This is a genomic window from Phycicoccus sonneratiae (assembly GCF_016887965.1).
GTDB classification, from domain to species: Bacteria; Actinomycetota; Actinomycetes; order Actinomycetales; family Dermatophilaceae; genus Phycicoccus; species Phycicoccus sonneratiae.
Genome location: NZ_JAFDVD010000016.1, coordinates 55,495 through 166,438, shown reverse-complemented (window position 1 = coordinate 166,438; position 110,944 = coordinate 55,495). Strand labels below are relative to the sequence as shown.

Genomic DNA, 110,944 nt, shown 5'->3' with positions numbered 1-110,944 from the left:
CCTGCGCGAACGCCGTTTGCCGGACCGGTCGCGGGGGTAACGTCGCGCTTGCCCCGTGTCGAGCGGGGACGTCGACGGACGAGGAGGTCCGGGGGATGACGACCGTCCACGCCGGTGACCAGACCGGGCACGACGCCGACCCGGCGCTCACCCTCGACCTCGACGCCCTGCGGGCCGTCCTCGCCCAGCACCCGTTCCCGTCGTGCCAGGACGACCTCATCGCCGCGTGCCTCGCCGCCGGGGCGCCGGCCCGGCTGTGCTGCCGCCTGGCCCGGCTCGACCGCACACAGCGGTTCGCCTCGCTCGAGGAGATGTGCGCCGCCGTCGCCGCGGCGGACGTCGCGCCCCACCAGGGCTGAGGCGCGGTCCCACCGCGACCAGTAGCGTCTGCACCACGGGTCGTCGCGACGGAGGGCCCCGGACGCCGGAGGACACCATGGCCGGAGGGCTGGTCGCCCTGCTCGACGACATCGCCGTGCTCGCCAAGATGGCGGCCGCGTCGCTCGACGACGTCGGGGCCGCTGCCGGGCGGGCCAGCGCGAAGGCCGCCGGGGTCGTCGTCGACGACACCGCCGTCACGCCCCGCTACGTGCACGGGTTCACCGCCGACCGCGAGCTGCCGATCATCCGCCGGATCGCCGTCGGCTCGCTGCGCAACAAGATCCTCGTCATCCTGCCGATCGCGCTGATCCTCAGCCAGTGGCTGCCGTGGCTGCTCACCCCGATCCTCATGGTCGGTGGCACCTACCTCTGCTACGAGGGCGCGGAGAAGATCTGGGAGAAGCTCGCCCACCACGAGGAGCACCACGAGCCCGCCGCGGCCGAGGGCGCCGAACAGGAGAAGACGATGGTGGCCGGCGCCATCCGCACCGACTTCATCCTCTCCGCCGAGATCATGGTCATCGCGCTCAACGAGGTCGCCGACGAGCCGTTCGTGTCGCGCGCGATCATCCTGCTCGTCGTCGCGGTCCTCATCACGGCGCTCGTCTACGGCGTCGTCGCGCTCATCGTCAAGATGGACGACATCGGCCTGCACCTCGCGGAGTCGGGGCGCTCGGGCGCGGTGCAGGGCCTGGGCCGCGGGCTCGTCACGGCGATGCCGCGGCTGCTCGCCGTGCTGTCGACCGTCGGCATCGTCGCGATGCTCTGGGTCGGCGGTCACATCCTCCTCGTCGGGGCCGACGAGCTCGGCTGGCACGGGCCGTACGGGGTCGTGCACCACCTCGAGGAGGCCGTGCACGACGCGACCGGCGCGCTGGGCGGGGTGCTCGGCTGGCTGACGAACACGCTCGGGTCGGCCGTGGCCGGCGGCATCGTCGGTGCGGTCGTCGTCGCCGTCGTGCTGCTCGTCCAGCGGGTGCGACGCGGTGAGGGCGCCGCCGCCCACTGAGCCGGTCAGGCGCGGATGGCCGTGACGAGCAGGTACTCCCAGCGCATCCGGCCCCCGCCCTCGTCGGCCTCGCGGGCCAGGGCGTCGAGGGCGGCCTCCACCGCGGCCTGCTGCTCGGGGTCGCCGGCCTGCGAACGGTGCACGGCGGCGGTGGGGCCGTAGCGCTCGACGAAGAAGCGGCGGAACTCCTCGGGTGTCGTGAAGGTGTCGACGACGAGCTCGCGGCGCTCGGCCCGCAGGTCGGTGACGGCGTCGCCGAGCAGGGAGCGCACGTGGTCCGCGGACCCCCACAGCGGCGGCGGCTGCGCGCCGGACGGGGGCGGCGGGGCCCACGGGCGCAGGGCCGCGAGCAGCCGGCCGATGAAGCCCTCCGGCGTCCACGAGAGCAAGCCGATCCGGCCACCGGGCCGGCAGACCCGGACGAGCTCGTCGGCGGCCGCCTCGTGGATCGGCGCGAACATCACGCCGACGCAGGACAGCACGACGTCGAAGGTCGCGTCGGGGTAGGGCAGGTCCTCGGCGTCGGCGACGTCCCAGAGCAGCTCGAGCCCGGCGGCCTCGGCGTGCTCGCGTCCGACGGCGAGCAGCTCGGGGGTGAGGTCGGAGGCGGTGACGTCGGCGCCGAGCCGGGCGGCGGGCAGCGAGGCGTTGCCGGAGCCGGCCGCGACGTCGAGGACCTTGTCGCCCGGGCCGACGCCGCAGGCCTCGACGAGGACCGGTCCCAGGGTCGGGATGACCCGCTCGGCGACGCTCGGGTAGTCACCGAGCGCCCAGACGGCGCGGTGCCTCGCCTTGACCTCCGGCGGGGCGGGGGCGTGGTGGTGGACGGTCATGGTCGAGCTCCTCTCGGGTGGTGGCGTCCAGCGTCCCGGGCCCGCCCCGGGCGGCTCCAGTGCGCGATGTGGAGCACCGGCGGTCCACGATCTGTACTGGCGCCCGGCCCACGGCGGCGGTTCACTGGGCACGGGACGCGGGCCGACGGGGACCGCCCCGGGGAGGTGGCTCATGGGATCCACGTACGGCCAGTTCTGCCCGGTCGCCAAGGCGATGGAGGTGCTCGACGAGCGCTGGACCCTGCTCATCGTCCGCGAGCTGCTCATGGGGAGCCGGCACTTCAACGACCTGCGCCGCGGTGTGCCGCGGATGTCGCCGACGCTGCTCGCGAAGCGGCTGCGCCGGCTGGAGCGGGCCGGGGTCGTGCGTCGGACGGGCGCCGGCGGGCGCACCGCCTACGACCTCACGCCGAGCGGCGAGGAGCTGCGACCCGTCGTCGAGGCGCTCGGGGCGTGGGGCGTGCGGTGGGTCGGCGACCTCGGCGAGGAGGACCTCGACCCGCACCTGCTCATGTGGGACGTCAAGCGCACCCTGCCGCTCGAGCGCTGGCCGCGCGGGCGCACCGTGCTCGCCTTCACCTACACCGACGTCGAGCCCGGGGTGCGTCGCTGGTGGGTCGTCGTCGACGGCGCCGACGTCGACGTCTGCGACGTCGACCCCGGGTACGAGGTCACGGCGAGCCTCACGACGACGCTCCGGACGATGACCGAGATCTGGCGCGGCGACCGGGCCTGGACCGACGCGGTGCGCGGCGCGCTGCTGGCGATCGACGGCCCGCGCGACGTGGCCCGGGCGGTGCCCGACTGGGTGGGCATCTCGACCCTCGGCGCGGTGCCCCGCCCCGCCTGACCCCGAGCTCCCCCGCCCCCGACCTCTCCCAACCTTGTGGGGCGGCAGCCGCCCGACCGGCCGTCTCGGCGGCGTGTCGGGCGGACGCACCCCCACAAGGTCGGGGAGGACGGGTCAGGAGGAGGGCGCCGCGGCCCGGAGCCGCTCGAGCAGGTCGGGGGCGACCTCGTCGAGGAACGGCTGCTGGTGCTCGCCGCCCACCTGCACGAGCGCGACGTCGGTGAACCCGGCCTCCCAGAACGGGCGGACCGCCTCGACGATGCCGTCGAGGTCCGGGCCGCAGGGGATCGAGCCCGCGACGTCCTCGGGCCGGACGAACTGGCTCGCGCCGCTGAAGCCCATCGGGGTCGGGAGGTCGGCGTTGACCTTCCACCCGCCGGCGAACCACCGGAACTGCTCGTGGGCGCGCTGCACGGCCGCCTCCTCGGAGGGGTCCCAGCAGATCGGGATCTGCCCGATGGCCCGGGCCCCCGACCCGATGGTCGAGCCGGCCAGCTCGTCCCACGCCGACACGAGGTCGCCGTCCGGCTCGACCGCGATGAGGTGGTCGGCGAGCGGCCCGAACCGCTCGATGCCCTCGCGCCCGCTGACGGCGACGCCGATCTCGACGCCCTGCTCGGGCAGGTCCCAGATACGGGCGGAGTCGACGTCGAAGTGCTCCCCGCGCCACGTGACGAGCTCGCCGGTGTGCAGCGCGCGGATGACCTCGATCGCCTCGGCGAGCATGTCCTGGCGCTGCGCGACCGGCGGCCAGCCCTGTCCGATGACGTGCTCGTTGAGGTTCTCGCCGGAGCCGAGACCGAGGACGAAGCGGCCGTCCGCAAGGACCTGCAGCGTCGCGGCCTTCTGGGCGACGACGGCCGGGTGGTAGCGCATCGTCGGGCAGGTGATGTACGTGGCCATCTCGACGCGCGAGGTCGCCTGGGCCACCGCCCCGAGCACCGTCCACGCGTAGGGGGCGTGGCCCTGCTCGGTGAGCCAGGGCGAGAAGTGGTCGCTCGAGACGAGCAGGTCGAAGCCGGCGTCCTCGGCGCGCACGGCGGCGTCGACGAGCTCCTTGGGGCCGTTCTGCTCGGTCATCAGCGTGAATCCGAATCGGGTCACCGGTGCTCCTCCGCGGGTCGGGCCGGGCGGTCCCGGCGCTCTCCGTCGGTCCCTACCCACCGGCGGGCCGTCCTGCACGTCGCGCCCCCCGTGCCCCGCCCGCTGGCTACGGTCGGGGGATGAGCTACCCCCCACCGCTGTACGACGGGGCCGACGGCGAGGTCTCGGCCTGGGTGACCCCCGGCGAGCGCGAGCCGGACCTGGTCTACCCCAACGGGAACCGCGTCCACCACGTCGCGCGCGGCGAGGCGACCGGCGGGCTGTTCGGGCTCTACCGGTGGTCCTTCGCCGGCCCGCCGAGCGGTCCCGGCCCGCACTTCCACCGCACCATCAGCGAGTCGTTCTACGTGCTCGAGGGCACGGTGCGCATCTACGACGGTCGCACGTGGGTCCCGGTCGGCGCCGGGGACTTCGTCCACGTGCCGCCCGGTGGCCTGCACGGGTTCCGCAACGAGGACGGCCCGGCCGAGATGCTCCTGCACTTCGCCCCCGGGGCGCCGCGCGAGCCGTACTTCGAGGGCCTCGCGGCGGGCACCGACGACTGGTCGCGCGAGCAGTACGACGCGTTCATGGCCGCCCACGACAACCACTGGGTCGAGGACTGAGTCAGCGGCGCCGCAGCCGTCGGGTGACGAGCGCCGCCGCGACGAGCAGGAGGACCCCGGCACCCCCGGCGAGCAGGATGGTCGTCGCGTCCCGGCCCGCCGAGGCCCCGACCGCCACGTAGGCGACGGTGCCCGGCAGCACCCCGACCGCGGTGCCGAGCAGGTAGTCGCGCCGGGACACCGGGCTCACCCCGGCGCCGTAGTTGACGACCGTGAAGGGCACGAGCGGTGTCAGCCGGGCGATGACGACGGCGAGCACGCCCTGCTCGCGCAGCACGCGGCGCACCCGCTCGACCCGGGTGCCGGTGAGGGCCGACACCGCGTCCCGTCCGAGCCGTCCGGCGATCTCGAAGGTCACCCACGCGCTGAGCATCGAGGCCACCCACGACAGGGCGGTACCGGCGCCGAGGCCGAACAGCGCCCCGGCGATGCCGGCGAGCAGGTTCTTCGGGACGGGCACGAGGGTGACGAGCACATGGAGGAGGACGTAGACGAGGGGCCCCCACGGACCGCTGCCGGCGACCGCCCGGCGGACCGTGTCGAGGTCGCCACCGAGCACGAGGACGACGAGGCCGGCCCCGAGGGCGAGGGCGATCGCGGCCGCGAGGAGGCGCACCCGCAGCGGGCCGGAGGTGGCCATCCTCAGGTGGCGACCGGGGGCCGCCGGCGCCCGGTGCGGCGCGAGTGCAGGGCGACGAGCACGGCGACGACGACGACGCCGGTGATGACCGAGAACCCGAGGGTCGGCTCGAGCGGGACGAGGATGCCGAGCGTCCCCCCGATGACCCAGAAGGCCTGGAGGATCGTCTCGGACCAGGAGAAGACCCGGGCCCGGACGAGGTCGGCGACGTCGCGCTGGACGAGGGCGTCGAGGCAGAGCTTGGCGAGCTGCCCGAAGGTGCCCGTCGCCAGGCCGAGGAGCGCCAGTGCCCACAGCGAGTAGAAGAGCGCCGTCACGAGGGCGGCCGCGAGCGCCAGGCCCGCGATGACCGTGGCCATGGCCTCCGGGGCCGGGGTCTGCTTGCGGTTGCCGACGAGCGAGCCGAGGGCGTTGCCGACCCCGGCCGTGCCGGCGACCACGCCGAGGACGAGCGGGCCGCTGACCCCGGGCAGCGGGTGCTCGCGCATGAGGAAGGTGAGGAAGAGGGTGAGGAAGCCGGAGAGCAGCCGGGCCCCGGTCGTCAGCCAGAGGACGTAGCGGACGGTGACCGGCAGCGCGCGCATCCGGCGCACCCCGCGCTCGGGGTCGTCGAGCGGCTCCTCGCCCGCGGGTGTGCCGTCGACGTCGACCTCGCCGGCCGTGGAGTCGACCCGGGCGGGCAGCCGGATGGCGAGCACCGTCGCCGCGACGAAGACGACGAAGGCGACGCGCAGCGACCAGTCCGGGCCGATGCGGGACGCGGCGCCCGCGATCCCGCCGCCGAGGACCATCCCGACGATGCCCGCGATGTTGAGGCGCGAGTTGGCGCTGACGAGGCCGATGCCCTCGGGGAGCAGGCGCGGGACGGCGGCCGCGCGGGCCACCGCGTAGGACCGGGACGCGACGAGGCACCCGAGCGCCGCCGGGAAGAGCCACGGGCTGTCGTCGACGACCGCCGAGGCGAGCACCCAGGCGAGGAAGCCGCGGGTGGCCAGCGTCGTGCCGAGTGCCCAGCGCCGCCCGTGCCGGAACCGGTCGAGCAGCGGCCCGATGAGCGGGGCGAGGAGGACGAAGGGCGCCATCGTCAGGAGGAGGAAGAGCGCGACGCGGCCGCGGGCCTCGTCGGTGGGCATCGCGAAGACGGTGCCGGCGAGGGAGACGGTGACCGCGGCGTCGCCGGCGACGTTGACGGCGTGCAGCTCGGTGAGCCGGGCCAGCCCGGTGTCGGCGGCCCCGTCGGCGGCGGCGAAGCGCCGGAAGCGCCGGCCCGCGGCCCGACCGCCGCGCCCGACGGCCCGCGCCGAGGCCGCGCCCCCGCGCCCGACCGCACGCGCCGAGGCCGCCCCGCCGCGCCCGACGGCCCGGGCCGACCCGGAGAACCGGCCGGACCGCCCGGGCCCGGGCGCGGACCCGGGCGGGGGCGGCGCCGCCGACTGCGGCGACGGCTCCCGGTCCGGGGACGCGGTGGGGGGCACGCTCACCCTCCGATCCTGCCTCGTGCCGGCCACCGGGTGGGGGACCGGCCCGCGGGCGCTGCCGGAACACCCCGTGCGACGTGGGCGTTCTGCCCCCCATGACGACCCCCCAGACCGGCATGGCGGAGCGCTACCAGCGGGCGCGCGGGCTCTTCGAGCACGGGGAGTACCGCGAGGCCGCGGTCGAGCTGAGCGCCCTCGTCGACGCGAGCGCCCTCGAGCCGCCGCTCCACGGCACGACCGAGCTGCGGCTGCTCCTCGCCCGCTCGTACTACCACTCGGCCCAGCTCGGCCGGGCCGAGCGGGTCACCCGCGCGATCCTCGTCGACGACCCGGACGAGGCCTACGCCAACCTCCTGCTCGGCCGCACCCTCCAGCGCCAGGGTCGGCCCGCCGAGGCGCGCCCGCACCTCGCGATGGCGGAGCTGCTCGGTGGCTACGCGGGCGAGGGCCGGCTGCCGGCGCGCGAGGACGGGCCGGACGACGGCGACGGCGACCGCGGGGTCGACGCGTCGTGACCGACTACGGCCACGAGGTCGAGCTCGGCATCTTCCCGACGCCGGACGCCGCGGCCCCCGAGCGGGTCCTCGAGCTCGCCGAGCTGGCCGACGTGCTCGGGCTCGACCTCGTCACCGTCCAGGACCACCCGTACCAGGCCCGCCACCTCGACGCCTGGACGCTGCTCTCGGTCGTCGCGGCCCGGACGACCGCGGTGCGGGTCGCGCCGAACGTCGCCAACCTGCCGCTGCGGCCGCCGGCCGTGCTCGCCCAGGCCGTGGCCTCGCTCGACCTGCTGAGCGGCGGGCGGGTCGAGCTGGGCCTCGGGGCGGGTGCCTTCTGGGACCCGGTCGTGGCCGCCGGGGGCACCCGGCTCACGCCGGGGGAGTCGGTCGAGGCGCTCGAGGAGGCGGTCGCCGTCCTCCGCGCGATGTGGTCGGGCGAGGGCTCGGTGCGCGTCGAGGGCCGGCACCACCGCGTCGTCGGGCTGCACGCCGGGCCGCGTCCGGCGCACCCGGTGGGCATCTGGCTCGGCGCCTACAAGCCGCGGATGCTGCGCCTCACCGGGCGGCTCGCCGACGGCTGGCTGCCGAGCATGGGGTACGCCGACCCCGACGCGCTCGGGCCGATGAACGCGACGATCGACGAGGCGGCGCTCGCCGCGGGGCGCGCCCCGGAGGACGTGCGCCGGCTCTACAACGTCTTCCCCGGTCGCACCGGCGGCAGCGGGCTCCTCGGCCGGCCCTCCGACTGGGCCGAGCAGCTCGCCGGGCTGACCCTCGAGCACGGGATGTCGACCTTCGTCCTCGGCACCGACGACCCGGAGCTGGTGCAGGTCTGGGCCCGCGAGGTCGGGCCGGCGCTGCGCGAGCTCGTGGCGGTCGAGCGCGAGCGGCGGGCCTCGGGCGCGGAGCATCCGGTCGACGTCGTGGAGACCGGTGCGCCGCAACCCGACTCGTCGTCCTCACCATCCCGCGTGGTCGTGCCGACTCCCGACGACGGCACGCGGCTCACCGGCACCCTGCCGTGGGACGAGGCGTCGCGTCCGCGCTACCCGGTCGGTCCGGAGGCCGGTGAGCAGGCGGGCTACTCGGACGCCCAGCTCGCCGCGCCACGCCACCTCCTCGAGATCCATGACCACCTGCGCTCCGAGCTCGCCCGGGTGCGCGACGTCGTCGACCAGGTGGCCCGCGGGATGCTCGCGGTCGGCGACGCCCGCTCGGCCGTCAACGCGATGACGATGCGCCAGAACCAGTGGACCCTCGGCGCGTACTGCGAGTCGTACTGCCGGATCGTCACCGGGCACCACACGCTCGAGGACCAGGCGGTCTTCCCCCACCTGCGCTGGACCGACCCGGACGCGGCACCGGTCATCGGCCGGCTCGAGGAGGAGCACGAGGTCATCCACGACGTCCTCGACGACGTCGACCGCGCGCTCGTCGCGCTCGTGTCCGAGGAGCCGGGGGCGCTGGACCGGCTGCGGCACGTCGTCGACCTGCTCACCGACACCCTCCTGTCGCACCTGGCCTACGAGGAGCGCGAGCTGCTGCACCCCCTCGCCCGCCACGGCTTCCACTGACCCACCCAACTTCTTGCGAGTTGCGACGCTCGACGCGCCGTCCGACGGCGCGTCGAGCGGCCGAACTCGCAAGAAGTCGGTCAGGCGGGGCGGGACTCGAGGGCGAGGAGGTGCTCCTTCGCGGCCGGTCCGCCGGCGTACCCGCCGACGCCGCCGGACGCCGGCAGCACCCGGTGGCAGGGCAGCGTGACGCACAGCGGGTTGCCACCGAGCGCGGTGCCGACCGCCCGGGCCGCCCCGGGGTGGCCGACGGCGGCCGCGAGCACGGCGTACGTCGTCCGCTCGCCGTACCCGACCGAGGCCGCGAGCCCGGTGAGCACCTCGCGCTGGAAGTCCGACGCCAGGGTCAGGTCGGTCTCGACCTCGACCCGCCGCGCCCGCCCCGCGAGGTAGTCCTCGAGGGCCCGGCGCACGGCGTCGGTCGGACGGGGATGGCGCAGCACGCGCGGGCTGACGGCGGCCGCGAGCCGCGCGAGCCAGCGCTCCTCGGCCCCGGCGTCGGGCACGTACGCGGTGGTCAGCACCCGGCCGTCGTCGCGGACGGCGAGGAGCATCCGGCCGACGGCCGTGTCGTCGACGACGTACGAGACGTCGGTGGGCGCCAGCCGTGGCGGGCCGGTCAGGGTCGGGGAGAAGGAGCGGAACGGGTCCGTCGCGGAGGTCATCGGGGTCATCGGGGGTCCTCGGGGTCGGTGAGGTCGAGTCGGAGGGTGGCGACGGCGTCGCTGACGAGGCGCCGGCTCATCCCGGGGGAGGTGCCGAGGGCCGCGGCGACCGACCGGTGGTCGAGGTCGCCGACGAAACGGAGGACGACGGCGTCGCGCTGCCGCTCGGGCAGCGCCGCGACCATCGCCCACAACGAGCCGTCGGGCGCGTCCGGCGGCGGGACGACCGGCGCCTCGGCGAGCGCGGCCGGGTCGTCGGACGGGGTGGTCCGGCGGGCGGCGCGGTGGTGGTCCATCGCGCAGCGGTGGGTGATCGTGAGGAGCCACGAGCGCAGGTTGCGCGCGTGGGTGAGCCGCGGGTAGGCCGCAAGGGCCTGGGTCCACGCCTGCTGGGCGACGTCGTCGGCGTGCACGGGACCGACGAGGCCGTGGGCGAGACGGGCGACGTCGCGCCAGTGCTCGTCGACGAGGTGCTGGAAGGGCGGGAGGCTCACGATGGTGCAACGGTAGGGCGCGCCGATCCGTGAGCGCCGGACCCGGCCGCGAGGGCTCCGTCGGCCGAACGGCCGGATCCACCGGGCCGACCCGGCGTGTTGCCCGCCCGGCCACCAGCGGCGGGCCGGGGGTGCGGCAGGATGGTGCGCCGTGAACGTCCCCCCGCGGCCGTCCGCCCGTCCGCTCGTCGTCGCGCACCGCGGCGCCAGCGACGAGGAGCCGGAGCACACGCTGCGTGCCTATCGCAAGGCCTTCGACCACGGCGCCGACGGGGTCGAGTGCGATGTCCGGCTCACCGCCGACCACCACCTCGTCTGCGTCCACGACCGCCGGGTCGAGCGGACGTCCAACGGCGCCGGCGTCGTCTCGACCCTCGAGCTGGCCCGCCTCGAGGAGCTCGACTGGGCCTCGTGGAAGCGCGGCCCCGGAGAGACCGAGACGCCCGAGGCCGACCCCGAGCGCGGCCACCTGCTCACCCTCCGGCGCCTGCTCGACACCCTCGTCGCGACCGGCGAGGAGGTCGTCACGCTCATCGAGACCAAGCACCCGACGCGGCACGGCGACGACGTCGAGAAGACCCTCGTCCAGGTGCTGCGCCACTTCGACCTCGACCGCGGCGACCAGCCCGGCCGCCCGCACGTACGGGTGATGTCGTTCTCCGCGAGGGCCCTCCAGCGCGTGCACAAGCTGTCGCCCGCCGTCCCGCTCGTCCACCTCGTCGAGGGGATCGTGCCGGCCATGGCCATCGACGGCACGCTGCCCAAGGGCATCGGCGCGGTGGGGCTCGACGTGCGGCTCGTGCGGCGCAAGCCGCAGGTCGTCGAGCGCTTCCGGCGGCACGGGCACCGGGTCTACGTGTGGACCGTCGACGAGGAGCGGGACATGGACCTGTGCTGCGACCTCGGGGTCGACGTCGTCATCACCAACCGCCCCGGGGTGGCCATCGACCGCATGGGGGTCACGGGGTAGTTTGACCCCGTGACCTCGGACGACACCGCTCCTCCGGAGCTCGACCACGACCTCGACGTCGGCGAGTCCTCCGGCCCCGGCGCGGACAGCATCATCTGCACGGTGCGGGTCCCCGCAGACCCCTCGTCGGTCGGCCGGGTGCGCCACGAGATCGTCACCGACCTCTCCGCCCGCGACCTGCCCGAGGACCTCGTCGGCGAGGCCGAGATCGTCGCCTCCGAGCTCCTCACCAACGCCGTGCGCCACGCCCGCCCCCTCTCCGACGGCACGATCCGCGTGCGCTGGAAGATCCGCGGCGACGTCGTCGAGGTCGAGGTCACCGACGGTGGCGGCGCCACCGTGCCCAAGCCGGCTCCTCGCACCGTCTGGCTCTCCAGCGGCCGCGGCCTGCGCATCGTGCGCTCGATGGCCCACGAGTGGGGCGTCACCGAGGACCGCACCGGCAACGTCGTCTGGGCCACCCTCGGCGGGCCGAGCCGCCGCCGCGCCACCTGACGGCCGCCGCCCCCGCGTCCCCTAGGGTGGCGCGCATGGGCAAGGCATCACGACGTCAGCGCGGCACCGACCGCACCCCCCGGGCCGCCCGGCCGAAGCCGGCGCCGTTCGAGCCGCGCCCCTTCGCGGGCCTGCCGAACGAGACCGACTGGGTCGCGATGCGCGAGATCCTCCCGGCGGCCACGGCCGTCGTCACCGTGCGCCCCGAGCACGTCCCCGACGGTGCCCCCTCGACCGTCACGGTGGCCACCGTCCTGCCGCTCGCGTGGCCCGCGCTGCACCGCACCGACGGCACGGTGCTCGTCGGCACGCAGTCCGGCAACTCCAGCGGTGACGCCTCGCGCGACCTCGCCGCCCAGGTGCTCGCCGGCCTGGCCGCCGAGCAGGGGCACCCCGTCGTCACCACCGAGCAGGTCACCGCCGACAGCCCGCGCCTCCAGGACGTCCTCGCCGAGGACTCCGGGTTCGACGTCACCGTCCACGAGGGCTTCGACTTCTGGGTCGAGGGCCAGGACCTCGAGGGCGACGCGCAGGCCTCCCTCGAGCGGGCCAACGAGAGCGTCGTCCCGACCGTGGCGATGTCCGCCCTGCCGTCCGCCTACTGGGTGCGCATCGGCGAGCGGGCCCACGTGCGGCTCGTCCTCCCCGAGGACGAGGACGCCGCCACCGACGCCCTGGCCCGGCTGCACGCCGCCGGCACCGACGGCCTCGGCGAGGGCACCCGCCTGCTCGGCGCGTTCCGCACCTGCGGGCTCCTCGTCCCGGTGTGGGACCTCGACCCCGAGCTCGAGGCCGCCGACCACGAGGACGAGCTCGGCGCCTGGGGCGAGCGCTACCGCGCGGCCCTCGCCGTCGACGCCCCGCTCACCGCCGACGAGCGCCGCGCCCGATCCGGGCTGCTGAGCCGCCAGGTCACCCTCCGCTGATGAGCTCCCTCGCCGCGCGCGTGGCCGCCGTCGTCCCGTGCAAGGACGAGGCGCAGCGCATCGCGGCGACGGTCGAGGCGGTGCTCGCGCTGCCCTCGGTCGGGCGGGTCGTCGTCGTCGACGACGGAAGCACCGACGGCACCGCCGACGCGGCGCGCGCGGCCGGTGCGGAGGTCGTGCGCCACGAGCGCAACCGCGGCAAGGCGGCCGCTCTCGAGACGGGCGTCGCGCGGGTGCGGGCGCTCGAGGCGGCGGAGGCGGCCGAGGACTCCGACGCCGCGTGGCCCGCCGCCCTGCTCTTCGTCGACGGCGACCTCCAGGAGACCGCCGCCAACCTCGGCGTGCTCACCGACGCGGTGCTCGACGGCCGCGCCGACATGACCATCGCGACCCTCCCCGCGCAGATCACGGCCGGCGGGGGGCGTGGCCTCGTCGTCGGGCTCGCCCGGCGAGGCATCGAGTCGCTCACGGGTTTCCGTGCGGTGCAACCGCTCTCGGGAATGCGATGCGTGTCACCGGCTGCGTACGACGCTGCTGCGCCCCTCGCCCGCGGATGGGGCGTCGAGACCGCGCTCACCGTCGACGTGCTGCGCGCCGGGCTCACCGTCCTCGAGGTGCCGTGCGAGCTCCAGCACCGGGTCAGCGGCTCCGACTGGCGCGGCCAGCTGCACCGGGCCGGCCAGTACCGCGACGTGTGGCTGGCGCTGGTCCGGCGCGGTTGGCGTCCGTGGCGCCGGGCCTGACCCGGCCGCACCCCGCGGGGGGTCCGGGGGAGGGAGGTGCCGGGGCGGCGACGTCGCGCGCCGAGCTCGCCCGCCGGGCCCTCCTCGTCCTGTCGGTCCTGCTGCTGCTCGTCGTCGGGCTGAGCCGGCCGAACGCCGCCCAGCCCGACCTCGCGCCCCGGGGCTGGGCCCCGGGCGCGCTGCTGCCGTTCACCCTCTCGCCGGGCGCGGTCACCGGCGTGCTCTGGGCCGGCTACCTCGTCGGGGCGGTCGCCGTGGTCCTGGGGCTGCGTCGCGGTGCACCGGCGCTGCGCTGGTGGGCGCCGGGCCTGCTCGCGGTGGCCTCGCTGCTCGTCGCGCCCTTCGGGTCGGCCGACCACGTCAGCTACGTCGCGTACGGGCGCATCCTCGTGTCGGGCGGCAACCCCTGGGTCGAGTCGCCCGCGGGGTGGGCCGGCGGCGCCGACCCCGTGACGAGCCGGGTCGAGGCGCCGTGGACCGAGGAGCCGAGCGTCTACGGACCCGCGGGCACGCTGCTCCACGCGCTGGCGGCCTGGGTCGGCGGGCCGTCGCTGCGCCAGGAGGTGTGGGTCTGGCAGGTCGTCGTCGTCCTCGCGTGGCTCGGGACGCGCGTGGCCCTGCGGGTGGCCCTGCCCGAGCGGCTGCACGGCCGCGTCGACGTCGCGTGGGCCGCCAACCCGCTGGTCCTCGGCGTCGGGGTCCTCGGGGCGCACGTCGACGTCGTCGCCACCGCCTTCGTCGTCGCGGCCGTGGCGCTGACCGCCCGGCGGGCGGGGGCGGCGGGGGCCGCGGGCACGGGCGCGCTCGTCGCGGCCGCGGCCTCGACCAAGGTGACCTACGGAGTCGCGCTCGTCGCCGTGCTCGCCGCGTGGTGGGCCGTGCGCGGCGACGGGCCGATGGGTCGGCGTCGTGCACTCGGGCGTTGTGCCGCAACCGTGCTCGGCTTCGTCGTCGCGGCCGGCGCCCTCCACGTGTGGGCCGGGGCGCACGTCTACGACCAGCTCTCCCGGTCGCGGCAGGCGGTGTCGCTGGCGACGCCCTGGCGTCCCTTCCTCGAGGCGGCACGCGGCCCGATGGGTGAGGACGCCGCCCGGCTGGCGATCAGCGTCGGCGCCGCCCTGCTCGCCGTCGTCCTGGCCGTCCTCCTCCTCCGCGCGACCCGCCCCGACCCGTCCGCCGCAGGCGGCCGCGCACGCTGGGCGGCGACCGCCCTGTGGCTCACCGCCAGTCTCTCGCTGGCCTACTCGCTCGCCGCGCCGTACTCGCTGCCCTGGTACGACCTGCTCGTCTGGGCGGCCCTGCCCGCGGTCGTCGCGGGCCCGGTCGACCTCGTGGCCACGGCCCGACTGCTCGTCATGTCCCTCGCCTACGTCCCGGGGCGCGTGCTCGGGATGACGCCCGCGGTCGAGTCGCTGACCCTCGGGCTGCGCCGCTCGGTTTCACCGTGGCTCGAGCTCGCGCTATGGCTGGCCGTCCTCGCGCTCGGCCTCAGGGGCGTCGCCGGGCGCGGCGGGTCGGGGCGGTCGTCCGCGCCTCCTCCAGCAGGTACCCCACCGACACCGACACGATGAGCGGGACGGCGAGGGTCGCCCCCACGGCGGGAATGGCGACGCCGGAGTCGTTGACCGCGAACCCGATCGCGAGCATGAGGACGAGCGCGACGAGGCCGGGGCGCAGGGTCGGCGCGGCGTCGTAGGAGCGCTGCATTGCCCGCGAGCCCCACGACGTCGGCCGGGCGAGCACGTAGGTCACGAAGAGCAGCGCCACCGGGACGAGCAAGGTCAGCGGCGCGTTCATCCGGAGGATGTCCCAGTTCTGCTGCGCCTTGCGCACGACGATGTCGTCGGCGGTGCCGTCGATCATCGCCTGCACGAACCGGCCGAGGTGGCTGCGGTCGGCGGGGTCGCGCAGCCAGTCGGCCCCGGCGACGAGGAAGAAGACGACGACCACCGACGCGGCGACGAGCAGCCAGCGCTTCACCGTCATCCGGATCCCGAGGATCGCGAGGACGAGGAAGACGAGGGCCGGCAGCAGCGCGGGCGGTCCGCCGGCGTCGGCGCCCCAGAACGGGGCGCCGTCGACGAGCAGCGCCGCCCCGCCGACGACCCCGACCGAGACGGCTGCCGCCCGGCGTCGCCCGCCGAGCACGAAGGCCGACGAGACGGCGATGGCGAGCAGCAGGGTCGCGGTGCCGAAGAGCGCGAAGGTGGGGTTGCCCATCCCGTAGAAGCGGCCGGCGACGACCGGCTGGAGGCCCATGAGCGAGGAGATCTGGAGCCGCGAGCCGCTCATGACGTCGGCCGCGAGCACGACGACGGTGACGGCCGAGACGACGGCCATCGGCCCGAGCGGCCACTTCCGCCACGGACCGCGCAGCGCGACGCCGGCGATGACGGCGACGAAGGCGAGGACGGCGGCGACGACGGCGAGCATCTCGACCGGGAAGCGCCACCACGGGACGAGGTTGGCGAGGAAGGTCGAGACCGGGACGGCGGCCGCGGCCACGGACAGGGTGCGGACCCGGGAGAGCACGGTCGTGCGCGAGGCCTCGGACCCGATCCGGCCCTTCCAGACGAGGAGCACGAGGAGGTAGACGACGAGCTGGCCGTACGCGAAGACCTGGAAGAAGGGTTCGACGAGGCCGTGGACGTCGTGGCTCGCCTCGTCGAGGTCGCGCAGGGCCTGGAGTCGGTCGCGGGCGCGACGCTCGGAGTTGTCCGGCGAGGCGTCGGTGGTCAGCGGGGCGCCGCCGACCGCGCTCGGCACCGGGAGCCCGACGTTCGCGAGCACCGTCGCGGTGAGGTCGGCGGTCTGCGCGAGCCCGGACTGACGGGTGGAGTCGGAGTACAGGGTCCCCGGCCCGAAGTGCGGACCGCGGGCGAGGACGAGGCGGAGCCGTTCGGAGACACCGGCATCGGAGAGGCTGGCGACGACGAAGTCCGCTCCGTTCGGTCCGGCCTCGACGACCTGGCCGATCCGCTGGTCGATCTCGCGCACCTGTTCGCTGCGGGAGCCGTCGGACTGCTCGCCGTCGGCGACGTCGTCGCGGTCGCGCAGCGCGCCGACGTCGACGAGCGTCACGGGGCAGGTGTTGAGGTCGACGAGGAGGTTCTCCGGGGTGAGCTCGCCGTACTGCGTGACCCGACCGTCCGGGAGCGCCGCCCCGGCCGCGGCGTACGGACCGATGGCGCGCACGCACATGCCCTCGTCCTCCACCGTCTCGGCGAGCAGGCCGAGCCGGGTGTCGAACTTCTGGGCCCGGGTGGCGTCGACGTAGTCGTCCCACTGGCTGACCCGCCCGTCGACGACCGTGGGGGCGCCGGGGCACGGCCGGTCGGCGGGGTTGGCCTGCGGGCCCTCGCGGTCGGGGGCCGCGCGCCCCCCGGACGACAGGCCGAGCCAGCCGTCGACCGGGCAGGTGTTGGAGTAGACCGAGCGGACGGACAGCGTCGCCGACGCACCGTCGCGGAGCAGGCCCCAGAGGTTGGGGGTGCGCTCCTCGTCGACGTCGGACCAGCTGAGCCCCCCGGTGCCGATGACGACGACCGCTCCCGTGGGGTCGGTGTCGGCCCCGGCGGGGGCTCCGGGGACCGCGAGGAGCAGGCCGCCGACCGAGGCGAGGACCGCGAGAGCGGCGGCGAGGACTCGGCGGGTCACGCCGCACAGGGTACGCAAGGGACAATGGAGCCGTGCGCGTCCCGACCCGACCCCGACCCGTCGTGCCCCGGCACCGGTGGGTCCTCGCCGCGCTCGTCGTCGCCGTCGCGGCCTCGCCGGTCGCGCTGCGCTACCTCGTGTTCTGGCCGCTGGACCAGTGGCAGGTCGACGTCGACGTCTACCGCGACGCCGGTGTCTCGATCCTCACCGGCCGGCCGGTCTACTCCGCGATGACCGAGGCGCCGCAGCTGCTGCCCTTCACCTACCCGCCCTTCGCGGCCTTCCTCGGGGTGCCCCTCGCGCTGCTGCCGTTCGGGGTGGTCGGCTGGCTGTGGACCGCGCTCCAGGTGCTCGCGACGACGGCCATCACGTGGTACGCCGCCCGGGGGCTGCTGCGGCAGGCCGGGCCGTGGCTGCCGCTGGCGCTGGCCGCCCTCACCGCCCCGATGCTCTGGCTGCACCCGGTCGGCGACGGCATCCGCTTCGGGCAGGTCAACGCCTTCATCGTGCTCGCCTGCGTCATGGACCTCGTCGAGCCCCGGCCGCGGATCGCCCGGTGGCTGCCGAAGGGGGCGCTCATCGGCCTCGCGATGGCGGTCAAGCTGACGCCCGGGGTGTTCGTCGTGCACTTCCTCGTGACGCGACGGTGGAAGGAGGCGGCCACGGCGGTGGCGTCGGCGGCCGTCGCCACCCTCCTCGCCGCAGCCGTCCTGCCCGGCACGTCCTGGGAGTACTGGACCGCGGCCCTGCGCGACCCCACCCGCCTGGGCCCCAACGCCGGCACGGCGAACCAGTCGGTGCGCGGGTTCCTCCTGCGGCTCGGTCCGGAGGGCCTGCCGGGCACCGTGCTCTGGCTCGTCGTGGCCGCGGCGATCGCCTGGTTCGGCTTCCGGCTCGCGGCCCGGCGGTACCGCGCCGGCGACCCGGTCGGCGAGCTCGCCGTCGTCGGCATCGTCGCCTGCCTCGTCTCGCCCGTCTCCTGGGTGCACCACTACCACTGGGTCGTCGTCGTCGTCCTCGCGCTGCTCGGGGTGCAGCCGTGGCGCGAGCGGCGCCGGCTGTGGGCCGCCGCGGCGATCACGGTGTTCTTCACCCTGCGCCTGCCGTGGTGGGGCATCGACTGGCTGGCGCACCGCGACTGGCCGCAGTGGCCGGGCCGCGTCCTCCAGAACGCCGACGTCGCGGGTGGGCTGCTCTGCCTCGGTCTGCTCTGGTGGGTCGCGCGCGACCGGGCGGACGGGCCCGGTCCGGAGGCCCTGCCGGATGGGACGGGCGCCCGTCGCCCGCGGGTGACGGCCTAGCCTGAGGGCCATGTTCGGGCTCAACGGCTGGGAGCTGCTGCTCGTCGGCGTGCCACTGCTCGTCGTGGTGTGGGTCCTCCTCGCCCTGGCGCGCATCGTCCGGGGCCACGGCGAGCTGCGCCGCCGGGTGGCCGCGCTCGAGGCGCACCGGCCCGCGGGGGAGGCCGACCTCGCCGCCCTGCGCGCCGACCTCGGGCAGGCGCTGCGCCACGTCGCCGTCGTCCGCTACGACGCGTTCGGCGACATGGGCGGCCGGCTGAGCTTCAGCGCCGCGGTCGTCGACGACGACGGCGACGGCCTCGTCATCAGCTCGATCCACGCGCGCGGCGAGTCGCGCACCTACGCCAAGGGCGTCGTCGGCGGCGAGTCCGACGCGACCCTCACCCCCGAGGAGCAGCAGGCCCTCGCGGCCGCCCGCACCGGCAAGGAGCACCCATGACCCGCCTCGGCTACCTCGGTCCCGAGGGGACCTTCACCTCGATGGCGCTCGACCGGTGGCCGGCCGCCGACGGTGCCGAGCGGGTGGCCTTCGGATCGGTCGACGCGGCACTGGCCGCCCTGCGCGCCGGCGAGGTCGACGGCGCGATGGTGCCCATCGAGAACTCGGTCGAGGGCGGGGTGTCGGCGACGCTCGACGCGCTGGCCAGCGGCGACCCGCTCCTCGTCACCGGCGAGGTCATGGTGCCGGTGACCTTCGTCCTCGCGGCCCGGGCCGGGACGACCCTCGCCGACGTGCGCGCCGTCGGCACCCACTCGCACGCCTGGGCACAGGTCCGGGGATGGATGGGCGCGCGGCTGCCGGAGGCGGTCTACGTCCCGACGCTGTCGACGGCCGCCGCCGCCGAGACCCTGGGCGAGGGCCACGAGGCGCGGACGGCCGCCGCGGGACCGCCGCCGTTCGACGCGGCCGTCTGCGCCCCGGCGGCGGCGACCCTGCACGGCCTCGAGGTGCTCGCCGACGGCATCGGCGACATGCAGGCCGCGGTGACGCGCTTCGTGCTCGTCGCCCGGCCGGGGTCGATGCCCGGGCCGACCGGGGCCGACAAGACGACCGTCGTGCTCTTCCAGCGCGACGACCACGCCGGCGGTCTGCTCGAGCTCCTCGAGCAGTTCGCGGCGCGGGGCATCAACATGACGCGGCTGGAGTCGCGGCCGACGAAGGCGTCGATGGGGTCGTACTGCTTCTCGGTCGACATCGAGGGGCACGTGCGCGACGAGCGGCTCGGCGAGGCGCTCATGGGCCTCAAGCGGATCTGCTCCGAGGTGCGCTTCCTCGGCTCCTACCCGCGGGCCGACCGGCAGCGGGCGACGGTGGGGCCGCAGGCCAGCGATGCGCACTTCGCGGCGGCGCGCGACTGGCTGGGCGAGATCCGCGACGGGCGAGCCTGAGGGGAGCCGGCGCCCTTCAGGACGAGGCGGCGGAGAGCTCGAGGCCGAGCCAGTACTGCTCGCCCGTGCCCCAGCGGACGTAGAGGTACGGCCCGGAGCGCTCGAGCAGCGGCCGGGCCGAGAGCATGTCGATGACCCAGCTCTCCTGCGCGTTCCGGGGCTCGTCGCACGCCATGTCGGTGACGGCGAGGCCGGCGCCGGCGAGGACCAGCCGGGAGTCGTCGACCGAGGCGTCGCCGCTGCCGGAGTTGCACCCGGTGCGGACGAGGAGCCGGCTGCCGTCGACCTCGAGCTCGACGGGGGCGGCGAGCGGCCGGGGCGCGCCGACCGAGGTGACGACCGCCCAGTGGCCAGTCAGGTCCTCGAGCGAGCGGACGGGGACCGACCCGTTGGCGGTGTCGTCGGTGCGCTGGCGCAGGAGCACCGCGGCCGCGGCCCCGAGCACGGCGACGAGGACCAGGGCCAGGACGACGACGAGGGCGGGCGGGCGCTTCATGCCGCTGGGACGCCGGCTCAGCGCGTGCTGGTTCCGGAGCCCGGCCGGCGCGCCGGGTCGGCGAGCTCGGGGATGCCCTCGGGCGTGGTGTGGGCGGTGACCCAGGCGTCGACCTCGCCCCAGCGCTCGTCGAGCCAGGCGGCGAAGACCACCGGGTCGTCGGGGACGTCGGCGGAGCGCCACGTCCAGGTCCGGACGAGGAACGGCCGGCCCCGGAACGGGATCGCCGCCCAGATCGAGCGCAGCGTCGACAGGTGCCCGAAGCCCGCGTGCGCCACCACCATGACGTCGGCGTCCGGGCGGGCCTGGCGAGCCGCCCACGCGCCGCGGGTCTTCGGCGGCAGGACGTTGACGAGCTCCTCGGCCCGGTCGGCCCGTCGGTGGTCGCCGCGGCGGCGGAGCCGTTCGATGAGGTGCGCCCGGCGCGACGGCGTCCAGTTCTGGCCCTCGGGGAAGATGAGGAGGACGTCGGCGGGCTCGAGGCTGGCGGCCATGCCGCGGACGCCGGCCAGCCGGTCGTCGCCGGCGGAGGGGACGAAGAACGAGTCGAGCCGGGTGAGGATCGTGTCGACGCCGGGGTCCCAGCGCAGGGCCTCGGCGAGGACGATGCGCGGCAGCCGGCCGGCGGTGCGCGCGAGCAGCCAGGCGACGGCGAGGGAGTCGAACGGGCCGGCGTGCCGGGCGAGGGCGAGGAGGGCGTGGTCCTCGGTGCCGAAGTGCATCCGGTCGGTGAGCTCGACCTCGAGCCCGAGCCAGCGCCGCGTGTAGTACATCAGCGAGTCGAGGGCGTCGGAGAGCAGCTCCTCGTGGGCGGCGCGCCACTGCGGTGAGGCGGTGTCGCGGCGGCCGGCACCGAGGGTCCAGCAGCGCACGAGCATCCGGATGTCGACCCAGAGCAGGAGGACCGCGAGGCAGGCGACCCGGAACAGGCGGGCGCGGCGGTCGACGAGGGCGTGGAAGGCGCCGGCGACGACGACCGGGACCATGAGGCCGGTGATGGCGACGGCGACGAGCGGCCACAGCGGGGCGAGCGCCCGCCGCACGACCGGCGGTGGTGGGGGGATGCTGCGCGCGCCCATGGGCCGAGCGTAGGGGCCGGGGTCCTCCGGCGGGAGGTGGATCGGAGGTGGGGCGCCGACGGCGGGGCGCGGGTCGGCAGGTGTGTGTGCGAGTGCTCTCGGTTGCTTCACATGCTGACTCGACCGAGAGCACGCGCACACCCCTACACACCCTCGGGCTCGGACCGACGAAACCGGTGCCATGACCCCGGTTTCCCCGGGCGCAGCGCGCGGAGGGACGGGGTCCGGGCCTCAGAGCGCGGCCCGGCCCGGCCCGGTCTGCTCAGAGCGCGGCCAGGTACTCCGCCGAGGCCTCGTACGCCTGCTCGGCGCGCTCGCGCATCCGCGACCCCCGCGCCGCCCGGATCGCCACGTTCGGCGACGACGCCGCGCCGCTGGGCAGCACGTGCGTCTCGACGTCGTCCGGCAGCGACGTCATCTCGTGCACGAACCGGTGGCGTCGCGCGATCTCGAACGCCACCGTCCCGACCTCCCAGGGGAACCGGGGCGGCGCGAGCGGCTGCTCCACCCGCCCGACCTGGAGCACGAACACCCGCGTCGCCCCGAGCTGCACCGCCCGCCCCACGGGGATCGAGTGCACGAGCCCGCCGTCGAGCAGGTGCCGCCCGTCGATGACCACCGGCGGGAACAGCCCCGGCACCGAGCACGACGCGACGACCGGCCACACGAGCTCCCCGGCCGAGAACCACACCGCGCTCGCGTCCTCGATGCATGCCGCGACGCACTGGAACGGCACGGCGAGCTCCTCGAAGGTCGAGACCGGCAGGTACTCGTCGACGACGTGGCGCAGCGGCGCGTTCGACAGCAGGTGCGTGCGCGAGCGCGCCGCCCGCGCGGCCTGCTTCACGGGGTTCTCGACGAAGACGCCCTCACGGACGACCGCGTCCCACACCTCCGCCAGCCGCGCCGCCCCCGCAGGAGTCGGGTCGGCCGCGACGAACGCCCCGTTGAGGGCGCCGATGCTCGTCCCGAGCACGACGTCCGGCACCACCCCGGCCTCGGCGAGCGCGCGCACCATCCCCACCTGGGTCGCCCCGAGCACGCCACCGCCGCCGAGGACGAACGCGGTCAGCTCCCTCCGGCGCGGCATGACCCCATGATGCCGCCCGCGGGCCGCCCCGACCGCCCGGTAGCCTGCGACCATGTCCGGCGCGGCGATCTTCGACCTCGACCGCACCCTCCTCCAGGGCGGCACCGGTCCCCTGCTCTCCCGCGCGATGTACGACCTCGGCGTCGTCTCCCGGAAGCTGCCCGGGGAGGGTCTGCTCTACAAGGCCTTCGACGTCATCGGCGAGACGCTGCCGTCCATCGCGCTGGCCCGCCAGGCCACGCTCGTCGCCAAGGGCCGGGCCGGCGACACCTTCGACGCCGCGGCCCGCAGCGCCGCCGAGACCATCGCCGGAGTCATCCACCCGTTCGCGCTCACCCTCATCGAGCAGCACCGGGCCGCGGGTCGGCCCGTCGTCCTCGCGACGACCACCCCCGAGCACCTCGTCCGCCCGCTCGCCGAGCGGCTCGGCGTCGACCACGTCGTCGCCACCCGGTACGCGATCACCGAGGAGGGCACCTTCAGCGGCGCCCTCGAGGGCCGGTTCGTCTGGTCGCGCGGCAAGCTCGCGGCGGTCCGGGAGTGGGCCGAGCGCGAGGGGGTCGACCTCGCCGAGTCCTTCGCCTACTCCGACTCGATCTACGACCTGCCGCTGCTCTCCGCGGTCGGCAGCCCGGCCGCGGTCAACCCCGACCCGCGGCTCACCGTCTACGCGCTCGCCCGGGGGTGGCCCATCGTGCACTTCGACGTCTCGCCGGGAGTGGTCAAGGTCCCCGTCCTCGGGGTCGAGCTCCAGCGGCTGTTCTTCCTCGCCAACCCGCCCGCGGTCACGCCCTACGCGCGCTTCGACGTCGCCGGCACCGAGAACATCCCGCGCACCGGGCCGGCGATCCTCGTCGGCAACCACCGCAGCTACTTCGACATCCCCGCGATGATCCAGATGATGCGCCGCACCGGGCGCACGGGTCGGATCCTCGCGAAGAAGGAGCTCTTCGACGTCCCGGTCGTCGGCGCCCTGGCCAGCGCCCTCGGCGGCATCCCCGTCGACCGGGCGGGCGGTGGCCAGGAGTCCTTCGAGCACGCGGCGGTCGCCCTGGCCGGCGGCGAGCTCGTCTGCCTCCTCCCGCAGGGCACCATCCCGCGGGGGGCGAAGTTCTACGACCCCGTCCTCAAGGGACGCACCGGCGCGGCGAGGCTGGCCGCCGCCACCGGCGCCCCCGTCATCCCGTTCGGGGTGTGGGGCAGCGAGAAGGTCTGGCCGCGCAGCTCGACGCTGCCCCGGATGCTCTCGCTCACCGACCCGCCGACCGTGCGCGTGCGCGTCGGCCCTCCGGTGGAGGTGCTCGGGCGCTCGGCCGCCGCCGACACCCGGCGGATCATGGAAGCCATCGTCGACTGCCTGCCTCCCGAGGCCCGCGAGGAGCGGACGCCCACGGAGGAGGAGATCCGGCTGGCCACCCCCGGCGGCCGGTCCGCCCGTTCCTGAGCGGCCCCTCAACCGCCGTTCCGCACCGCGGATCGGGATTTGACCTCCGGCCCGCATTAGGGTTCCCTAACTCAGGTAAGCCTTACCTGCAGGAGATGGGACGCACCGGATGTTCGTGAGCAACGCCCTCGTCGGGCTCCGCGAGGGCCTCGAGGCCGCCCTCGTCGTCGTCATCCTCCTCGCCTTCCTCACCAAGACCCAGCGCACCTGGGGCATCCGCTGGGTGTGGGCCGGCGTCGGCACCGCCGTGGCCCTGTCGGTGGCCCTCGGCGCCCTGCTCACCTACGGCACCCGGCAGCTGAGCTTCGAGGCCCAGGAGGTCGTCGGCGGCACCGCGAGCATCGTCGCCGTCGCCTTCGTGACCGTCATGGTCTTCTGGATGAAGTCGGCTGCGCGCAGCATCTCCGGAGAGCTCAAGGGCAAGCTCGACCGCGCCCTCGACCTCGGCCCGCTGGCCGTCGCGCTCGTCGGGTTCCTCGGCGTCGGCCGTGAGGGCCTCGAGACCGCGATCTTCTTCTACGCGACGGCACAGGCCGCCGGCTCCGGCAACAACCTGCCGCTGCTCGGCTGGGCCGTCGGCATCGTCGGCGCGGTCGTCCTCGGCTGGCTCATGTACAAGGGCGCGCTGAAGATCAACCTCGCGAAGTTCTTCCGCTGGACCGGGATCGCTCTGGTCGTCGTGGCCGCCGGCATCCTCGCCTACGGCATCCACGACCTCCAGGAGGCGCGGGTCCTGCCGGGCCTGAACACCCTGGCCTTCGACGTCTCGCACATCATCGACCCGGGCAGCTGGTACGCCGCGCTGCTCAAGGGGATCCTCAACTTCACCCCGCAGACGACGGTCCTCCAGGCCGTCGCGTGGGTCGCCTACGTCGGGGTCGTCATGACCCTGTTCCTCCGCCCCGCCCCGCCCACGGTCGCGGCCCCCGCGGAGCGGCCCGACGCCGCCCACGAGACCGCCACCGCCTGACCCACCCGAAGGACACACCACCCACCATGCGCACCCTCTCCACCGTGCTCCTCGCCGCCGCGGCCTCGTTCGCGCTGACCGGCTGCGGGAAGGACGAGGGCACCGTCACCGACGGCGCCGCGTCCGGGGCCGACACCACGGTCACCGTCACCTCCACCGACGACGCCTGCACGCTGTCCGCGACGAGCGCGACGCCGGGGAGCGTGGCCTTCACCGTCACGAACGAGGGCGGCCAGGTGACCGAGTTCTACCTCTACCGGGGCGAGGACATCGTCGGGGAGGTCGAGGACATCGGTCCCGGACTCACCCGCACCCTCACCGTCGACGACCTCGCAGCCGGCACCTACACGAGCGCCTGCAAGCCCGGCATGAGCGGCGACGGCATCCGCGCCGACTTCACCGTCGGATGACCCGTGGCGGCGGCCCGCCCGTGGCCGCTCCGCCCGACCCGGACCCTCCACCCCACCCACCGAAGGACCTCCCATGACGACCTCGCGCGCCCGCGCGGCCCTCCTGATCCTGCCGCTGACCCTCGGCCTCGCGGCCTGCTCCGGCGCCGCCGACGGGTCCGAGACCACCGGCAGCGGTGGCCCGATCGCCGTCACCGCCTCCGACACCGCGTGCGAGGTGGCCCGCACGGAGGCGCCCGCCGGCACGGTCGAGTTCGCGGTGACGAACTCGGGCACCAAGGTCAACGAGTTCTACGTCTACGCCGAGGGCGACCGGATCATGGGCGAGGTCGAGAACATCGGCCCCGGCCTGTCGCGCACCTTCCACGTCGAGCTCGCCGAGCCCGGGACCTACCAGACGGCGTGCAAGCCGGGCATGGTCGGCGACGGCATCCGCGCCGACTTCACCGTCACCGGCAGCTCGGCCGCCGCCAAGAGCGACGACGAGAAGCTGACGGCGGCCACGACCGACTACCAGCGCTACGTCTCCAGCCAGGCCGACGAGTTCCTCGAGGAGACGACCGAGTTCGTCGGCCTCGTCAAGGCGGGCAAGGTCGAGGAGGCCAAGGCCCTCTACCCCACGGCGCGCTCGTACTGGGAGCGCATCGAGCCCGTCGCCGAGTCGTTCGGCGACCTCGACCCGAAGATCGACGGCCGCGAGGACGTCGTCGAGGAGGGGATGGAGTTCACGGGGTACCACCGCCTCGAGAAGGACCTCTGGGAGACCGGGCTCCGGTCCGACTCCGGCGCGATCGCCGACCGGCTGCTCGCCGACGTCACCGAGCTCGTGGCCAAGGCCAAGGCCGTCGAGCTCAACCCGCTGCAGCTGGCGAACGGGTCCAAGGCGCTCCTCGACGAGATCGCCACCGGCAAGATCACCGGCGAGGAGGAGCGGTACAGCCACACCGACCTCTGGGACTTCGAGGCCAACTTCGAGGGCAGCAAGGCCGCCATCCAGGCCCTGCGCCCCTTCCTCCGGGAGGCCGACCCCGACCTCGTCGCGACGATCGACAGCCGCGGCACGGCGCTCGGCGACCTGCTGGAGACCCACCGCGACGGTGACGGCTTCGTCCTCTACACCGAGCTCACCCCCGCGGACGTCAAGAAGCTCACCGAGGCGCTCGACGCCTTCGCCGAGCCGGTCGCGACCGTGGCCGGTGCGGTCGCCAAGGGCTGACGTGGAGGCCTCGAGCCGCCGGGCCGTCCTCGCCGCCGGGGCGGGGACGGCGGTGGCCGGCGCCGCGGCCGGCCTGACCTGGGCCTCGCGCCCGGCGGCGGCCGGACCGGGTGCCGGTGCTCCTGACGCGCCCGCCGACGGCGTCGTGCCGTTCCGCGGCGCACACCAGGCGGGCATCACGACCCCTGCCCAGGACCGCCTGCACTTCGTGGCGCTCGACGTCGTCACCAGCGACCCCGAGGAGCTGCGGGCCCTGCTCACCGCGTGGACCCGGGCCGCCGAGCGGATGACCGCCGGGGCCGAGGCCGCGCCGGGCGGGACGGTGGGCGGCGGACCGTACGGGGTGCCCGAGGACACCGGCGAGGCCCTCGACCTCGCCGCCGCGAACCTCACGGTGACGATCGGCTACGGCCCCTCGCTCTTCGACGAGCGGTTCGGGCTGGGTGCACGGCGGCCCGGGGCGCTGCGCGAGCTGCCGGCCTTCGCGGGGGACGACCTCGACCCGGCTCGCTCCGGCGGGGACCTGTGCATCCAGGCCTGCGCCGACGACCCGCAGGTCGCCGTGCACGCCGTGCGCAACCTCGTGCGGATGGGCTTCGGCGTCGTGGCGGTGCGGTGGAGCCAGCTCGGCTTCGGGCGCACCTCGTCGACGTCGACGAGCCAGGTGACCCCGCGCAACATGTTCGGGTTCAAGGACGGCACGGCGAACCTCAAGGCCGAGGACCCCGTCGCCCTCGACGAGCACGTGTGGGTGGACGGGGCCGAGGCCGCGGGCGGTGCCGGGTGGCTGGCCGGCGGGTCCTACCTCGTCGCGCGCCGGATCCGGATGCACATCGAGGTGTGGGACCGCAGCACCCTCCAGGACCAGCAGGACACCATCGGGCGGGACAAGAAGGTGGGGGCTCCGCTCGGCCAGCGGGACGAGTTCGAGGAGCCCGACCTCGCCGCGGTGGCCGCCGACGGGCAGCCGCGCATCCCCGTCGACTCGCACGTCGCGCTGGCCCACCCGAGCAACCTCGACGGCGTCCGCATCCTGCGTCGGGGCTACAACTTCACCGACGGCTCCGACGGCCAGGGCCACCTCGACGCCGGCCTGTTCTTCATCGCGTTCGTGCGAGACCCCTTCCGGCAGTTCGTCCCCATGCAGCAGGCGCTGGCGCGGGCCGACAAGCTCAACGAGTACATCGAGCACACCGGCTCGGCGCTCTTCGCCTGCCCGCCGGGGTTGCGCGACGGGCAGGACTGGGGCACGCAGCTCTTCGCCTGATCCTCGCTGTCGCGCAACTTCGTCCGCCCCGGAGGCTGGCGCGGGCCCGGTGCGCGGGCCAAGGTGGTCACCATGACCGCGCCCACGACCGTCATCCTCTTCGGCGCCACCGGCGACCTCGCGCAGCGCAAGCTCATCCCCGGACTGCTGCACCTCTTCCTCTCCCGGCTGCTCGACGACCTGCGCGTGGTCGGCACCTCGCTCGACGAGATGACGCCGGACGAGTTCCGCGACTTCGCGCTCACCGCCGTGCGCGAGCACAGCACCCGCGAGACCGCCGAGGCGGAGTGGCAGGAGTTCGCCCAGCGCCTCGACTACGTGCCGCTCAAGGCCGGCCCGCACGCGCTGGAGGAGGCCGTGCTCCGGGCCGAGGAGCAGCTCCCCGGTGACGTCGAGCTGCGGCTGCACTACCTCGCGGTGCCCCCGAAGGCCGCCCTGGCCGCGGTGCAGACCATCGCCGACGCCCGGCTCGTCGAGCGCAGCCGCGTCGTGATGGAGAAGCCGTTCGGGCACGACCACGCCACCGCGGTCGCGCTCAACGCGGAGCTGCACCAGGTCTTCGACGAGGAGCAGATCTTCCGCATCGACCACTTCCTCGGCAAGGAGCCGGCGCAGAACATCCTCGCCTTCCGGTTCGCGAACGGCCTCTTCGAGCCGATCTGGCACCGGAACAACATCTCGCACATCCAGATCGACGTGCCGGAGACGCTGGGGCTGAGCCAGCGTGCGGACTTCTACGAGGCGACCGGGGCGTACCGCGACATGGTCGTGACGCACCTGTTCCAGATCCTCGCCTTCACGGCGATGGAGCCGCCGACGGCGCTCGAGCCGGCGGCCATCAGCCGCGAGAAGAACAAGGTGTTCCGGTCGATGCAGCCCATCATGTCGAACGACGTCGTGCGCGGGCAGTACACCGGCTACCGGGACGAGCCCGGGGTGGCGCCGGACTCCGAGACCGAGACCTTCGTGGCGCTCAAGTGCTTCGTCGACAACTGGCGCTGGGCCGGGGTGCCGTTCTACCTGCGCACCGGCAAGCGGATGGCCGAGGGCGCGCGGATCATCTCCATCGCCTTCAAGGAACCGCCGCAGTCGATGTTCCCCAAGGGCTCGGGCGTCGGGGACCAGGGGCCGGACCACCTGACCTTCGACCTCGCCGACAAGTCGCGGATGTCGTTGTCGTTCTACGGGAAGCGGCCGGGGCCGGGGTTCCGGCTCGACAAGCTCTCGATGCAGTTCTCGATGCACGAGACCGACTGGGCGGGGTCGGTGCTCGAGGCCTACGAGCGGCTGATCTACGACGCGGCGCGGGGCGACCGCACGCTCTTCACGTCGGCGACGGGCATCGAGCGGCTGTGGGAGATCAGCCAGCCGCTCATCGACAACCCGCCGCCGGTGCACCCGTACGCGCAGGGCACCTACGGCCCGAACCAGATCCACCAGCTCATCGCGCCCTTCACCTGGCGGCTGCCCTTCGAGCGGAAGTGGCGCGAGCGCAAGGTGTGAGGCGGGCGGGCTGGCTGATCGCCCGCGCCGAGGGCGAGGGCGAGGGGCCGCGCTCGGGCCGAGGGTGACGGGCCGCGCTCGGGCCGAGGGTGACGGGCCGCGCTCGGGCCGAGGACGACGGGCAGCGCTCGGGCCGAGGACGACGGTGGGTGCGCCAGTTCTCCGTGCACGTGGCAAGCGATCCCTTGCCGGGTGCAAGCGATCCCTTGCCGGGTGCAAGGAATTGCTTGTCAGCGGCAATCGATCCCTTGCTGGTGGCATGGAGTCCGCGGAGACACACACGGTGTCCCGGGGCCTGTCCGCGTCGTGGTGGCCGTGGCGTCGGCCCTCGTCGTGGTCGCCCTGGCGTCGGCCCTCGTCGTGGTCGCCGTGGCGTCGGCCCACCGTCGTGGTCGGCTCCGAGTGGCTCCGCGTCGCACCCCGCGCCGCGGGCCGGATCAGCCCCCGTTCGGCCGGCCGTTCTCCGTCCGCACGATGAGCACCCGCGGCTGCACCTCGACGGCCACCCGTGTCGCCTCGCCGATGATGTCGCCGTCCACCTGGACGCGTTGCGGCTCGTCGACCTCGACGTGCGCCGTCTGGCAGCGGGAGCGCGACAGCGTCGCGGTCGTGCGGTCGCTCTTGGTGATGACCCGCGCGGCCACCGACGCCCAGGCCGCGACCCCGCGCGGCGCCAGGACGATGACGTCGAGCAGGCCGTCGTCCGGCTCGGCGTCCGGGAGCAGGTCGATGCCGCCGGTGATCTTGCCGCAGTTGCCGATGACGACCATCCGGGCCTTCTGGGTCTCCGGGGGCCCGCCGTCCGTCGTCAGGGTGACCCGGAACCGCTCGGTGAGCATGTTCCGCAGGCCGGCCGGCACGTACGCGCCCCAGCCGATCTTCGACTTCAGCTGCTCGGAGGTGGAGTCCATGATCGCCGCGTCGAGCCCCAGACCGGCCATGACGAAGAACGCGTGCCGGCGCTCACCCGCGGTGGACCCCTCGCCCGCGCCCTCCTCGAGCTCGAGGTCCTCGGGGTCGAGGGTGAGCCACGCCGCGTCGACGTGTCGGTTGCGGCCGGTGAGCGCGACGGTCATCGCCCGCTCGAGGTCGTCGACCGGCATCTCGAGGTTGCGGGCCAGCAGGTTGCCGGTGCCCCCGGGCAGCAGCCCCAGCGGCACCCCCGTGCCGACCATCTCCTGGGCGACCGCGCGCACCGTGCCGTCGCCACCGAGCGCGCACACGAGGTCGACGCCGTCCTTCAGGGCGGTGCGGGTCTGGCCGAAGCCGACGTCGTGCTCGGTGGTCTCGAGCACGACGGGGTCGTCCCAGTCCTGCTCGGCGCAGACCTTGGCGAGCGTGGCACGGACCGCGGGCAGGTCGTCGAACTTCGTCGGGTTGACGACGACCGCGACCCGCTTGCGCGGCGGCGGCTCGTCGTCGGTGCCCTGACGGAAGGCGTCGCGCGCCGGCCGGCTGCTCGCGTGCCGGCCCGACTCGCGCGAGGAGAGGACGAGGTAGGCCCCGACGAGGGCGAACGCCACCGCCACCACGATCCCGATGACCGTCCACGTCTCGCCCGACACACAGGGAAGGTACATCAGGGCGGGGCACCCCGGCCCCGCCGCCGTAGTCTGCCGCCATGAGCGACCCCGCCGACGGTCCGATCGCGCCGGACACCAAGGACTGGACGTGGGTGCTCGAGCGGCCCTGCCCGGACTGCGGCTTCGAGGCCTCCGCGGTGCGCGCCGAGGACGTCTCCCGGCTCGTCACCGAGGTCACCGACCCGTGGCCGGAGGTGCTCGCCCGCCCGGACGCCGCCGTGCGCCCGCACCCCGGCACCTGGTCCCCGCTCGAGTACGCCTGCCACGTGCGCGACGTCTGCCGCCTCTTCGACGAGCGCCTGCACCTGCTGCTCACCGAGGACGACCCGACCTTCGCGAACTGGGACCAGGACGAGACGGCGACCGCCGACCGGTACGGCGAACAGGAACCGCACGTCGTCGGCCGCGAGGTCGTCGAGGCCGCCGGGGTGCTCGCCGCCCGGTTCGCGGGGGTCGAGGGCCCGTGGTGGGAGCGCACCGCCACCCGCTCGGACGGGTCGCGGTTCACGGCCCTCACGCTGGGTAGGTATGGGCTGCACGACCTCGCCCACCACCTCCACGACGTCGGAGCCGCCCGCCCGTGACCCCCGAGCTGGTCTACGTCCTCCTCGGCGGGGCGCTGCTGCTCGCGGCCGTCCTCCCGCAGCTGCTCCACCGATGGGCCCTCTCCGCGCCGATCGTCCTCGTGACGGTCGGCATGCTCGTCGGGCTGCTGCCGTTCTCGGACGAGGTCGCCCTCGACCCCGTGGCCCTGCGCCCGGTCGTCGAGCACGTCACCGAGCTGACCGTCCTCGTCGCGCTCATGGGCGTCGGGCTGGCCATCGACCGTCCGCTCCGGTGGCGGGTGCGGGCCTCGTGGCGCTCGTGGGCCCCGGCGTGGCGGCTGCTCGCGATCGGGATGCCGCTCACCGTCGCCGGGGTCGCGGTGCTCGCCTGGGGAGTCCTCGGGGTCGCGCCCCCGGCCGCCGTGCTCCTCGGGGCCGCGTTGGCCCCGACCGACCCCGTGCTCGCCTCGGACGTGCAGGTCGGCGGGCCGACGCTCGAGGGGGACGTCGACGAGATCGACGAGGAGGACGAGGTCCGCTTCGCGCTGACGAGCGAGGCCGGGCTCAACGACGGGCTGGCCTTCCCGGCGGTCACCCTCGCCGTGCTCCTCGCGGGCGGTGGGCTCGCCGGCTGGTCGGGCTGGGCGGCCTGGCTCGGGTGGGACGTCGTCGGCAAGGTCGTCGTCGGTGTGGCCGCCGGGTGCGCGGTGGGCTGGGCGCTCGCGCGGCTGGCCTTCCGGTCGCCCGCCCGCTCGCTCCGGCTCGCCGAGGTCGGCGAGCCGCTGCTCGCCATCGCCGCCTTTCTCCTCGCCTACGGCGTCGCCGAGCTCGTCCACGGCTACGGTTTCCTCGCGGTCTTCGCCTGCGCGCTGACGGTCCGCTCGGTCGAGCGCGACAGCGACTACCACCGGCACATGCACGACGTCGTGCACCGCCTCGAGACGCTGCTGACCCTCGTCGTGCTCCTCGGGCTCGGCTACGCCATCACGACCGGCCTGCTCGCCCACCTCGACTGGCGCGGGGTCGTCGTCGGGGTCGCGCTCGTCCTGCTCGTGCGACCGCTCGCCGGCTACCTCGCCCTCGTCGGGTACCGGTGCAGCGACGAGCACGGACGGCTCGACGCGCGCGAGCGGGTGGCCGTCGCCTTCTTCGGGGTCCGCGGGGTCGGCACGCTGTTCTACGTCGCCTACGCGACCGGGGCCGCGGTCTTCCCGGAGGAGCGCTGGCTGTGGTCGGCCGTGGGCTTCACGATCGCCCTGTCCGTCCTCGTCCACGGCGTGCTCGCGACCCCGGTGATGCGCCGCCTCGACATCCGGCGCGACGGACGGGACGCGTCGGCGGAGGTGGCCCGTGGCTGAGGCCGGGCCCACCGTCCTCGTGGTGCAGAACGACCCCGACAGCGGGCCGGGGCGGTTCGCCGACTGGCTCGCCGGGGAGGGCATGCACCTCGAGCTGGTCTCCGGCGAGAACGTGCCCTCCGCACCCGACGCGGTCGACGGCGTCCTGCTGCTCGGCGGGGGCCTCATGCCCGACGAGGACGAGCGGGCACCCTGGCTGCCGGCCGAGCGGGCGCTCACGGCGGCCGCCGTGGCGCAAGGGCGTCCGCTGCTCGGCATCTGCCTCGGGGCCCAGGTGCTCGCCCACGTCGCCGGCGGCACCGTCGTCGCGTCGTCCGGCCGGCCCGAGCACGGGTCGGTCCTCGTCGAGCGGCTCCCCGCGTCGGCCGACGACGCGCTGTTCCGGGCGCTCCCGCCGACCTTCCCGGCGATCGAGCACCACCGTGACGAGGTGACGCTCCTGCCGCCCGGCGCCGTGCACCTCGCGCGGTCGGCGACCTGCCCGGTGCAGGCCTTCCGGGTGGGGGAGCGGGCCTGGGGCGTCCAGTTCCACCCGGAGGCCTCCGCCGAGCGGCTGGCCCGCTGGGACCCGGCCCGGCTGGCCGGGGAGGGGTTCGACCTCGCGGCGCTGCGGGTCGCCGCCGACACGGCCGAGCCGGAGTCGGAGGCCGCGGCGCGCATCCTGTGTCGTGCCTTCACGGACGTGGTGCGGGGTGGCGCCGGCCGCTGACCGGTGGAACGGGGGTGCGGGGGCGCGGCCCGGTGCCGGACACTGACCGCATGCCCACTGCCTCGACCGTGCTCGCGTTCGCGCTCGCGTCCGCGGTGATCATCGCGATCCCCGGGCCGAGCATCCTCTTCACCATCGGCCGCGCGCTGTCGGCGGGGCGGCGTGAGGCGCTGCTCACCGTGGCGGGCAACGCCCTCGGCGTGCAGGCCCAGATCATCGGGCTCGCCCTCGGCCTCGGGCCGGTGATCGCGGCGAGCGCGACCGCCTACACGGTGCTCAAGGTGGTCGGCGCCGTCTACCTCGTCTACCTCGGGGTGCAGGCCGTCCGGCACCGTCGGGCGATGGCCGAGGCGCTCGTCGGCGGGCTGCCGGCACCCGCGGCGACCGTCCACGCGCTGCGTACCGGGTTCGTCGTCGGGGTGACCAACCCGAAGTCGCTCGTCCTGCTGGCCGCCGTGCTCCCGCAGTTCGTCGACCCCACGGGGCCGGTCGGGGTGCAGCTGCTCGTGCTCGGCCCGGTATTCGCGTGCGTCGCGCTGGCGGGTGACGGGACGGTCGCGCTGCTGGCCTCCCGCTTCCGCGAGTGGTTCGCCTCCTCCCCGCGCCGGATGGAGCGGGTCGGTGGCACCGGGGGGCTGATGATGGTCGGCCTCGGCGCCGGCCTGCTCGTCACCGGCCGCCCGGACTGACGCCGGTCAGGAGCCGGCGTCGGTCGGCACCGGGCGCTCGGCCCGTCCGACCTCGAGGGCGCGGGTGACCCGCAGGACGAGGAGGGCGGCGAGGACGCCGGCGACCGCGGTGACCGCGGAGGAGACGCCGTCGAGCCACAGCCACCGGTGGAGGTGGCGCAGGCTCTCGACGGGGGCGAGGTCGTCGGAGCGCCGGCTCAGGGTGCTGCTGACGCTGTTGACGAGGTTCATGCCGAGCCAGGCCGCCCACCACGCCGGGACCAGCCACCGGAGCCCCGCGCCCGCCGCCCGGTCGCCGAGCCCGCGGCCGAGGTCGCGCACCAGCCCGAACGGCCGCACGAGGTTGAGGAACGGGACGAACCACGCCCCGATGGTCCACCCGGCGCCGAAGCGCAGGGCGGCGGGGTCGACCCGGTTGGAGCCGTAGGCCCGCCGCAGCCACACGACGAAGAGCACGGCGCTCGCGAGCACCAGGAGGGCCGACACGACCCCCGTCGCGAGGTAGACGTCGTCGTGGCGCTGGGCCTCGGCGGGGTCGACGGCCTCGATGTCGGCGAGCCAGCGGCCGATGACGGACGAGGACCAGAACGCCAGCCCGACCCCCACGACCCCGACGAGCGCGTCGAGCGCGAGCAGCCCGGCGAGGAAGCGGCCCAGGACCGCGAACCCGGTGCCGAGCTCGGTGCGGCCGGGAAAGACCGTGCCGGTGAGCACCCGCGGCGTCCACCGCGAGCCGTCCCACCAGCGCCGGACGGCGGCGTCGGCCGGATCCGGGAACCAGCCCGGTGGGGTCGTGCCCGGTGCGGTCGGGCGCAGCGTGGCGGCGGACGCCGCGCCGCCGGGCGCCCGCATCCACGAGTCGGTCCACCCCCGGCCGTCCCACTTGCGCAGGCGCGTGGCGTCCTCCGGGTCGGTGTACCAGCCGGCTGGGCGCAGTGACGTCGCCCGATCCCCCATCGTCATGTCCGGAGTGTGACGGACCGGACCACCCCCGCGCACCGGGTTCGCGCCAACCTGTGGACGACCGACGGTGGAGGGGCGGCCTGTGGACGCGTCGATAGACTCCCGGGCGTGATCGACATCAGGCTGCTCCGGGACGACCCCGACACGGTGCGCGCCAGCCAGCGCGCCCGCGGTGAGGACGACGCCGTCGTCGACTCCGTGCTCGCCGCCGACGAGCGCCGCCGGTCCTCCCTCACCGCCTTCGAGCGGCTGCGGGCCGAGCAGAAGGCGATGGGCAAGGACGTCGCGAAGGCACAGGGCGACGAGAAGCAGGCCCTCCTCGCCCGCACCAAGGAGCTTGCGGCAGAGGTCAAGTCGCTCTCGGCCGCCGCCGACGAGGCCCAGGCCGAGCTCGACCGGTTGATGCGCACCATCGGCAACGTCGTCGAGCCCGAGGTCCCGGCCGGCGGCGAGGACGACTACGTCGTCGTCGAGGAGGTCGGCACCCCGCGCGACTTCGCGGCCGAGGGCTTCGAGCCGAAGGACCACCTCACCCTCATGGAGGGCCTGGACGCCGTCGACATGGAGCGCGGCGCCAAGGTCTCGGGAGCCCGCTTCTACTTCCTCAAGGGGGCCGGCGCGCGCCTCGAGATGGGACTGCTCCGGATGGGGATGGACCGGGCGCTCGAGAACGGGCTCGTGCCGATGGTCACCCCGACGCTCGTCAAGCCGAGCGTCATGGCGGGGGCGGGGTTCATCGACCACCACGCCGACGAGGTGTACCGCCTCGAGGCCGACGACCTCTACCTCATCGGCACCTCGGAGGTGGCGCTCGCCGGCTACCACGCCGACGAGGTGCTCGACCTCGCGTCGGGTCCGCTGCGGTACGCCGGGCAGTCGACGTGCTACCGCCGGGAGGCCGGGTCGTACGGCAAGGACACCCGGGGCATCATCCGGGTCCACCAGTTCAACAAGATCGAGATGTTCGTCTACTGCCGACCCGAGGAGGCCCAGGCCGAGCACGAGCGGCTGCTCGGCATGGAGAAGGACATCCTCGGCGCGCTCGGGCTGCCCTTCCGCGTCATCGACACCGCCGCCGGCGACCTCGGCGACCCCGCCGCCCGCAAGTACGACTGCGAGGCGTGGGTGCCCAGCCAGGGGCGCCACCGCGAGCTGTCCTCGACGTCGAACTGCACGACCTTCCAGGCGCGCCGGCTGAACACCCGCTACCGGGGTGAGTCGGGCAACGAGGTCGCGGCCACCCTCAACGGCACGCTCGCCACCACGCGCTGGATGGTCGCCATCCTCGAGAACCACCAGCAGGCCGACGGCTCCGTCGTGCTGCCCGAGGCGCTGCGCCCGTACGTCGGGCTCGACGTTCTCACGCCCGTCCGCTGACCGGGCGCTCGAACGAGGCGGGTCAGGACACCCGGCGGATCTCGTGCGGCCAGCCGCAGGCCTCGGCGATCCGGGCGCCCCACTCCTTCGCGGTGGCGTCGTCGGCCACGTCGACGACCGCGAAGCCGCCGAGCACCTCGCGGGTCTCGGTGAACGGGCCGTCGGTGACGAGGACGTCGTCGCCGGTGGGGTCGACGGCGTAGACCGGTCCGTGCTCCTCGAGCCCGCCGGCGAAGACGTACACGCCGGCCGCCTTCATCTCCTCGACGCACGCCGCCGCGAGCGGCCCACGGGACCGGAACCACTCCTCGGTGTGCTCGCCGACCCACTCCTGGTTGAAGAAGAGGATGTACTGGGCCACGTCGGGCTCCTTCCGTCCGGGCGGGCCCCCGTGGCCCGCCCTCACCCACCCGACGAACGGGACGCGGCGGATTCGACACGCTAGCGGCCACGCGTTCCGGGAGCCACGCCCGACGGGTCCGCCGGGCGCGATCCGGGGACGAGCCGGTTCCCGCCGAGCGAGCCTCCTGCAGCGGGCTCGACGGGCGGAACCCGGCTCGCGCGCGCGGCCGGGGCGCCGGCCGGGGAGCTCAGCGGACCGGCAGCCCCGCCGCGGCGAAGGCCCGGCCGTGGATCTCCCGGATGACGTCCTGCTTGCGCGCGTTGTACTGCATCGCGTGCTCGCCGGCCGCGACCGCCGCGGCCGACGCCTCGCGCTTGGCCGCGGCGTAGGCGTCGCGGTCGTCGTCGTGGGTGCGCAGCCAGTCGCGGAAGACCCGGTCGCGCCAGGGGCAGGCGCTGTCGGGACCGAAGACGTGCAGGTTGCACGCGGGGTCGGCGTGCCGGAGCAGGCGATGGCCGTCCCACCACGGCTCGCGGACCCAGAGGACGAAGCCGACCGCCTCGAGCGCCGGGACGTAGCCGTCCTCGTCGTCCGGGTCCGCGACGACGAGGTCGATGTCGACCACCGGCTTGGCGGGCAGGTCGGGCACCGACGTCGAGCCGATGTGGTCGAGCCCGAGCACCCGCAGCCCCAGGGCGCCGCGGACGACGGACTCGAGCCGCGCGAACCACGCCGGCCAGGCGGGGTCGGCGTCGACGACGGCGACCATCGGGGACGGTCCGCCCGCCACCCACGGGGAGGCGCCGGGCGGCGGGGTGTCGTTGGGGAAGGAGGCGATCTGCGCGGCGGTGGGCACGCGGCCACCGTAGCCCGGGCGACGGAGGCGTCCTCCACCTGCCGGGGGAGGGCGCGGTGGACCCGCCCGACCTAGGCTGGGCGCCATGTCCGACTCCCCGCGCCGGTCCTGGCCGGCCCGCCTCGCGGGCTGGTTCGGCGCCGACGACTCGTGGGAGCGCCCACGCCCCGAGGTCAGCCGGGCCGACGTCGGCTGGGCCGTGGGACTGGCCGTCTTCGGCCTCGTCGCCCTCGAGCTCGTCCGCAGCGTCGGCGTGCTCCGCGAGACCGGGGCCCCCTGGTGGGTCCAGTGGGTCGCGGTCCTCACCGGCGGCGCGCTCCTCGTCGGGCGGCGGCGCTGGCCGGTCACCGTCGCCGCGCTCGCGGCCGCGCACATGGTCGTCGTCGGCGTGACGATGCCGCTGGTCATGGGCCAGTTCACGATGCAGGTGCTGTACTTCGTCGCGCTGATGTCCGGCGTCGCCTGGGCCCGCGACCGGCGCTGGATGCTCGTCGTCGTCGGAGTCATCGTCGTCGTGATGTTCACCTGGATCGCGCTGCAGTTCGCGGTCGGCAACGCCGCGCAGGACTACGTCGACGACACCACCGCCGGCGAGCGCTACGGACCCCTGCCGCCCATCCCCGCGGCCGTGCTGCTCACCCTCGTCATCAACGTCGTCTACTTCGGCGGGGCGGTCGTCATCGGCCAGCTCCAGTGGCGCTCCGCCCGCGACCGCGCGCTCCTCGAGCGGCAGGCCGCGACCATCACCTCCCAGACCGAGGAGCTGCGCACGCGCGCCGTCACCGAGGAGCGCCTGCGCATCGCCCGCGAGCTGCACGACGTCGTCGCCCACCACGTGTCGGTCATCGGCATCCAGGCCGCGGCCGCCCGCCGCGTGATGGACCGCGACCCCGAGGGGTCCCGGGCCGCGCTGGCCGGCATCGAGGGCTCCTCGCGCGAGGCGGTGGCGTCGATGCGCGGGCTGCTCGGCACGCTGCGCGAGGTCGAGCGGCCGGGAGCCGTCGACGACGGTGGCCGCACTCCGCAGCCGGGTCTCGCCGAGCTGCCGGCGCTCGTGGAGGCCTGTGCCACACCGGCTCGCCACGTCTCGTACGACCTCGTCGAGGCCCGGCCCGGCGCTGCCGGCCGCCTCGGCACCCCGATCGCGCACTCCATCCACCGCACCGTCCAGGAGGCGCTGACCAACGTCGAGAAGCACTCGACCGCGACGCGCGTCTCGGTCGTCGTCCGTCTCGACGACGTCACCGGGTACGCCGAGGTCGAGGTCGTCGACGACGGCCGTCCGCGCGCCGGCAGCTCCGGCAGCGGCCTCGGCCAGCTCGGCATCCGCGAGCGGGCGGCGTCGCACCGCGGCACCGTCGAGCTCGGTCCCCGCCCCACCGGCGGCTACCGCGTGCGGGCGCGCTACCCGTGGCGCGATGCCGCGTCCGACGTCCCGGACTCGCCGGGTGGGCTGCGGCTCGACGTCCCGGCGGCCACGACCGACGAGGCCGTGCGGTGAGCGAACGGGCCACTGCCGCAGGCGGACCGCTGCGGGTCCTCCTCGTCGACGACCACGCGATGGTGCGCTCCGGCTTCCGGATGATGCTCTCCGTCGAGGAGGACCTCGAGGTCGTCGGCGAGGCGGCCAACGGTGCCGAGGCGGTCGTCGTGGCGCGGGAGAGCGCGCCGGACGTCGTCCTCATGGACGTGCAGATGCCCGTGCTCGACGGCATCGAGGCCACCCGGCGGCTGGTCGCCGAGGACCTCGGCCGCGTCGTCATCCTCACGACCTTCGACCGGGACGACTACCTCTTCGACGCGCTCGACGCCGGCGCCAGCGGCTTCCTCCTCAAGAACGCCGAGCCCGAGCAGCTCGTCGAGGCCGTGCGGGTCGTCGGCTCCGGGTCCGGCATCCTCGCGCCCGAGGTCACCCGGCGGGTCATCGAGCGGATGACGAGCGAGCGCCCCGCCCCCCGCCGCCCGGAGCCCCCCGGCCTCGCCCGGCTCACCGACCGCGAGCGCGAGGTCCTCGTGCTCGTCGGACGGGGGATGTCGAACGGGGAGATCGCCCGCGAGCTGTTCCTCGGGGAGGCCACGGTCAAGACGCACGTCTCGAACTGCCTCGCCAAGCTGCACGTCCGCGACCGGGTGCAGGCCGTCGTCCTCGCGCACGAGGCCGGGCTCATCACCGCGGCGGAGGGCTGAACCCACCCGCGGGTGGATCCCCCGGGCGTCGGGGGCGCCTAGCGTCGGAGCCATGTTGGAGATCACGGACCTCACCCGGCGCTTCGGTGACGTGACGGCGGTGGACGGCGTCTCGTTCGACGTCCGCGACGGCATCCTCACCGGGTTCGTCGGCGGCAACGGGGCGGGCAAGACGACGACGATGCGCATGGTCATGGGCGTGCTCGGCATCGACGCCGGGGAGGTCCGCTGGGGCGGCCGCCCGGTGACCGCGGCGGACCAGCGCCGGTTCGGCTACATGCCGGAGGAGCGCGGGCTGTACCCGAAGCAGCGCGTCGTCGACCAGCTCGTCTACCTCGGACAGCTCAAGGGGATGGACGCCGCCGGCGCCCGCCGAGCCGCCGAGGAGCACCTCGAGCGGTTCGGCCTCGCCGAGCGCTCACGGGACCGGCTCCAGGAGCTGAGCCTCGGCAACCAGCAGCGCGTGCAGGTGGTCGCGGCCCTGCTCCACCGGCCGAAGGCCCTCGTCCTCGACGAACCGTTCTCCGGGCTCGACCCCACGGCCGTCGACTCGATGGCCGACCTGCTCCGCGAGCACGCGAGCACCGGTGTGCCGGTGCTGTTCTCGAGCCACCAGCTCGACCTCGTCGAGCGGCTCTGCGACCGGCTGGTCATCCTGTCCCGCGGGCGGGTCGTGGCGTCCGGCGACGCCGACGAGCTGCGGTCGCGTGGCCCGGTCCGCTACCGGCTGGCCCTCGACCGCGACGCCGGCTGGGTCCGCGAGGTGCGGGGCATCCACGTCGTCGACGTCGACGGCCCGACCGCCCTCGTCGAGGTCGTCGACGACGGCGCCGAGCAGGTCGTCCTGCGCGAGGCCGCCGCCCGCGGAGGGGTCCGCGAGTTCTCCCCCGTCCGTCCGGCCCTGTCCGACATCTACCGAGAGGTGGCCGCCTGATGACCACGACCCTCACGCCCCCGGACACCACCGTCGCCGACGAGCCCGCGGCCGGCCGCGCCGCCTGGGCCCTCGTCGCGCGCCGCGAGGTCGTCGTCAAGCTCACCGACCGCGCCTTCCTCCTCGGCACCGTCTTCACGGTCGTCGTCATCGCCGCCTTCATGGGCTGGCAGGCCTGGGACGCGGGACGGACGACCACGTACTCGGTCGCCGCCACGGCCGCGGACCGGTCGATGGCCGAGCGCCTCGCCACCGACGCGACGGGGGTCGACGACACGGTCGCGGTCGAGGTCACCGACGCCGCCGACCCCGCCGCCGCCCGCGCGCTCGTCCGGGAGGGCGACGCCGACGCGTGGCTGCACCGAGACGGCGGGACGTGGGTGCTGACGACCGACAGCGAGGAGGAGGACGCGCTGACCGGCGTGACCCGCGAGGTGGTGCGCCAGGCCGCGCTCGAGCAGCAGGCGAGCGACCTCGGGACGACGGCCGAGCAGCTCCAGGCCGGGTCCACGGTGACCACCTCGCTGCTCACCGGGGACGCCGAGCGGGCCGGCCTCGCGTCGGGCATCGCCTTCGCGTTCGCCTTCCTCTTCTACATCGCGACGCTGACCTTCGGGATCACGCTGGCCAACAGCGTCGTCGAGGAGAAGCAGTCGCGGATCGTCGAGATCATCGCGACGTCGATCCCGGTGCGACAGCTGCTCGTCGGGAAGATCATCGGCAACAGCGCGCTGGCCATCGCCCAGATGGTGCTCTTCGCCGCGGTCGGCCTCGTCGGCCTGTCGCTGACGCCCTACTCCTCCTTCGTCACGGCGGTCAGCGGCCCGGTCGTCTGGTTCCTCGTCTTCTTCGTCGCCGGGTTCGTCGCCCTCGCCGCGCTCTGGGCCGTGGCCGGTGCGCTCGCGTCGCGCACCGAGGAGGTGCAGAGCACCGCGACCCCGCTGACGATGCTCGTCATGGCCGTCTTCTTCGGCTCGCTCTTCCTCGACGGGGCGGCGAAGGTCGTCGTCTCGTACCTGCCGCCGTTCTCCGCGGTGCTCATGCCGACCCGGCTCCTCGAGGGCACGGCCCAGTGGTGGGAGGCCCTCGTCGCGCTCGCCCTGCTCCTCGTCGCGGCCGGGGCGGTCGTGCGGGTCGCCGAACGGCTCTACCGGCGCTCGCTGCTGCAGACCGGCGGCAAGCTCTCGATGCGACAGGCCTGGTCCGCCCCGGAGTGACCCGATCGCGAGGGGTGGTTGACGGCCGGGCCGGGCGTGCTTATAAGGTGAGGCTCACCTAAGTAAGTCTCGCCTTACCCCGACTGGAGACCATCGTGCCGTCCCGCCGCCGGCTGCTCGCCGCCGCCCCCCTCGCCGCCGCCGCCCTCGTCCTCGCCGCCTGCTCGACCGGTCCCTCGGGCGGCTCGTCGTCCACGGCGGCGGCCGGCGCCTCCGCCGAGGCCGCTGCCTTCCCGGTCACCGTCGAGCACGCGTACGGCACGACCACGGTCGAGAAGGCGCCGACCCGGGTCGCGACGGTCGGCTGGGCCGACGCCGACACCCTCGTCGCGCTCGGTGTCGTCCCCGTCGGTGCCCCGAAGATCACCTGGGGTGGCAACGAGGCCGGCTCGACCGACTGGTTCGACGCCGCGGTCGCCGACGCGGGCCTCGACGCCTCCGGGATGACCCGGTACGACGACTCGGCCGGCATCCCCTTCACCGACATCGCGGCGACGACGCCGGACCTCATCCTCGGCCTCAGCTCGGGGATCACGCAGGAGGACTACGACAAGCTCTCCAAGATCGCCCCGACGGTTGCGTGGACCGAGAAGGCCTGGGGCACACCGTGGCAGGACCAGGTCGCGGCCATCGGCCGGGCGGTCGGGAAGCCGGCGCAGGCCGAGCAGCTGACGACCGCCACCGAGAAGACCATCGCCGACGCCGTCGCCGCGAACCCGGAGATCAAGGGCAGGTCGGCGGCCTGGGCGTGGTTCACGCCGACCGACCTGTCGACCATCGGGCTGTACACGACCGCCGACCTGCGCCCGCAGATGCTCCGCGAGTTCGGGTTCGTCGACTCCCCGACCGTCGCCGAGCTCAGCGAGAAGGACCCGAGCGCCTTCTCCGCCAACCTCTCGGCCGAGAAGGCCTCGACCCTCCAGGCCGACGTCGTCGTCTTCTACGCCGAGGATGGGGCGGGCGCCGACGAGCTGCGGAAGAACCCGCTCATCGGGCAGATCCCCGCGCTCGAGGACGGCCACTACGTCGCGAGCGCCGACAACGAGGTGGCCCTCTCGATGTCCCTGCCGAGCCCGCTCTCGGTGACGACCGCCGTGCAGGACTTCCTCCCCAAGCTCGTGTCGGCCGTCAAGGGCGAGCCCGCCGCGTGAGCACGACCGCCGCGCCGCAGGCCCGGCCCGCGACCACCCCCGCCACGGGGTCGCGGGTCGGGCCGGCGCGCGTGCCGATGGCGTGGGCGCTCGTCGGCGCGGCCCTCGCCGTGCTCGGGGCGGTCGCCGCGTCGCTCCTGCTCGGGGTGCAGCACCTGGCGCCGGGCGAGGTGCTCGCGGCCCTCACCGGCACAGGTCGGGACCCCGGCACCGCCGCGATCGTCGCCGCCCGCATCGACCGCACGGTCATCGGCCTCGTCGTCGGCGCGGCCGTCGCCCTCTCCGGAGTCGTCCTCCAGGGCCTGAGCCGCAACCCGGTCGCCGAGCCGGGCATCCTCGGCCTCAACTCCGGCGCCGCGCTCGCCGTCGTGCTCGGCATCCGCTTCCTCGGGCTCGACACGGTCGGCGGCTACGTCGTCGCCGCGATCGTCGGCACCCTCGCGGTCGCCGCCCTCGTCCAGGCCCTCACCCTGATGGCCCCGCGGGCCAGCGCCCCGGTGTCGATGGCGCTTGCCGGAGCCGCGGTGATGGCGCTGGCGCAGAGCCTCATCGGCGCCGTGCTCGTCACCGACCGGGGCTCGCTCGACAGCTTCCGCTTCTGGCAGGTGGGCTCGGTCGCCGGCCGGGACGCCGGTCAGGTCCTCGACGTGCTGCCGGTGCTCCTCGTCGGCGCGGCCCTGGCCCTCACCTCCGGCCCGACCCTCGACGCGGTCGCGCTCGGCGACGACCTCGCGCGCGGGCTGGGGCAGAACGTCGTCGTCCAGCGCGGGCTGGCCGCCGCCGGCGCCGTCCTCCTCGCCGCGACGGCCACCGCGCTCGCCGGGCCGATCGCCTTCGTCGGGCTCGTCGTCCCCCACCTCGTCCGGGTCCTCGTCGGTGTCGGTCACCGCCGGGTGCTCCTCCTGTCGGTCCTGCTCGGGCCGGCCTTCGTCGTCCTCGCCGACGTCGTCGGACGCCTCGTCGCCCCGCCGTCGGAGGTGCAGGTCGGCATCGTCTGCGCGGTCGTCGGGGCGCCGGTCCTCGTCCTCGTCGTCCGCCGGGTCAGGGGGCTCTGATGTCCGCCGCCGCACCCGCCCGGCCCGCCACCGCGCCCCGGACCTCGACGGCGCAGGCCCTCGCCCGCGCCCGCCGGGGGCCGCGTCGCCGACGCCGCGCCGTCGTCACCGTCCTCGTGCTACTCGTCCTCGCCCTCGTCCTCGTCCGGGCCCTCCTCGGCGACTACCGCGTCTCGCTCGTCGACGCGGTGCGGATCATCGGCGGCGAGCCCGTGCCCGGGGCCTCGTTCGTCCTCATGGAGTCGACCCTGCCCCGCGCCCTCGTCGCCGTGCTCGCCGGCGCCGCGTTCGGTGCCGCCGGCGCCGCGTTCCAGGTGCTGCTGCGCAACCCGCTGGCCAGCCCGGACGTCCTCGGGATCACCCTCGGCGCCAGCGCCGCCGCCGTCACGGCCGTCGTCGTGTTCGGCGTCCGCGGGACCCCCGTCACCCTCGCCGCCCTCGGCGGCTCGCTGCTCGCCGCGCTCGTCATCCTCGGCCAGGCCGGAGGTCGCGGAGGGGCGACCGGCCGGATGGTCCTCGTCGGCGTCGCGCTGGCCGCCGGGTTGTCGGCGGTCGTCCACTGGCTGCTCGTGCGCGCCAGCATCTACCAGGCGCAGGACGCCCTCGTCTGGCTGAGCGGCAGCCTCAACACGGTGACGTGGGCCGACATCGCGCGCCTCCTCGTCCTCGACGCGCTCCTCCTGCCGGTGGCCCTGCTGCTCGCCGGCCGGCTGCCGGTCCTCGGGCTCGGGGACGACCTCGCCGCCGCGCTCGGGGTGCGGGTCACGGCACTGCGGGTCGGGGTCACCCTCGTCGTCGTCGCCCTCGTCGCGGCGGCCACCGCGGTCGTCGGGCCGGTGGCCTTCGTCGGGTTCCTCAGCGGTCCCATCGCCCGCCGCCTGGTGCCCGGCCGGCCGTCGGTCGGTGTCGCCGCCCTCGTCGGGGCGGTCGTCGTCGTCGGCGCCGACCACCTCGCGGCCTACGCCGTCCCCGGCACCGCGCTCCCCGTCGGCCTCGTCACCGGCCTGCTCGGTGCCCCCGTCCTGCTCTGGATGCTCCGCTCCCGCCCCACGACCCAGGAGGGCCGATGACCGTGACCGACACGCCGCCGGCGACCGTGCCGCACGACGCCCCGACGGCCCCCGCGGGCTCCCGCCTGCGCGCGCTCGACCTGCGCCTCGGCTACGACGACCGCGTCGTCGTCGACGGCGTGACCCTCGAGGTCCCGACCGGCCGCACCACCGCCGTGGTCGGACCCAACGGCTGCGGGAAGTCGACGCTCCTGCGCGGGCTCGGACGGCTGCTGCGACCCCGCGCCGGGTCGGTCCTCCTCGACGGTGACGAGATCGGGTCGCTGCCGACCCGCGAGGTCGCGCGGCGGCTCGGCCTGCTGCCCCAGCAGCCGGTCGTCCCCGAGGGCGTCAGCGTCCTCGAGCTCGTCGAGCGCGGACGCCATCCCCACCACGGCCTGTTCCGCACGTGGAGCCGCGAGGACGAGCGGGCCGTCGCCGAGGCGCTCGAGCGGACCGACCTCGTGCACCTGGCCCACGTCGCGGTCGACAGCCTGAGCGGCGGTCAGCGGCAGCGGGTCTGGCTCGCGATGGTCCTCGCGCAGGCCACCCCGCTGCTGCTCCTCGACGAGCCGACCTCGTTCCTCGACGTCGCCCACCAGCTCGACGTCCTCGACCTCGTGCGCCGGATGTGCGACGACGACGGCACGACGGTCGTCATGGTCCTCCACGACCTCGCGATGGCCGCCCGCTACGCCGACCACCTCGTCGCGATGCGGGACGGGCGGGTCGTCGCCGAGGGCCGTCCGGCCGACGTCGTGACGCCCGAGGTCATCGAGGCGGTCTTCGGCGTCACCGCCACCGTCCTCGCCGACCCCGACACCGGCGCGCCGGTCGTCATCCCCCGCCGGAGGACGTCGTGACCTCGCCCGCCGCGCTGCGGGCCACCCTGCGACCGGACCGCGCGACGGGCACCGCCCTCGTGCGCGCCGAGACACCGCAGTTCGAGGCCACCGTCGTCGACGTCACCGACCTCGGTGGCGGCATGCGCCGGATCGCGTGCGAGGCACCGGGACTGCGCAGCTTCGTGCCCATCGGACCGGACGAGTACGTCGGCCTGCTCATGCCGCCCGCCGGCCGGCCCCTCGTCATGCCCGACCCCGGGCCGGCGAACGTGCGGGCCGAGGTCGCGGCGCTGCCGGAGGAGGACCGCCCGGCCCTGCGCTGGTACACGATCCGCGAGCACGACCCCGCCCGCGGCCGGCTCGACATCGACGTCGTCACGCACGGCGACAGCGGCCCCGGGTCGGCCTGGGCCACCCGCGCCCGGCGCGGCGACCCGGTCGGCATCCGCACCAGCGGCGCGCTCTACCGGGGTTTCGAGGCGCACGGGCGGCAGGTGCTCGTCGCCGACGAGACCGCCGTGCCCTCGGTCGCGGCCATCCTCGACGCCTGGGGCGGTCCGGCCGACGCCGCGGACCACGGGGTCGAGGTGCACGTCGAGGTGGCCGACCCCGCCGTCCTCGACTCCTACGACCTCGGGGACGCCCGCGTCCACGTGCGCACGGGCCGCCCGGGCAGCGCCGTCGTCCCGGCCCTCGACCGCGCGCTGGACGCGGGCCGCGGCCCCATCGCCTACGGATGGGCCTGCGGCGAGGCCGACCTCGCGACCGGCGCGCGCCGCACCCTCGTCCGCCACGGCGCCGACAAGGCGTCGGTCTTCTTCTGCGCCTACTGGAAGCTCGGCCGCCCGCGCCCGTGAGGCGTCCACCGTCCGTTCACCCGTCGTCGGTAGCGTGGCTCGCGATGACCACCCCACACCTGATCTGCCTCGACATCGACGGCACGACCGTCGACCACGACGGCCACCTCCACGAGCCGGTGCGCGAGGCCGTGCGCGCCGTCGTGGACGCCGGCCACCACGTCACACTCGCCACCGGCCGCGCGATCATCGGCACGCTGCCGGTGCTCGAGGCCCTCGGCCTCACCCACGGCTACGCGGTGTGCGCCAACGGTGCCATCACCCTGCGCGTCGACCCCGACCTCCCCGACGGCTACGAGGTGCTCGAGGCCGTCACCTTCGACCCGGCGCCGGCCCTGCGCGTCCTGCGCGAGGAGTTCCCGACCGCCCTCGTCGCGGTCGAGGAGCTGGGCGTCGGGTTCAAGGTCTCGGCGCCGTTCCCCGACGGCGAGCTCGACGGCGAGCCGCGCGTCGTGCCGTTCGAGGAGCTGATGGCCGAGCCGGTGACCCGCCTGACCATCCGCGACCCCGACAGCACGAGCGAGGACTTCGACGCCCGCACCGAGCGCATCGGCCTGCACGGCGTCGAGTACGCCGTCGGCTGGAGCGCCTGGCTCGACATCACGCCGGAGGGCGTCTCCAAGGCGGCCGCGCTCGAGGGCGTGCGGCGGCGGCTCGGGGTCGAGCCCGCGGCGACCGTCGCAGTCGGCGACCAGCGCAACGACCTCGAGATGCTGCGCTGGGCGGCCCGGGGCGTGGCGATGGACAACGCCCCCGACGAGGTGAAGGCCGCGGCCGACGAGGTCACCGGGCACGTCGACGACGACGGCCTCGTCGCGGTGCTGCGCTCGCTGCCCTGACCCGGCCGGCACGTACCCCACCGCGGCGCGCCCGCCGGTGGCACAGTGACCCTCCATGAGCAGCGACGTCAGCCGAGCCACCCGGGACGCCAACGAGAGCCCGGTCGTCGAGTACGGGGCCCGGGTGGGCTACGCCATCGTCGGCGTCCTCCACCTCCTCATCGCCTGGATCGCCGTCAAGGTGGCGTGGGGCATCGGCGGCGGTTCGAAGAGCGCCGACCAGTCCGGTGCGCTGGGCACCCTCTCGACGTCGGGCACGGGCAAGGCCCTGCTGTGGGTCGCCGTCGTCGGGTTCGCGCTGCTCGCCGTCTGGAACCTCACCGAGGCGGCGATCAGCCACGGCGAGACCGCGGACCGCGTGAAGCTGGCCGCCAAGGGCGTCATGTACGCGTTCTTCGCGTGGACGTCGTTCAAGGTCGTCGCCCTCGGCGGCGGCGGGTCCAGCGAGAAGCAGACCGAGGACTTCACCGCCACGCTCATGAAGAGCCCGGCCGGGCAGCTCCTCGTCGGCGCGCTCGGCCTCGTCGTCCTCGGCATCGCCGGCTACCACGTCTACAAGGGCTGGAAGAAGACGTTCCTCGAGGACCTCGTCGGCCACCCGGGTGACTGGGCCGTCCAGGCCGGCCGGGCCGGCTACGTCGCCAAGGGCGTCGCACTGGCGGTCGTCGGCGTCTTCTTCGTCGTGGCCGCCGTCAAGCACGACGCCGACAAGGCGCAGGGCCTCGACGGCGCGCTGAAGTCGTTGAAGGACATGGCCTTCGGGCCCGTCCTCCTCACCGTGGTCGCGCTCGGGATCGCGGCGTACGGCGTGTACTCGTTCGCCCGCGCGCGCTACGCCCGGCTCTGACCGCCGGCCGGCTCGCGGCGCAGGTAGCCCCACGCGAGGAGGGCGCACACGACCCCGTTCGCGAGCCCGACGAGGATGTCGGTGATGTGGTGGGCGCCCCGGTACAGCCGGGCGAACGAGACGAGCAGCGGCGCGACGACGCAGAGCGTGACGACGACGCGGCGCACCACGGGGTTCGGCAGCCGCGTCGCCATGAGCACGAAGGACACGTAGAGGGCGGTCGAGGCGCCGACGTGCCCGCTGGGGAAGCTCGACGTCGGCGGGGTCGGGTCCAGGCGCTCGACCGTGGGGCGCGGACGGCCGACGACGTACGCGGCGATGACGAAGATCGTCGCCTGCAGCGAGATCGCGAGCAGTGGTACGACGGCGAACCACCACGCCCGCGTGCGCCAGAGGACGACGAGCGCCACGAGGACGCCGACGGCGATGACGTACTCGGTGTTGCCGATCATCGACATGAACTTCGTGATCGTCTCGCCGGTGGGCGTGCGGTGGTCCTGGAACCACCGGTTGACGTCGTTCTCGGCCTCGAAGCCGCGCAACGGCTCCATGATGACCCAGCCGATCGCGCAGACGACGGCGAAGACGAGCACTCCGGGCAGGACGGCCCGGACGGCAGCGTCGCGCAGCGCGGATCCGAAGCCCGGGCGCGACGGGTCGTCGTCCCAGCGGGTCAGGAAGGACATCAGGGCTCCTCGGGGTGGGGATGGGTGCTGCGGTCGCCGGCGTCGACGTCCGGGTCGTCCGCGGGCTGCGGGTCGGCCGGGTTCCATCCGGTGTACCCGGCGTAGGAGGCGAGGACGAGACCGGTGCCGGTGACGACCCCGACGGTGACGTCGCTCGGGTAGTGCACGCCGAGGAACATCCGGTCGAAGGCCGTGACGAGGACGACGGCCGCGGCGACGGCGACCATCGCCACCCGTCCCGCGCGGGCGCGCACGATCGGCCAGGCGAGGACGACGAGGACGGTGACCCAGGCGGCGGAGTTGACGGCGTGGCCGGAGGGGAAGGAGTAGCCCGGCGCCTGCGACACGGGGTCCTCGACCACCGGGCGGGCCCGCTGGAACACGTACTTCGCACCCAGCCCGACCGACCACGACAGCATGAGGGTCGCGAACGCCCACCACGCGCGGGTCCGCATCCCCGTGCGCCACCAGACGAGGAGGCACGCGAGCGTGCCGACGACGTGGAGGTACACGGGCCGGGTCAGCTCCTGCCAGGTGAGCAGGGCGTCACGGAATCCGGGGTGGTCGCGGGTGACGTCGGTGAGCCGCGTGATGACGCCGTCGTCGAGGTCGATGAGCGGGTCCCACCGCGAGCGGACGAGGAAGCCGACCCCGAAGAGCACGAGCGCGGTGACGAGGGCGTAGGCCGCGGCCCGGCCCAGCCGACGGGTCCGGGTCCGGGGCGGACTGGCCACGTCGGTGCTGGTCATCCGGACTTTCTACCGCACCGCGACCCCCCGGACCGGCGCCCGGTGCAGGGCTGTGCCGCAGGGGCGGTCGGGAGGCCGCCCGTGGGCGCCGTGGGATGCTGGGGCCGCCATGGCCGAGCTCCACGTCACGTCCGCGACCAACCCCCGCCTCAAGGCGGTCGCCGCGCTGCGCCGTCGCCGGGTTCGAGAGGACGAGGGGCGCACCGTCGTCGACGGCTACGACGAGCTCGCGCTCGCGGTCGACGCCGGGGTCGTGCCCGACCTGCTCCTGCACTGCCCCGAGCTGATGCTCGACGCGCAGGCCCAGGGCCGGCTCGTCGAGCGGGTGCGGGCGCTCGGGGCCACGACGATCCGGTGCGGTCGGGCGGCCTTCGAGAAGGTGGCCTACCGGGAGGGACCGGACGGCTTCCTCGCCGTCGTGCCGGTGGCCGGCGTCGCGCTGGCCGACCTCGACTTCCCGCCCGACCCGCTCGTCGTCGTCGTCGAGGGCCTCGAGAAGCCGGGCAACCTCGGGTCGGTCCTGCGCAGCGCGGACGCCGCGGGGGTCGCGGCCGTCGTCGCGGCGGACCCCGCCACGGACTGGGGCAACCCCAACGTCGTCCGGGCGAGCAAGGGCACCGTCTTCACCGTGCCGGTCGCCGCGGCGCCGCTGTCGGAGGTGCTCGACTGGCTGCGCGGGCGGGGCGTGCGGCTCGTCGCGACGACCCCGGACACCGAGGTGCTGCACACCGCCGTCGACTGGCGGGGACCGGTGGCCGTGGCGGTCGGCACCGAGAAGACCGGGCTCACCGACGAGGCGCTCGCGGCCGCCGACGAGCGAGTGCGCATCCCGATGGCCGGGCGGGTCAACTCGCTGAACGCCGGTGTCTCGGCGGCCGTCGTGCTCTACGAGGCGGTCCGCCAGCGGTCCTGAGGTGACCCCTGTGACTGGTGGTGCGGGAGCGCTGCGCGGCGGCCGACCCGTGTCCGGAGCACCCCCGCGCCTATGGGATCATGAACGGCATGCGAGTTGACCACGTCGTCTATGCGGCCGAGCACGATGGCGTCCACGCCACGGCCGAGCGCCTCGCGAAGCTGATCGGTGTCCGGCCGGTCGATGGGGGAGTCCACCCGCGCTTCGGGACGCGCAACGTCATCCTTCCGCTGGCCCACGAGCGCTACGTCGAGGTCGTCGAGGTGCTCGACCACCCGGCCAGCGACAAGGCCCCCTTCGGCCAGGTCGTCCGGGCCCGCTCCGCGGCCGGCGGCGGCTGGCTGGGCTGGGTCGTCCAGGTCGACGACATCGCCGAGCAGGAGCAGCGCCTCGGTCGCGAGGCCGTGGCCGGCAACCGGCACCGCCCCGACGGCGTCGAGCTGCGCTGGCGCCAGCTCGGGGTCAAGGGCCTGCAGGCCGACCCGCAACTCCCCTTCTTCATCGCCTGGGAGCAGGGCACGCCGCACCCCTCCGAGGACGCCGACACCGACGTGACCATCGAGTCGCTGACCATCGCCGGCGACCCCGACCGGGTCCGCGACTGGCTCGGCCTCCCCGCCGACTACACCTCCTCGGTCATCGACTTCTCGTTCGTGTCGCCGCACGGCACCCCCGGCCTCATGGCCGTCACCTTCGAGACGCCGCAGGGCGAGGTCACCATCTGACCCGTCCTCCCCGACGAACAGGCCCCCACCCGGAGCACCCGGTGGGGGCCTTCGTCGTCCCCGGCCCGCGTCGGGGTGGGGCGGGTCAGCTGCGGGGGGTCCAGCGGCGCAGCCGGAGGCTGTTCGTCACGACGAGGACGCTCGAGAGGGCCATCGCCGCGCCGGCCACCATGGGGTCGAGCAGGCCCGCGACCGCGAGCGGGATCGCGGCCACGTTGTAGCCGAACGCCCAGACGAGGTTCTGCCGGATGGTGCGCAGGGTCGCGCGCGAGAGGTCCATCGCGGCGACGACGGCCGGCAGCTCGGAGCGGAGCAGGACGATGTCGGCGGCCTCGGCCGCGACGTCGGTGCCGCTGCCCATCGCGATGCCGAGGTCGGCCTGGGCGAGCGCGGCGGCGTCGTTGACCCCGTCGCCGACCATCGCGACGACCCGTCCGCGCTGCTGGAGGTCGGCGACCATCGCGTGCTTGTCCTCGGGGCGCACGTCGGCGACGACCCGGCCGACCGGGATGCCGACGTCGCGGGCCACGGTGAGCGCGGCCCGGTCGTGGTCGCCGGTGAGCAGGTAGCAGACCATCCCGGACTCGTCGAGGGCCCGGACCGCGCGGCCCGAGCTGCGACGCACGGTGTCGGCGACGGTCAGGGAGGCGCGGGCCGTGCCGTCCCACCCGACCCACACCGTCGTGCCCTCGGCCGAGGGGCTGGCGACGTCGGCGGGCACGGTGTCGAAGAGGTCGGCCCGTCCGACCGTGACGCGGGTGCCCTTGATGAGCGCCTGCGCTCCGGAGCCCGGCAGGGCCTCGAAGTCGGAGGCCTCGGGGACGGCGAGCGCGCGCGAACGAGCCGCTGCGAGAACGGCCTTCGCGACGGGATGCTCGCTGCCGGCCTCGACGGCCGCGGCGGCCCGGAGCGCCTGGTCCTTCGGGAGCCGGCCGTGGGTGGTGACCTCGACGAGCGTCATCTCGCCGGTGGTCACCGTGCCGGTCTTGTCGAGGACGACGGTGTCGACGCGGCGGGTGTCCTCGAGGACGTCGGCGCCCTTGATGAGGATGCCGAGGCGCGCGCCGCGGCCGGTGCCGACGAGCAGGGCGGTGGGCGTGGCGAGGCCGAGGGCGCACGGGCAGGCGATGACGAGCACCGAGACCGCGACCTCGAGGGCCCCGCCGGCGTCGCCGGTGCCGACCCACCAGCCGACGAGGGTGAGGACGGCCAGCCCGAGGACGACGGGGACGAACACCGCCGAGACGCGGTCGGCGAGCCGCTGGACGGGGGCCTTGGAGGTCTGGGCCCGCTCGACGAGCCGGGCGATGCCGGCCAGCGTCGTCTCGGACCCCACGCGCGTGGCCTCGACGACGAGCCGACCGGTGGTGTTGATCGTGCCCCCGGTGACCTCGCTCCCGGGCCCGACCTCGACCGGGGCGGACTCCCCGGTGACGAGGGAGGCGTCGAGGGCGCTGCGGCCGTCGCGGACCGTGCCGTCGGTGGCGACCTTCTCGCCGGGGCGCACGACGAAGCGCTCGCCGACCTCGAGGGCCTCGACGGGGATGCGCTGCTCGACGGTCGCACCGCTCGCGGTGTCGGTGCGCAGCACGGCGACGTCCTTGGCGGCGAGGTCGAGCAGGCCGCGCAGCGAGTCGCGGGTGCGGTCGGTGGCGCGGGCCTCCATCCACCGGCCGACGAGGAGGAAGGTCGTGACGACGGTGGCGGTCTCGAACCACAGGTGCGAGCCGCCGCCGCCCATCCCGCCGGCGCGCCCGGTGAGGACGACGACGAGCGAGGAGAGGTAGGCCGCGAGGACGCCGAGCGAGACGAGGGTGTCCATCGTCGAGGCGAGGTGGCGGGCGTTGAGCGCGGCGCTGCGGTGGAACGGCCAGCCGGCCCAGGCGACGACCGGCGTGGCGAGCGCGAGCTGCACCCACGGCTCGGCGGGGACGTCGGCGCCGGGGACCATCGCGAGCACGACGACCGGCACGGTGAGGAGGGCCGCGAGCTCGGCCCGGCGGCGCAGGTCGTCCTGGCGGGCCACCTGGTGGTCGGCGGGCGTCCCGGAATCGACGAATGTGTCAGGTGTTGCACGCCCGGCTGTCGAGGATTCGACGGATGTGTCAGGTGTTGCACGCTCGGGCGTACGGGAATCGACGGATGTGTCACGTCCTGCACGCCCCGGGGCGGCGATCGGCTCGGCGCCGTAGCCGGTGCGCTGCACCGTCGCGACGATGTCCTCGACGGTCAGCGGCCCGCTCCAGCGCACCCGGGCCTTCTCGGTGGCGAGGTTGACGACGGCGTCGACCCCCTCGAGCCGGCCGAGCTTCTTCTCGATGCGCGCCGAGCACGAGGCGCAGGTCATCCCGGTGATCGCGAGGTCGACCTCGTGGACCTCGTCGGCGGGACGGTCGGCGGTCTGGGTCACCTCAGCTCCTCACGAGCCGGGTGACGGCGGCGACGACCTCGTCGACCTTGGCGGCCGCGGCCTCGTCGGACTCGCGCGCGGCGTCGACGACGCAGTGGGCGACGTGCTCCTCGAGCAGGCCGAGGCTCACCGCCTGCAGCGCCCGCGTCACCGCGCTGACCTGGGTGAGGACGTCGATGCAGTACGTGTCCTCCTCGACCATCCGCGCGATGCCCCGCACCTGGCCCTCGATGCGACGCAGCCGCTTGAGGTGGGCCTCCTTGGTGTCGGAGTAGCCCGGGGTGACCGGGGGTGGGGGAGTGGTCGCACTCATCCTGGCAGCATACCCCTGTGGGGTATGCCGTGCGAGTCGGGGAGCGGGCCGGCGGTCAGCTGCCGCCGGCGGCGCCGTGCACCTCGGCGAGGGTGGTGGCCACCGCGTCGGCGACGGCCTCGCGCGCCTCCCGAAGGTACCGCCTCGGGTCGGTCACCGACGGGTCGGCGTCCAGCCGGTTACGGACCGCCGCGGTGAAGGCCAGGCCGAGCAGCGTGCCGACGTTGACCTTCGTCATGCCGGCCGCGACGGCGGCGCGCAGCTCGTCGGCGGGGACGCCGCTCGAGCCGTGGAGGACGAGGGGGACGGGCACGGCGGCGTGCAGCCGGCCGACGAGGTCGTGGTCGAGGCGCGCGGTGCGGGAGGTCATCGCGTGGCTGCTGCCGACCGCGACGGCGAGCGCGTCGACCCCGGTGGCGGCGACGAAGGCCGCGGCCTCGTCGGGGTCGGTGCGGACGCCGGGCGCGTGGGCGCCGTCCTTGCCGCCGACCTCGCCGAGCTCGGCCTCGACGAAGAGCCCCTGCGCGTGGAGGGCGCGGGTGGCCCGGGCCGTGACGGCGACGTTCTCGTCGTGGGGCAACCGGCTGGCGTCGACCATCACCGACGAGAACCCGTGCGCCGCAGCGGAGTCGACGAGGTCGAGGTCGGTCGCGTGGTCGAGGTGCAGGGAGGCCCGGGCCGTCGAGCCCTCGGCCGCCGTCCGGCAGGCGGCGGCGAGCGGGCCGGCCCGCCCACCGTGGAAGGCCACCGCGTTCTCGCTCACCTGGAGGACGACGGGATGTCCTGCTCGCTCGGCCCCGGCCAGCACCCCCTCGACCTGCTCGAGGGTGACGACGTTGAACGCGAGCACCGCGCGCCCGGCGGAGGCGGCGGACGCGACGAGGTCGGCGGTCGGGACGAGGGGCATCGGGATCCTCCGGGCTGGCGGACGGTCAGGAGCGGTGGGGCACGGGGCGCGTCGCGGTGGGCGCGAGGGCGGCGTCCAGCTCGGCGGCCGTCGGCTGGCCGGCGGTGCCTCCGCTGCGGCGGGTCGAGAGGGCCCCGGCGGCACAGGCCCGGGCCAGCGCCTCGGCCTCCGGGCGGCCCTCGAGCAGCGCGGCGACGAGGGCCGCGTCGAAGGTGTCGCCCGCACCGGTGGTGTCGACGGGTTCCACCGGCGTCCCCGGCTCGTGCACCACCCGGTCGGCGCCGACGAGCAGCGCACCGTCCGCGCCGTCCTTGACGACGACCGTCGGGCCGCGTGCGGCGAGGGCCCGCGCCGCCCCCACGAGGTCCGCGGCGTCGACGCCGAGCGCCCGGGCCGATGCTCGGCACTCCTCGGCGTTCGGGAGCAGCAGGTCGACGAGCGGCAGCACCTCGGCGAGGCCGGGGAAGCGACCCTCGGGGTCGAGGTTCGTGTCGAGCGAGGTGCGGACCCCGGCGGCGCGCACGAGCGGGAGCATCCGCGGGAGGGCGGCGGCCCGGCGGCGCTGGAGGAAGAAGGACGAGACGTGCAGGTGCCGGGTGGGCGGCACGTCGGCGGGGGTGCGCCACTCCGGAGCGGGCGCGTCGATCGCGCCGACGAGGGTGAGCGTCGCCCGGGCCGAGCCGTCGGAGAGCACGACCGAGAGACCGGTGGGCTCCGGCCCGACCTCGACGAGCGAGCAGTCGACCCCGCCCGCGCGCAGCAGCCGCACCGTCTCGGCGCCGAACACGTCGTCGCCGACCCGGGCCATCAGGCCCACCCGCACCCCGAGGCGGGCCAGCGCGTGGGCGGTGATGGCGCCCGACCCCCCGAGGACGAGGTCCGCGTGGTCGAGGAGCTGCTCGGACTGCCCGAAGCGCGGCACGACGTCGCCCCGGAGCACGAGGTCCGGGTTGGCCTCCCCGAGGACGACGACGTCGAACGGCTCGGTGGTCATACGAGGTGGACCTCGACGCCCGCGGCCCGCAGCCGGGCGACCTCGTCGGCCGGCGCGCCGACCTCGGTGAAGAGCATCGAGACCCGCGACACCGGCACGATCGGCGAGAGGACGACCTTGCCGATCTTGCTCGCGTCGGCGACGACGAAGAGGCGCTGCGAGCGCTCGGCCATCTTCTGGTCGGTGCGCGCCTCGACGGCGTCGTGGGTGGTCAGCCCGCCGGCGACCGAGATGCCGTCGACGCCCATGACGGTGACGCCGAAGTTCAGGCCCTCGATGAACCGCTCGGTCCAGGCGCCGACCGCCTCGTAGCTCTCCGAGCGCATCGTCCCGCCGGCGATGATGACCCGCAGCCGGGGGCTCGTCGCGAGCTCGGTGGCGATGTTCACCGCGTTGGTCACGACGGTCAGCTCGGAACGGTCGTGCAGGCGCCGGGCGACCTCGGTCGTCGTCGTGCCACCAGAGATCGCGACCGCCATCGCCCGCCGCGGGATGGCCTCGACGCAGGCGGCGGCGATGCGGGCCTTGGCGTCGCGGCGCTGGCCGTCGCGGTAGCGCACCGGCAGCTCACCGGCGAGGACGCGGCAGGTGGCGCCGCCGTGCACCCGCTTGAGCAGGTCCTGGCCCTCGAGGACGGCGAGGTCGCGGCGCAGCGAGGCCTGCGAGACGTCGAGCTCCTCGGCGAGCCGGGCCACCGAGACGGTCCCGTGCTCGGTGAGGAGCGCGAGGATCGCCGCGAGCCGGGAGGTGCGACGGTCGGACACCTGGGCGCGCGGCGTCGACGGGGGCGAGGTCATGACGTCCATGATCGGGCGTCAGTCGAGCACGTGGTGCGCGAACGGGATGTCAAACGCTCATCGGTGCTGCGCATTCGGGCAGCACGGGCGTGCGGATCGGTGCCGGCCCTCGCCGAGGTCGGCACGATCGCCGGCATGACCCGCATCGCGTTCGTCGGCGCCGGCAGCGTCGTGTTCACCCGCCAGCTGCTCCACGACCTGCTCCGGGTGCCCGAGCTCGCCGAGGTCGAGGTGGCCCTCCACGACGTCGACGCCGACCGGCTCGACACCGCCCGCCGCACCGCCGAGCACCTCGCAGCCCGGACCGGTACCGCGCCGGTCGTCACCGCGACGACCGACCGCGCCGCGGCCCTCGACGGCGCCGACTTCGTCGTCAACATGGTGCAGGTCGGGGGGATCGACGCGACGCGCACCGACTTCGAGGTGCCCGCGCGCTTCGGGCTGCGCCAGACCATCGGCGACACCCTGGGCGTCGGCGGGGTGTTCCGGGCGCTGCGGACCTTCCCCGTCCTCACCGCGATCGCCGACGACATGACGCGGGTCTGCCCGGAGGCCCACCTGCTCAACTACACGAACCCGATGGCGATGAACATGTGGTGGCTCTCCGAGACCGCTCCCCAGGTGCGCGCGGTCGGGTTGTGCCACAGCGTCTACTGGACGGTGCACGACCTGTCCGAGCTGCTCGGCGTGCCCGTCGAGGAGGTCGCGTACCGTGCGGCCGGGGTCAACCACCAGGCGTGGCTGCTCGAGTGGAGCCACCGGGGGGAGGACCTCTACCCCCGGCTGCGCGAGCGCGTCGCCGCCGACCCCGAGCTGCGCCGTCGCGTGCGCGTCGACATGTTCCGCCGGCTCGGGTGGTACCCGACCGAGACGAGCGAGCACTCCAGCGAGTACGTGCCGTGGTACCTCCACGACGACGCCGAGGTCGAGCGGCTGCGCATCCCGGTCGGTGACTACCTCGGCATCAGCGAGGACAACGTCCGCGAGTACGAGCACACCCGCGAGGTCCTCGACGCCGGTGGCGAGCTCGACCTGCCCGACGAGGTGGCCGAGTACGCGCCGCAGGTCATCCGCGCGATGACGCTCGGCGAGGAGGTCACCATCCACGGCAACGTGCCGAACCGCGGGTTGGTCGACAACCTGCCCGAGGGCGCGTGCGTCGAGGTGCCGTGCACGGTCGACGCGGCCGGCATCCACCCGCAGCCGATGGGGTCGCTCCCGCCGCAGTGCGCCGCGCTCAACCACGCCTTCCTCGACGTCGCCGGCCTCACCGTGCGGGCCGCCCTCGAGGAGGACCCGCTGATGATCCGGCAGGCCGTGCTCGTCGACCCGAACACCTCGGCCACCCTCGCCGTCGACGACGTGTTCGCGATGTGCGACGCGCTCGTCGAGGCCCACGGCGACCTCCTTCCCGAGTGGGCGAGGGTCCGCGTCAGCGTCTGACCCGGGGCCCGCTCTCGTCACGGTGATGCACGAGGCGGCGGATGTCCCGCGTCGCGCATCACCGCGAGTTCCCGGCCCGGGCGCCGAGAGGGTCAGAGGCCGAGGCGCAGGGCGTTGTCGCGGTACAGGGCCGGGAGGAGCGCGGGGTCGAGCGCGGCCCCCGAGACCCGCCAGCGCCCCTGCGACCCCGGCTCGGCCTCGTCGTCGGCGCCGTCGTACGGCCAGTGCTCGTCGTCGGTCTCGAGGAACCGGTAGAGGTTGCGGTAGGCCTGCGGGTCCGGCGGGTAGGCGTCGGTGCCCAAGAGCACGCGGTCGGGATGGGCGGCGACGAACCGGGCGAAGGCCCGCGGCTGGCGCCCGATCTCCGCGAGCCGGCCGCCGAGGTCGGCGTGGAAGGTCGGGTACCGGTCCATCATCGTGCCGACGGCCGAGAGGTCCTCGGCGTGGCAGCCGACGTGCGCCCCGATGACGGTCGTCCCGGGGCAGGCCGCGACGAGCCGCTCGAGGGCGCCCATCAGGTCCTCGAAGGACGGGTGGCGGGTGCGGTCGCCGAACCACCAGTCGGGCTGCCCGGCCAGCTCCTCCAGGCGCTCGTTGGTCCCGTCGAGCGGGTCGAAGAAGGCCACTGGGTCCGCGGTGTGGATGAGCACCGGGAGGCCGTGCTCGCCGGCCCGCTGCACGACCCGGACGACCCGCTCGTCGTCCGGGCGGACGAGGGCGCCGGCCTCGTCGCGGACACCCAGCCCGAGGTCCTTCCAGATCTTCAGCCCCCGCGCCCCCGCGGCCACCGACGCGTCGAGGCTCGCGAGGAGGGCCCGACCGTCGTCGCCGGTGTGCAGGAGGCCCCAGTCGACGTGGCAGAAGGTCGCGAACCGGCCGGGGTGGGCGCGGTCGTAGCGCCTGAGGTTGGCCTCGAGCTCCTCGCCCCAGCGCCCGTCGAGGTTGACGACCCGCTCGACGCCCAGGTCGTCGAGCGTCCCCAGGAGGTCGCGGACCGACGGCACGAGCCAGCTGCCGTCGGGCGAGAGCCAGGTGCCGAGGTGGTTGTGCACGTCGATCGCCGGGACGGGGGGCCGCGCCACGACCGTGCGCCCACGGACCAGGCGGTCGTGGGGTCGGAAGTCCCGCAGCGGCAGGTCGCTCACCCGGCCAGCGTGCCGGGTCGTTCGTCCGGGCACCGGAAACGCGCAACGGCACCGAGCGAGCGCGCAGGTGGACTGAGCGAACCGCGCCGCCCGGGTCCGGCGTCAGCACCATGGGTCGACATGACGACCACCCCCACCCCCGGCGCCCTGACCCGGGCCGAGATCGAGAGCCAGCCCGGCCTGTGGCAGGAGGTGCTCAGGCACGCCGGCGGTCCGGCGCTCGCCGCCCCCGGCGAGCGCGTGCTCTTCATCGGCTGCGGCACCTCCGCGTTCGTCGCGCACTCGCTCGCCGTGCTGCGCGAGTCGGCCGGCCTCGGCACGAGCGACTGGGCCTACGGATCGGAGCTGCCGCCCGGCCCGCGCGACTACGACCGGGTGGTCGCGATCACCCGGTCGGGGACCACGACCGAGGTCCTCGAGGCGATGGAGGCGCTGCGCGGCAGCACCCGGCTCGTCGCCGTCACCGCCGTCGAGGGGATGCCCGTCGAGGGCCTCGCCGACGACGTCGTCGCGCTGACCGCCGCCGACGAGCGCTCGGTCGTCCAGACCCGGTTCCCGACGAGCGTGCTGCTCCTCGGCCGGGCCGCGTTCGGCGAGTCGGTCGGCCACCTGCCGGCCGCGTGCGGGGCGGCGCTCGCCGCCGACCGGCCCGATCCCGCCTCCTTCGAGCACTTCGTCTACCTCGGGCGCGGCTGGTGCCAGGGCCTGGCCGACGAGGCCGCCCTGAAGATCCGCGAGGCGGCCCAGGCCTGGGCCGAGAGCTACCCGGCGCTGGACTTCCGGCACGGACCGATCGCCGTCGCCGGTCCCCGGAGCCACGTCTGGCTCCTCGGACCGACCCCGGCCGGACTCGCCGACGACGTCCGCGCGGTCGGTGCCACCGTCCGCGAGCCGGTGCACGACCCGCTCGTCGAGCTCGTCCTCGCCCAGCGCCTCGCCGTCGACCTCGCGGCGGCCCGGGGACTGGACCCCGACGCCCCCCGCCACCTGACCCGCAGCGTCATCCTCGACGCCCCCGACGCCGTGCGCGGCTGACGAAGGAGCTGGACCCATGACCGGACACCGCAGGACCCGTCGCACCGTCCTCGCCCTCGCCGCCCTCACCTCGGTCGTGCTGGCCGGGTGCGCGGGCGTCGACCCGGAGCCCACCGACTCGGGGCCGACGGCGTCCGCGACTCCGCTCACCGCGGAGGACCCCAACGCGCCGGTCGAGCTCGTGTGGTGGACGGGGCAGGAGTCCGACGCGCAGAAGATCCTCGACGCGAAGGTCGCGGACTTCACGAAGCAGCACCCCAACGTGACCATCCGGTCCTCGTCCGGCGCGGCGACGACCGACGACCTCCTCCAGAAGCTGAGCGCCGGCTTCGCGGCGGGGACCTACCCCGACATCTCGTACGCGTTCGGCTCGTGGGCCAGCGAGCTCGGCGCCTCCGGGAAGACGCTCGACATCTCGGCCGAGGTCGCCGACCCGGCCGTCAAGTGGGAGGAGATCTCCGAGGCCGCTCGCGAGACCGCGAGTCCCGGTGGACGGACCATCGGCATCCCGGCGCTCGTCGACAACCTCGCCCTCTTCTACAACAAGACCCTCTTCGACGCGGCCGGGGTGCCCTACCCCACCGACACGATGACGTGGGACGAGTTCCGCGCGACGGCGAAGAAGCTCAGTGACCCCTCGCGCAACGTCTTCGGCACCTCCTTCGACGTCACCGGCGGCGAGGGCACGACGTGGGCCATGTGGCCCCAGCTGTGGCAGAACGGCGGACAGGTGCTCGCGCCCGACGAGAAGACCGTCGCCTTCAACTCCGAGGCCGGGGTCGAGGCCGTGCAGTTCTGGCGCGACATGGCCGTCGAGGACAAGTCCGTGTACCTCGACCAGACCGCGGAGAAGGCGATCGGCCTCTTCGCGAGCAACAACATCGCGATGCTCGTCACCGGGCCGTGGGCACTCTTCGACGTCGGCGGGGCCAAGACCGACTACGACGTCACTCTCCTGCCCGGGACCGGTGACGACCACCAGACCGTGTCGGGGCCGGACCTCTGGGTGCTCTTCGACCACCAGGACCGCAACCGCGCGTACTGGTCCTACCAGTTCGTCAAGTACCTCACCGACCCGGCGCAGGACCTCACGTGGAACGTCGAGTTCGGCAACCTCCCGCTGCGCTCGTCCGAGATCGAGTCGCCGGAGTTCCAGGCCAAGGCGAAGGTGACGCCCGGCTACGAGCTGCTCGCGAAGAACCTCGACAACGCGAAGAACAAGCGCCCGACCGTCGAGGGCTACGTCGAGGTGTCGGCCGCGTACGGCAAGGCCGTGTCCCGCCTGCTGCAGGGCCAGGGCGAGGTGGGGCCCGCCCTCGACGACGCCGCCGAGGCCGCCGACCGGGCCCTGGCCGACCGGTGACCACGTCGGCGCCCGCCCCCACGCGGCCCCTCGGGGCGCGCGTGCGGCGGCGGGCGGTCGGTGCCTCCCGGCGGGCCGCGACGGGATGGCTGTTCGTCGGTCCCTCGACGCTCGTCATCCTCGGGCTCTCGCTCTTCCCGGCCGGCTGGGCCTTCTACCTCGCGCAGCTGAAGTGGAACGGCTTCTCGCCGGCGCGCGGCGTCGGGTTCCGCAACTACGAGCGGATGGTCGACGACCCCGACCTGGCGTCCGCCGCCCTCCACACCCTGTTCTTCACCCTGCTCTACGTCCCGACGTCGGTGTTCCTCGGGCTCGGCATCGCCCTGGCCCTCAACCGGCGCATCCGGTTCATCGGGCTGTACCGCACCGCGATCTTCGTGCCGTTCGTCGCTTCGGCCGCCGCGACCGGCATCCTCGCCAACTACCTGTTCGACCCCCAGTTCGGGTTCGTCAACAACGCGCTCCGGCGGGTCGGGCTGCCCGCGCAACGCTTCCTCGAGGACCCGAACCAGGCGATGACGGTCATCGCGCTGATGTCCCTGTGGGCCTCGCTCGGCTTCACCGTCGTCGTGTACCTCGCTGCGCTGCAGGACATCCCGCGTGACCTCGTCGAGGCCGCGGTCGTCGACGGCGCCAACCGGTGGCAGGTGTTCCGGCACGTCGTGCTGCCCCAGCTGACGCCGGTGACCGTCTTCACGACGATCTGGCAGCTCATCGGCTCGCTCCAGCTCTTCGACCTCGTCTACACGACGACGCGGGGCGGGCCGGTGGAGTCGACGAAGACGATCGTCTACTACCTGTGGGAGCAGGCCTTCAAGCAGCTGAACTTCGGGTACGGCTCGGCCGTGGCGTACGTGCTGTTCGCGGCGACGATGGTCATCACGCTGGGGATGATCGTGTACTCCCGGTTCGCGAAGGTGCAGGCCTTCTGATGGCGCTCTCGACGGCACCGACACCCACCGGGGAGTGCGCGGCGCAGGACCCGGCCGACGGCGGCCCGCCTCCTCGCCGGCGCTGGCCGTTCAGCCCGTACCACCTGCTCCTCGCGCCCCTGGCCGTGCTCTTCGCGATGCCGCTCGTGCAGATGGTGCTCGCGTCGTTCAAGACCGACGCCGAGATCCGGCAGGTGCCGCCGACCTTCGTCCCGGCCCACCCGACGCTCTCGGGCTACGTCCGGCTCTTCCAGGACTCCGACGTCCTGCGCTGGCTGCTCAACAGCGTCATCGTGTCGGGCTCGGCGATCATCGCCCACCTCGTCCTCTGCTCGATGGCGGGCTACGGGTTCTCGCGGCTGCGCTTCGCCGGGCGGGGTGCGTCGTTCGTCCTGCTCGTCGGCACGATCATGATCCCCACCCAGCTGCTGATGATCCCGACGTACATCATGTTCACGAAGCTCGGTGTCGTGAACACCCTTCCGGCAGTGATCCTCCCGTGGCTGACGTCGGCCTTCGGCGTGTTCCTCATGCGGCAGTTCTTCCTGTCGCTCCCGCGCGAGCTCGAGGAGGCGGGGCGGCTCGACGGGTGCAGCGCGTTCGGGGTGTTCTGGCGGGTGGTGCTGCCGCTGGCCCGGCCGGCGCTCGCGACCCTCGCGATCTTCACGCTGCTCGGGTCGTGGAACGACCTCATCTGGCCGCTCATCGCGATCAACGACGACCGCTGGTACACGATCCAGCTGGGACTGGCGAACTTCCAGGGGCAGCGACGGACCGAGTGGTCGCTCCTCATGGCCGGCAACGTCGTCGCGACGATGCCGATGGTGCTCTTCTTCATGCTCGCCCAGCGCCAGTTCGTCGCGACGATGACCTTCAGCGGGATGAAGGGCTGAACCCGGCGGAGGGGGTCAGCCGAGGTGCTCCTTGACGAGCTTCTTCGGCGCCTTGGTCGCCCACGCGTCGGTGATGATCTCGGCGAGCTCGAGGTAGTCGAGCCGCCCGAGGTCGCGCTCGCGGACGAGGACCGCCGGGTAGCCGTTGAAGTGCGGTGTCGTGAACCAGGGTCCGCCGAGCTGGAGGATCGACTCCTTGTCCTCCGGGCCGGGGACCGTGACGCAGATGACGTCGTCCATCCGCTCGCCGGTGTCGGGGTCGACGGCGTCCTTGCGGGGCTCGCGCCAGTGCAGGAAGCTCTTCCCGCGCACGACGTAGGCCGGCCGCTCGTCGGTGCCCTCGCGGGTCACCTCGGGCAGGGCCAGCGCGATGCCGTCGACGTCGTCGCGGTCGACGGGCTTCGGGTCCTCGGTCGCCATCGCGCCAGCGTCCCACATCCGGCGGAGACGCCGCTCTCAGCCGACGGGCGGGGCGACGATCTCCAGGTCCGCGCCCCACCCGGAGTAGCGGATGTCGAGCCGGCCGTCCGCGACCTTCATGCTCGCCTGCACCGGCATCCCCTCGTCGTCGAGGCGCAGCAGGACGGGAACGGTCGCCGGTCCCTTCGCGGGCGGGTCGATGCCGAGGACCGCGTAGGCCTGCTCGGCCCGGACGGCGAGCGAGTAGGAGGTGATCCGGTGGCCCTCGACGACCTCGCTGGGGCCGCGGGTCACCGAGCGCGTGCCGTCGCGCCAGGTGTCCACCTGGAGGCTCGGCAGCGCCTCCTGGATGACGTCGGGCGGCTCGGCGACCTTCCGCCACGGGGCGTCGGTCTTCTCCTCGTCGAGGGTCCAGGCCTGCTCGCCGATGACGACGACCCGCAGCCACTGCTCGGAGTCCTGGAACCCGACGCGCGCCGACGAGGTCGAGGGCTGCCACTCGGCCTGGATGGACTCGTACGGCGACTCGAGCTCGACGTCGACGGTGTCGGCGTCGGTCACCCGGTCGGCGAGGTCGTCGAAGAACCTCGCCGCGTCGACCTTCCCCGACGGGAGGGAGGGGGAGGTCGAGGGCGAGGTCGTGGTGGACGCGCCGACCGACGCCGGCGGACGCGCGGGACGGCCCGCCTCCAGGGGCACGGCCGCGCACCCGGACAGCGCGAGCGCTGCCACGGCCGCGACGGTGCCCGCCCGGCTCACGGCGCGCGTGGACGATGCGCACGGACTGCGCAGCACGGGGACCCCCTCCGACGACGACGGCACAGTGTGACACGCGACCGGCCGGCGGGGCCGCGGAACCGGCCGTCAGAGGGCGAGGGTGAGGAAGGTGCTGTGGGGGTCGGGGCGGTAGCTCGCGAAGGGCTCGGAGTCGACGAACCCGTGGGCGCGGTAGAGGCTGCGGGCCGGCACGAACACCTCGCCCGACCCGGTCTCGAGGCTGACCCACGAGGCCCCGGCGGCCCGCGCCTCGGCGAGGGCGTGGAGCAGCAGCCGGCGTCCGAGCCCGGTGCCGCGCACCGAACGGCTCGCGCGCATCGTCTTCAGCTCGACGTGACCGCCGCCGAGGTCCTTGAGGGCCACCGAGCCGACGAGTGCGCCGTCCGCCTCGGCGACCCAGAGCCGGACGGCGGGGTCGCGGAACTGCTCGACCGACAGGGCGTGCCGGCTGCACGCGGGAGCCGTCGGCTCCATCTCGGCCAGGTGCTCGGCGACGAGGGCCGCGACCCGGGGGTCGTCCAGGTCGGCCGGGCGGATGACCGGCTCGCCGGCCGGATCGGTCACGGCAGGTGCCGGACCAGCTCGGGCGCGAGCCCGACGTACGTCGCCGGGGTCAGCGCCGCGAGCCGCTCCTCGACCTCGGCGGGAAGCCCGAGGCCGCGGACGAACCCGACGAGGTCGTCCTGGCCGATGCGCCGGCCGCGCGTCAGCTCCTTGAGCCGCTCGTACGGCTCCTCCATCCCGGGGACGCCCTGGGCGCCGAGGGCCCGCATCGCCGACTGGACCGGCTCGCCGAGGACCTCCCAGTTCGCGTCGAGGTCGGCGGCCATCGCGGCCGGCACGGCGTCGAGGCCGTCGAGCCCTCGGTGGGCGTTGTCGATGGCGAGCAGGCTGTGCCCGAACGCCGACCCGATGTTGCGCTGCATCGAGGAGTCGGTGAGGTCGCGCTGGAGCCGGCTCTGAACGAGGGTGCTCGCGAGGACGTCGAGGAGGGCGTTCGAGACCTCGAGGTTGGCCTCGGCGTTCTCGAAGCGGATCGGGTTGACCTTGTGCGGCATCGTGCTGCTGCCGACCGTGCCCTGGCCGCGCACCTGGGCGAAGTAGCCCATCGAGATGTAGGTCCAGACGTCGGTGCACATGTTGTGCAGCACGCGGTTGAAGCGGGCGAGGTCGGCGTAGAGCTCGGCCTGCCAGTCGTGGCTCTCGATCTGCGTGGTCAGCGGGTTCCACGTGAGGCCGAGGTGCTCGACGAAGGTGCGGCTGACGTCCTGCCAGTCGGCGCCGGGCACGGCCGCGAGGTGGGCGCCGTAGGTGCCGGTGGCGCCGTTGAGCTTACCGAGGAAGTCGGCGTCCTCGACCCGGCGCAGCTGGCGCCGCAGGCGCCACGCGAGGACGGCGAGCTCCTTGCCCATCGTCGTCGGGGTCGCCGGCTGGCCGTGGGTGTGGGCGAGCAGCGGCACGTCGGCGAGCTCGCGGGCCATCGTCGTCAGCTTCTCGACGAGGGCGGTGGCGCGGGGCAGCCAGACGTCGTGCACGGCGCCCTTGACCATGACGGCGTAGGACAGGTTGTTGATGTCCTCGCTCGTGCAGCAGAAGTGGATCAGCTCGGCGAGGCCGGCGTCCTCGGGGGCCGGGGCGATGTCGCGCAGCCGGGCCTTGAGGAAGTACTCGACCGCCTTGACGTCGTGCTGGGTGACCCGCTCGGTGGCGGCCATCTCGTCGATCTCGTCGGCCCCGAACCCCGCGACGACCGTGCGCAGGGCGTCCTTCTCGGCATCGGTGAGCCGCCGGACGCCGGGCACGACCTCGCGCTCGGTGAGGTGGACGAGCCACTCGACCTCGACGTGGATGCGGGCCCGGTTGAGCGCGGGCTCGGAGAGGTGGTCGACGAGCGGCGCGACGACGCCGCGGTAGCGGCCGTCGAGCGCGCCGAGGGCGATGGACGGGGCGAGGTCGGCGAGGCTGCGCGCGTGCGAGAGGCCGGTGGCGGCGGGGGCGGTGCTCGGCATGGGTCCATCCTCCCAGAGCCCGCGTTCTCCCCGACTTCGTGGGGGCGGATCCGCCCGACACGCCGCCCTGACGGGGTGTCCGGCGGACGCCGCCCCACAAGGTCAGGGACGGTCGAGCGCGGCCCGGACGTGCTCGACGATGCCCGGCACGGCGGCCCGGATCTCGTCGTAGGTCTGCTCGTACTCGGCGTCGCCGCCGTACCAGGGGTCGTCCATGCCGAGCTCACCGGCGGCGACGGCGTCGGGGTCGAAGGACCGGACGAGGCGCACCTTGGCGGCGTCGTCCTCGTCGCGGGCGAGTCGGGCCAGCCGGTCGGCGTGGGGGTGGTCGGCGGCGAGGACGAGGTCGGCGGCGTCGAACCCGTCGGTGCGGAACTGCCGGGCCCGGTGCGCGCCCCAGCCGACGTCGGGGTGGTCGTGACGGCGCAGGACGGCGACGGTGCGGGGGTGCACCGGGTTACCGAGCTCCTCGGCGGAGGTGCCGGCCGAGTCGACCTCGACCCGGTCGGCGAGCCCGGCCTCGTCGAACGCCTCGCGGAGGAGGAACTCGGCCATCGGCGAGCGGCAGATGTTGCCGTGGCAGACGACGGTGACGCGGTACGGGCGCTCGGGCTCGCTCATGCCCCCATCCTCCCAAGGTGGTCCGACTGATTGCCCATCACCCACCTCGCGGGACCGGATCCTGGCCCTCAGAGGTGGGTTCCGGCCAATGAGTCGGGTGGCTGCGGGCCCAGGGTCAGGTGATGTCGAACCAGCCGGGCACGGCGGCGGTGAACGCGTCGGCGTCGAGTGCACCGGCGCCCTCGGGCACCCGGCCCCAGAGCGGCGCCCCGGTGACCCGCGGCAGGTCGTGGAGGTTCTCGGTCTCGGCGAGCCCCGGCTCCTGCGGCCACGACCCGACGACGACCCCGAGCAGCGGGATCGACCGTCTGGCCAGCGCCTCGGCCGTCAGCGCGGCGGTGCTGAGGACCCCGAGCCCGGCGGACGCCACGAGCACGACGCCGCACGAGACGCCCTTGTAGCGCAGGGCCGTGCCGAGGTCGGCGAGCGTGCCGCCGCGGGAGTCCATCCGCACGAGGAGCCCACCGGCCCCCTCGACCAACGTGACGTCGGCGCCGGCCGCGATCTCACCGATCCGCTTGGCGTGCAGGGCGACCGGCGTCAGGTCGACCCCCTCGCGCCGCGCCGCCGCCTCGGGGGAGAGGGGGTCGCGCAGCCGCACGAGCTCGTGGGTCTCGAGGCCGTCGCCGACGAGGCGGCGGACGTCGTCGACGTCACCGGGCTCGCCCGCGACCAGCCCGGTCTGGGTCGGCTTGACGACGGTCACCCGGCTGCCCCGGCCGCGGACCAGGGCCGCGAGCGCCGCCGTGACGACGGTCTTGCCGACGCCCGTGCCCGTTCCCGTGACGAGGACGACGGACGGCAGCGCGCGGGGGTCGGACACCGACGGCTCGCTCAGGCCTGCGAGGGGACGAGCTCGGCGAGCACCGCGCACGCGCGGTCGAGGTCGTGGTCGGTGTGGTCGGCGTGGGCCGTGATGCGCAGCCGCGACGAGCCGTCGGGCGTCGACGGCGGCCGGAACGCGCCCACCCGGACCCCGAGGGCCGCGGCCCGCTCGACGGCCTCGACCGTCTCGTGCGGCCCGGGCATCGGCACCGACATCACGGCGCCGTCCGGCGCGGCCACCCCGCAGGTCTCGGCGAGGCGAGCAGCGTTGGCGTGCAACCGAGCCGGCAGCTCGGGGTGCTCGCGGAGCACGCCGAGGGCGGCGAGCGCGGCACCGGCCGACCCCGGCGCCAGCCCCGTGTCGTAGATGAACGGACGCGCGGTGTTCACGAGGTGGTCGCGCACGTCCGGGGAGGCGAGGACGACCCCGCCCTGGGCGGCGAGCGACTTGGAGAGGGTCGTCGTGACGACGACGTGCTCGGCGCCGGACGCCCCGGCGGCCGCCACGAGCCCGGCGCCGCCCGGCCCGACGACGCCCAGCGCGTGGGCCTCGTCGACGACGAGCAGCGCGCCGGCCTCGGCGGTGAGGGCCACGAGGTCCTCGACCGGTGCGGCGTCGCCGAGGACCGAGTAGACCGACTCCGCGACGACGACCGCCCGCGGGGTGTCGCGGCGGGCGAGCAGCTCGGCGACGTGCTCGAGGTCGTTGTGCCGCGAGACCGAGACCGCGGCCCGCGAGAGCCGGCAGCCGTCGATGAGCGAGGCGTGCGCGTGCTCGTCGCTGACGACGAGGGTGCCGGCGTCGGCGAGGGTCGTCAGGGCCGCGAGGTTCGCGGCGTACCCGCTGGAGAGGACGAGCGCCGACGGGGCGCCGGTGAGCGCGGCGAGCGCGGCCTCGAGCTCCTCGTGGACGTCGAGGGTGCCGGTGACCAGGCGGGACGCCCCGGCGCCGGTACCGTACGTCTCGACGGCCGCGACCGCCCCGGCGACGACCGCCGGGTGGTGGCGCAGCCCGAGGTAGTCGTTGCCGGCGAGGTCGACGACGTCGTGCGCCTTGGTCGGGACGAGCCGTCGGGTGAGGCCCGCGTCGGCCCGGGCCGAGGCGGCCTCCCGGATCCAGTCCAGCGGGCTCGTCATCCCTCGATCCTGCCACGGCGACGTCCGGCGCACCTGTGGGGTCGCTGTCACCGGCGCCCGGCCCCGCGGCGGCGCAGGGCACGGCCGGACGGCGGAGTGTTTGTGACAGATGCTTGACACAAGAGCGAGGGCGGGGCATCCTCCACTTTGTACCAACCGCCCGATACAACGAGGGAGGGGCCATGGGGCTCACCGTCCTGTCGCTGCCGATCGCGCTGGTGGCCTTCGTCGTCGCCCTGGCCCGACGCCACGTCGTCACCGTCGGGGTCAACGAGCACGCCGAGCTGGTCCGACTGGCCCGGCGCGCGCGGGCTTGGCGGGTCGGCGGTCTGCTGCTCGGCCTCCTGCTCGGCGGGCTGCTCCTCCTCCTCGGGCAGCGCGTGGACTCGCTCGGCCGGATCACCGCCCTCGCCCCGGCTGCGCTCGGTGCGGGCGTCCTCGTCGGCACCATCGTCGGCGAGCTCACGGCCCGGCCCGCGGTCGGGGTCCGGCGGGCGGCGGTCGTCGAGACGCGGACTGTGCGTGGCCTCCTGCCCCCGGTACGCACCGGGCTCCTCGCCCTGTCGGCCCTCCTGTTCGCCGGCGTCCTCGGGGCGGGAGCCGCCTGGGGGTCACCGGACTCCCTCGGCCGGGCCGGGCGGGCGCTCGCCGAGCAGTGCCGCGTCGTCGTCGACGGCGCCCTCGTCGAGACCGCGTCGTCGCGGGGGCCGTGGCCCGGCTCGTTCTACGCGGTGCCGCTGGCCGTCGCCCTCGGACTGCTTGCCCTGCTCGTGGTCGCCGCGCTGCGGGCCGTGGCGCGCCGCCCGCGGCCGCCGCTGCAGAGCCTCGGCCTCGACTCGACGCTGCGCCGCTGGTCGACGGGGACCATCCTCACGGCGGCGACCTTCACTGTGCTCGGGACCCTCGGCCCGGTGGCCGGCGTGATGGCCCTGGCCCTCGGTGCCGCGGACTGCCCCCAGGGGCTCGGTCAGGTCGTGGTCCGGTGGCTCACCCTCGGAGTCGCCCCGCTGGCGGTCGTCGGCGCGGCGGCCGCGCTGGGTGGCCTGCTCGTCACCCCGACCCTGCGGGTCGAGGACCTGCCACGCCCGCTGCCCGGCGACCCCGCCCCCGTCGGGGCCCCCGTCCGATGACCCTCCAGGCCGTCACGGTCGACGTCCTCGACCCGACGCCGCCCTACGAGCAGCTGCGCCGGCAGCTCGCCGACCTCGTCGGCAGCGGGGTCCTGCTCCCGGGCGACCGGCTGCCCCCGGTGCGCCAGCTGGCCGCCGACCTGGGGCTCGCGCCGGGCACCGTCGCCCGCACCTACCGCGAGCTCGAGCAGGCCGGCTACGTGCGCTCGCGCCGCGGCGGTGGCACCCGGGTGGCGCCCTCGCCCCCGGCCGCCGCGACACCGGGGCAGGCCCTCGAGGAGGCGGCGGCCGCCTACCTCGAGCGAGCCCGCGTCCTCGGCATCCCGGCGGCCGACGCGGTGGCGACGCTGCGCCGGGTCGCCGGCACCTGAGCGCCGTCCGGTGCCGGCGGACGGGCATGCTGGAGGACGTCCCCGACGAAGGAGTCCCCGTGCCCCGAGCGCCCCTGCCCGACGACGTCGCCGAGCTGTTCCGCCGCCCCAACCCCGCCGTCGTCGCCGTGCTCCTCCCGAGCGGCGCGCCGATGTCGGTCGCCACCTGGTACCTCGTCGAGGACGACGGCACCGTGCTGCTCAACATGGACGCCGAGCGGGCCCGCGTCTCGTGGATGCGCGAGCACCCCGAGGTCGCCCTCACCGCCCTCGAGGAAGGGTCCTGGTACACCCACGTCAGCGTCCGGGGGCGCGTCGTGCGCTGGGACGACGACCCCGAGCGGGCGCTCGCCGACATCGACCGGCTCTCGAACCACTACGGCGGCCGGGACTACCCGACGCGCGACCGGGCGCGGATCAGCTGTTGGGTCGAGGTCACCCACTGGCACGGATGGGGTGCCGCGAAGGCCGACTGACCGCGGGGCTTCGTCGGGTCCTAGCGTGGGGCCAGCGCCAGCCCCACCGGAGGTCACCATGAGCGAGCCGTCCCCGTCGACCGTCCCCCTCACCAGCGCACGCACCGTGCCGGACGAGACCTGGCACGAGCGCCACCGGGCGTCGTTGAGCACCGGGGAGCGGGCGGCGGACGTCATGCGCAACGGGATGGGGAGCTGGCGGTTCGTCTTCGCGTTCGTCGCCTTCATGGCGGTCTGGGCGCTCCTCAACTCGCTGACCCGCGGCTGGGACCCCTACCCGTTCATCCTGCTCAACCTCTTCCTCTCCATGCTCGCCGGCCTGCAGGGCGCCATCCTCCTCATCGCCGCCAAGCGGCAGGACGCGGTCGCGGCCGACCTCGCCCGGCACGACTACGACACCAACGTCGCCGCCAAGCGCGACGTCGAGGCCCTGCTGGAGGTCAACGCGACCCAGCTCGAGATCCTCCGCGCGCTCCAGGACGACCTGCGCACGCGGCTCGAGGCCCTGGAGCGGCGCGGGCCGACGACCGGAGCCTGAGGCGGGCCCGGCGGGGCTCGATCCGCTCAGCGGTGATGTGTCACTTGACAAACCACGGTACGGGGCCGCCCACGAACTAGGCTGACCCCCGCCAAGGTCAGTAACGGCGAGGCATGTCTCGGTATGGCCTGGCTGGCATGGGGAAGGCCCCGACCTCAGTGGTCGGGGCCTTCGTCGTCGTCTCGACCCTCACGGTCGTCAGGGTCGCCGTCTTCGTCGGGTGGGTCGGCGTCTGGGTCAATGGCCAGAAGGGCTCGTAGAGCTTCTTCGGGATCGAGACCTTGCAGGCTTACGCGCTCTGGCTCGCGGGGCACGTGGCCTCCTGGCGGGCGGCACCCTGTGCCTCGTCTCCGGGGCCGTACACGAGGTCGAGGTTGACCTTCAACGCATTGAGCCACCGGTCGCGCTCAGACTTAGGGAACGATCCGGACTTCGGCAGTTTGAGCCACAAGCCCTTCAGCACGGGGTCGTCGGCCAAGGTGTCACTCTCCTCCTCTACCCGCGGCCCGCGCACCTCGTCGAGAGCCGTCTTGGGCGGGTTTTCCTGCTCGCTGAGCGTACCCGCCTTGGTCGAGGGCTTCACCAACCGATCCCGGCCAGCCCAGAAAAATCCGGCAGTCTGCGCGGACCGTTGAAGGATCTGCCGCGCACGACCAACCTGCTTCTGCGCTACGCCCAGGTTGAGCAGTTCGGCCTCCAAACCCGCGTCCCCCGGCAGCGCGCGGCCCTGGAACTTCTCGTACAACGCGCTGAACAGTTCGACCCGCAGAAACGCCTCCACGACAGCGGCCTCACGCGTGTGCGCGTCAGCAACCGCGTGCCCAAGATCGGTGAGGGTGATCGTGCCCCGCTTGTTGTTGACCAGCCCAAATGCCGCAGCGGTCGCCACCTTCGTACGAAACCCGCTGCTGGTCGGGCTAACTGCGAGAGCGGCGGCGAGCTGATCCGACGAGCACGTGGTGCTGAAGTTCTCCTTCAGCGTCTCGACCACCGTGACGGCGTCCTTCAGGTCGCTATACGGGAACTTGATTGTCGAGCGCTCCCGCTCTCCGGAGGTCGCATCCTCCGCATCGGGGTCAGCGCTCTGGCTGTCTGCGACCATGTCTGCAAGGTCCTGAGGCGAGATGGTGCTCATTGCGGCTCCTCTGGTCAAAGTGAACTTGAACCATGGTAGCGGGATCGTCGCAGTCAACGCCAGAACTCGCACCGCGCCGCGACTGCGTCTTCGTGGACTAAAGGTGAACTCGTGCCCTATAGTGAGACCAGCCCCGGCGCGATGGGCGCCAGGGCTGGTCTTGGAGGTGATCCCCATGAGGAGGGATTTGCCTCGCTCGCACCGAGTGGACTGACCAGCGAGTGAGGGTAGGTCACCAAGGTCGGGCCGTCGCAGTTACCGCTGCGGCGGTTCGACCGCGGGCCGGGTCATGGTTGACGAGAGCGCCCCTTGGAAGGTCTCTTCGCGGGTCCGATCCCCGTCCGGTCCACCGGGGAAACCCGCTCAATTGTAGCCAATTGAGCGGGTTTTCACACGTCACCGCGCCCTTCGGCGGCCTGTCGATGCGCCCTCTCCATCGCCTCATCCAACGTCAGTCCGGCATCCCGTCGACGCTGCTGGGGCTTGGGGGCGGTCCGCTGGGGAGCCTGCGACCGGGTCAGTGGGCGGTACGAGAGGCGACGACCAGGCACACGCTCGATCAGCGTCCGGACCCGCTCGTGGTCGTCCATCTCGCAGGTGGAGTAGCGGAAGTCGAACTCGTTGAGGTACCGCTGAAGGTGCTCGCGTGAGACGTGGTGGTGGGTGCCGTCGATGCTGCGCTTCAGCTGCGAGAAGTAGCCCTCCGCCATGTTGGTGGAGACGCCGTCGCGGACGTACTCGTCGCGCTCGTGGGTGACGTACGCGTGAGCCTTGGCCTGCCGGGCGATGGTGCCCGTGTAGGACTTCGACGCGTCGGTGTGGAGCGTCGTCACGGCCATGTCGACCTGACCGCGCATGACTGGCAGGAGGGTCGCTCCGGTCACGTCGGGGACCACGCGGGAACGGACCTCGCCGGTCGCCGTGTCCACGAGGGACAGCACGGGCATCTTGTCGCTGCCCCACTTGCCGCGTCCCTGCTCGCGGGGGTCCTTGCGGTGGCGGTTCTTGGGGTTGCCGCCGATCCACGTCTCGTCGGCCTGGATCGTGCCGCGCATCAGACCCGCCAGTGGCTCCAGCGTCATGGCCTCGCGGATGCGGTGCAGCATGTGCCACGCCGTCTTGGGGGTGACCCCGTACTTGCGCTCGACCTCGCGGGCCGACATGCCGTTCTTGGCGCTGCACATGTCCACGATCACGAACAGCCACGTCCGGACGGGGATCTTCGTGCCGTGGAAGATCGTCCCCGTCAGTACCGAGAACTGGCCCTTGCACGCGCGGCACTTCCACACGCGGCGCTCCGACATGTTTCCGGTGCGGGTCTTGCGGCTGACGCCGTTCTGAGGGCGAATGAGGTAGGTCGCGCCGACCTCGCCGCAGTGAAGGCACCCGTCAGGCTCGCCATCCCAGCGCAGCTCCTCAAGGAACTTGTACGCGTCTGCCTCGGTGGCGATCTTCAGCGCCAGCGAGGGGATGGTGAGCGAGTTCTTGGCCATGCCCCAATTCCACGAAGGCATACCTTGGTTTGTCAAGTAACACATCACCCGCTCAGCCGGTGAAGACGCGCAGCCCGTTCGGCGTGCCGATGCCGCTCGGCGCGTCGTAGCCCGCGAGCCCGCGGCAGAGGTAGTCGCCGCCGCAGACGCCGTTGGTGCCCCCGACGACGTCGTTGACGAACCGTGTGCGCTGGTAGGCGTTGGCGTTGCGGAACGTCGTCCCCGTGCCGGCGGCGCCGACCATCCCCGCGACGAGGGGGGCCGAGGCGCTCGTGCCGCCGAGCACGTACCACCCGGGCTCGGTGCTGAACGGGCTCTCCCAGCTGTCGTAGACCGCGACCCCGGTCTGCGGGTCCGCGACGGCCGACAGGTCGGCGACGGTGCGCATCGCACAGTGTCCGTCGTGCTGGAACCAGGGCTTCGCGACGTACGCCGAGCACCCGCTGCCGGCTCCGCTCCAGACCTTCTCGGTCCACCCGCGCGCCGCGGTGGCGTTGCGGCGCAGCGATGTCCCGCCCACTGCGAGCACCTGCGACAGGACCGCCGGATAGCTGGCGATCGTGAAGCCGAAGTCACCGGAGGACACGACGTTGAGCATGCCCGAGGCGCGGTACGAGCGGGAGAACTGCAGGGCGAAGGCGTTCTCGTCGGCGCCGTAGCTGTGCGACGTGACGGTGGCGCCCAGCCGCCGGGCGGTGTCGGTGGCCGCCGCGAGGGCCTCGAACGACGGGTCGTCACCCTCGACGAGGAGGATGCGGCAGGTGGGGCACCCGGTGGACACCATCTGGAGGTCGAGGGACCCCTCGAGCGCCCAGCCCGGGTCGGCCTGCGGCAGAGGCGCCTTCGCGCCCCGCTGGTTGACCTTGCGGAAGCAGCCGCTGGCCGACGTGCACGCGGGCAGCTTGTAGGTCGCGCGGTAGACGGCGAGGTCGGCCTCGGCGGTCGGGACGTCACCGGCGATGACGACGGCGACGGTGGCGCGGCTCGTGCCCGCCGGCAGCCGGTAGGCGGCGCGGAGGTCGCCCGCCCCGTAGCCGGGCGGCTTCGTGGCGGTGGCGGCGAGCGTCCCGAGGCCCGAGGTCGCCCGGGCGAGGCCTGCCGACCGCGTCGCGCTCGCCGCGGCCCGGCGGGTCGTGGAGTCGACACGACCCTCGGCGAGGCACCGGGCGTCGCCGGACGTCGGTCGGGCGCAGGCGGACTCGGTGACGGCGGGCGCGGACAGGCTGGGGTCGGCGGCCGGGTCGACGGGGCCGGAAGGGAGGGCCACCGACGGACCGGCCACGACGCCGGCGGCCACGAGGACCCCGACGACGAGGCTCCCGAGCGGGCGGACGACGGACCGCGTGCGCGAGGGACGACGGCCGGGGGACGACACGTTCTTCATGGGGGTGCTCCTGCCGGTCAGGGGGCGACGGTCCAGGCGCCGCCGATGGTCTGGGTGACGGTGCTGCCCCTGGAGTCGGTGGCCGTGACCCGGAGCGTGGCGCGGCCGGTACGCGACGTGGCCGGGACGCCCAGGGCGAAGGTCGTGGGTCCGGTGCGCCGCACGGACACGGCGGTCCACGCGCCGGTGCCGACCTTGACGTCGACGGTGACCTTCGTGACGTCCGCTCCGGAGAGGTACGGGGTGACCGTCAGGGTGCCCGCGTGGGCGGCCGCGGACATCCGGCCCCGGTCGTCGATCGGCAGCCGGTAGCGCGCCTCGAGCAGCCCGAGGGCGCGGCAGGGGCCGATGCCGTCCGGGCAGGCCCAGCCGGTGAGCTCGTCGCCGAGGGCGGTGCGGGGGACCGACCACGTGGTCGTCGTCGTCGAGTCGGGGAAGCCGAGGCGGCGCATCCGCTCCGAGTGCCGGACGACGACGGGTGCCCGGCCGGCGGGCAGCTGCGCCGCCGTGACGAGCGGGCCGTCACCGGCGGCGACCTCGGTGCCGCTGCTCGTCACGCTCCACGCCACGCGGGCGGGGTCGTCGACGAGCCCCCAGTGGTGGGGGTCGTTGTCGGAGAACGACGGCACGGCCAGCACGAGGGTGTCTCGCTGGAGGCACGCGCCGCAGAGCGGCAGGTCGTCGGTGGGCCGGAGCAGCGAGGGGTGCGAGGGCCGGCGGTTCCACTCCTCCGCCCGGCTGCTGCCCGGGACGATCGCCTGGCTCTCCCCGCTGAAGAACTCCGAGCCCTCGCCGGTCTCCCAGTCGTAGGAGGCGGTGTAGCCCGAGATGGTCCGGACGCCTCGGGTCCCTCCCGACCACACGGTCAGCCGGGCCGGGACGGTCAGCGGCACGCCGAGGGACAGGCCCGACGTCGACGTCGAGAGGCCGTTCTCGACGACGGCCGGGATCCCGCTCGTCGCCGTGCTGCCGCGGTAGGTCATCGCCACCTGCTGGAGGTCGGCGGGTCGGGGGGCGACGGCCATCGAGGTGGGCACCGAGCCGATCCACTCGTAGCCGAGGTCGTACTGGTAGGCCGGGGAGGCGCCGGGGCCGGGGCCCACGAAGGTCAGCGCCGACGAGATGCGACCGTGGCGCACGGCGCTCGGGGCGACGGGGGTCACGGTGACCGACATCCCGTCGAAGGCGAGCACCCCGATGGACGAGGTCCCGGTGTCGCGGGCGTCGGTGCGCACGACGTCGACCGCCAGCGCGCCGTTCTCGGTCGGTCGCGGGGTGGTGATGCGCGGCCGGACCGTCGCGGTGCGGGCGTCGAGGGTGACCTGACGGGGGGCCGAGACGACCACCTCGGGAAGGACCGGCAGCGCCACACCGTCGGGGGTGTCGACGAACCCGCTGACCTGGTAGTTGCCCGCGGGCAGGCTGACCCGCGCCTCGCCCTCGAACGTCACGGCGCCGAGCGAGGCCCGCCGCATGTCGTCGACGTTGTCGACGATGACGAGGCCGTCGGCCGGCGCGCCGTCGGGTCCGACGACCCGGAGCGTGACCGTGTGCATCGGGAAGTTCGGCGTGACGACGGTGGAGCCGGCGGTGAGGCTCGTGACCCCGGCGAAGAGGGAGGTCGCCGGGCGGGTGCGCAGCGCCGTCGCGAGCCGGGCCGAGGAGGCCGCCGTGACGACCCCGGTGGCGGTGCGCCCGGACCGTCGGGTGACCTCCACCCCCGGCACGGCGGTCGGCGTGGCCGTCGACGCGTAGGTGATGGACACCGGCGTGCGGGCCGGCCCGGCCGCGAGCGCCGCCGCGTCGAAGAGCGAGAGGTCGAGGCGGCCGACGACGTCGCGCAGCGCGGACGGCACGACGTAGAGGTGCCCGGCGCTGCGGGCGACGCTGAAGGACGACCGGCTGCCGGGGGCGCGGAGCACGCCGAGCGGGCGGCGGGCATCGGGCAGCGTCACGACGTCGCCGGTGATCAGCCGGACCGTCGTGGGAGCGGTGGCCGGCGCTGCGGAGTACCGGACCGCGGGGGAGGGGACGGCCGCCACCGAGGTGGTGGCCGGGGACCCGACCGCCGTGGCGAGGGGCGCGGTGAGGAGCACCGCCGTGAGTGCCGTCCCGACGGTCCGCAGTGTCCGGACCGGGAACCTGGTGAGCCTGTCGTCTCGCATGGGAGCGCGCCCTTCGTCCACCCCGCTGCGCGGCTGCGCAGTGGCTGAGTTCTACTCCTGCCCACGGAGTCGCACAAGGGTCGTGGCGAGAACTCGCAGCGGGGGGTCGTCAGCCGTGGACGTCCGCGATCGCCGCGGTGAGGGCGTCGGTGATGCGGTCGAGGTCGTCGTCCGCGGTGACGAAGGGCGGCATCGTGTAGACGAGGTCGCGGAACGGTCGGACCCAGACGCCGCGGGCGACCGCGGCGGCGGTGACGCCGGGGACGTCGACCGGCTCGCGCAGCTGGACGACGCCCACGGCGCCGAGGGTGCGCACGTCGGCGACGGAGGCGAGATCGGCTGCGGGAGAGAGCCCTTCGCGCAGGCGACGCTCGATGCGGGCCACCTCGACCTCGGTGTCGCGGGCGGCGAGCAGGTCGAGGTTGGCGTTCGCCACGGCGCAGGCGAGCGGGTTGCCCATGAAGGTCGGTCCGTGCATGAGGCCGCCGGCCTCCCCGACGCTCACCCCCTCGGCGACCTCGCGGGTGCACAGCATCGCCGCGAGGGTGAGGTAGCCGCCGGTCAAAGCCTTGCCGAGGCAGAGGATGTCGGGGGTGGTCGCGACGCGGTCGCCGGCCCACCGGGGGCCGGTGCGGTGGAAGCCGGTGGCGATCTCGTCGTGGATGACGAGGGCGCCGTGCTCGCGGGCCAGCCGGTGGAGCACGTCGAGGACCCGCGGGGTGTAGACGTGCATCCCGCCGGCGCCCTGCAGCACGGGCTCGAGGATCACCGCGGCGATGTCGGCGGCGTTCTGCGAGAACAGGTCCCGGGTGGTCCGCTCCCAGGCGACGAGCTCGGGGTCGTCGTCGGGCCGGTCGAGGCCGGCCGGGGGTCGCGGGGCGAACACGTGCTCGGGCAGGACGCCGCGGAACAGCGAGTGCATCCCGCCGACCGGGTCGGTGACCGACATCGGCGAGAACGTGTCGCCGTGGTACCCGCCGCGGACGGTGAGGAAGCGGGTCCGGCGGCGGCCGGCGGCGAGGTGGAACTGGAGGGCGGCCTTCATCGCCACCTCGACCGACACGGACCCGGAGTCGGCGAGGAAGACGTGCTCCATCCCGTCCGGCGCGAGGTCGAGGAGGCGGCGGGCGAGGTCGACGGCCGGCTCGTGGGTGAGGCCGCCGAACATCACGTGGGCCATCCGGCCGAGCTGGTCGCGGACGGCGGCGTCGAGCTCGGGCACCCGGTACCCGTGGACCGCGCACCACCACGAGCTCATCGCGTCGACCACGTCGTGGGGGGTGCCGTCGGGGTCACGCAGCCGGAGCCGGACCCCCTCGGCGGACTCGACGACGTACGGGTCGCCGGGCGTCAGGGCCGAGGAGTACGGGTGCCAGACGTGGTCACGGTCGACCGCGCGCAGGGCGGCGAGGGCGTCGGCATCCATCGCCGCCCATCATGCCGGGAATGCCGGCTCAGCCCCAGATCCAGCGGAGCACCGTCCATGCGCCGATCAGCACCATGGCAACGACCCAGAGGAGGCCTCCCACGAGCATCGCCGGGAAGAGGACGCGCTCCGTCCACGGCTCGTCCGGCACGACGTCGGGGGGCCGAGGCTCGCCACGGGGTCGCCCGGACAGTCGTCGACGCAGCTCCTCGAGATCACGCGAACCGGTGCGCAGCCTCAGGGGACGCGGGATGCTCGACCACCGCGCATCGTCGGACGGGAACCGGGCTGCCCAGACGGTGACGGCGTCGCGCGCCGCCTCGTCGTCCCGCCCCGTGGCGAACCACAGGGCGCCGGCAGCGGGAAGGTCGTGCATGAGGACGTGGACCTCGGCAAGGAGGTCGACCAGCCCCTCGTCCGGGCGGTGCGGCAGTGCTCCGAGCAGACGGTCACGCGCCATCCACGGGCGGCCCGCCTCCAGGTCCGCCCGGGCGCGCTCGACGGCTCCGGTCACGGAACCGATGGTGCCAGCGTCCCGACGACCCCGCGACGGGGTTCGTGCAGACCGGCCGGGGTCAGGCGGCGGTGCGGGCCTGCTCGACCTTCTCGGCGAGGGCGCGGACGAGGTCGCGCAGCGCCAGGTCGAGGTCGGCGTCGGAGAGCCGTCCCTCCTCGAAGGCCTGGAACGCGGAGCCGACCCCGACCGTGTCGTCGAGGACGTCGGCGCCGGCGACGGTGAGGACCTTGACGCCGTCCTCGCGGGCCCACTGGGCGGCCCGCGGCGAACCGCTCGCGCCGAGGACCGCGGCCGGCTTGGTGGCGACGACGGCCGCACCGCGCGGGCGCGACGCCCAGTCGACGGCGTTCTTCAGCGCGCTGGGCATCGAGCCGTTGTACTCGGGCGTGACGAGCAGGAGGGCGTCGTGGTCGGCGACGGCCTCGCGCAGGTCGCGGGCGACCTGGGGCAGCGCGTCGTCGTGGTCGAGCTCCTCGGAGTAGTGCGGGAGGTCGGCCAGCTGCTCGAAGACGGTCGCCGAGGTGCCCTCGGGCAGGTGGGCGACGGCGGCGTCGGCGAGCTGGCGGTTCGTGGAGCCGGCGCGCAGGCTGCCGACGAGGACGAGGACGTTCACGGTGGGTCTCCCGGGTGTGCGATGGGGGCAGGGGCGGGTCGACGCTGACCAAGTGGTTGAACCGTCAACCACCGTGGCACATTCCGTGGAGCCCGTCACATCGGGTCGAGGTGAAACCCGACCCCCAGGTGGTCGCACATCACCTCGACCCGGCGGAGGCGTCCTCGGGTCGAGGTGAAATCCGACCGGCAGAGGGTCCAGTTTCACCTCGACCGCGCCGCAGCGCCGGCGGACGTCAGCCCCAGGTGCTGCGCTCGACCGTGCCGTGCTCGATGCAGGTCGCCGTCCACGCCCCCGGCGTGACCTGCACCTTCATCCGGCGCCGGCAGTGGACGCAGAAGCGCGGCGGCTCGAGCTCGGCCCGCCGGGTGCACCGTGCGTGGTCGCCGTCCACGAGGGCGACCCCGCACTGCCCGCACCACGCCCCCGGGTCCTCGCCCCGGGCCACGGGCCCGTGCGCCCCCGCGTCCGCGAACACCACCGTCCCGAGCCCGTCAGAACGTCTCGTTGAGGGCCTTGATCGGCATCTCGAGCTCGTCGAGCAGCGCGAGGTCCTCGCGGGGGTCGCGTCCGAGCGTCGTGAGGTAGTTGCCGACGATGACCGCGTTGATGCCGCCGAGCAGGCCGTCGCGGGTGCCGAGGTCGCCGAGGGTCAGCTCGCGGCCGCCGGCGTACCGCAGGATGGTCCGCGGCAGGGCCAGGCGGAAGGCGGCGATGGTGCGCAGCGCGTCGTTCGCCGGCATCGGCTCGAGGTCGCCGAAGGGGGTGCCGGGGCGGGGGTTGAGGAAGTTCAGCGGCACCTCGTGCGGCTCGAGCTCGCCGAGCTGGGCGGCCAGCTCGGCGCGCTGCTCGAGCGTCTCGCCCATCCCGACGAGCCCGCCGCAGCACAGCTCCATCCCGGACTCCTTGACCATCCGGCAGGTGTCGAGCCGCTCGTCGAACGAGTGCGTCGTCACGACGTTGGGGAAGTAGGAGCGCCCGGCCTCGAGGTTGTGGTTGTACCGGTGCACCCCCATGTCGACGAGCTCGTCGACCTGCTCCTGCGTCAGCATCCCCAGCGACGCCGCCACCTGGATGTCGACCGCCGCCCGGATGGCCGCGACGCCCTCGCGCATCTGCTCCATGAGCTTCTCGTCCGGCCCCCGCACCGCCGCGACGATGCAGAACTCGGACGCGCCGGTGGCCGCCGTCTGCTTGGCCGCGCGCACCAGCTCGGGGATGTTCAGCCACACCGAGCGGACGGGCGAGGTGAACTGGCCGCTCTGGGAACAGAAGTGGCAGTCCTCGGGGCAGCCGCCGGTCTTCAGCGACACGATGCCCTCGACCTCGACGGCCGGCCCCTGGTACCGCATCCGGACCTCGTGGGCGAGCGCCAGGAGGTCCTGGAGCCGGTCGTCGCCGGTGCGCAGGACCGCGAGGACCTGCTCCTGGGTCAGCGGGACGCCGCGCTCGAGCACCTGCTCGCGCGCGACGTCGAGGATGTCCGTGCCGGTCACCTGAGCCGTCATGCCCGCGATTGTCGCAGTCCGTCGCCCGGCCCGGCAGGTGGCGTCCACCCGACCTGTCGGAACCTTCGGTGACCTACCGGAAGCAACCGGCAGGTCACCGAAGGTTCCGGCAGCCGGAGGGAAAGTGGGGGCGCGGGGGGATCAGCTGAGGAACTGGCCGAGCATCCCGCCCTGCTGGTTGCCGCCGCCCTGGTGGCCGCCCTCGGTCACCGACTCGCTCGGCTGGACGAGGACGTAGCCCTGGCCGCCGAAGGCCATCTGGAGCAGCTCGCCGGTGCCGCCGCGGATCATCGACCCGAAGCCGCCGGTGTCGACGCGCACGTCCATCGAGACCCCGGAGGTCCAGAGCACGACAGCCTGGGCGTCGGCGAAGGTCGGGGCCGAGGCGACGTCGAGGGCGATGGGGTCGCCCTTGGTCGTCACGGCGACGTAGCCGGTGCCGCGCAGCGAGACGTTGTAGAGGCCGCCGGTCATCGCCGCGCCGCGGGCCTGGATGCGGTGGATGTCCCACTGGATCGAGCTCGAGAAGGCGAGGACGTTGTTGCCGTTCACCGAGATCGCGTCGTTCTCGAGATACATGACCTGCACCTCGGAGGCGAGGTCGGCGAGGAAGAGCTCGCCGCTTCCGGAGCACTCCATCATCTTGACGCCCTCGCCGGTGACCGCGGCCTTGAACATCTTGCCCATGCCGCCCGAGCCCTTGTTCGCGAAGCGCACGTCGCCCTGGTAGGCCACCATCGAGCCGGTCTTCGCCTGCACCGGGCCGTACTGCATCTCGACCTTGAGCATCTTCTTGTTCTGGAGCGAGAACGGGTCGCCGGTCTCCTTCTCCCTGAAGTCGTTGAACAGCGAGCCGTGGATCGTCATCGGTGCAGCCTTCCGCGTCGGTCGGGAGCGTTCTCCCGTCGGGCACAACGCTAGAAGAGACGAGGGGGTCGGGGCTATGGTTCCGAGCACAGCAGAGGGTCGAGTCAGGGAGGACCCGGATGAGCTTCTTCGAGCGGGCCAAGGCGGCCGCGAGCGACCTCGCGGCCAAGGCCGACGTGGCGATGTCGAACGCGGGGGTCAACGTCCCCGGCATGGGCGGCGACCGCGCCCTGCGCGACCTCGGGGTCATCGCCTGGATGGACGCCACGGGGCGCCCGGTGGCCGACGCCGACCGCGAACGGGTGATGGCCACGCTGCGCGACCTCGAGTCCTCGGGACGGCTCGGGCCGCTCACCCTGACCCCGCCGCAGCCGGCCTACGGCGCACCGCCCCCGCCGCCCGGGGCCGCCGGCGCACCCGCTGCCCCCGCCGCGCCACCGCCCCCGCCGGCTCCGGAGGCCGCGCCCTCCGCCCCGCCGCCGCCCCCGTCGGCGCCGCCTCAGTCCGCGCCGCCGCCGCCGGCCGCACCCCCGGCCGCCGAGCCGCCCCGGGGCGACACGCCTCCTCCGCCGCCACCCCCGCCCAGCTGGGCCTGACCCGGGCGCGCGCCGGAGCGTCAGGCGTCGAGGTGGGCGCGCAGCACCGCCGCCTCGGCCCGCAGCCGGGCGGCCTCGTCGTGCCGGGCGTGGCCCGCCAGCACCTCCGCCGCGCCCTCGCGCTCGGCCACCTCGGCGTGCACGACACGGCGCACGTCGTCCTCGGTCAGCTCGCGCCGCGGCGCGTCGGCGGCCCCGACCCCGACCCGCGCCTCCTCGAGGGCCCCCGCCGACGGCGCGTCCGACACCGGCACCGCCTCGGCGTTGGCGACCGCCCCGAGGGCCGAGCGCAGCGCCGAGACCGCGGCGGCGTCGCGGGCCCGCATCGCGGGGCGCAGGGCGTCGGACAGCCGCGCGCGCAGGTCGCCGCTCACCCGAGCACCAGCGACAGCAGCCCGAGCGGCGCGAGCAGCGCCGCGAGCGCGATGCCGTAGGCGAGGACGGCCAGCTCGGGACGTGGCCCGGCGGCCAGCAGCTGCATCCGGACCGGCGCCGAGGTACCGGCGCCCATCGCCGCGTCCGGCGACCGGCTCTCGGCGATGGCCAGGAGGGCCCGGGCCGTGGCCACCTCACCGCTCGCCCGGACGGCCGCGCGGTCGGCGAGCGCCTCGACGAGCAGCCGCACCTCGGCCAGCGCGCGGCGGGAGCGGAAGGTGGACGGCACCGACTCGTGGAGCACGGTGAAGAACTCGAGCAGCAGGTCGTGGCGCGCCCGCAGGTGGGCCTTCTCGTGGGCGAGGACGGCCGCGAGCTCGGGACGCGGCAGCGTGTCGAGGACCCCCTGCGACAGCACGACCCGAGCGCTGCGCCCGGGGATGCAGTAGGCCGTCGCCGTCGGGTGCTGGAGGACACGGAGGCCGTCGCGCTCGTGCTCGGCGACGATGTCGACCAGGTCGCGGTGGCGTGCCCGGGCGGCCCGCACGCGGGTGCCGACGAGGTGGCCCGAGACGAGGACGCGCACGAGGACCGCACCGCTGACGAGGGCGCCGAGCGCCGTCAACCACGGGTGGCGGGCGATGCCGTCACGGCCGGCGAGGACGAGCACGGCTGCCGGCGCGACGAAGAGCGCCGCGAGGATCCCGCCGAGCGAGACCGACTGCCACGCGACGAGCGCGGCCCGCGGCGCGTGCCGGAAGCGCGGCTGGCGGGCGAGCAGGCCGGGCGTCACCCAGACGAGGAGGACGGCCAGCCCGGCGAGGGCGAGCGGGACCACGCGACCATGGTGACAGGCCCGCCGTCACCCGTCAGCAGGCGTTCAGCGGCGCAGCCGGTCGCGGAGCCGGCGCGCGGTCTCCTCGCCGGAGCCGGCCCGGGCCTCGACCTCGGCCAGGGCCGCCTTGAGGTCGTCGATCTCCGCCGAGCTCGCGCCGTCGAGGAAGTGCAGCAGCGCGGCCCGCCGGTCGGTGACGTCCATGTCGTCCATCGTGCGGCGCATCGTCTGCGCGGTCATCGCCTCGCGGGTGTCGGCGGGGAAGTAGCGCCAGGCCCGGCCCTCGCGCTCGCGGGTGACGAGCTCCTTCTTCGCGAGCCGGTCGAGGACCGTCATCACGGTCGTGTACGCGATGTCGCGGTCCTGCTCGAGCGCCTCGTGCACCTCGCGGACGGTCGCGCCCTCCGTGGCGCCGGCCGCCCAGAGCCGGTCCATGACGACACGCTCCAGGTCGCCGAGGCGAGGGGCTGAGGTCGAGTGCGGCATGGCTACTCCTTCGTGAGGGGCGACGCGGGGCGGTCACCGAGGTCGAGGACGGCGTCGAGTCGGTCGATGGCCTCCGCGCGGTGCGACACGAGGACGACCGATCGGTCGCGGGTCGCGTCGAGGACATCATCGAGCACGGCGGTGGCCGTCGGGTGGTCGAGGTGCGCGGCGGGTTCGTCGAGGAGGACGACGGGCCGGTCGGCGAGGACCGCCCGGGCGACCCCGAGCCGCGTCCGCTCGCCGCCGGAGAGGCCGCGGCCGCCGGTGCCGAGGCGGGTGCCGAGGCCGTCGGGCAGGCCCTCGAGCCAGCCGCCGAGCCCGGCGAGCCCGAGCGCGGCGCGGACCGCGTCGTCGTCGGCGCCGGGGCGGGCCAGCCGGAGGTTCTCGGCGAGCGTCGTGGCGAACACGTGCGGCTCGTCGTCGACGACCGCGACGTCGGCCCGCACGCCGGCGAGGGTGCGGTCGCGGACGTCGGTGCCGTCGACCGTGTGCCGGCCGCGGCTGACGTCGAGGGTGCGGGCCAGCACGGCGAGCAGGGTGGACTTGCCGGAGCCGTTGGGGCCGACGACGGCGACGTGCCGCCCGGGGACGAGGTCGAGGTCGGTGGGGGCCAGCTGGTCGGCACCGCCGGTCCACGAGGCGCTCGCGCCCTCGAGCCGGACCCGCGGCCCGTCACCGGGCCGGTCGACGGCAGCGGCCGCCGGGTGCTCCGGGTCGTGGACCGCCGGCCGCTGGTCGAGGAGGGCGTCGAGCCGGGCGCTGCTGCCCTGGGCCCGGGCGAGGGCGCGCATCGTGTCGACGAGCGGGGCGAGCGCCTCGCCGACCGCCACGGGGACGAGGACGAGCAGCGCGGCCACCGGGGCGCCGACGGCGGCGGGGTCGACGAGCCACGCCGCCGCCACCGTCGCCGCCGCCGTCCCGAGGAGGACGAGCGCCGCGACGCCCGCACGGCCCCGGCTCTGCCGCCGCACCGCGCGACGCAGGGCGTCGTGGGCCTCCTCGAGCCAGCCGAGCGCGACGTCCTGGGCGCCGATGGCCCGCAGCTCGCCGGCCTGCCGGGCGACGAGGTCGCCGATGCGGGCGGTCTCGGCGCGCGCCGCGAGCAGCTCGTCGCGGGAGCGGGACTCGACCCGCCACGCGAGCACGCACCCGAGCGCCAGGACGAGGAGCAGCCCGGTGACGACGAGCCCGACGGCCGGCGCGAACCACGCCGCGAGGCCCGCGGCCAGCACCCCGGCGACGGCGCTCGACAACACCGGGACGGTGACCCGCACCTGGGCCTCGACGACGTCGGTGAGGTCGTCGACGACGCCGGTGAGCACCTGCGAGCGCGAGCGGCGGCCGAGCCGCGCCGGGGTCAGGGGCACGAGCGCCGCGTAGACGCTGCTGCGCCGGTCGGCGAGGTCGGCGAGGGCGGCGTCGTGGGAGACGACCCGCTCGAGGTAACGGAAGAACGGGCGGGCCATCCCGAAGGCCCGGACGGCGACGATCGCGGCGAGGAGGGTGAGGATGACCGGGCGCTCGCTGGCCCGGACGATGAGCCAGCCCGAGGTCGCGGTGAGCGCGATGCCCGCCGACGTTGCGGCGCCGCCGAGCAGCCCGCCGAGCACGGTGGCGCGGGTCGGGCGGACGACGGGGCCGGCGCTCATCGGTGCACCTCCGCCCCGGCGCGGGTGAGGACGACGTGCTGGTCGGCGACCCGCACCAGCTCGGGCCGGTGGGTGACGGCGAGCACCGTGCGCCGGTCGGCGAGCTCGCGCAGCAGGTCGCCGACGAGGGCGGAGGAGGCGGCGTCGAGGTGCGCGGTCGGCTCGTCGACGAGGAGCACCGGCGCGGTGGAGAGGGTGGCGCGGGCCAGCGCGACCCGGGCCCGCTGGCCGGCGGAGAGGCCGACGCCGTCGTCACCGAGGCGGGTCGCCAGGGCCTCCGGCAGGCCGGCGACGAACCCCTCGAGCCCGACGCGGCGCAGCGCCTCCCAGAGGGCCGGGTCGGGGGCGTCGGTGCCGAGGCGCAGGGCGTCGCGCAGCGTCCCGGCGGGCAGGAACGGCCGCTGGGTGACGAGGTGGACGCGGCCGGCCGAGACCTCGCCCGTCGTCGGCGTGCGCAGCCCGGCGAGCACCTCGAGGAGGGTCGACTTGCCGACCCCGGACGGTCCGGTGACGACGGTGAGCCCCGGCCCGGCCTCGAGGTCGACCTCGTGCAGCACCGGCGCGTCCGTCCCGGGGTGGCGGTAGCCGAGACCGCGCGCGGTGACGCCGAGCTCGTCGGGCGACGACGGGCCCCGGACAGGGGAATCAGGGTCCGTCGTCACGTCGGCGAGCACCGCGGCGACGGCTTCGGCGCCGTCCGCGGCGTTGTGGAACTCGGCGCCGACCCGGCGGATCGGCCAGTAGGCCTCGGGGGCGAGGAGGATGGCGAGCAGGCCGGTCCGCAGGTCGACCGTGCCGTGGGTGAGCCGGAGCCCGACGGTGACGGCGACGATGGCCACGGAGATCGACGCGAGCAGCTCGAGGGCCGCCGAGCTCATGAAGGCGAGGCGCAGGGTGCGCATCGTCGCGCGCCGGTGCCGGCGGCTCACCTCGGCGATCACCTCGACCTGGCGCTCGGCCCGCCCGTAGCCGACGAGGGTCGGCAGGCCGCGCATCACGTCGACGAAGTGGCCGGCGAGCGACGAGAGCGCCTCCCAGCGCCTCTCGGTCTCGTCGCGGGTGGCGGCGCCGATGAGCGCCGCGAAGAGGGGGAGCAGGGGGAGGGTGAGCACGACGACCAGGGCGCTGAGCCAGTCGACCCACACGAGCGCCGCGACCGCGAGGACGGGGACGACGGCGCCGGCGACGAGCGCCGGGAGGAAGCGCGCGGCGTACGGCTCGACGGCCGCGACGCCCTGGGCCGAGAGGGTCGCGCCGCGGTCGGGGTCGGGGCGCTGCTCGGCGGGGACCTCGAGCCACCGGCGGAGGAGCACGGTGCGCAGGGCGGCGGTGACCTCGACCCCGGCCCAGGCGGCGACCCTCTCCGACGTCCAGCCGAGACCGGCCCGCACGACGAGCAGGCCGGTGAGCCACGCGACGGGCCCCCCGAGCCCCCCGCCCTCGACGACCGCGACGACGAGCGCCGCGAGGGCGAAGGCCGTCCCGATCGTGGCCGCCCCCTGGGCCACGCCGACCGCCGCCAGGACGGCGACGGGTCGGCGGGCCGCGGGGGCGACCGCGAGGACGCGGGGGTCGAAGGGCCTCATCGCCGGGACGGGCTCCGCGTCAGGACACCGCGACCGGGGCCGGGATGTGCTGCGTCCCGATCCGCTTGCGGAAGGTGTAGTAGGTGTACGCGGTGTAGAGCAGGACGATCGGCGTGAAGACCACGGCGGCCCACGTCATGATCGTCAGCGTCATCGGGCTGCTCGAGGCGTTCTCGATGGTCAGCGAGCGGCCACCGTCGAGCGTCGTCGGCATGACGTCCGGGTAGAGGGCGAGGAAGTACGTCGCGACGGCCATGGCGGCGGTGACCGCCGTGCCGACGAACGCCCAGCCCTCACGGCCCTGCGTGTTCATCCAGATGGCCGCGAGCAGCGCCCCGGCCGCGACGACCGTGGTGACCCACGACCACAGGGAGCCCGTGGAGAGGTTGAGCCACAACAGCGTCACGACGGCGAGGCCGGCGGTGGCCAGGCCGAGCGTCGTGCCCATCCGCCGGGCGTCCTCCCGGATCTGCCCGCTCGTCTTGAGCGCGATGAAGTACGCGCCGTGGGTGAGCGAGAGCGCGAGCACGGTGAGGCCACCGAGCAGGCTCAGCGGGTTGAGCAGGGTGAAGAGGTTCCCCGCGTACTCGCTGTTGCCGTCGAGCGGGACACCGCGGACGACGTTGGTCAGGGCGACGCCGACGAGCAGCGGCGCGGCGACCGAGCCGCCGATGATCGCGAGGTCCCAGCGCTTGCGCCACGTGACGTCGTCGCGCTTGCCGCGGTACTCGAAGCCCATGTTGCGCACGATGAGCGCGACGAGCACGAGGAGCAGCGGCAGGTAGAACGCGGAGAACATCGTCGCGTACCACTCCGGGAAGGCGGCGAAGGTGGCGCCGCCGGCCGTGAGCAGCCAGACCTCGTTGCCGTCCCAGTGAGGGCCGATGGTCGTGAGCATGACGCGGCGGCGCTTCTCGGTGTCCTCGGCATCCTGGCCCTTGCCGAGGGAGGGGAGCAGGGCGCCGACACCGAAGTCGAAGCCCTCGAGGACGAGGTACCCGGCCCAGAGCAGGCCGATGAGTCCGAACCAGACGAGCTGAAGAGCATCCATTGTCGTTGTCCTGGGGGTCAGTAGGCGAACTGGAGGGGGCGGTCCTCGTCGGCGTCCACGTGCGCGGCCGGGTCCTCGAAGGGCTCGGCGCCACGGCGGACGTAGGTGAGGAAGAGCTTGACCTCGACGACGGCGAGGGCGGCGTAGAGGAGCGTGTAGACGACCATCGACACCCACACCTCACCGACGCTCACCGAGGGCGAGACCCCGGTGGCCGTCGTCATGAGGCCGTAGACGAGCCAGGGCTGGCGGCCCATCTCGGTGAAGATCCAGCCGAAGCTGTTCGCGAAGATCGGGAGCAGCGGCGTGAGCACCGCGATTGCCGTCCACCACTTCGCCTGGGGCACACCGTTCTTGCGGGTGGCCCAGAGTGCCATGGCGGCGAAGAGCATCGTCAGGAAGCCGGCGCCCATCATCAGGCGGAAGGTCCAGTAGGCGACCGGGACGATCGGCGTGTAGTCGTCGTCGGTGACGAGGGCCGCGACCTCCGGGCCGTACTGCTTCGCCACCTGCTGCGCGGCGTCGCGCTCGCTGACCTTGAGGTCGTTGATGCCCTCGACGGTGCCGTTGAAGTCACCCGTGCCGAGGAACGAGAGGAGACCGGGCACCTCGATGAGCCGGCTGGCCCTCGACCCGTCGAGCGGCCCGACGGAGAGGACCGAGAACGGGGCGTTGCTCGTGGTGTCGTAGAGCGCCTCTGCCGCAGCCATCTTCATGGGCTGGACCTCGGTCATGATCTTGCCCTGGACGTCGCCGGAGACGATGACGCCGAGCGAGGCGACGAGGGAGACGACGGCGCCGACCCGGACCGCCTTGCGGTACACCGGGGCGTCGTCGGTGGCGGCGTCACGACGGAGCAGCCAGAGCGCCACGCCCATGATCACGGCGCCGCCGACCATGTAGGCCGAGAGGACGACGTGCGGGAAGGTGACGAGCTGGACCTTGTTGGTCAGCACGGCGAGGAAGTCGGACATCTCGGCGCGGCCGGTGGTCGGGTTGTACTCGTAGCCGACCGGGTTCTGCATGAACGAGTTCGCCGCGAGGATGAAGTACGCGGAGAGCACGGTGCCGATGTGGGTGAGCCACATCGTGCTCGCGTGGAGCTTCTCGGGGATGCGTCCCCAGCCGAAGATCCAGACGCCGAGGAATGTGGACTCGAGGAAGAACGCGAGCAGCGCCTCGAAGGCGAGAGGGGCACCGAAGATGTCCCCGACGAAGCGCGAGTAGTCCGACCAGTTCATGCCGAACTGGAACTCCTGGACGATGCCGGTGACGAGACCGAGCGCGAAGTTGATGAGGAAGAGCTTCCCGAAGAACTTCGTGAGCCGGTAGTACTCCGGACGGTGCGTGCGTACCCACTGGGTGTGGAAGTACGCGACGACGGCGGACATCCCGATCGTCACGGGGACGAAGAGGAAGTGGTAGACGGTCGTGATGGCGAACTGCCACCGGGCGACGTCGAGCGAAGATCCCATGCCTTGCTCCTGGGGACGGCGTTGTAGTACGACGTGACGTAGTACAAACTACAGGGTGTCGTAGACGGCCCGGAACCCGATCCCGTGTGACGCGGACCACGCAGGCTCACCTCACCCGCCGCACAGCCGTGGCACAGTGGCGAGGTGCAGCGCGAGGACCTCGTCCGGCTCCGCCGGGCCCGCGACCGGATGGACCGCGACTACGCCGAGCCGCTCGACGTGCCCTCGCTCGCCGCCGAGGCGCTGATGTCGCCGGGGCACTTCCACCGGATGTTCCGCGAGGCCTACGGCGAGACCCCGTACCAGCACCTCATGACGCGGCGGATCGAGCGGGCGGCCTCGCTCCTGCGCCACGGCGACGTGTCGGTCACCGACGCGTGCATGGCCGTCGGGTGCACCTCGCTCGGGTCGTTCAGCAGCCGGTTCACCGAGCTGATGGGCGTGACGCCGAGCGAGTTCCGGGCGGCCTCGCACGAGGGGGCGGCGGCCATCCCGTCGTGCGTCGCGAAGGAGGCCGAGCGTCCGCGCCGGGACCGGTCAGGTTCGGAGAAGCGGGCCGAGGGCGCCCGGGCCTAGCCTCGGCGCATGGACACGACCGGCACGACCACCGCCACCTCGACGCTCGCCGTCGCCAACGTCTTCCTCGTCGTCGACGACCACGAGGCCGCCCTGACGTTCTACCGCGACGTCCTCGGCTTCACGGTCGTCAGCGACTACGCGCAGGGCGAGTTCCGGTGGCTCAACCTCACCCCGCCCGCGCAGCCCGACCTGACGATGACCATCCAGTCGGTCGGTGGCGGGCCGCACACGAGCGCGGAGGACCGGGAGGCCATCGACACCCTCCTCGCGAAGGGCCTGCTGACGCCGGTCGTCCTCACCTGCGCCGACGTCGACGCGGTGTTCGAGCACGTCCGGGCCTCGGGCGCCGAGGTGCTCCAGGAGCCGATGGACCAGTTCTACGGGGTGCGCGACTGCGCGTTCCGCGACCCGGCCGGCAACCTCCTGCGCATCAACCAGAAGCTCCCGGCCGCCCCCGACCACGCCTGACCCGGCCGGCGCTCAGGCGTCGGGGTACCCGTGCGGGTTCTTCGACTGCCAGCGCCAGGTGTCGGCGCACATGTCGTCGACGGTGCGGGTGGCCCGCCAGCCGAGCTCGGCCTCGGCCCGCGCGGGGTCGGCGTAGGAGGCGGCGACGTCGCCGGGGCGCCGGGCGACGACCTCGTACGGCAGCTCGTGCCCGCAGGCCCGCTCGAAGGCGTGCAACAGCTCGAGCACCGAGGTGCCGTGCCCGGTGCCGAGGTTCCACGTCGAGACGGCGTCGTCGGTGGCCCCGAGTCGCACGAGGGCGGCGACGTGCCCGGCGGCGAGGTCGTCGACGTGGATGTAGTCGCGGACGCCGGTGCCGTCGGGGGTCGGGTAGTCGTCACCGAACACGCGCAGCCGGTCGCGCCGGCCCACCGCGACCTGGGCGATGTACGGCATGAGGTTGTTCGGCACGTCGGACGGGTCCTCGCCGATGCTCCCCGACGGGTGCGCGCCGACCGGGTTGAAGTACCGCAGCAGGGCGATCCGCCACGAGGGGTCGGAGACGGCGACGTCGCGCAGGATCTGCTCCTGCATCACCTTCGTCCAGCCGTAGGGGTTGGTCGCCGAGGTGGGCAGGTCCTCGTGCATCGGCACCGGCGCGTCCGAGCCGTAGACCGTCGCCGAGGAGGAGAACACCAGCCGGCGCACCCCGTGCCGGCGCATCGCCCGCACGAGGGAGAAGGTCGAGCCGATGTTGTTCTCGTAGTACTCGAGCGGCTTCTCGACGCTCTCGCCGACGGCCTTGAACCCCGCGAAGTGGATGACCGCGTCGAACGGCTCGTGGGCGAAGAGGTGCTCGGTCTTGTCGTGGTCGGTGAGGTCGAAGGAGCGGACGTCGAGCGGCTGCCCGGTGAGCGCCTCGATGCGGCCGACGACGGTGGGCTTGGCGTTGGCGAAGGAGTCGACGACGACGACGTCGTGGCCCGCCGCGACGAGCTGGACGACCGTGTGGGACCCGATGTAGCCGGCACCGCCGGAGACGAGGACGCGCATGGCCCCGACCCTAGCGGCGGGGGTCAGTCGTCCTCGGGAAGGACGACGCTGAGCACCCAGGAGACGAGGGTGATGACGATCGCCGCGAGGATGGCGTCCCAGAAGAAGTGGTCGATGGTGAACGACAGGCCGACGGCGTCGCTGATCCACTCGGTGATCTGGAGCATGAACGCGTTGACGACGAACGTGAACAGCCCGAGCGTGAGGATGACGAACGGGAACGAGAAGAACTTCGCGATCGGCTTGATGACCGCGTTGACGAGCCCGAAGACGAGCGCCACGAGCACGATGGTGAGGACCTTGCGGCCCAGCGAGACCTGGTCCTCGGCGAGGTTGACCCCCGAGACCACGAGCGCGGCGACCCAGAGCGCCACGGCGTTGATGCCGACCCGGATGAGGAAGTTCGTCACGGCCCGATCATGACAGGTCCCGCTGGGGCCCGGCTGGACGCGGGCCGCTACATCTCCTCGTGGGTGTCGGGGTCGCCGCCGAAGAGCCGGCCGTCCGGACGCGCCAGACCGGTGATCGCCGTGACCTCGTCGTCGGTCAGCGCGAAGCCCGTCACGTCGAGGTTCTCGCGCTGGCGCGACGGGGTCGCCGACTTCGGCAGCGGCATCGACCCGAGCTGCACGTGCCACCGGAGGATGACCTGGCCCGGCGAGACCCCGTGGGCCTCGGCGGCCGCGGCCACCGGGTCGGCCGCGAACGGCGCCTGCCGCTTCCCGAGCGGGCTCCACGCCTGGGTGAGGATGCCCAGCCGCTCGTGGACGGCGCGCATCTGCTCCTGCGGGAAGAGCGGGTGCAGCTCGAGCTGGTTGAGTGCCGGCGTCACGCCGCTCTCCTCGACGATGCGCGCCAGGTGCGCCTCGGTGAAGTTGCTGACGCCGATCGTCCTGACGAGGCCCTCCTGCTGCGCCTCGACGAGCGCCTGCCACGCCTGCGGGTAGAGGTCGCGGCTCGGGTTCGGCCAGTGGATGAGCGCGACGTCGAGCTGCTCGAGGCCGAGGCGCCCGGCGGAGTCGTGCAGCGACTGCAGGGCGAGGTCGCGGGCGTGGAAGCGGCCCGGGACCTTCGTCGCGACGCGCACCTCCTCGCGCGGGACGCCGCTGCGGCGCAGGGCCTCACCGACCTCCTCCTCGTTCTCGTAGTTGACCGCCGTGTCGAGGTACCGGTACCCGGCCTCGAGCGCCGAGACCATCGCGGCGATGCCCTCCTCGCCGCGCAGCGGGTAGGTGCCGAACCCGACGAGGGGCGCGTCGGTGCCGTCGGACAGGCGGTGGGTCGGGGTGCTCGCGGGGGCCATGCCGCCACGCTAGACCGACACGACTCCCACGGACCCCGGACCTACAGTGGGGCCATGACCGACGACCTCGCCGACGCCGCCGCGCGCCCGACCCCGGTGCGGCTGCGGTCCGCGCTCGGCGCCCTGCCCGAGTACACCCCGGGGCGTCCCGCGGCCGTGCGCGATGGCCTCACGGCGTACAAGATCAGCAGCAACGAGAACCCCTTCCCGCCGCTGCCGTCGGTGCTCGACGTGGTCCGCGACGCCGCGGGGTCGGTCAACCGCTACCCGGACATGGCCGTCACGGCGCTCACCGAGGCCCTCGCCGCCCGGCTCGGGGTGCCGGCGGCCCGCATCAGCACCGGGCCGGGGTCGGTCGGTGTCCTCGACCAGCTGATCCGTGCCACCTGCGACGACGGCGACGAGGTGGTCTTCGCCTGGCGCTCCTTCGAGGCCTACCCCATCCTCACGACGCTCGCCGGCGCGGTGCCCGTCCAGGTGCCGCTCGCCCCCGGTGCCCGCCACGACCTCGACGCGATGGCCGCGGCCGTCACCGAGCGCACCCGGCTCGTCCTCGTCTGCACCCCGAACAACCCCACCGGGACGACCGTCGGTGCCGCCGAGCTCGACGCCTTCCTCGACCGCGTGCCGTCCGACGTCGTCGTCGTGCTCGACGAGGCCTACCTCGAGTTCGTCGACGCCCCCGACGCGCCGGACGCCCTCGCCGTCCACGAGGCCCGCCCCAACGTCGTCGTCCTGCGCACCTTCTCCAAGGCCTACGGCCTCGCCGGCCTGCGCGTCGGGTACGCCGTCGCCCACGAGCCGGTCGCCGCGGCGCTGCGCACCTCCGCCCTGCCGTTCGGCGTCAACTCGCTCGCCCAGGCGGCGGCCATCGCCTCGCTCGACGCCGCCGACGAGCTCGACGTCCGGGTCAAGGAGCTCGTCGCCGAGCGCGAGCGGGTCGTCGCGGCGCTGCGCGAGCAGGGCTGGGACGTGCCCGACCAGCAGGCGAACTTCGTGTGGTTCGGCCTCGGTGACGACACGGCCGCCTTCGCCGCGGCGTGCGAGGCCGAGGGCCTCACCGTCCGGCCGTACGGCACCGACGGGGTCCGCGCCACGATCGCCGAGACCGAGGCCAACGACCGGCTCGTCGAGGTCGCCGGCCGCTTCCTCGCCGCCCGCCCCTGAGCCGCGTCAGCCGTAGGGGTGCGGGCGCTTCGAGAGCACATCGCCGAGGTGCCGCAGCGACGCCTCGTCCCAGCCCGGGGGCTCGGTCACCCCGACCCAGGCCCGGACGTTCGCCGGCGCCGAGTACAGGTGCCCGTAGCCCATCGGGACGCTGCCCGAGCCGGGCAGGTCGAGCAGGACCTGCACCATCGTCACGACGGGGAACCAGCCCATCCGCGGCGAGACGTCCGGGCCGCGCTGGCCGTCGCGCAGCCACTGCGGCGGGGCGAAGGCGAGGTCGCTGTCGAAGAAGACGACCGGGTCGGACGCGTGCTGCAGGTACGCGACCCGGGTGGGGCCCCACGGCCCGGGCGTTCGGGCGAACCCGTCGTCCTCGGAGGCGAAGCGCACCGTCCGGCCCTCGCCGTAGACCGGGAGCCAGGCCGGGCTGCCGGGGTCGCGGTCGGCGGTGAGCCGGGCGTGCACCGGGCTGACGAACGGCGGCCCGACGAGCAGGGCGCCGTCGATCGGCTCGTTGATGAGGTTGATCGACCCGAGGATGCTCTCGACCCCGTACGACCCGAGCGAGAGGCCGTAGAGGTACAGGCGTGGGCGCGAGGCCTCCGGCAGCGTCGACCAGTAGCCGTGGACGGCGTCGAAGACCGCCTGCGAGGTCTGCCGGGCGGCGTCCTGGTCGGCGAGCAGGGAGATCCAGCTCGGCAGGTACGAGTACTGCACGCCGGCGATCGCGGTGTCGCCGTTCCACAGGAACTCGAGGGGGTCGGTGCCGTTGCGGTCGAGGTAGCCGGTGCCGGTGGTCGTCGCGAGGACGAGGACCTTGCGGTCGAAGGCCCCGGTGCGCTTGAGCTCCTCGAGGACGAGGGCCGCCCGCTTCCGGATGGTGTCGGCGCTGCGCAGCCCGACGTAGACGCGCACCGGCAGCTTCGCGCCGCCGCCGGTGACGGCGTCGATGCTCTCCACGGTCGGCCCCCCGGAGACGAAGCCGCGGCCCTCGGCGCCGAGGTCGGTCCAGCGCACCCGCGAACCGGGCCCGGCCGAGCGCAGCGGCGAGGTCGGCTGCCGGGTGCCGGAGGAGATCACCTGGTCCGAGGGCGCGAAGAGGGCGTTGGCCCCGGCGAAGAATCCCGTGACGAGCACGCCGCTGAAAACCGCCCACACCGTGAGGACGACGACGAGTGCCCCGAGGAGGTTGGCGAGCCGTCGCGGCATGAGCCGGACCAGCCCCCGGCTGAGCGCCCGGACCGCCGCACCGAGGCTGCGGCCGAGGAGGAGCAGGAGGGCGGCGACGAGGAGGGTGACCGCCGCGACGAGCGGCCAGCCGTCCGGACCGATGGGCGGCATCCCGTAGAGCAGGCGGATGTCGTTCTGCCAGCCGACCTGCTTCCACATCGACAGCACGAGCATGCCGACGCAGACCGCGACCGAGACGCCGACGAGCACCTCGCGGACCCGCGCCCGCGGCGCCGGGATGCCGAGGTACCGGCACAGCGAGCCGAGGCCGGCCCCGACCCCGTAGCCCGCGACGAGGCTGACGCCCGAGATGACCCCCTGGACGACCGACGGGCGGGGCAGCAGGGAGGGGAGCAGCGAGGCCGCGAGGAAGACGCCCCCGAGGGCGAGCCCGGTGCCGGAGAACCGGGCCTCCGCGATGTGCGCGGGCCGGCCGAGCGGCGGCTCGAGGCGCTGGATGAGTGCGCCGGCCGCGGCCGCCCGGGTGAGTGCGGGCACGCTGCGGCGGCGCTCCTCCTCGCTTCGCGCGCGTGTCTGAAGTGTCGTCATCCCTGTCTCCGGGCCGGCTCGGACCCAGCAGCAGGGTACGTCGCCCGGCCCGCGGCGCCATGCGCTTTCCGCGTCGGTCAGCCCACCGGCTCGACGGAGCTGACGAGGAAGGGCCGCCCGTCCGGGCACTCCGGGTAGGCGGTGTCGTCCGGCGCGCCGGTGAGCGCGAGCCGCTGTCCGGTCTCCAGCCCCTCGACGGCGCCGCGCAGCGCCCACCGCTCGGAGTCGCCGACCGCGGCGTAGACGCAGTCGCCCCGGACCTCGACGACCTCGACCTCGGCCTCGGTGGGGATGCCCCGCGAGCCGTCCCCCGGACCGGAGGGGGTGCTCGTGGGCCCACCAGGCTGGGCCGAGGAGGACGACGGGCCGGTGGACGGCTCCGGATCGCCGGTGTCGCCACCCCCGCATCCCGTCGTCGCGAGGAGGATCGCGGCCGCGAGCGCGGCCGGCCGGGCGAGTCGTGTCGAGGGCATCCCTCCACCCTGCCCCGTCCCGGGGGGTGCCGCGAGCCGGGTACGGTGGGCCCCGACACCGGCCGTGACCGCCGCCACACCCAGCAGCGCGGCACGACGCCCCCGAGATCGGCCCCCCACCCACGGGGCCCGGAGTAGGAGTGCCCAGTGAGCGACAACGAGGTCGCCCCCCTCGAGACCGCCTTCGGCGTCGACCACCACGTGAGCGTCGCGGAGGCGCCCGAGCGCCCGGCGCACGAGGGTGGCCCCGAGATGGTCCAGCTGCTCAGCCCCGAGGGCGAGCGGGTCCCGAACGCCGAGCTCGACGCCATCGTCGACGACCTGTCCGACGAGGCGCTGCGCGGCTTCTACCGCGACCTGGTCCTCGTGCGGCGCTTCGACGCCGAGGCCACCGCGCTCCAGCGCCAGGGCGAGCTGGGCCTGTGGGCCAGCCTGCTCGGCCAGGAGGCCGCCCAGGTCGGTTCGGGCCGCGCGATGCGCCGCCAGGACTACGCCTTCCCGACCTACCGCGAGCACGGCGTCGCGTGGTGCCGCGGGGTCGACCCGGTCAACCTCCTCGGGATGTTCCGCGGCGTCAACCACGGCGGCTGGGACCCCAACGAGAAGAACTTCCACCTCTACACGATCATCATCGGCGCCCAGACGCTGCACGCCACGGGCTACGCGATGGGCGTCCAGCGCGACGGCGACGTCGGCACGGGCGACGAGCGACGCGACACGGCCGTCATCGCCTACTTCGGCGACGGCGCGACCTCGCAGGGCGACGTGTCCGAGGCGCTCGTCTTCGCGGGCGTCAACAACAGCCCGGTCGTCTTCTTCTGCCAGAACAACCAGTGGGCCATCTCCGAGCCGAACGAGAAGCAGACCCGTGCGCCCCTGTGGCACCGGGCCCGCGGCTTCGGCTTCCCCGGCATCCGGGTCGACGGCAACGACGTCCTCGCGGTCTACGCGGTCACCAAGCAGGCCCTCGACGCCGCCCGCTCCGGCCAGGGCCCGACCTTCGTCGAGGCCTTCACCTACCGGATGGGCGCGCACACGACCTCCGACGACCCGACGAAGTACCGCGTCTCGGCCGAGGTCGAGGTGTGGAAGCACCGCGACCCCATCGAGCGCTACAAGCGCTGGCTGACCACCACCGGCAAGGCCGACGTCGACTTCTTCGAGGCCGTCGACGCCGAGGCCGACGAGCTCGGCGCCTCGGTGCGCGAGCGCTGCCTCTCGATGCCCGACCCCGCGCCGGCCGAGATGTTCCGGCACGTGTACGCCGAGGAGCACCCGGTCACGGCGCGCGAGCAGGAGTGGTTCGCCGAGTACCACGCCTCGTTCGAGGAGGAGGGGGCCCGATGAGCACGACGACCATCGCCAAGGGCATCACCTCCGGCCTGCGGGCCGCGATGGAGCGCGACCCCAAGGTCGTCCTCCTCGGCGAGGACATCGGCAAGCTCGGCGGCGTCTTCCGCGTCACCGAGGGCCTCCAGAAGGACTTCGGCGAGGACCGGGTCATCGACACCCCGCTCGCCGAGGCCGGCATCATGGGCACGGCCATCGGGATGGCCCTGCGCGGCTACCGGCCGGTCGTCGAGATCCAGTTCGACGGCTTCGTCTACCCGGCCTTCGACCACATCGTCAGCCAGGTCGCCAAGCTGCACTCGCGCTCGCTCGGGTACGTCAAGATGCCGATCGTCATCCGCATCCCGTTCGGCGGCGGCATCGGCGCGGTCGAGCACCACAGCGAGTCGAACGAGACGTACTTCGCGCACACCGCCGGCCTGCGGGTCGTCGCCTGCTCGAACCCGCACGACGCGCACTGGATGATCCAGCAGGCGATCGAGTCCGACGACCCCGTCGTCTTCTACGAGCCCAAGCGGCGCTACTGGGACAAGGGCGAGGTCGGCGAGGAGCCGGACGGGCCGCTCGGCACGGCCCGCGTGCTGCGGTCCGGGACGGACGTGACGCTGCTCGCCTACGGCCCGATGGTCAAGACCTGCCTCCAGGCCGCGCAGGCCGCCGAGGAGGAGGGGCGCTCGCTCGAGGTCATCGACCTGCGCTCGCTGTCACCGATCGACGGCGAGGCGATCCTCGCGTCGGTGCGCAAGACCGGCCGGGCGGTCGTCGTCCACGAGGCGTCGACCTTCCTCGGCATCGGGTCCGAGATCTCGGCGATGGTCACCGAGGAGGCCTTCCACTCGCTCGAGGCGCCGGTGCTGCGGGTCGGCGGGTACAACGTGCCCTACCCGCCGAGCCGGCTCGAGGAGGAGTTCCTCCCCGACCTCGACCGGGTGCTCGACGCCGTCGACCGTTCGCTCGCGTACTGAAAGGCGCTGCCGCAGATGGCTCTTCGTGAGTTCAAGCTCCCGGACCCGGGCGAGGGTCTGACCGAGGCCGAGATCGTCACCTGGCACGTCGCGGTCGGCGACACCGTCAAGGTCAACGACGTCGTCGTCGAGGTCGAGACGGCCAAGTCGCTCGTCGAGCTGCCCGTGCCGTTCGCCGGCACGGTCTCGGCGCTGCACGTCTCCGAGGGCGACACCGTCGAGGTCGGCACGCCGATCATCACCGTCGACGACGGCGTGGGCGGCGCGGCGGCTCCGGCCGCTCCCGCCCCGGCCGCGGCCCCGGAGCCCTCGGCGCCGGCCGAGCCCGAGGTCGCCGAGGGCCTGATCGGCGGCACGACGTCGACGGGGCGCACCGCCGTCCTCGTCGGCTACGGGGTCAAGCAGACCGAGGCCGTCCGCCGCCCCCGCAAGTCGAGCGGCTCGCCCGTGCAGCAATCGACGAATGTGTCGAATCCTGCACGGTCGGGTGCCGGGTCGAGCGGCTCCGGCGTCCAGCAATCGACGAATGTGTCAGGTGTTGCACAGCCGGACGGCGCCGATGCCCCCGCCCGGGCGCTGGCCAAGCCGCCGGTCCGCAAGCTCGCCAAGGACCTCGGGGTCGACCTGCAGTCGGTGACCCCGACCGGCGACGGCGGCGTCGTCACCCGCGCCGACGTCGAGGCCGCCGCCTCCGGCGCCTCCACCGCGCCCGCCGCCGCCCGCCCGGCCCCCGCAGCGGGGGACAGGGAGACCCGCGTCCCGGTCAAGGGTGTCCGCAAGATGACCGCCCAGGCGATGGTCGGCTCGGCGTTCACGGCACCCCACGTCACCGAGTGGGTCACCGTCGACGTCACCGCGACGATGGACCTCGTCGAGAAGCTCAAGCGCGACAAGGAGTTCCGCGACGTCAAGGTCACGCCGCTCCTCGTCCTCGCGAAGGCGATGTGCGTCGCGGTCCGCCGCAACCCCGAGATCAACGCGAGCTGGGACGAGGCCGCCCAGGAGATCGTCCTCAAGCACTACGTCAACCTCGGCATCGCCGCCGCCACGCCGCGCGGCCTCGTCGTCCCGAACGTCAAGGACGCCGACCGGATGTCGATGCGCGAGCTCGCCGACGCCATCGCCGCGCTGACCGCCACCGCGCGCGAGGGCCGCACCCAGCCGGCCGACATGAGCGGCGGCACGATGACGATCACGAACGTCGGCGTCTTCGGCGTCGACGCCGGCACGCCCATCCTCAACCCCGGTGAGTCGGCCATCCTCGCGTTCGGCTCGGTCACCCGCCGGCCGTGGGTCGTCGGCACCGGCGCCGACGAGCGGATCGAGCCGCGCTGGGTCACGACCATCGCGTTGAGCTTCGACCACCGCCTCGTCGACGGCGAGCTCGGCTCGCGCTTCCTCGCCGACGTCGCCGCCCTGCTCGCCGACCCGTCGCGCGCCCTCGTCTGGGGCTGACCGGGTGGCCACGGGAGAACGCGGCGTCGTCTTCCCCGTCGAGGGTGACCGGCGCTCGACCTCGGCGACGGGGCGCGGTGTCGTCGCCGACGCGCTGCGCCCGGTCGATCCCGTCGGCGCCTCCGCCGCCCAGCGCGAGACCAACTGGCGCAGTGGCTACCTCACGCACTTCCGCCGGCTCGTCGAGGCCGGGCTCCCGAGCTACGGCGACGCACGCAGCATCGCCGAGGCCGGGCTGGCCTCCGTCCACGAGCGGATGCGCTGGAGCCCCGACGGCACCGACGACCTGCCGCTGACGGCCGCCGTGGGCGGGTCGGCCGGCGCGCCGACCGGTCTCGTCGGCACCGAGGTCCTCGCCGGGCAGGGCGAGCCCGACACCGCCCTGACCATCCCGTACCACGGCCGCCGGCTGGCGGGTGACGACCTGCGCCGCCGGCTCGACGCCTGGGTCGAGGCCGGGGTCGTCGAGCCGAGCCTGCGCGAGGCGGTCACGGCCGTGCTGGAGAACCCCGACTGGCTGCGCCTCGAGGGCCGCACCGTCGTCGTGCTCGGGGCGGCGGCCGAGATGGGTCCGCTGCGCTCGCTGCTGCGCTGGGGAGCCACCGTCGCGGCCGTCGACCTGCCGCGTCCCGACCTGTGGAGCCGGCTGCTCGCCGACACCCGGCCCCTCGCCGGGCGCCTGCTCGTCCCGGCGCGGGCCGGGGACGGTGACGTGGCGCAACGGGCCGGCCTCGACCTGCTCCACGACCTGCCCGTGGCCACGGCGTGGGTCACCGGCCTCGAGGACCACCTCGTCCTCGGCAACTACGTGTACGCCGACGGCGCGACGAACGTCCGGGTCAGCACGGCGGTCGACGCCCTCTCCGGCGCGGTCACGGCCGCCCGCTCCGACGCCGCGCTCTCCTTCCTCGCCACGCCCACCGACGTCTTCGCGGTGCCGCCCGAGGCGGTCGCGGCGGCCACCGAGGCCTACGCGAGCCGGCGCACTTCGAAGGTGCTGCGCGTGCCGCTGCGCACGCTCTCCGGCGGACGGCTGCTGCGCCGCAACTACGTCCCGGGCGAGGACCCCGGGCTCAACGACTCCGTCGTCCTCCAGCAGGGGCCGAACTACCTGCTGGCCAAGCGGATCCAGCGCTGGCGGGCCACTGCCGCCCGGGCCGCCGGCACGACCGTGTCGTTCAAGGTCGCCCCACCCACGCGCACGCGCTCGGTCGTCAAGAACCGGGCGCTGGCCGCGGCGTACTCGGGGGCGCACCGCTTCGGGGTCGAGGTCTTCGAACCGGGCACCGCCAACACCCTCATGGCGGCGCTGCTCGTCCACGACCTCCAGGCCCGGCCCGCGGCGCTCGACCACCCGTGGCAGGACGAGGCGTACGCCGCCGCGCACGGCGGGCTGTGGCGGACCGCCTACGACCCCCGCAGCGCCCTCGGGCTCGCCGCCCTCCTCGGCGCCGCCTCCGCCCGTTGACCCCTGCTCCGCACGCCCCTGTCCCTCCCCCGCGACAGGGGGTGAAGACCTGCGGCACACCGACGGTGTTCACCCACGGTCGCGGTTGAGGCGGGCGGCCTGCCGGGTGAGGTGGTCGCGCTCGGCGGTGCGGGTGGCCACCGCCGCGGCCTCGGCGTAGAGCCGGGCGGCGTCCGCGAGGTCACCGGCGCGCTCGTGCAGGTGGGCCGACACGGCGGCGTACCGCGGCAGGGCCGGGTCGAGGTCGGCCAGCGCGCGCAGCCCGGCCCGTCCGCCGTCGGCCTCGCCGACCGCGACGGCCCGGTTGAGCCGGTGCACGGGACTGCCGGTGAGGGCGACGAGCTCGTCGTACCACTCGACGACCTGCACCCAGTCGGTCTCCTCGACCCGTCGCGCGTCGGCGTGCAGGGCCGCGATCGCCGCCTGCGCCTGGTACTGCCCGAGCCGGTCGCGCGCGAGCGCCCCCTGCAGCAGGCCGATGCCCTCGGCGGCGAGCGCGGTGTCCCAGAGGGAGCGGTCCTGCTCGTCGAGCGGCACCAGCCGCCCGTCCGGGAGGGTGCGGGCCGGCCGCCGCGCGTGGTGCAGGAGGAAGAGCGCGAGCAGGCCGTGCACCTCCGGCTCGTCGGTGAGCGCGGCGAGCTGCCGCGCCAGCCGGACGGCCTCCGCCGCCAGGTCGACCTCACCCGCGTACCCCTCCGTGAAGACGAGGTAGAGCACCCGCAGCACGGTCGAGAGGTCGCCGGGTGTGTCGAGCGATACGTCGGCGACCGTCCGCTTGGCCCGGCTGATGCGCTGGGCCATCGTCGCCTCCGGCACCAGGTGGGCCTCGGCGATCTGGCGGGTCGTCAGCCCGCCGAGGGCCCGCAGCGTGAGAGCGGTTGCGGCAGAAGGCGAAAGCGACGGATGGGCGCAGAGGAAGTACAGCCCCAGGGTGTCGTCGTCCGACGGGGTGGGGCCGGGCGGTGGCTCGCGGTCGACCCGCTCCTCCCGGGCCCGCCGCGACGACTCCGAGCGGACGACGTCGAGGTGGCGCCGCCACGCGACCGTGACGAGCCAGGCTTTCGGGTCGCGCGGCGGCTCCTGCCCCCACTGCTCGTGGGCGGCGAGCAACGCCTCCTGGACGGCGTCCTCGGCCGACGCGAAGTCCGCTCCGCGCCGGACGAGGACGCCGATGACCTGCGGCGCCAGCGAGCGCACGAGGCCGGCGTCGAGGGCGCTCACTCGGCGGCGTTGGGCCGGTCGTCGAGGAACGGCCGCAGCTCGATCCACTCGCCGAGCGGGCGGCCGCCGGCGGCGGGGGCCCCGGACAGCTCGGCGGCGACCTCGATCGCCCGCTCCTCGCTGTCGACGTCGATCGCCATCCAGCCGGCGATGAGGTCCTTGGTCTCGGCGAACGGGCCGTCGACGACCGGCGGCCGGCCCTCCCCGTCGAACCGGACCCACCTCCCGCCCGGGCTCAGGGCCTGGGCGTCGACGAACTCACCGGACTCGCGCAGCCGGTCGGCGAGGTCGTCCATGAAGCGGACGTGCGCGTCCACCTCCTCGGGCGTCCACCGGTCCATCGGCACGTCGTTCGTCGGCGCCGGCGAGCCGACGTAGTGCTTGAGCATCAGGTACTTGGCCATGACGGTCCCTTCGGGTGGTGCGGCCCATTCTGGCCGCGCTCACCCCGGGGTCGCAGCCGCCGGAGCGTTCTCGACATCGGGGCCGCGACGTCGTCGGGCGAGCCCGGTGGCGATGCCGACGCCGACGACGGCGACGACGATGCCCGCCACCTCGCGCGGCGACAGGGTGTCGCCGAACGCCACCCACGCCATGAGCGCGGTCACGGGCGGGCAAACGAAGAACAGGCTCGAGGAGGCACCCGCCCCACCGCGACGCACGAGCAGCCCGAGGAGCAGCAGGCCGGCGACCGAGTTGACGAGCGCCAGCCAGCCGACCGCCGCTGCGGCCCGTGCCGGGTCGGCGACGGACGGCACCCCTTCGAGCAGTGGCGCCAGCACGGCGAGCGGCGGCACGCAGACGGCGAACTGCACCGTCGCCGCCCAGAGCGGGTCCGGCGGGTCGTCGTCGAGGTGGAACCAGCGCTGGCCGAGCGTGCCGACGCTCAGCCCGACGAGGCTGAGCAGCCCGAGGCCCACGCCGAGCACCCCGCCGGCCTCGTCGACGTCCGGACCGAGGACGACGAGCACCCCGACCACGCCGAGGACGAACCCCAGCACCTGGAGGCGCCCCAGCCGCTCGCCGAGCACGAGGCCGGCCAGCACCACCGTGAGCACCGGGCTCAGCGCGTGCAGGAGGGACGCGAGCGTGGCGCCCATCCCCGCGTCGAAGGCGAGGTACATCAGCGCGAAGACGACGCCGTTCATCATCAGGCCGACGAGCCCGATGCGGACGAGCACCGGGCGGCGGATGCGCAACGGGCCGCGCAGCCGGCGGGCCAGCGCGGCCGTCACGGCGGCCGCGAGCACGAAGCGCAGCAGGAGTGCCCAGAACGGTGCGACGGCCCGGACCGCCGCGGGGCCGGCGACGTAGCCGGAGCACCAGACGAGGACGAACCCGGCGGCCGGGACGAGCGGGAGGGTGCTCACCGGGGCACGGGAGGTCGTCGTCGAGGCCATGCCGGGCGCAACCGGCCCTCCCCGGCGGTTGTTCCGAGGCGGAGGTCACACGGGGGCACGGGACCGGCCCCGGCATGATGAACCCCATGAGCTCGTCGACGATGCCGAAGCGCCCCTCCGACCCCCTCGACGTCGTCGACGTCGACTCGATGCTCACCGACGAGGAGAAGGCCATCCGGGCCACGGTCCGGCAGGTGTGCGACGACCTCGTCGAGCCGCACGTCGTCGAGTGGTACGAGAAGGGCGAGCTGCCGGTCGCCCGCGAGCTCGCCAAGGAGTTCGGCACGGTCGGCCTCCTCGGGATGCACCTCGAGGGGTACGGCTGCGCGGGGATGTCGTCGGTCGACTACGGCCTGGCCTGCCTCGAGCTCGAGGCGAGCGACTCCGGTATCCGCTCGCTCGTGTCGGTGCAGGGCAGCCTGGCGATGTACGCCATCCACGCCTTCGGGTCCGAGGAGCAGAAGCAGGAGTGGCTGCCGAGGATGGCCGCCGGCGAGGCGATCGGCTGCTTCGGCCTCACCGAGCCCGACCACGGGTCCGACCCCGCCTCGATGCGCACCCGCGCCCGCCGCGACGGCGACGACTGGGTGCTCGACGGCTCGAAGATGTGGATCACCAACGGCTCGATCGCCGACGTCGCCGTCGTCTGGGCGAACGCCGGCGAGGAGCACGGCGGCATCCGCGGCTTCGTGGTCCCCACGGACACACCGGGGTTCGAGGCGCACGTCATCAAGAACAAGATGTCGCTGCGAGCCTCGGTGACCGCCGAGCTGACCTTCCGCGGGCTGCGGCTGCCGGCCGACGCCGTCCTGCCGGAGGCGCAGGGGCTCAAGGGGCCGCTGTCCTGCCTGTCCGAGGCGCGCTTCGGCATCGTCTGGGGCTGCCTCGGAGCCGCTCGCAGCGCCCTCGAGGCCGCCCGGCGCTACTCCGTCGAGCGCACCCAGTTCGACCGGCCGATCGCCGGCTTCCAGCTGACCCAGGCCAAGCTCGCGCACATGTCGACCGAGCTCCAGCTGGGACGGCTGCTCGCCCTGCACCTCGGCCGGCGCAAGGACTCGGTCGGGCTGCGTCCCGAGCAGGTGTCGGTCGGCAAGTACAACAACGTCACCAAGGCGATCGAGATCTGCCGCACCGCGCGCACCATCCTCGGCGGCAACGGCATCAGCGGCGAGTACCCGGTGATGCGGCACGCGAACAACCTCGAGTCGGTGCTCACGTACGAGGGCACGGTCGAGATGCACACGCTCGTCATCGGGCAGGCGCTCACCGGCGAGGCCGCCTTCCGCTGACCTCCATCGCGGGCTACACCGCAGTACGTGTCGTGATCACAGCGAGTACTGCGGGGTAGCCCGCGCCGGGTGCGGAGGCGCCGGAACCGGTTTGTCGGGCGCCGGGGCGCGGGAGCACACTGGACACGACCCCCTCACCACGCTCGACCCGGCCGGGACCTCCGGCGGTCGCCCGACCGACGAGGCATCCGTGCTCGCGCCCTACCGCCCCCTGTTCGCCGTCCCCGGTGCCCTGCCGTTCATCGCCGGCACCGCCCTCTCGCGCACCGGTGGGGCGATGTTCGGGGTCGCGGTCATCGTCATGGTCAGCGAGCGGCAGGGGTCCTACGGCCTGGCCGGCGCGGTCTCCGCCGTCGGCCTCGCGGTGCTCGCGGTCGCCGGGCCCGTGCTCGGCCGGCTCATCGACAAGCACGGCCAGCGCCGGGTGGCCCGCCCGTTCGTCGCGCTGTCGGCCGTCGCCGGCCTCGGCACGGCGCTCGCGTCGTGGGCCGGGGCCCCGGTCTGGACGCTCTTCGTCCTCTACGGCGTCAGCGCCTTCCTCCCCGAGCCCGGGCCGATGTCGCGGGCCCGCTGGGCGCACATCTTCCGCGACGACCCCGACCGCCTGCACACGGCGATGTCCTTCGAGCAGGTCGCCGACGAGGCGTCCTTCGTCATCGGTCCGGTCGTCGCGGTGCTCGTCTCGACGCTGTGGTTCCCCGAGGCCGGCCTCGTGCTCGCCGAGGTCCTCTTCACCGTCGGCGTCCTCACCTTCCTCGCCGCCCGCTCCACCGAGCCCCCGGTCGTGCCGCACGGCGAGCGACCGGCCGGGCTGGCCGTCCGCCGGCCCGGGCTGCTCCTCGTCGCCTCGGCCCTCGTGATGACCGGGATCATCTTCGGCGCCAACGAGGTCGTGGCCGTCGCCTATGCCGAGGCCGACGGCAACGCCAGCCTCTCGAGCCTCGTCCTCGGCGGGTTCGCCGTCGGGTCGACCCTCTCCGGCCTGTGGTTCGGGGCCCGCACCTTCCGCTCGACGCTCACCCGCCGGCTGCTCGTGGCGGCCACGGCGATGCTCGTCCTCGAGGTGCCGGCCCTGCTCGTCGCGAACACCTGGCAGCTGACCGTCGTCATGGTCGTCGCCGGCTCGGCGACGGCGCCGATGCTCATCACCAGCCTGTCCCTCGCGCAGCGGCTCGTCCCGGCCGCGCTCGTCACCGAGGGGATGGCCGTGGCGGTCACCGGCATCCTCGTCGGCATCTCCGCCGGCTCGGCGGTCGGCGGCTGGGCGATCGAGGTCCTCGGGCCGCAGCGCGCCTACGCCGTGCCGGTCGCCGCGGGGCTCGTCGCCGTGGCCATCATCGCGGTGCGCGCCCGGCACCTCGAGGGTGCCGAGCGCGCCCGGCTCAGCTCGCCGGTGCCGTAGCCGGCGCGTCCTCGGGGGCCGTGGCGCCGGCCGAGCGCTCGCTGTAGGCCGACCCGCGCCGCAGCTCGACCTGCGGCAGCAGGGCGAGGACGACGATCGCGAGCACCATGACGGCCGAGCCGACGAGGAAGACGACGTCCATCGCCTCGGAGAACCCCACGAGGAACGGCTTGGCCAGCCGGGGGTCGAGCGAGGAGAGGAACGAGCTGTCCTGCAGCACACCGCTGGCCGCGGCCGTGCCGCCACCCTGCGACTGCTGGAGCTGCTGGGCGAACGCGGCGTTGGCCGGGTCGCGCAGCGCGGCCTGGAAGTCCGGCGTCGGGGCGAACCGCTGGAAGGCCGCCGCGATCTTGTCGGGCGCGAGCGAGAACAGGATGGTCAGGAAGACCGCCGTGCCGATGGTGCCGCCGATCTGGCGGGTGAAGGTGGCCGTCGAGGTCGCGACACCGATCTGCTGCGGCGGCACGGCGTTCTGCACGGCCAGGGTGAGCGGCTGGAAGTTGAAGCCGAGGCCCAGCCCGAAGAAGACCATGACGACCATCGTCTGCCACAGCGGGGTGTCGAACGCGACGTAGTGGAAGGCGAAGAGCGACAGGGTGAGCAGCACCGCGCCGGTGACCGGGAAGATGCGGTAGCGCCCGGTGCGGCTGATGATCTGGCCGGAGGTGATCGAGCCGGCCATGATGCCGAGGGTCAGCGGCAGCAGCAGCAGGCCGGCCTCGGTGGGTGTGGCGCCCCGGACGATCTGGAGGTAGAGCGGCAGCGCCGCGAGGCCACCGAACATCGCGACGCCGATGACGACCGAGGCCACCGACGAGATGCCGACCGTGCGGTTGCGGAACATCGCCATCGGGAGGATCGCCTCGTCGCCCATCCGCGACTCCTGCCAGAAGAACGCGACGGCCGCCACGACGCCGATGACGTAGCAGACGACGGCGTTCGTCGAGGTCCAGCCCCACTCGCGGCCCTGCTCGGCGACGAGCAGCAGCGGCACGAGCGAGACCGACAGCAGGGCGGCGCCGAGCCAGTCGATGCGGTGGTCGAGCCGGCGGTGGTGCAGGTGCAGGGTCTTGGTGACGAGGCCGAGCGCGAGGATGCCGACCGGCACGTTGACGAGGAAGACCCAGTGCCAGCCGGTGATGCCGAACAGGGTGTCGCGCCCGGCGAAGAAGCCGCCGATGACCGGGCCGAGCACCGACGAGGTGCCGAACACCGCGAGGAAGTAGCCCTGGTACTTGGCCCGCTCCCGCGGCGGCACGACGTCGCCGATGATGGCCAGCGCGAGCGAGAAGAGGCCGCCGGCGCCGAGGCCCTGCACGGCGCGGAAGAACGCGAGCTCGGTCATCGAGGTCGACAGGGTGCAGAGCACCGAGCCGACGACGAAGATCGAGATGGCCGTGACGAACAGCTTCTTGCGGCCGTAGATGTCGCCGAGCTTGCCGTAGAGCGGCGTGACGATCGTCGAGGTGATGAGGTAGGCCGTCGTCGCCCACGCCTGGTGGTCCAGGCCCTTGAGGTCGTCGGCGATCGTGCGGATCGAGGTCGCGACGATGGTCTGGTCGAGCGCGGCGAGGAACATCCCGGACATCAGGGCGATGAGGATGGTGACGATCTGCCGGTGGGTCAGGGCGCCGTCGGTCGCCGGACCGGAGTCGGCGACGTGGGCGCCGGGGGTGGCGCCGGCGACGTGACGGCCCGGGCCGCCGGCGGTCGAGTGGCTCGTCGGCTGGTCGGGGTCCGCGTGGCGTGCTGTGGTCATCGGTCGGTCCTCTGGGTCGGGTCGGTCAGGGAGGTCTCGAGGTCCGCGGCGAGGCGGGCCAGGTGGGCGGTGAGGTCGCGGACGTCGTCGTCGGACCACTCGGAGAGCAGGCCCTGGAGCCAGCGGTCGCGGCCCTCGCGCAGGGCGAGGAGGAGGTCGGTGCCGGCGTCGGTGACGGCGAGGACGTGCGCCCGGCCGTCGGCGGGGTCGGGCTGGCGGACGACGAGGCCGTGCTCGACGAGCGTGCTCACCTGGCGGCTGACCGTCGAGACGTCGGAGTGCACGGCGTCGGCCAGCTCGGAGACGCGCATCGTCGCGCGCTTGAGGTTGAAGAGCAGCGGGTAGGCCATCGGGTCGACCTGCTCGTGGTGGCGCGGCGCCCGGGCGCGGGCGACGTGCATCAGCTTGAGGACGCGCACGAGCTCGTCGCCGAGCAGCGCCGTCGGCGTCGACTCGGCGGTGCGGAAGGGCATCGGAACTCCTCGTCGGGGGGAACACAGTTGTTTGCAGCATACAACCATTTGCGGCGACCGTGTCCCGACCTTCGACAGGTGGGCGTGGGGCGGGGCCC

114 protein-coding genes are annotated in these 110,944 nt (G+C 74.3%); 58 read left to right on the top strand and 56 right to left on the bottom strand.

Features of this window, described 5'->3' with window-relative positions:
- Positions 1-95 precede the first annotated feature (95 nt).
- Complete coding sequence (locus JQN70_RS15205) at positions 96-359, top strand: hypothetical protein (protein ID WP_204132196.1); 264 nt, start codon at positions 96-98, stop codon at positions 357-359.
- A 77-nt stretch (positions 360-436) separates the two neighbouring features.
- Complete coding sequence (locus tag JQN70_RS15200) at positions 437-1,390, top strand: DUF808 domain-containing protein (RefSeq protein WP_204132195.1); 954 nt, start codon at positions 437-439, stop codon at positions 1,388-1,390.
- A 5-nt stretch (positions 1,391-1,395) separates the two neighbouring features.
- On the opposite strand, the gene JQN70_RS15195 is transcribed toward JQN70_RS15200, so the two are convergent.
- The gene (locus JQN70_RS15195; protein ID WP_204132194.1) at positions 1,396-2,223 is read right to left on the bottom strand and encodes a class I SAM-dependent methyltransferase; all 828 of its coding nucleotides are present in this window, start codon (positions 2,221-2,223) and stop codon (positions 1,396-1,398) included.
- A gap of 172 nt (positions 2,224-2,395) precedes the next feature.
- Between JQN70_RS15195 and JQN70_RS15190 the strand changes: the two genes are divergently transcribed.
- Complete coding sequence (locus JQN70_RS15190) at positions 2,396-3,073, top strand: winged helix-turn-helix transcriptional regulator (RefSeq protein WP_204132193.1); 678 nt, start codon at positions 2,396-2,398, stop codon at positions 3,071-3,073.
- A 114-nt stretch (positions 3,074-3,187) separates the two neighbouring features.
- On the opposite strand, the gene JQN70_RS15185 is transcribed toward JQN70_RS15190, so the two are convergent.
- The gene (locus tag JQN70_RS15185) at positions 3,188-4,177 is read right to left on the bottom strand and encodes an LLM class F420-dependent oxidoreductase (protein ID WP_204132192.1); all 990 of its coding nucleotides are present in this window, start codon (positions 4,175-4,177) and stop codon (positions 3,188-3,190) included.
- A gap of 119 nt (positions 4,178-4,296) precedes the next feature.
- On the opposite strand from JQN70_RS15185, the gene JQN70_RS15180 reads away from it, so the two are divergent.
- Entirely contained in the window at positions 4,297-4,782 is a 486-nt protein-coding gene (locus tag JQN70_RS15180; protein ID WP_204132191.1) for a cupin domain-containing protein, read from the top strand.
- A 1-nt stretch (position 4,783) separates the two neighbouring features.
- Here the strand turns inward: JQN70_RS15180 and JQN70_RS15175 are convergent, their stop codons facing one another.
- Entirely contained in the window at positions 4,784-5,422 is a 639-nt protein-coding gene (locus JQN70_RS15175) for a TVP38/TMEM64 family protein (RefSeq protein WP_204132190.1), read from the bottom strand.
- Between the two features lie 2 nt (positions 5,423-5,424).
- Positions 5,425-6,903, bottom strand: coding sequence for an MFS transporter (locus JQN70_RS15170; RefSeq protein WP_307836014.1), 1,479 nt, complete (start codon positions 6,901-6,903; stop codon positions 5,425-5,427).
- 92 nt (positions 6,904-6,995) lie between these two features.
- Between JQN70_RS15170 and JQN70_RS15165 the strand changes: the two genes are divergently transcribed.
- Positions 6,996-7,415 carry a tetratricopeptide repeat protein gene (locus JQN70_RS15165; protein ID WP_204132189.1) on the top strand — a complete coding sequence of 140 codons (420 nt, stop codon included), beginning with the start codon at positions 6,996-6,998 and terminating at the stop codon, positions 7,413-7,415.
- On the top strand, positions 7,412-8,974 hold the full coding sequence (locus tag JQN70_RS15160) for an LLM class flavin-dependent oxidoreductase (RefSeq protein WP_204132188.1): 1,563 nt from the start codon (positions 7,412-7,414) through the stop codon (positions 8,972-8,974). Before JQN70_RS15165 ends, JQN70_RS15160 begins: the two co-directional genes overlap by 4 nt.
- 80 nt (positions 8,975-9,054) lie before the next feature.
- Here JQN70_RS15160 and JQN70_RS15155 read toward each other — a convergent pair whose 3' ends face one another.
- Positions 9,055-9,648 (bottom strand): methylated-DNA--[protein]-cysteine S-methyltransferase, encoded by a 594-nt coding sequence (locus JQN70_RS15155; RefSeq protein WP_239111657.1) that lies wholly within the window; start codon positions 9,646-9,648, stop codon positions 9,055-9,057.
- The gene (locus JQN70_RS15150) at positions 9,645-10,133 is read right to left on the bottom strand and encodes an RNA polymerase sigma factor (protein ID WP_204132187.1); all 489 of its coding nucleotides are present in this window, start codon (positions 10,131-10,133) and stop codon (positions 9,645-9,647) included. The genes JQN70_RS15155 and JQN70_RS15150 overlap by 4 nt, the downstream gene beginning before the upstream one ends.
- Before the next feature lie 151 nt (positions 10,134-10,284).
- Between JQN70_RS15150 and JQN70_RS15145 the strand changes: the two genes are divergently transcribed.
- From JQN70_RS15145 to JQN70_RS15125, 5 genes are read left to right on the top strand one after another with little or no spacing between them, the layout of a single operon-like run.
- On the top strand, positions 10,285-11,103 hold the full coding sequence (locus tag JQN70_RS15145; protein ID WP_204132186.1) for a glycerophosphodiester phosphodiesterase family protein: 819 nt from the start codon (positions 10,285-10,287) through the stop codon (positions 11,101-11,103).
- Positions 11,104-11,112: 9 nt separating this feature from the next.
- The gene (locus tag JQN70_RS15140) at positions 11,113-11,598 is read left to right on the top strand and encodes an ATP-binding protein (protein ID WP_307836013.1); all 486 of its coding nucleotides are present in this window, start codon (positions 11,113-11,115) and stop codon (positions 11,596-11,598) included.
- A gap of 35 nt (positions 11,599-11,633) precedes the next feature.
- Positions 11,634-12,524, top strand: coding sequence for a DUF5926 family protein (locus JQN70_RS15135; protein ID WP_204132185.1), 891 nt, complete (start codon positions 11,634-11,636; stop codon positions 12,522-12,524).
- Complete coding sequence (locus JQN70_RS15130) at positions 12,524-13,267, top strand: glycosyltransferase (protein ID WP_204132184.1); 744 nt, start codon at positions 12,524-12,526, stop codon at positions 13,265-13,267. Before JQN70_RS15135 ends, JQN70_RS15130 begins: the two co-directional genes overlap by 1 nt.
- Entirely contained in the window at positions 13,252-14,838 is a 1,587-nt protein-coding gene (locus JQN70_RS15125; RefSeq protein ID WP_204132183.1) for an MptA/MptB family glycosyltransferase, read from the top strand. Before JQN70_RS15130 ends, JQN70_RS15125 begins: the two co-directional genes overlap by 16 nt.
- Here the strand turns inward: JQN70_RS15125 and JQN70_RS15120 are convergent.
- Positions 14,756-16,924, bottom strand: coding sequence for a hypothetical protein (locus JQN70_RS15120; protein WP_204132182.1), 2,169 nt, complete (start codon positions 16,922-16,924; stop codon positions 14,756-14,758). The two genes, JQN70_RS15125 and JQN70_RS15120, sit on opposite strands and share 83 nt — an antisense overlap.
- 32 nt (positions 16,925-16,956) lie before the next feature.
- Between JQN70_RS15120 and JQN70_RS15115 the strand changes: the two genes are divergently transcribed.
- Genes JQN70_RS15115 through pheA form a run of 3 tightly spaced genes read left to right on the top strand, consistent with a single transcriptional unit; the run spans position 16,957 to position 19,614 of the window.
- Complete coding sequence (locus JQN70_RS15115) at positions 16,957-18,225, top strand: glycosyltransferase 87 family protein (RefSeq protein ID WP_204132181.1); 1,269 nt, start codon at positions 16,957-16,959, stop codon at positions 18,223-18,225.
- 10 nt (positions 18,226-18,235) lie between these two features.
- On the top strand, positions 18,236-18,664 hold the full coding sequence (locus JQN70_RS15110; protein WP_204132180.1) for a DUF4446 family protein: 429 nt from the start codon (positions 18,236-18,238) through the stop codon (positions 18,662-18,664).
- The gene (pheA, locus tag JQN70_RS15105) at positions 18,661-19,614 is read left to right on the top strand and encodes a prephenate dehydratase (protein ID WP_204132179.1); all 954 of its coding nucleotides are present in this window, start codon (positions 18,661-18,663) and stop codon (positions 19,612-19,614) included. The genes JQN70_RS15110 and pheA overlap by 4 nt, the downstream gene beginning before the upstream one ends.
- Positions 19,615-19,630: 16 nt before the next feature.
- Here the strand turns inward: pheA and JQN70_RS15100 are convergent, their stop codons facing one another.
- From JQN70_RS15100 to JQN70_RS15090, 3 genes are all read right to left on the bottom strand, one after another.
- A complete protein-coding gene (locus JQN70_RS15100) occupies positions 19,631-20,110 on the bottom strand; it encodes an META domain-containing protein (protein ID WP_204132178.1) in 480 nt (159 codons plus the stop codon).
- A 17-nt stretch (positions 20,111-20,127) separates the two neighbouring features.
- Positions 20,128-21,189 (bottom strand): 1-acyl-sn-glycerol-3-phosphate acyltransferase, encoded by a 1,062-nt coding sequence (locus tag JQN70_RS15095; protein WP_204132177.1) that lies wholly within the window; start codon positions 21,187-21,189, stop codon positions 20,128-20,130.
- Between the two features lie 262 nt (positions 21,190-21,451).
- The gene (locus tag JQN70_RS15090; protein ID WP_204132176.1) at positions 21,452-22,279 is read right to left on the bottom strand and encodes a patatin-like phospholipase family protein; all 828 of its coding nucleotides are present in this window, start codon (positions 22,277-22,279) and stop codon (positions 21,452-21,454) included.
- Positions 22,280-22,331: 52 nt separating this feature from the next.
- On the opposite strand from JQN70_RS15090, the gene JQN70_RS15085 reads away from it, so the two are divergent.
- The 6 genes from JQN70_RS15085 to zwf all read left to right on the top strand — a co-directional run bounded on the left by JQN70_RS15085 (position 22,332) and on the right by zwf (position 29,089).
- Positions 22,332-23,723, top strand: a complete 1,392-nt coding sequence (locus tag JQN70_RS15085) for an HAD-IB family hydrolase (RefSeq protein ID WP_204132175.1) — start codon at positions 22,332-22,334, stop codon at positions 23,721-23,723.
- A 109-nt stretch (positions 23,724-23,832) separates the two neighbouring features.
- Positions 23,833-24,693 (top strand): iron uptake transporter permease EfeU, encoded by an 861-nt coding sequence (gene efeU / locus JQN70_RS15080; protein WP_204132174.1) that lies wholly within the window; start codon positions 23,833-23,835, stop codon positions 24,691-24,693.
- A gap of 26 nt (positions 24,694-24,719) precedes the next feature.
- Positions 24,720-25,103 carry a cupredoxin domain-containing protein gene (locus JQN70_RS15075; protein WP_204132173.1) on the top strand — a complete coding sequence of 128 codons (384 nt, stop codon included), beginning with the start codon at positions 24,720-24,722 and terminating at the stop codon, positions 25,101-25,103.
- Between the two features lie 73 nt (positions 25,104-25,176).
- Positions 25,177-26,319, top strand: a complete 1,143-nt coding sequence (gene efeO / locus JQN70_RS15070) for an iron uptake system protein EfeO (protein ID WP_204132172.1) — start codon at positions 25,177-25,179, stop codon at positions 26,317-26,319.
- Position 26,320: 1 nt separating this feature from the next.
- Positions 26,321-27,586 (top strand): iron uptake transporter deferrochelatase/peroxidase subunit, encoded by a 1,266-nt coding sequence (efeB, locus tag JQN70_RS15065; protein WP_204132171.1) that lies wholly within the window; start codon positions 26,321-26,323, stop codon positions 27,584-27,586.
- 72 nt (positions 27,587-27,658) lie between these two features.
- Positions 27,659-29,089 carry a glucose-6-phosphate dehydrogenase gene (gene zwf / locus JQN70_RS15060; RefSeq protein ID WP_204132170.1) on the top strand — a complete coding sequence of 477 codons (1,431 nt, stop codon included), beginning with the start codon at positions 27,659-27,661 and terminating at the stop codon, positions 29,087-29,089.
- A 437-nt stretch (positions 29,090-29,526) separates the two neighbouring features.
- On the opposite strand, the gene JQN70_RS15055 is transcribed toward zwf, so the two are convergent.
- Positions 29,527-30,654, bottom strand: a complete 1,128-nt coding sequence (locus tag JQN70_RS15055; RefSeq protein WP_307836012.1) for a diacylglycerol/lipid kinase family protein — start codon at positions 30,652-30,654, stop codon at positions 29,527-29,529.
- Positions 30,655-30,710: 56 nt separating this feature from the next.
- Between JQN70_RS15055 and JQN70_RS15050 the strand changes: the two genes are divergently transcribed.
- From JQN70_RS15050 to JQN70_RS15035, 4 genes are read left to right on the top strand one after another with little or no spacing between them, the layout of a single operon-like run.
- Positions 30,711-31,256, top strand: a complete 546-nt coding sequence (locus JQN70_RS15050) for a DinB family protein (RefSeq protein ID WP_204132168.1) — start codon at positions 30,711-30,713, stop codon at positions 31,254-31,256.
- Complete coding sequence (locus JQN70_RS15045; protein WP_204132167.1) at positions 31,253-32,575, top strand: cation:proton antiporter domain-containing protein; 1,323 nt, start codon at positions 31,253-31,255, stop codon at positions 32,573-32,575. Before JQN70_RS15050 ends, JQN70_RS15045 begins: the two co-directional genes overlap by 4 nt.
- Positions 32,568-33,284, top strand: coding sequence for a type 1 glutamine amidotransferase (locus JQN70_RS15040; protein WP_307836011.1), 717 nt, complete (start codon positions 32,568-32,570; stop codon positions 33,282-33,284). Before JQN70_RS15045 ends, JQN70_RS15040 begins: the two co-directional genes overlap by 8 nt.
- Positions 33,285-33,334: 50 nt before the next feature.
- The gene (locus JQN70_RS15035) at positions 33,335-33,973 is read left to right on the top strand and encodes a LysE family translocator (protein ID WP_204132166.1); all 639 of its coding nucleotides are present in this window, start codon (positions 33,335-33,337) and stop codon (positions 33,971-33,973) included.
- 6 nt (positions 33,974-33,979) lie between these two features.
- Here JQN70_RS15035 and JQN70_RS15030 read toward each other — a convergent pair whose 3' ends face one another.
- A complete protein-coding gene (locus JQN70_RS15030; protein ID WP_239111656.1) occupies positions 33,980-34,936 on the bottom strand; it encodes a DUF4328 domain-containing protein in 957 nt (318 codons plus the stop codon).
- Positions 34,937-35,044: 108 nt separating this feature from the next.
- Here JQN70_RS15030 and serS point away from each other — a divergent pair, with 108 nt between their 5' ends.
- Positions 35,045-36,313: a serine--tRNA ligase gene (gene serS / locus JQN70_RS15015; RefSeq protein ID WP_204132165.1), complete on the top strand. Its 1,269-nt coding sequence runs from the start codon at positions 35,045-35,047 to the stop codon at positions 36,311-36,313.
- 22 nt (positions 36,314-36,335) lie between these two features.
- Here the strand turns inward: serS and JQN70_RS15010 are convergent, their stop codons facing one another.
- Complete coding sequence (locus tag JQN70_RS15010; protein WP_204132164.1) at positions 36,336-36,674, bottom strand: YciI family protein; 339 nt, start codon at positions 36,672-36,674, stop codon at positions 36,336-36,338.
- Between the two features lie 229 nt (positions 36,675-36,903).
- Positions 36,904-37,512 carry a GrpB family protein gene (locus JQN70_RS15005; protein WP_307836010.1) on the bottom strand — a complete coding sequence of 203 codons (609 nt, stop codon included), beginning with the start codon at positions 37,510-37,512 and terminating at the stop codon, positions 36,904-36,906.
- An 85-nt stretch (positions 37,513-37,597) separates the two neighbouring features.
- Between JQN70_RS15005 and JQN70_RS15000 the strand changes: the two genes are divergently transcribed.
- The 11 genes from JQN70_RS15000 (at position 37,598) to JQN70_RS14950 (ending at position 48,493) form a co-directional block, all read left to right on the top strand.
- A complete protein-coding gene (locus tag JQN70_RS15000) occupies positions 37,598-39,013 on the top strand; it encodes a sensor histidine kinase (RefSeq protein WP_204132162.1) in 1,416 nt (471 codons plus the stop codon).
- A gap of 59 nt (positions 39,014-39,072) precedes the next feature.
- The gene (locus tag JQN70_RS14995; RefSeq protein ID WP_204132222.1) at positions 39,073-39,699 is read left to right on the top strand and encodes a response regulator; all 627 of its coding nucleotides are present in this window, start codon (positions 39,073-39,075) and stop codon (positions 39,697-39,699) included.
- Between the two features lie 52 nt (positions 39,700-39,751).
- Positions 39,752-40,633: an ABC transporter ATP-binding protein gene (locus tag JQN70_RS14990; protein WP_204132161.1), complete on the top strand. Its 882-nt coding sequence runs from the start codon at positions 39,752-39,754 to the stop codon at positions 40,631-40,633.
- Positions 40,633-41,850 (top strand): ABC transporter permease, encoded by a 1,218-nt coding sequence (locus JQN70_RS14985; protein WP_204132160.1) that lies wholly within the window; start codon positions 40,633-40,635, stop codon positions 41,848-41,850. The genes JQN70_RS14990 and JQN70_RS14985 overlap by 1 nt, the downstream gene beginning before the upstream one ends.
- A gap of 95 nt (positions 41,851-41,945) precedes the next feature.
- Positions 41,946-43,001, top strand: coding sequence for an iron-siderophore ABC transporter substrate-binding protein (locus JQN70_RS14980; RefSeq protein WP_204132159.1), 1,056 nt, complete (start codon positions 41,946-41,948; stop codon positions 42,999-43,001).
- Positions 42,998-44,056 carry a FecCD family ABC transporter permease gene (locus JQN70_RS14975; protein ID WP_307836008.1) on the top strand — a complete coding sequence of 353 codons (1,059 nt, stop codon included), beginning with the start codon at positions 42,998-43,000 and terminating at the stop codon, positions 44,054-44,056. The genes JQN70_RS14980 and JQN70_RS14975 overlap by 4 nt, the downstream gene beginning before the upstream one ends.
- Positions 44,056-45,126, top strand: coding sequence for a FecCD family ABC transporter permease (locus JQN70_RS14970; RefSeq protein WP_204132158.1), 1,071 nt, complete (start codon positions 44,056-44,058; stop codon positions 45,124-45,126). Before JQN70_RS14975 ends, JQN70_RS14970 begins: the two co-directional genes overlap by 1 nt.
- Positions 45,123-45,968, top strand: a complete 846-nt coding sequence (locus JQN70_RS14965) for an ABC transporter ATP-binding protein (RefSeq protein ID WP_204132157.1) — start codon at positions 45,123-45,125, stop codon at positions 45,966-45,968. The genes JQN70_RS14970 and JQN70_RS14965 overlap by 4 nt, the downstream gene beginning before the upstream one ends.
- A complete protein-coding gene (locus tag JQN70_RS14960) occupies positions 45,965-46,807 on the top strand; it encodes a siderophore-interacting protein (RefSeq protein WP_204132156.1) in 843 nt (280 codons plus the stop codon). Before JQN70_RS14965 ends, JQN70_RS14960 begins: the two co-directional genes overlap by 4 nt.
- 44 nt (positions 46,808-46,851) lie before the next feature.
- Complete coding sequence (locus tag JQN70_RS14955) at positions 46,852-47,646, top strand: HAD family hydrolase (protein WP_204132155.1); 795 nt, start codon at positions 46,852-46,854, stop codon at positions 47,644-47,646.
- 55 nt (positions 47,647-47,701) lie between these two features.
- On the top strand, positions 47,702-48,493 hold the full coding sequence (locus tag JQN70_RS14950) for a DUF1206 domain-containing protein (RefSeq protein WP_204132154.1): 792 nt from the start codon (positions 47,702-47,704) through the stop codon (positions 48,491-48,493).
- Here the strand turns inward: JQN70_RS14950 and JQN70_RS14945 are convergent.
- Complete coding sequence (locus tag JQN70_RS14945) at positions 48,478-49,179, bottom strand: phosphatase PAP2 family protein (RefSeq protein ID WP_204132153.1); 702 nt, start codon at positions 49,177-49,179, stop codon at positions 48,478-48,480. The genes JQN70_RS14950 and JQN70_RS14945 overlap by 16 nt on opposite strands.
- The gene (locus JQN70_RS14940) at positions 49,179-49,928 is read right to left on the bottom strand and encodes a phosphatase PAP2 family protein (RefSeq protein ID WP_239111655.1); all 750 of its coding nucleotides are present in this window, start codon (positions 49,926-49,928) and stop codon (positions 49,179-49,181) included. The genes JQN70_RS14945 and JQN70_RS14940 overlap by 1 nt, the downstream gene beginning before the upstream one ends.
- A gap of 109 nt (positions 49,929-50,037) precedes the next feature.
- Between JQN70_RS14940 and JQN70_RS14935 the strand changes: the two genes are divergently transcribed.
- Together JQN70_RS14935 and JQN70_RS14930 are read left to right on the top strand one after the other, a co-directional pair.
- Positions 50,038-50,841, top strand: coding sequence for a TrmH family RNA methyltransferase (locus JQN70_RS14935; RefSeq protein ID WP_204132152.1), 804 nt, complete (start codon positions 50,038-50,040; stop codon positions 50,839-50,841).
- Between the two features lie 89 nt (positions 50,842-50,930).
- Entirely contained in the window at positions 50,931-51,566 is a 636-nt protein-coding gene (locus JQN70_RS14930) for a VOC family protein (protein ID WP_204132151.1), read from the top strand.
- A gap of 85 nt (positions 51,567-51,651) precedes the next feature.
- On the opposite strand, the gene JQN70_RS14925 is transcribed toward JQN70_RS14930, so the two are convergent.
- The 5 genes from JQN70_RS14925 to JQN70_RS14905 are packed head-to-tail and all read right to left on the bottom strand — an operon-like array spanning position 51,652 to position 56,987.
- The gene (locus JQN70_RS14925) at positions 51,652-53,976 is read right to left on the bottom strand and encodes a heavy metal translocating P-type ATPase (protein WP_326521462.1); all 2,325 of its coding nucleotides are present in this window, start codon (positions 53,974-53,976) and stop codon (positions 51,652-51,654) included.
- Position 53,977: 1 nt separating this feature from the next.
- Positions 53,978-54,289, bottom strand: a complete 312-nt coding sequence (locus JQN70_RS14920; protein ID WP_204132150.1) for a metal-sensitive transcriptional regulator — start codon at positions 54,287-54,289, stop codon at positions 53,978-53,980.
- A 55-nt stretch (positions 54,290-54,344) separates the two neighbouring features.
- Positions 54,345-55,196 (bottom strand): class II fructose-bisphosphate aldolase, encoded by an 852-nt coding sequence (locus JQN70_RS14915; protein ID WP_204132149.1) that lies wholly within the window; start codon positions 55,194-55,196, stop codon positions 54,345-54,347.
- Positions 55,197-55,221: 25 nt separating this feature from the next.
- Positions 55,222-56,190, bottom strand: coding sequence for a carbohydrate kinase family protein (locus JQN70_RS14910; protein ID WP_204132148.1), 969 nt, complete (start codon positions 56,188-56,190; stop codon positions 55,222-55,224).
- Positions 56,187-56,987 carry a DeoR/GlpR family DNA-binding transcription regulator gene (locus tag JQN70_RS14905; RefSeq protein ID WP_204132147.1) on the bottom strand — a complete coding sequence of 267 codons (801 nt, stop codon included), beginning with the start codon at positions 56,985-56,987 and terminating at the stop codon, positions 56,187-56,189. The genes JQN70_RS14910 and JQN70_RS14905 overlap by 4 nt, the downstream gene beginning before the upstream one ends.
- Before the next feature lie 135 nt (positions 56,988-57,122).
- Here JQN70_RS14905 and JQN70_RS14900 point away from each other — a divergent pair, with 135 nt between their 5' ends.
- Positions 57,123-58,430, top strand: coding sequence for an alpha-glucosidase/alpha-galactosidase (locus tag JQN70_RS14900; RefSeq protein ID WP_204132146.1), 1,308 nt, complete (start codon positions 57,123-57,125; stop codon positions 58,428-58,430).
- A 92-nt stretch (positions 58,431-58,522) separates the two neighbouring features.
- Here JQN70_RS14900 and JQN70_RS14895 read toward each other — a convergent pair whose 3' ends face one another.
- Complete coding sequence (locus tag JQN70_RS14895) at positions 58,523-59,575, bottom strand: amidohydrolase family protein (protein WP_307836007.1); 1,053 nt, start codon at positions 59,573-59,575, stop codon at positions 58,523-58,525.
- A gap of 120 nt (positions 59,576-59,695) precedes the next feature.
- Between JQN70_RS14895 and JQN70_RS14890 the strand changes: the two genes are divergently transcribed.
- Genes JQN70_RS14890 through JQN70_RS14875 form a run of 4 tightly spaced genes read left to right on the top strand, consistent with a single transcriptional unit; the run spans position 59,696 to position 63,798 of the window.
- Complete coding sequence (locus tag JQN70_RS14890) at positions 59,696-60,610, top strand: SIS domain-containing protein (protein WP_204132144.1); 915 nt, start codon at positions 59,696-59,698, stop codon at positions 60,608-60,610.
- Between the two features lie 16 nt (positions 60,611-60,626).
- On the top strand, positions 60,627-61,973 hold the full coding sequence (locus JQN70_RS14885; RefSeq protein WP_204132143.1) for an ABC transporter substrate-binding protein: 1,347 nt from the start codon (positions 60,627-60,629) through the stop codon (positions 61,971-61,973).
- Positions 61,970-62,905: a carbohydrate ABC transporter permease gene (locus tag JQN70_RS14880; RefSeq protein ID WP_307836006.1), complete on the top strand. Its 936-nt coding sequence runs from the start codon at positions 61,970-61,972 to the stop codon at positions 62,903-62,905. The genes JQN70_RS14885 and JQN70_RS14880 overlap by 4 nt, the downstream gene beginning before the upstream one ends.
- Positions 62,905-63,798, top strand: coding sequence for a carbohydrate ABC transporter permease (locus JQN70_RS14875; RefSeq protein WP_204132142.1), 894 nt, complete (start codon positions 62,905-62,907; stop codon positions 63,796-63,798). The genes JQN70_RS14880 and JQN70_RS14875 overlap by 1 nt, the downstream gene beginning before the upstream one ends.
- Before the next feature lie 15 nt (positions 63,799-63,813).
- On the opposite strand, the gene JQN70_RS14870 is transcribed toward JQN70_RS14875, so the two are convergent.
- From JQN70_RS14870 to JQN70_RS14840, 7 genes are all read right to left on the bottom strand, one after another.
- Positions 63,814-64,218, bottom strand: coding sequence for an MmcQ/YjbR family DNA-binding protein (locus tag JQN70_RS14870; RefSeq protein WP_204132141.1), 405 nt, complete (start codon positions 64,216-64,218; stop codon positions 63,814-63,816).
- Positions 64,219-64,254: 36 nt separating this feature from the next.
- Positions 64,255-64,950: a hypothetical protein gene (locus JQN70_RS14865; protein WP_204132140.1), complete on the bottom strand. Its 696-nt coding sequence runs from the start codon at positions 64,948-64,950 to the stop codon at positions 64,255-64,257.
- Positions 64,951-65,082: 132 nt separating this feature from the next.
- Positions 65,083-65,559, bottom strand: coding sequence for a GNAT family N-acetyltransferase (locus tag JQN70_RS14860; RefSeq protein WP_307836005.1), 477 nt, complete (start codon positions 65,557-65,559; stop codon positions 65,083-65,085).
- Positions 65,556-67,004 carry an adenylosuccinate lyase gene (purB, locus tag JQN70_RS14855; protein ID WP_204132139.1) on the bottom strand — a complete coding sequence of 483 codons (1,449 nt, stop codon included), beginning with the start codon at positions 67,002-67,004 and terminating at the stop codon, positions 65,556-65,558. The genes JQN70_RS14860 and purB overlap by 4 nt, the downstream gene beginning before the upstream one ends.
- 102 nt (positions 67,005-67,106) lie before the next feature.
- Positions 67,107-67,625, bottom strand: a complete 519-nt coding sequence (locus tag JQN70_RS14850; protein ID WP_204132138.1) for a low molecular weight protein-tyrosine-phosphatase — start codon at positions 67,623-67,625, stop codon at positions 67,107-67,109.
- A 115-nt stretch (positions 67,626-67,740) separates the two neighbouring features.
- Complete coding sequence (gene bioD / locus JQN70_RS14845; protein ID WP_204132137.1) at positions 67,741-68,448, bottom strand: dethiobiotin synthase; 708 nt, start codon at positions 68,446-68,448, stop codon at positions 67,741-67,743.
- 11 nt (positions 68,449-68,459) lie between these two features.
- A complete protein-coding gene (locus JQN70_RS14840; protein WP_204132136.1) occupies positions 68,460-69,587 on the bottom strand; it encodes an 8-amino-7-oxononanoate synthase in 1,128 nt (375 codons plus the stop codon).
- Positions 69,588-69,769: 182 nt separating this feature from the next.
- Here JQN70_RS14840 and JQN70_RS14835 point away from each other — a divergent pair, with 182 nt between their 5' ends.
- From JQN70_RS14835 to JQN70_RS20600, 5 genes are all read left to right on the top strand, one after another.
- A complete protein-coding gene (locus tag JQN70_RS14835) occupies positions 69,770-70,717 on the top strand; it encodes a hypothetical protein (RefSeq protein WP_204132135.1) in 948 nt (315 codons plus the stop codon).
- On the top strand, positions 70,714-71,088 hold the full coding sequence (locus JQN70_RS14830; RefSeq protein ID WP_204132134.1) for a GntR family transcriptional regulator: 375 nt from the start codon (positions 70,714-70,716) through the stop codon (positions 71,086-71,088). Before JQN70_RS14835 ends, JQN70_RS14830 begins: the two co-directional genes overlap by 4 nt.
- Before the next feature lie 59 nt (positions 71,089-71,147).
- A complete protein-coding gene (locus JQN70_RS14825) occupies positions 71,148-71,564 on the top strand; it encodes a pyridoxamine 5'-phosphate oxidase family protein (protein WP_204132133.1) in 417 nt (138 codons plus the stop codon).
- A gap of 58 nt (positions 71,565-71,622) precedes the next feature.
- Entirely contained in the window at positions 71,623-72,102 is a 480-nt protein-coding gene (locus JQN70_RS14820; protein WP_307836004.1) for a DUF1003 domain-containing protein, read from the top strand.
- 137 nt (positions 72,103-72,239) lie between these two features.
- A complete protein-coding gene (locus tag JQN70_RS20600) occupies positions 72,240-72,362 on the top strand; it encodes a hypothetical protein (RefSeq protein WP_255546995.1) in 123 nt (40 codons plus the stop codon).
- Between the two features lie 29 nt (positions 72,363-72,391).
- On the opposite strand, the gene JQN70_RS14815 is transcribed toward JQN70_RS20600, so the two are convergent.
- The 10 genes from JQN70_RS14815 to JQN70_RS14770 all read right to left on the bottom strand — a co-directional run bounded on the left by JQN70_RS14815 (position 72,392) and on the right by JQN70_RS14770 (position 83,210).
- Complete coding sequence (locus tag JQN70_RS14815) at positions 72,392-73,237, bottom strand: hypothetical protein (protein ID WP_204132132.1); 846 nt, start codon at positions 73,235-73,237, stop codon at positions 72,392-72,394.
- 389 nt (positions 73,238-73,626) lie between these two features.
- Positions 73,627-74,730 carry an IS1595 family transposase gene (locus JQN70_RS14810; protein WP_204132131.1) on the bottom strand — a complete coding sequence of 368 codons (1,104 nt, stop codon included), beginning with the start codon at positions 74,728-74,730 and terminating at the stop codon, positions 73,627-73,629.
- Positions 74,731-74,782: 52 nt separating this feature from the next.
- Positions 74,783-76,114, bottom strand: coding sequence for a S53 family peptidase (locus tag JQN70_RS14805; protein ID WP_204132130.1), 1,332 nt, complete (start codon positions 76,112-76,114; stop codon positions 74,783-74,785).
- Between the two features lie 17 nt (positions 76,115-76,131).
- Entirely contained in the window at positions 76,132-78,279 is a 2,148-nt protein-coding gene (locus JQN70_RS14800; protein WP_204132129.1) for a hypothetical protein, read from the bottom strand.
- A gap of 109 nt (positions 78,280-78,388) precedes the next feature.
- Positions 78,389-79,705: an adenosylmethionine--8-amino-7-oxononanoate transaminase gene (locus tag JQN70_RS14795; RefSeq protein WP_204132128.1), complete on the bottom strand. Its 1,317-nt coding sequence runs from the start codon at positions 79,703-79,705 to the stop codon at positions 78,389-78,391.
- A 28-nt stretch (positions 79,706-79,733) separates the two neighbouring features.
- Positions 79,734-80,219, bottom strand: coding sequence for a DUF6584 family protein (locus JQN70_RS14790; protein WP_204132127.1), 486 nt, complete (start codon positions 80,217-80,219; stop codon positions 79,734-79,736).
- A gap of 61 nt (positions 80,220-80,280) precedes the next feature.
- Positions 80,281-80,835 carry an NADPH-dependent FMN reductase gene (locus tag JQN70_RS14785; RefSeq protein ID WP_204132126.1) on the bottom strand — a complete coding sequence of 185 codons (555 nt, stop codon included), beginning with the start codon at positions 80,833-80,835 and terminating at the stop codon, positions 80,281-80,283.
- A gap of 235 nt (positions 80,836-81,070) precedes the next feature.
- Positions 81,071-81,316, bottom strand: coding sequence for a biotin synthase auxiliary protein BsaP (gene bsaP, locus JQN70_RS14780; protein ID WP_204132125.1), 246 nt, complete (start codon positions 81,314-81,316; stop codon positions 81,071-81,073).
- A gap of 13 nt (positions 81,317-81,329) precedes the next feature.
- Positions 81,330-82,343, bottom strand: a complete 1,014-nt coding sequence (gene bioB / locus JQN70_RS14775; protein ID WP_204132124.1) for a biotin synthase BioB — start codon at positions 82,341-82,343, stop codon at positions 81,330-81,332.
- A gap of 141 nt (positions 82,344-82,484) precedes the next feature.
- A complete protein-coding gene (locus JQN70_RS14770; protein ID WP_204132123.1) occupies positions 82,485-83,210 on the bottom strand; it encodes an AIM24 family protein in 726 nt (241 codons plus the stop codon).
- A 119-nt stretch (positions 83,211-83,329) separates the two neighbouring features.
- Here JQN70_RS14770 and JQN70_RS14765 point away from each other — a divergent pair, with 119 nt between their 5' ends.
- The gene (locus JQN70_RS14765) at positions 83,330-83,806 is read left to right on the top strand and encodes a hypothetical protein (protein WP_204132122.1); all 477 of its coding nucleotides are present in this window, start codon (positions 83,330-83,332) and stop codon (positions 83,804-83,806) included.
- A gap of 20 nt (positions 83,807-83,826) precedes the next feature.
- Here the strand turns inward: JQN70_RS14765 and JQN70_RS14760 are convergent, their stop codons facing one another.
- From JQN70_RS14760 to JQN70_RS14730, 7 genes are read right to left on the bottom strand one after another with little or no spacing between them, the layout of a single operon-like run.
- A complete protein-coding gene (locus JQN70_RS14760; protein WP_204132121.1) occupies positions 83,827-84,180 on the bottom strand; it encodes a GatB/YqeY domain-containing protein in 354 nt (117 codons plus the stop codon).
- Positions 84,177-85,019 carry a M56 family metallopeptidase gene (locus JQN70_RS14755; protein WP_204132120.1) on the bottom strand — a complete coding sequence of 281 codons (843 nt, stop codon included), beginning with the start codon at positions 85,017-85,019 and terminating at the stop codon, positions 84,177-84,179. Before JQN70_RS14755 ends, JQN70_RS14760 begins: the two co-directional genes overlap by 4 nt.
- 42 nt (positions 85,020-85,061) lie before the next feature.
- The gene (locus JQN70_RS14750; protein WP_204132119.1) at positions 85,062-85,502 is read right to left on the bottom strand and encodes a BlaI/MecI/CopY family transcriptional regulator; all 441 of its coding nucleotides are present in this window, start codon (positions 85,500-85,502) and stop codon (positions 85,062-85,064) included.
- A 2-nt stretch (positions 85,503-85,504) separates the two neighbouring features.
- The gene (cydC, locus tag JQN70_RS14745; protein WP_204132118.1) at positions 85,505-87,151 is read right to left on the bottom strand and encodes a thiol reductant ABC exporter subunit CydC; all 1,647 of its coding nucleotides are present in this window, start codon (positions 87,149-87,151) and stop codon (positions 85,505-85,507) included.
- Complete coding sequence (gene cydD / locus JQN70_RS14740) at positions 87,148-88,737, bottom strand: thiol reductant ABC exporter subunit CydD (RefSeq protein WP_204132117.1); 1,590 nt, start codon at positions 88,735-88,737, stop codon at positions 87,148-87,150. Before cydD ends, cydC begins: the two co-directional genes overlap by 4 nt.
- A gap of 19 nt (positions 88,738-88,756) precedes the next feature.
- Positions 88,757-89,788, bottom strand: coding sequence for a cytochrome d ubiquinol oxidase subunit II (cydB, locus tag JQN70_RS14735; RefSeq protein ID WP_204132116.1), 1,032 nt, complete (start codon positions 89,786-89,788; stop codon positions 88,757-88,759).
- Between the two features lie 17 nt (positions 89,789-89,805).
- The gene (locus tag JQN70_RS14730) at positions 89,806-91,263 is read right to left on the bottom strand and encodes a cytochrome ubiquinol oxidase subunit I (RefSeq protein ID WP_204132115.1); all 1,458 of its coding nucleotides are present in this window, start codon (positions 91,261-91,263) and stop codon (positions 89,806-89,808) included.
- A 189-nt stretch (positions 91,264-91,452) separates the two neighbouring features.
- Between JQN70_RS14730 and JQN70_RS14725 the strand changes: the two genes are divergently transcribed.
- Complete coding sequence (locus JQN70_RS14725) at positions 91,453-91,839, top strand: helix-turn-helix transcriptional regulator (protein ID WP_204132215.1); 387 nt, start codon at positions 91,453-91,455, stop codon at positions 91,837-91,839.
- Between the two features lie 9 nt (positions 91,840-91,848).
- Positions 91,849-92,310: a VOC family protein gene (locus JQN70_RS14720; RefSeq protein WP_204132114.1), complete on the top strand. Its 462-nt coding sequence runs from the start codon at positions 91,849-91,851 to the stop codon at positions 92,308-92,310.
- A 12-nt stretch (positions 92,311-92,322) separates the two neighbouring features.
- Here JQN70_RS14720 and galE read toward each other — a convergent pair whose 3' ends face one another.
- The 3 genes from galE to JQN70_RS14705 are packed head-to-tail and all read right to left on the bottom strand — an operon-like array spanning position 92,323 to position 94,645.
- On the bottom strand, positions 92,323-93,342 hold the full coding sequence (galE, locus tag JQN70_RS14715) for a UDP-glucose 4-epimerase GalE (protein WP_204132113.1): 1,020 nt from the start codon (positions 93,340-93,342) through the stop codon (positions 92,323-92,325).
- Positions 93,343-93,365: 23 nt separating this feature from the next.
- Positions 93,366-93,752, bottom strand: coding sequence for a phage holin family protein (locus tag JQN70_RS14710; RefSeq protein ID WP_204132112.1), 387 nt, complete (start codon positions 93,750-93,752; stop codon positions 93,366-93,368).
- Positions 93,753-93,799: 47 nt separating this feature from the next.
- Entirely contained in the window at positions 93,800-94,645 is an 846-nt protein-coding gene (locus JQN70_RS14705) for an aldo/keto reductase (protein WP_204132111.1), read from the bottom strand.
- Positions 94,646-94,699: 54 nt separating this feature from the next.
- Between JQN70_RS14705 and hisC the strand changes: the two genes are divergently transcribed.
- On the top strand, positions 94,700-95,812 hold the full coding sequence (gene hisC / locus JQN70_RS14700) for a histidinol-phosphate transaminase (RefSeq protein ID WP_204132110.1): 1,113 nt from the start codon (positions 94,700-94,702) through the stop codon (positions 95,810-95,812).
- Positions 95,813-95,818: 6 nt separating this feature from the next.
- Here hisC and JQN70_RS14695 read toward each other — a convergent pair whose 3' ends face one another.
- Together JQN70_RS14695 and JQN70_RS14690 are read right to left on the bottom strand one after the other, a co-directional pair.
- A complete protein-coding gene (locus tag JQN70_RS14695) occupies positions 95,819-97,540 on the bottom strand; it encodes an alpha/beta hydrolase (protein WP_204132109.1) in 1,722 nt (573 codons plus the stop codon).
- 128 nt (positions 97,541-97,668) lie between these two features.
- Positions 97,669-98,064: a hypothetical protein gene (locus JQN70_RS14690; protein WP_204132108.1), complete on the bottom strand. Its 396-nt coding sequence runs from the start codon at positions 98,062-98,064 to the stop codon at positions 97,669-97,671.
- Positions 98,065-98,211: 147 nt separating this feature from the next.
- On the opposite strand from JQN70_RS14690, the gene pdhA reads away from it, so the two are divergent.
- The 4 genes from pdhA to JQN70_RS14670 are packed head-to-tail and all read left to right on the top strand — an operon-like array spanning position 98,212 to position 103,302.
- Positions 98,212-99,411, top strand: coding sequence for a pyruvate dehydrogenase (acetyl-transferring) E1 component subunit alpha (gene pdhA, locus JQN70_RS14685; RefSeq protein ID WP_434063749.1), 1,200 nt, complete (start codon positions 98,212-98,214; stop codon positions 99,409-99,411).
- A complete protein-coding gene (locus JQN70_RS14680; protein WP_204132107.1) occupies positions 99,408-100,379 on the top strand; it encodes an alpha-ketoacid dehydrogenase subunit beta in 972 nt (323 codons plus the stop codon). The genes pdhA and JQN70_RS14680 overlap by 4 nt, the downstream gene beginning before the upstream one ends.
- A 15-nt stretch (positions 100,380-100,394) precedes the next feature.
- Positions 100,395-101,834, top strand: a complete 1,440-nt coding sequence (locus tag JQN70_RS14675) for a dihydrolipoamide acetyltransferase family protein (protein ID WP_204132106.1) — start codon at positions 100,395-100,397, stop codon at positions 101,832-101,834.
- A 4-nt stretch (positions 101,835-101,838) separates the two neighbouring features.
- Positions 101,839-103,302 (top strand): Rossmann-fold NAD(P)-binding domain-containing protein, encoded by a 1,464-nt coding sequence (locus tag JQN70_RS14670; protein ID WP_204132105.1) that lies wholly within the window; start codon positions 101,839-101,841, stop codon positions 103,300-103,302.
- A 69-nt stretch (positions 103,303-103,371) separates the two neighbouring features.
- Here JQN70_RS14670 and JQN70_RS14665 read toward each other — a convergent pair whose 3' ends face one another.
- Genes JQN70_RS14665 through JQN70_RS14655 form a run of 3 tightly spaced genes read right to left on the bottom strand, consistent with a single transcriptional unit; the run spans position 103,372 to position 105,893 of the window.
- Complete coding sequence (locus JQN70_RS14665; RefSeq protein WP_204132104.1) at positions 103,372-104,523, bottom strand: RNA polymerase sigma factor; 1,152 nt, start codon at positions 104,521-104,523, stop codon at positions 103,372-103,374.
- Positions 104,520-104,927: a YciI family protein gene (locus tag JQN70_RS14660; RefSeq protein WP_204132103.1), complete on the bottom strand. Its 408-nt coding sequence runs from the start codon at positions 104,925-104,927 to the stop codon at positions 104,520-104,522. Before JQN70_RS14660 ends, JQN70_RS14665 begins: the two co-directional genes overlap by 4 nt.
- 39 nt (positions 104,928-104,966) lie before the next feature.
- A complete protein-coding gene (locus JQN70_RS14655) occupies positions 104,967-105,893 on the bottom strand; it encodes a DMT family transporter (protein ID WP_204132102.1) in 927 nt (308 codons plus the stop codon).
- A 116-nt stretch (positions 105,894-106,009) separates the two neighbouring features.
- Between JQN70_RS14655 and JQN70_RS14650 the strand changes: the two genes are divergently transcribed.
- Both JQN70_RS14650 and JQN70_RS14645 read left to right on the top strand, forming a co-directional pair.
- The gene (locus JQN70_RS14650) at positions 106,010-107,212 is read left to right on the top strand and encodes an acyl-CoA dehydrogenase family protein (RefSeq protein ID WP_239111652.1); all 1,203 of its coding nucleotides are present in this window, start codon (positions 106,010-106,012) and stop codon (positions 107,210-107,212) included.
- Between the two features lie 190 nt (positions 107,213-107,402).
- A complete protein-coding gene (locus JQN70_RS14645; RefSeq protein WP_204132101.1) occupies positions 107,403-108,614 on the top strand; it encodes an MFS transporter in 1,212 nt (403 codons plus the stop codon).
- Here JQN70_RS14645 and JQN70_RS14640 read toward each other — a convergent pair.
- On the bottom strand, positions 108,595-110,373 hold the full coding sequence (locus JQN70_RS14640; RefSeq protein WP_204132100.1) for an MDR family MFS transporter: 1,779 nt from the start codon (positions 110,371-110,373) through the stop codon (positions 108,595-108,597). The two genes, JQN70_RS14645 and JQN70_RS14640, sit on opposite strands and share 20 nt — an antisense overlap.
- Entirely contained in the window at positions 110,370-110,846 is a 477-nt protein-coding gene (locus JQN70_RS14635) for a MarR family winged helix-turn-helix transcriptional regulator (protein ID WP_204132099.1), read from the bottom strand. The genes JQN70_RS14640 and JQN70_RS14635 overlap by 4 nt, the downstream gene beginning before the upstream one ends.
- Positions 110,847-110,944 lie beyond the last annotated feature (98 nt).

Coding starts and splice junctions, on each gene's coding strand:
- hisC (WP_204132110.1), top strand. CDS start 94,700: ATGACCGACGACCTCGCCGACGCCGCCGCGCGCCCGACCCCGGTGCGG.
- JQN70_RS15205 (WP_204132196.1), top strand. CDS start 96: ATGACGACCGTCCACGCCGGTGACCAGACCGGGCACGACGCCGACCCG.
- JQN70_RS14815 (WP_204132132.1), bottom strand. CDS start 73,237: ATGAGCACCATCTCGCCTCAGGACCTTGCAGACATGGTCGCAGACAGC.
- JQN70_RS14830 (WP_204132134.1), top strand. CDS start 70,714: ATGACCCTCCAGGCCGTCACGGTCGACGTCCTCGACCCGACGCCGCCC.
- JQN70_RS15030 (WP_239111656.1), bottom strand. CDS start 34,936: ATGACGATGGGGGATCGGGCGACGTCACTGCGCCCAGCCGGCTGGTAC.
- JQN70_RS14990 (WP_204132161.1), top strand. CDS start 39,752: ATGTTGGAGATCACGGACCTCACCCGGCGCTTCGGTGACGTGACGGCG.
- cydD (WP_204132117.1), bottom strand. CDS start 88,737: ATGAGGCCCTTCGACCCCCGCGTCCTCGCGGTCGCCCCCGCGGCCCGC.
- JQN70_RS14750 (WP_204132119.1), bottom strand. CDS start 85,502: ATGCCGCACTCGACCTCAGCCCCTCGCCTCGGCGACCTGGAGCGTGTC.
- JQN70_RS14770 (WP_204132123.1), bottom strand. CDS start 83,210: ATGACGATCCACGGCTCGCTGTTCAACGACTTCAGGGAGAAGGAGACC.
- JQN70_RS15135 (WP_204132185.1), top strand. CDS start 11,634: ATGGGCAAGGCATCACGACGTCAGCGCGGCACCGACCGCACCCCCCGG.
- JQN70_RS14945 (WP_204132153.1), bottom strand. CDS start 49,179: ATGTCCTTCCTGACCCGCTGGGACGACGACCCGTCGCGCCCGGGCTTC.
- galE (WP_204132113.1), bottom strand. CDS start 93,342: ATGCGCGTCCTCGTCTCCGGCGGTGCCGGCTACATCGGGTCCCACACG.
- JQN70_RS14985 (WP_204132160.1), top strand. CDS start 40,633: ATGACCACGACCCTCACGCCCCCGGACACCACCGTCGCCGACGAGCCC.
- JQN70_RS14900 (WP_204132146.1), top strand. CDS start 57,123: ATGACCCGCATCGCGTTCGTCGGCGCCGGCAGCGTCGTGTTCACCCGC.
- efeO (WP_204132172.1), top strand. CDS start 25,177: ATGACGACCTCGCGCGCCCGCGCGGCCCTCCTGATCCTGCCGCTGACC.
- JQN70_RS15130 (WP_204132184.1), top strand. CDS start 12,524: ATGAGCTCCCTCGCCGCGCGCGTGGCCGCCGTCGTCCCGTGCAAGGAC.
- JQN70_RS14730 (WP_204132115.1), bottom strand. CDS start 91,263: ATGGGATCTTCGCTCGACGTCGCCCGGTGGCAGTTCGCCATCACGACC.
- JQN70_RS14950 (WP_204132154.1), top strand. CDS start 47,702: ATGAGCAGCGACGTCAGCCGAGCCACCCGGGACGCCAACGAGAGCCCG.
- JQN70_RS14675 (WP_204132106.1), top strand. CDS start 100,395: ATGGCTCTTCGTGAGTTCAAGCTCCCGGACCCGGGCGAGGGTCTGACC.
- zwf (WP_204132170.1), top strand. CDS start 27,659: ATGACCGCGCCCACGACCGTCATCCTCTTCGGCGCCACCGGCGACCTC.
- JQN70_RS15090 (WP_204132176.1), bottom strand. CDS start 22,279: ATGCCGCGCCGGAGGGAGCTGACCGCGTTCGTCCTCGGCGGCGGTGGC.
- JQN70_RS14965 (WP_204132157.1), top strand. CDS start 45,123: ATGACCGTGACCGACACGCCGCCGGCGACCGTGCCGCACGACGCCCCG.
- JQN70_RS14650 (WP_239111652.1), top strand. CDS start 106,010: ATGAGCTCGTCGACGATGCCGAAGCGCCCCTCCGACCCCCTCGACGTC.
- JQN70_RS15175 (WP_204132190.1), bottom strand. CDS start 5,422: ATGGCCACCTCCGGCCCGCTGCGGGTGCGCCTCCTCGCGGCCGCGATC.
- JQN70_RS14635 (WP_204132099.1), bottom strand. CDS start 110,846: ATGCCCTTCCGCACCGCCGAGTCGACGCCGACGGCGCTGCTCGGCGAC.
- JQN70_RS14905 (WP_204132147.1), bottom strand. CDS start 56,987: ATGACCTCGCCCCCGTCGACGCCGCGCGCCCAGGTGTCCGACCGTCGC.
- JQN70_RS14910 (WP_204132148.1), bottom strand. CDS start 56,190: ATGACCACCGAGCCGTTCGACGTCGTCGTCCTCGGGGAGGCCAACCCG.
- JQN70_RS14810 (WP_204132131.1), bottom strand. CDS start 74,730: ATGGCCAAGAACTCGCTCACCATCCCCTCGCTGGCGCTGAAGATCGCC.
- JQN70_RS14725 (WP_204132215.1), top strand. CDS start 91,453: ATGGACCGCGACTACGCCGAGCCGCTCGACGTGCCCTCGCTCGCCGCC.
- JQN70_RS14870 (WP_204132141.1), bottom strand. CDS start 64,218: ATGGCGACCGAGGACCCGAAGCCCGTCGACCGCGACGACGTCGACGGC.
- JQN70_RS14885 (WP_204132143.1), top strand. CDS start 60,627: ATGACCGGACACCGCAGGACCCGTCGCACCGTCCTCGCCCTCGCCGCC.
- JQN70_RS14890 (WP_204132144.1), top strand. CDS start 59,696: ATGACGACCACCCCCACCCCCGGCGCCCTGACCCGGGCCGAGATCGAG.
- JQN70_RS15190 (WP_204132193.1), top strand. CDS start 2,396: ATGGGATCCACGTACGGCCAGTTCTGCCCGGTCGCCAAGGCGATGGAG.
- JQN70_RS15155 (WP_239111657.1), bottom strand. CDS start 9,648: ATGACCCCGATGACCTCCGCGACGGACCCGTTCCGCTCCTTCTCCCCG.
- JQN70_RS14935 (WP_204132152.1), top strand. CDS start 50,038: ATGGCCGAGCTCCACGTCACGTCCGCGACCAACCCCCGCCTCAAGGCG.
- JQN70_RS14970 (WP_204132158.1), top strand. CDS start 44,056: ATGTCCGCCGCCGCACCCGCCCGGCCCGCCACCGCGCCCCGGACCTCG.
- JQN70_RS14680 (WP_204132107.1), top strand. CDS start 99,408: ATGAGCACGACGACCATCGCCAAGGGCATCACCTCCGGCCTGCGGGCC.
- bioB (WP_204132124.1), bottom strand. CDS start 82,343: ATGACGGCTCAGGTGACCGGCACGGACATCCTCGACGTCGCGCGCGAG.
- JQN70_RS14690 (WP_204132108.1), bottom strand. CDS start 98,064: ATGCCCTCGACACGACTCGCCCGGCCGGCCGCGCTCGCGGCCGCGATC.
- JQN70_RS14875 (WP_204132142.1), top strand. CDS start 62,905: ATGGCGCTCTCGACGGCACCGACACCCACCGGGGAGTGCGCGGCGCAG.
- purB (WP_204132139.1), bottom strand. CDS start 67,004: ATGCCGAGCACCGCCCCCGCCGCCACCGGCCTCTCGCACGCGCGCAGC.
- JQN70_RS14705 (WP_204132111.1), bottom strand. CDS start 94,645: ATGGCCCCCGCGAGCACCCCGACCCACCGCCTGTCCGACGGCACCGAC.
- JQN70_RS14660 (WP_204132103.1), bottom strand. CDS start 104,927: ATGGCCAAGTACCTGATGCTCAAGCACTACGTCGGCTCGCCGGCGCCG.
- efeU (WP_204132174.1), top strand. CDS start 23,833: ATGTTCGTGAGCAACGCCCTCGTCGGGCTCCGCGAGGGCCTCGAGGCC.
- JQN70_RS15035 (WP_204132166.1), top strand. CDS start 33,335: ATGCCCACTGCCTCGACCGTGCTCGCGTTCGCGCTCGCGTCCGCGGTG.
- JQN70_RS14915 (WP_204132149.1), bottom strand. CDS start 55,196: ATGCCCCTCGTCCCGACCGCCGACCTCGTCGCGTCCGCCGCCTCCGCC.
- JQN70_RS20600 (WP_255546995.1), top strand. CDS start 72,240: ATGGGGAAGGCCCCGACCTCAGTGGTCGGGGCCTTCGTCGTCGTCTCG.
- JQN70_RS14720 (WP_204132114.1), top strand. CDS start 91,849: ATGGACACGACCGGCACGACCACCGCCACCTCGACGCTCGCCGTCGCC.
- JQN70_RS15075 (WP_204132173.1), top strand. CDS start 24,720: ATGCGCACCCTCTCCACCGTGCTCCTCGCCGCCGCGGCCTCGTTCGCG.
- JQN70_RS14930 (WP_204132151.1), top strand. CDS start 50,931: ATGCGAGTTGACCACGTCGTCTATGCGGCCGAGCACGATGGCGTCCAC.
- cydB (WP_204132116.1), bottom strand. CDS start 89,788: ATGGATGCTCTTCAGCTCGTCTGGTTCGGACTCATCGGCCTGCTCTGG.
- JQN70_RS14995 (WP_204132222.1), top strand. CDS start 39,073: ATGGTGCGCTCCGGCTTCCGGATGATGCTCTCCGTCGAGGAGGACCTC.
- JQN70_RS15050 (WP_204132168.1), top strand. CDS start 30,711: ATGAGCGACCCCGCCGACGGTCCGATCGCGCCGGACACCAAGGACTGG.
- JQN70_RS15180 (WP_204132191.1), top strand. CDS start 4,297: ATGAGCTACCCCCCACCGCTGTACGACGGGGCCGACGGCGAGGTCTCG.
- JQN70_RS14800 (WP_204132129.1), bottom strand. CDS start 78,279: ATGCGAGACGACAGGCTCACCAGGTTCCCGGTCCGGACACTGCGGACC.
- JQN70_RS15000 (WP_204132162.1), top strand. CDS start 37,598: ATGTCCGACTCCCCGCGCCGGTCCTGGCCGGCCCGCCTCGCGGGCTGG.
- JQN70_RS15095 (WP_204132177.1), bottom strand. CDS start 21,189: ATGGGCGCGCGCAGCATCCCCCCACCACCGCCGGTCGTGCGGCGGGCG.
- JQN70_RS15195 (WP_204132194.1), bottom strand. CDS start 2,223: ATGACCGTCCACCACCACGCCCCCGCCCCGCCGGAGGTCAAGGCGAGG.
- JQN70_RS14640 (WP_204132100.1), bottom strand. CDS start 110,373: ATGACCACAGCACGCCACGCGGACCCCGACCAGCCGACGAGCCACTCG.
- JQN70_RS15200 (WP_204132195.1), top strand. CDS start 437: ATGGCCGGAGGGCTGGTCGCCCTGCTCGACGACATCGCCGTGCTCGCC.
- JQN70_RS14940 (WP_239111655.1), bottom strand. CDS start 49,928: ATGACCAGCACCGACGTGGCCAGTCCGCCCCGGACCCGGACCCGTCGG.
- pheA (WP_204132179.1), top strand. CDS start 18,661: ATGACCCGCCTCGGCTACCTCGGTCCCGAGGGGACCTTCACCTCGATG.
- JQN70_RS14765 (WP_204132122.1), top strand. CDS start 83,330: ATGAGCTTCTTCGAGCGGGCCAAGGCGGCCGCGAGCGACCTCGCGGCC.
- JQN70_RS14805 (WP_204132130.1), bottom strand. CDS start 76,114: ATGAAGAACGTGTCGTCCCCCGGCCGTCGTCCCTCGCGCACGCGGTCC.
- JQN70_RS14820 (WP_307836004.1), top strand. CDS start 71,623: ATGAGCGAGCCGTCCCCGTCGACCGTCCCCCTCACCAGCGCACGCACC.
- JQN70_RS14840 (WP_204132136.1), bottom strand. CDS start 69,587: ATGACGAGCCCGCTGGACTGGATCCGGGAGGCCGCCTCGGCCCGGGCC.
- JQN70_RS15100 (WP_204132178.1), bottom strand. CDS start 20,110: ATGAAGCGCCCGCCCGCCCTCGTCGTCGTCCTGGCCCTGGTCCTCGTC.
- JQN70_RS15165 (WP_204132189.1), top strand. CDS start 6,996: ATGACGACCCCCCAGACCGGCATGGCGGAGCGCTACCAGCGGGCGCGC.
- JQN70_RS14920 (WP_204132150.1), bottom strand. CDS start 54,289: ATGAGTGCGACCACTCCCCCACCCCCGGTCACCCCGGGCTACTCCGAC.
- JQN70_RS15085 (WP_204132175.1), top strand. CDS start 22,332: ATGTCCGGCGCGGCGATCTTCGACCTCGACCGCACCCTCCTCCAGGGC.
- JQN70_RS15110 (WP_204132180.1), top strand. CDS start 18,236: ATGTTCGGGCTCAACGGCTGGGAGCTGCTGCTCGTCGGCGTGCCACTG.
- JQN70_RS14850 (WP_204132138.1), bottom strand. CDS start 67,625: ATGAGCGAGCCCGAGCGCCCGTACCGCGTCACCGTCGTCTGCCACGGC.
- JQN70_RS14955 (WP_204132155.1), top strand. CDS start 46,852: ATGACCACCCCACACCTGATCTGCCTCGACATCGACGGCACGACCGTC.
- cydC (WP_204132118.1), bottom strand. CDS start 87,151: ATGAGCGCCGGCCCCGTCGTCCGCCCGACCCGCGCCACCGTGCTCGGC.
- JQN70_RS14835 (WP_204132135.1), top strand. CDS start 69,770: ATGGGGCTCACCGTCCTGTCGCTGCCGATCGCGCTGGTGGCCTTCGTC.
- JQN70_RS14795 (WP_204132128.1), bottom strand. CDS start 79,705: ATGGATGCCGACGCCCTCGCCGCCCTGCGCGCGGTCGACCGTGACCAC.